The sequence below is a fragment of the Rhizobium sp. NZLR1b genome (assembly GCF_019685155.1).
Taxonomy (GTDB): domain Bacteria; phylum Pseudomonadota; class Alphaproteobacteria; order Rhizobiales; family Rhizobiaceae; genus Rhizobium.
In genome coordinates, this window is record NZ_JABDWC010000015.1 from 55,979 (window position 1) to 160,961 (window position 104,983).

Below are 104,983 nucleotides of genomic sequence, written 5' to 3' on the forward strand. Positions count from 1 at the left end.
GATAGCGGAAGTAAGCGTCGTCGCCTTCATGTCTCGGCGAAGCTGCTTAAATGTTTCGCAAAGCATCCTGTCTTCATTCTGGGCTATGGGCTCATCGCCACCTGAGCAAGGCGGTCCAGCGGAAAAGTCATGCGAGACTCGGGCTGGTTGACGCGTTTTGTGGAGCGACTGAAAAAGCATGGCACTGCGATCCAGACCGCCGTTCTCGCGCAGCGCATATCCGTTGATCAAGTCCTCGAACGCGTCGGGATTGTTCCCACTCGCTGTCACATCTCCGGCAGGCCGGCCTTTCGGAAACCGTCGACAAAGTGGTCTCGTACGGATGCATCGCGCAGCGGCTGGGAGCTCAGCCAATGGCCAATGGTGAAATGAGGGTGGGCGATCAGGAACAATTCGGCTTCTCGCCGCGCCTCCTCACGGTGGCCCAATTGCCCAAGCGTAGCCGCCAGGAATTTGCGTGAGTTGGTACGATACGTGTCTTTCCTGCGGAGTGTAGCGGTTGCCGCCTCATAATCACGCGCGGCGTATTGCGCCTGTCCAAGATGACAAAGATACCAGCAGGCTGGATAGGGATTGAGCCGCAGAGCTTTTTCGATCTGCGCCAGTCCGTCGGCAACCCTGCCGTCCAGCACGGAAATGTCCGACATGGCGGCCCAGGTGTCGGCGTGGTTGGGGTCCAGCTCCAGGGCCTTGGCGAAGGCGGCCTCTGATTCCTCCCATCGCCGCTCATAAGCCAAAATGGTCCCCAGAACGTAACGGCAGCCGGCATCGTTGGGATCCAGCTCGACCGCCTTCTGCGCTGACGTCGCCGCCATCCGGCGGTTGGGATCTTCGGGCTCGCCGAAATGAGCCCAGGCAAGCCAACGGTTATAGGCGAGCAGACCGAGCGCCTCGGCATATGATGGCTCGAGCTTAACCGCGCGCTGGAGCAGCATATAGGCCTCACGCTCAGTTTGCGGCGACTCTTCCGTCAGGAGGCGGGCGCGCACACACAGATCGTACGCCTCAAAGTTCTTCGGCCGATTGCGCGGCGTCGGGATGGTCAGCCGGCCGACGAGGGCTTCGACAATCTTGGCGTTAACTTCATCCTGTAACTCGAAAACATCTTCCAGCGTCCTGTCAAACCTCTCGGCCCACAAGTGCTGGCCGGCAAGCGTGTCGACCAATTGGGCATTGATGCGGACACGTCCCATGGCGCGTCTGGCGCTCCCCTCCAGGACATAGCGGACGCCGAGTTCCTGGGCGACCAGCTTTACGTCGACCGGCTTGCCCTTGTAGCCGTACACGGAATTGCGCGCGATGACGAACAGGCCAGCCGTACGGGAAAGGTCGGTGATCAGATCTTCGGTCAAGCCGTCGACGAAAGGCGCGTCCGCTTCATCCCCACTCATATTCGTGAACGGCAAGACAGCGATCGAGGGACATTCGGGCAGCGGCAATATGCTCTGCAGCGCATCCGGCCAATGCCACACGTGGATCGGGCGCGTCAGGTTCTTCAGGTAGCGTTCGCCTGCATCAAAGAACCGGTCGCTAATCTTGCCGACGATCTCGCCGTGAACATTGGCTGAAATGCAGATACCTCCTGGTGCGGCCTGCGTCTCCAAGCGCGCCGCGACATTGACGCCGTCGCCGAGGACGTCTGAACCATCGTCAATGACATCTCCCAGATTGACGCCTACACGCAAAAGTAGGCGTCGATCTCCGGAAGCCTCGACAGTCGTGGTGGCCCGTTGCATTTCCAGCGCGGCTTCGACTGCGTCCACCGCGCTACCGAATTCGATTAGGAAGCCGTCGCCCATGACCTTGAAGATGCGACCGTTGTGGCGCGTCACAGCCGGCTCGATAACGCCAGAACGGAGTTCTCTGAGGTTCGCCAGCGTTGCGACTTCATCAGCCTCCATCAGGCGTGAATATCCCACCACATCGGCAACGACGATGGCAGCGAGACGACGCTGAAGAAATTGATCCGTCATGTGAGGACAAGCCCAACGACCAAATTAGCAAGTTATTGTTCAACTGCGGGTGAGTCAACAAGCCGTAAGAGGTAATGTCCAGGCGATCTCCACCTCCATCGAGCCGTCATCCTTCTTTGTGACCGACGGCGTCGCGGCGGACGACACGGAAATGAGTATCCACGGAAAGGGACGGTTCTTGAACGTCTGGCGATAGGTGGCGAGCGGTCGCATCGACTCGCGACGACAGAGTAGTAGGCAGGGAGGGAGCGCCCCACTATCGCGCAGAAGCCTTAGAGAGCGGGCTTTCTGGGATGATAGAGTGGACAATGTCCCCTAGTTGCCCCAGCCAATTTGGAACCGATCAAATCGAATCTCGCTCAACGGTTGGTTGGAGGGGCCCAGCTTTACCGAACGAAGAACGAGATGAAGCTCGGGGGAATAGTATTGTTCGAAAATGATCGGCGGCAATTCCGTCAGTTCCAGACGGCTGTTGATGGCCCAGACTTTGTAGGAACAAGATGCAATCGTTTCCTCTCCCAAGCCGTCGAACCTCATGAAAGTCGTGCCCGAAACGGATTTTTTGCCATTGATGAAAAGCGTGGTGTCGGATTGCCAGTTCTTCTTCTGCGGTAGATCGTCTAACGCAATCGCATTCGCGTATTTCAGCTCATGCATCCCGCTGGCACTCACTCTCTTTTCGACGAGCAAGGGGTGCAAATATACAGCCGAGACCGGCTGCAACGAACCGTCGCGCTCCATCAGCCGTTGTTCGGTGAGACCCGGGCCGTCCGGCTTGTAGAATACGGAATAGAAAGGCGCCTCTCTGGTCAGCAGGACGCCCTGTTTGGTCTCATTGGCGGTTAAGCAATTGCCAAAGGCTGGTACCGCCAATGTTATTCCAACCAGTAGCGATAAACTTCTTAGCAAGATCGACATCCTAGATTCCCCTCATCCAACTCCGTATCATGGTGCTTGGGTGAAATTGGGGAAATCTAGTCTAAGTCGTCGGCCCGGGGCTCGCCCACAGCCTGACCGAACTTGACCTGATGACCTGCCATGAGAATTCGCTTGACGATTCGAACGCCTTCGCGCCGCATGCCAATACCTGCACCGAAAACATGGTGGCCTGGTTTGATACGATCACCAGCATAGAAAACACCGGCGCGACCGAAACCAACGGCGCCGACTGGGCCGCGGCAATCAAGGCGAACAACAACCAGCACCCCGATCACGATACCAGCTCATGGGCGGTGAGGGGACGTGACGACTGAGTCCAGTTCCGGCGGCTGCCGGTGCGGTGCTGGCGTTGCCGCGAAAAGCCGTCGTGCCGGGAGCAACGACAGCAACGACTTACTTTCAAGACGCTACACGGAGGGTGCCTGACGAACTGCTTTTCAGCCGCCTCGTGCCTCGACGCAGTTCGTCAGCTTCCGGCCTATAACGTTGAAAAATTTGTAGTTGGTTGTCCGGTTTTAAGCGATCATCCGCAAGCGCCGGCTCTCGCGTCCTTGTCAAATATGTATCGTCCTGAGGTTTCGTCAGCGCAGCGGTCAATATGATCGTTGGCGTCAAACAGTCCCTTCACGATCATACAAACGCTAACGAGCACGCCAAATCCTACTGCCGCTGCAATATATTTAAAAGCTCGGCGCATTTTGTTCCCGATGCACATCGCTGTCAGCGCGAAACGATATCTAAGTGCAGGCGGATCGCGCAAGCTCTCGCTTAGGCTGTGCACATCCTCCTGCGCCCGCGATGACTGCGCGGCATCCTCCCGCGCCCTCATGCTGAGGTGCGCAGCCCGCAGGGCGGAGCCTCGAAGCACGCCGCGACGCTGCTTCTTGCATTTGCCCAAGCTTGACGTTTGCAGGCTCTCCAGCGAGTTCCTAAAGCTGACGTGCTGCAGACTGGCGCAGTTGAGCAGTATCCTGGCCTCCTTCGGAGGCCGAGTTGAGGTTGGCGCCGGCACTTGTCACCGCTTCACAAACCGATAGGCGAAGCGATCGGTCTCGCCCTTGATCGAGGGATCGAGACGCATTCGCTCTCGGCTATTTCACAAGTCTGCTTAAATCCGCTTCGCAGCTCGAAGGCTGCAATCGCCACTGTGGAGCAAGCCAGCAGCAATGAAATCCAGGTCCGAAATCCTCTGCGCATGATGCATGCAGATATGAGCATTGCTGCACACGGTGTTATTGTGATCAACGCCAGCGACGTCATCTGCCGCCTTTCACATCCTGATTTGAGGTCTGCAATATCGCCAGATGCATCTATGGGCACAAGCGTATTTCAGCACGCATGTCCGTTTGAGGTTGCTGTGACTCGGGGGTGAGAAGCTCGAACGTTACGATGAGCACTTCGATCCCCACCGCACCAATTCATTCACCATACCCAGACACCCACCGTAAACGCTAATCTCACAACCCACCGAACAACCCGCCCGAACAGCCTCATTTGCCACCCATCCGCCCTACCCATTTCAACCTTCCTTAAGCGCCCACTGCTTAACGTGCCCCTCAAATCGAGGGCCTATTCCATGTTTACCGTTCTGACGTGCATCACCGAGCAGCATGATCTCACGCTGGTCGGGCTTGCGGGTTTGATCTGCTTTCTCGCAAGCCATTGCACGCTCGTTCTGCTCAATCGGGCGACATTGTCCGAGGGCGCGGTTCGCTGGGTGTGGCTGGTGACGGCGGGGGCGGCGGGCGGTTTTGGCATCTGGGCCACGCATTTCATCGCCATGCTGGCATACGATTCCGGCGTCGTCGTCGGTTACCATGCCGGATTGACGCTGGTCTCGCTGCTGGTCGCGATCGTGGCGACGACGGCGGCGGTTGCCGCCAAGATCGCCTATGACAGATGGGTGGCGAACGTCCTGGCGGGCGTGCTCTTCGGCGTGGGTATCTGGTCTATGCATTTCACCGGCATGCTGGCCATCGAATTCCCCGGTGAGATCTCGTGGAATGCGGGCTACGTGACGGCCTCGGTCGTTCTCGGCGTTGCCTTTTCGATCGCTGCCTTTCGATTTGCCGGCCGGAGCGGCCGGTCGACTTTCGGCAGGCTGGTGCCGACGGTTTTGCTGACGCTCGGCGTCGTCGCCCTGCATTTCACCGCAATGGCAGGGGTGACGGTCATTCCGGGCATCACCGCGCTCGATCCCGCCACGCTTCTTTCACCGGCACTGATGGCGGTGACGATCGCCGCCGTCACTTTTTCGCTGCTGGCGGCCGGGTTTGCGGCCGCTATTTTCGCCGTGCGTTGGCAGGCCAAGACCGCCAGGGCGGAGCGCAACTTCAAGCTCCTGGTGCAGGGGGTGACCGATTACGCGATCTATATGCTCGATCCGGATGGAAAGGTCAGCAATTGGAATGCCGGCGCGGAGCGCGCCAAGGGCTATAGAGCCGATGAGATCGTCGGCAAGGATTTCTCATTGTTCTATTCGGAGGAAGACCGCCGCAAAGGCCTGCCGCAGCAGGCGCTTCAGACCGCCCGCACTGAAGGTAAGTTCGAGGCCCAGGGGTGGCGTTATCGCAAGGACGGCTCCTCCTTCTGGGCTCATGTCGTCATTGACGCGATCTATGACGAGACCGGCCAACTGATCGGCTATGTGAAGATTACCAAGGACACCAGCAAGCAGAAGGCGGATGCCGACCGGATCGAGGAGATCACCCGCAATCTCGACGTCGCGCTCGAGAATATGGGGCAAGGCATCTGCATGTTCGACAGGGACGAGCGCCTGGTGCTTTGCAACAAGCGCTATCTCGAGATCTTCCGGTTTCCCGAAGGATCGGTGCGTCCCGGCATGGGCTACCAACAGATCGTCGACGTCGGCTATTCCGCCCATGCGGAGGATGCCGCAGAGGCATCCGTGCAGGCCGAGGCGCATTATATCAGGAACATGGCACTGATCAGATCAGGCGCCGGCAGCGCGGTTCACAAATATCCGAGCGGCATATCCATCCAGCAGAACGTCAACATGCTGCCCAATGGCGGCTGGGTCGTCACCTTCGAAGACATCACCGATCGCCTGAAATCCGAGGAGCAGGTCGCCTTCCTTGCCAAGCATGACGGCCTGACCGGCATGCCGAACCGGCTGCAGTTCGGCGAGAGCGTCTCTGAGGAAATGATGATCGCCGACCGGGTGAGGGGCAACGTCGCCGTCATCGGCATCGACCTCGACAAGTTCAAGGAGATCAACGATCAGCACGGGCACGGCACCGGCGACAAGGTGCTCGTCGAGCTGGCGCGGCGTCTCGACGAGGCGCGGCAGGAGGGCGAGTTCATCGCCCGGTTCGGAGGAGACGAGTTCGCCGCGACCAAGCGCTTCGATGAGCTGAGCGCCCTGCACGATTTCATCGCGCGGCTGGAAGGCGCGCTCGCGGGGACGGTTTCCATCGACGGCTTCGAGATCAAGACCGGCGCCAGCCTCGGCGTGGCGATCTATCCGAGCGACGCCGCAAGCGTCGACGGGCTTCTCGCCAATGCCGACCTTGCGATGTACCGCGCCAAACAATCCTTGCTGCAGAGGGTCTGCTTCTACGAGGCTGCCATGGACGAGCATGCGCGCCGCCGCCGCTCGCTCGCCAAGGACCTCTGGGCCTCGATTGATCGCAGCCAGCTGCATCTGCACTATCAGGTGCAGAAATCGGTGCGAACGGGCGAGATCACCGGCTACGAGGTTCTGCTGCGCTGGCGGCATCACGAACGCGGCAACATCCCGCCGATGGATTTCATCGGCCTGGCCGAGGAATGCGGCGCGATCCTGCCGATCGGCGAATGGGTGCTGCGGGAAGCGTGCCGGGAGGCGGCGAGCTGGAACAACAGCTACAAAATCGCCGTCAACCTGTCGCCGATCCAGCTCGGCCATTCCGATATGGCGGCCGTCATATCAGACATCCTCTCGGAAACCGGTCTGAATGCCCGGCGTCTCGAAATCGAAATCACCGAAAGCTCGATCATCGTCGACAAGGACAAGGCCTTGCGGACGATGCGGCAGATCAAGGCGCTCGGCGTGTCGATCGCAATCGACGACTTCGGCACCGGCTATTCGTCGCTGGAGACGCTACGCTCCTTTCCCTTCGACAAGATCAAACTCGACAAGAGCTTCATGGCCGAGGTCGAAACCAGCCCCCAGTCAAAGGCGATCGTCAGAGCCATCCTGGCACTCGGCCGCAGCCTGGAGGTGCCGGTGCTGGCCGAAGGCGTGGAAACGCAGGCGCAGCTCGACACGCTCTTGGAAGAACAGTGCGACGAGGCGCAGGGTTATTTACTCGGAAAGCCCCAGGCGATGGGCGAGCCGGCGGTTGAGAGGGCGGCTTGAAGCGGCGTCCGGAGGGACAGGATTTTGGGTTTGACAGACGCCTGTCCGGTTCGCACCGATAACTGCCTCTCACCCTAACCCTCTCCCCGTAAACGGGGCGAGGGGACGTGCCCTGCGAGAGGTGGGAGGGGAACTGAGAGGCCCCTTCGCCCCGTTTACGGGGGTCCGAAGGGACGGGTCGAGACGCGTGGCTCGACCCCGGTCGGTGGCGGCAGCCGGATGAGGGGCAGCCCTCGCGGAGGTCTCAGACCGTGTTCTACACCCGAAATTGCTCAAAAAAATAGAGCATTTCCGCTACTTAGACAAAGACGGAAATGCTCTCGTAGTTTAGTGCGGAGCGCCACCACTGGGCGCTTCGCACCGCCTGCACCTCACTAGCGGCTATTCATCGAGAGTCGCCGGAGCGGCGTTCTCAAGCGAGGTGCGGATTTGATCGATCTTTCCATTCGCGTCGCCAACACCGAGAATGGTCTTGGCTTCGTCCAGAACGGCGGGGCTGACCTGACCGGTTTTCGTTGCCGAAGCCAATGCATCCTCGAGCGCCTCATCCCCCAACAAAGGGTCATCGGCTGCGGGCTCGATTCCATTGTCGAGTTCATACTGGGCATAAGCCACGGCATAGGCCGAAATGGCAGTCATGCGTGGGTCCGATGTGTGCATCAACGCCCTGTAGTTCCGCTTCAAGGAGTTAAGGCCTGCAAGCTGCGCCGACAGGTTCTTTTCTTTGGTGCTGGTTTTAGTCTCGCCTGCTTTCGCGGACTTGGACTTGCCCGCCGCCTCGCCAGATTTGCCTCTCACGCCTTGAGAGTTGGAGTTGCCGTGGGTCGAACCGCTGCCTTGGTTGCCGCTGCCATGGCTGCCGCTGTTTCCATTGCCGCCGCCATGACCGCCGCCATTGCCTCCGCCATTTCCACCACCATTGCCGCCGCCGTTTCCGCCGTCCTTTGCCAGTGCGGCCGAGTCGAGCCCGGCAATCGTTAACGGGCTTGCTGCAAGCGCCAGCGAAAGCACGGCCAGGGACGCTAAGGTTGCTATCCGCATCGTTGTTCTCCGTATCAGACCGTCAGGAGCCGTGCAGGGCACGACGTGAGCAGATATGAAAGATTAGACGGTGATCGCGCATCGCACATCGGACCGAGGTCCAGTGCATAGCCCCGGCTATGGTCCTACACGGCCTGAATTGCTTAACGTTTCGTTTCTTTGCTGTCCTGGCCGCTATAGTCTGTAGGGACATCGCCAATGGCCCGATGAGATCAAGGCAAGGACTGCCTCGGGGGGCCTGCGTCCGGGCGTGACGGTGCAAGATGTGGCTGATCGCTACGGCCTGAAGCCGAACCACCACCTGTCATCGTGGCGAACGCTGGCGTGCTAGCGGCCATCGTCGCGGCCAATCTGGTGGTTCGAAACGAGGATCGAGAGGGAAAGGAGGTATGTGCTACACCGTACCCGATGTTGTCGGCCCACGTTGTCTTCTGTCGCTTGATCTTTGATCGACATTCCATGGACGAGTGACAAGGAGTTTCTCCATGAGACTACGTTGGAGGTTCTAACGACGCGGCGGAGCCGACGTGAGGTGCATCGCCAATGGCCGGATGAGGTCAAGGCGCGGATTGTGTCAGAGCTTGCGACCGGGGCAACCCAAGGAGAATAGGGGATGGGATGAACCATCAACGTATGCGGTTAGGCCCGCCAATGGAACGCGTGTCAGCCATCGGCAGTTGAGACTTCCGACGCGTTTAGCTCGGCAGGTATTCATGGCTCCATGAGACGCTGGCCGATCCCGACGTGATCAACATCTCTATCTCGCTTTCGCTGTAGCCCACCTCCGACAATACCTTTGCCGTCGACGCTCCGTATTTTTCGGCGGGAGCCAACGAAGTTACCGTCGCCTGCGTCGACCTCACGGCGAGCGGATCAAGTTGTGTCACTGTGTGACCGCTGGGATGATCGGGGAAGATCGAGAACGAATAACTGCCGCGGTCCGTCCCCGGCGTGCCGTCGGCAACGCGCGCACTGCGGCTCCGGATGCTCTCGATATTATCGCAGAGCGATACGCCGATGCCAGCGGCGATAAGGCGCTGATGCCAGGTTTCGGCGGGTCGGGTGGCGAACGCATCGGTCAGATAAGTCTCACGGTCGCCTGGAGCCAGCAGAGGCAAGCGCGTCAATCCCTGTACGCCCGAGAACCCGGGGAGGTCGTCTTCAGTTGCGGCCAAGAGAATCGAGCCGCCATCCTGCGTCTCGTAGACCCGCGCGAGCGCATTGAACCCTCTCGTCGCGCGTCCTGAAGGCTCGTCGAACGGCCTGCGGCCCTCATAGTCATAGCAGAATGGAATCTGCGCCAAACCCGTCAGTGCTGAAAGCGAAGTCCTGGGACGTCCGATGACGCCGGTTCTTGACTTCTGGTAGAGCGCTGCGGCCACGCCGAGCGCTGCACCAAAGCCGCACATGACATCGATCGTGCCGACATGAGCGTGTTCCTCGGGCGTCTGCATCGAACCGCCGAACCGCAGCATGATGCCGGTTGCTGCCTGCACTAGGTCGTCATAGCCGAGATAGTTGGTGCGCGGTCCGGTGCGGACGCCCCGAAGCAATCGAGCTGGCAGAAGATCGCCTGTGGATTGAGGGCCTTCAAGCCCTCAACGTCGAGGCCCATGGCGTTGACCTGCCGGTCGGTCGCGTTCCAGACGACGACGTCTACGGACTTCACCAGCTTTTCGAAAGCGACCCGTCCATCAGGCGAGCTGATATTCAGCAGTGCGGATTGTTTGCCGCGCATATGCGACATGCCGAAGATCACCGTGTTCCAGCAGTCGTAGAGTGGCTTGGCCGGATCGATCTTGATGACCTCCGCGCCGAAGCGGGCGAGATAGGCGACAGAATGCGGTCCGGCGATGACGTTGCAAAGATCGAGGACTTTGACGCCATCCAGCCATCCGCCAGCAGGACCTACTGCCGGCAAAGGCAATTCTGGGGCCTTTATCGTCCGCAGTTTTGCCAATGCGTCGGCAACGCTTCCCCAGGCGCGCGGCGCTGGGCTGAGCATGGCCTCGGCGCTTTCCTGCAGCCAGGCCATCGGTCCCGGCTGGGTCATGCTGCCAAGAACGGGGTCTTCGACCTCGATCATCAGTCCCGCCGCCTTGGCATGGTCGCCGGCGATCCATTCCTGCAGCCATCGCTGCGGCGCACCGGGGAACAGGCCCTCACCGAACACGCGCTCCCATTCGGCTGAAGTCTTTGTCAGGAAGATTTGCTTCATTCGGCCGGCGATCTTGTCGGCCCAGAATTTTGGCAATGGATAGACACCGAGCGAGACGTCGGATGACCATGCGGCGACGGGGAGATAGGTATCCTCTTCCTCGCGAAGTCCTTCCTCGACCAGTTCGTCATAGATGCCAAGCGTCTGCAGGCAGCGCTTGGCGTGGTTCTTGTGGCTCGGGCAAACGACGTAGAACATCCGGCCATCGCTGCACAGGAAGCTGCGATAGAACGGATCGAGGAATTCCTGAAGGTCGTCATAGGACATGTCCATCGGCAGGCCTTCGGTGCGGCGGCGCTCGATCTCCTGTTCGCGCTGGGTCTGGTAGCGCACAGGGTAATCGTCGATCTTGATCGAATTATAGGACAGGCCCTCCATGACTGCGGCGGCGAGCGGAACCTCGATGTGATCGCCATGGCCGGTCTTCTCGCGCGACTGCAGGGCAAAGACCGCGGCGGAAGCCGCCAGCATGGTGCCGTAGGCGGATGCCAGCGGCAGGGGCGAAAAGGACGGATTGATACCCATCAGTACTCGGTTCAGGCCCATGTCGGTGAATACGCCGGAAGAAGCGGCAATGACGGTCTCAAAGGCCCGCCAGTCGCGGCGCAACCGATCGTTCGAAGCAAAGCCGGGGATCGAGACGCTGATCATTTCCGGCCGGGCCGCGCGCAACGCTTCGAAGTCGATGCCGAGCCGGGCCAAGACGCCCGGCCGGAAATTCTCGATGACGATGTCGGCCTCGGCGACCAACGCATTGGCCTCTTCCGCTCCAGCCTTGGTCTTCAGGTCGATCGCCACGATCAGCTTGTTGCGGTTGAGGATCGCGTTGGCCGGATTGTCCCAGAGCGGACCCGATGGTGGATCGATATGCACGACGGTCGCACCGAGATCGCCAAGGATCATGGCAACGGCCGGGCCGGCGATATACTGGCCGAAGTCAACGACCCGAACGCCCGAGAGCGGCAATGCGGAACGCGAAATCGATGTCATTGTGTGATCCTCCGAAATGCTCTTGTTCTTAGGCGCGCTTTTGCGCGTCGCTGATGATCCAGCCGGCTGCCTTCTCGGCGATCATCATCGTCGGGGCGCTGGTATTTCCGCTGGTGATGGTCGGCATCACGCTGGCATCGACGACCCTGAGGCCATCGATACCCCGGACGCGCAGCCGGCTGTCGACCACGGCCATATTATCGTCATCGCGGCCCATTCTCGCGGTCCCGACGGGATGAAAGATGGTGTTGGCAATGTCGCCGGCCAGCTTTGCCAGATCGCCATCGCTCTGGAATTCGACCCCCGGCTTCCACTCGACAGGCTGGTATCTCGCAAGCGCCGGCTGGCTGACGATCGACCTGATCTGGCGGATACTGTCTGCGGCGATCCTGCGGTCCTCATCCGTGCTCAGATAGTTCGGTGCGATCGCAGGCGCTTCACCACGGCGATTGGAACGGACCTGAACACTGCCGCGACTTGAAGGATTGAGATTGCAGACACTTGCCGTGAACGCCGGAACCGCATGCAAGGGTTCGCCGAAGGCGTCGAGGCTGAGCGGCTGAACGTGATATTCGAGATTGGCATGCGCTCGGCCGGGGTCGGAGCGCGTGAAAGCCCCGAGTTGTGAGGGCGACATGCTCATTGGTCCGCTGCGCTTGATGGCATATTCAAGACCGATCCTGGCCTTGCCGATCAGGCTGTTTGCCAGCGTGTTCAGCGTCTTTACGTCACTGACCTTGAACACGGCGCGGATTTGCAGGTGGTCCTGCAGGTTCTGGCCGACGCCGGGGAGATCTTGTTTGACTTCGATGTCTGCCGCCTTCAGCACTTCCGCCGGACCGATGCCTGACAACTGCATGATCTGCGGCGTGCCGATAGCCCCGGCCGAGAGGATGACTTCGCGCTCGGCCCGAACGGACATGCGTTGGTTCCGGCGATAGAGAGATAGGCCGACGCAACGTTTGCGCCCATCGGGAGCCGTCTCGACGATCAGCTTGTCGACTTCGGCTTCTGTCCAGATCGACAGGTTGCGGCGATTGCGGATCGGGCGAAGAAAAGCCTTCGACGTATTCCAGCGCCATCCGGATTTCTGGTTGACCTCGAAATAGCCGACGCCTTCATTGTCGCCGCTGTTGAAGTCGGACGAACGTGGGATGCCAGCCTGCACCGCTGCGTCGGCGAAGGATTCGAGGATGTCCCATCTGAGACGTTGCTTCTCGATCCGCCATTCGCCACCATGGCCATGCATGTCGGAAAATCGGCTATTGTCACCCGTGACAGGATCAGCACCTCCATCGAGGCGGTAATGGTCCTCGTGCGCCTTGAAATCCGGCAGCGATTTTTCCCAGGACCATTCGCTGTCACCCGTTTGAGCGGCCCAGCTATCATAATCGCGCGACTGGCCGCGCATGTAGATCATGCCGTTGATCGACGAGCAGCCCCCGAGCGTTTTGCCGCGCGGATAACGCAGGGAACGCCCGTTGAGGCCGGCTTCCGGTTCAGTCTTGTAGAGCCAATCGGTGCGCGGATTGCCGATGCAATAGAGATAGCCGACGGGGATGTGAATCCAGGGGTAGTTGTCCTTCTTCCCTGCCTCGATGAGCAGCACGCGCTTGGAAAGGTCGCGGCTCAGCCGGTTGGCCAGCAGGCACCCGGCCGAGCCAGCGCCGACGATGATGTAATCGTAGATGTGTGCATCTGTCGGGGAGCCGGTGGTCATCACGCCGGCGTCCCCGCAGAGCCGAATGGAACGGCGCTCCGATTATAAGCTGGATCAAATTCCTTGGACATGATCATCCTCCTGGCAGCATATAAACGTTGTCCAAAGGCACAATCCAATGATAAATGCGACAATCAATTATAAGAGAATTTTATATGGCGGATCATCTGGACCTGAAGCTGCTGCGCGCATTCGTCACTGTTGCCCGGGAAGGCAACGTCACCCGCGCCGCGGAGCTTCTGCATCTCACACAGCCGGCGATTAGCCTCCAGTTGAAGCGCCTTGCTGACGATGTCGGGCTGACGTTATTCCGGCGAACGGCGAGCGGGCTCGAACTGACACGCGATGGCGCGTTGCTCGCCACCAAAGGGGAGCAGGTTATCGCCTCGGTCATGGAGTTCAGCCAGACCGCCAGGCACCTCACGGCGCAACTTCGCGGCAAGCTCAGGATCGGCACGATCATCGATCCGGAATTTACCCGTCTTGGTGCATTCCTGCAGGCATTGGTCGAAAGCGGCCCGGGAATTGAAACCGAGCTTCGCCAGGGAATGAGTGGAGAAGTGGCGATCGGTTTGAAACGCAACGAGCTGGATGTCGGGTTTTTCCTTGGTGATCTCGATGACTACGGATCAAGCACCCAGGTCCAGGATGCGGCGTCTGACGCGCAGTTCTTCATCCGTCCAATTTCGCATCTGACCTATCGTGTCGTGGCACCGCCGGCCTTTGCCAGCCTCGTCGCAGGGAAGGACTGGAAGGAGCTTGCCGAACTGCCGTGGATCGGCACGCCGCCGGCATCGGTTCACCACCGATTGTTGGCCAAGAAGCTCGGCAGCCTCAATCTCAAGCAGAATGTCGTCGCGCTAGTTGACCAGGAGACTTCGATGCTGGCCATGGTGCGAACGGGCCTGGGTCTCAGCTTGTGCCGCGAATCCATCGCCCTCGATGAGCGACAGACCAACGGCCTGGTCATTGCCGACAGGGTCGAGCTGCAGACCACTTTGGGCTTCGCATGCCTGCTCCCGCGTCGTTCCGACCCGAACGTCGCGCTCGCATTCGATATGATGGATCGCCTCTGGCGGAGTGACCTGTAGCTGCCGTTGGAGAGAGCCCTAAGTTCGCAATTGGCGCAAACCCGCCGTCCCCCTGGGAGGGGCAACCTTCGAAATAACAAAGCATGTGGTCAAGGTGCGAGCACGACAGCGCCTTATGCTACTCCCAATGAGCGGAGGATTGGGCGTGGATGCCACCTCTTCCTCCCTCGGCTCAATTCACGCCAAGCGCAAATCGAGAAGCGGATGCAGCTTTTTGAGATTCGGGCCGGACATTCGGCTGGCCTATTATTGGGCACACGCGTCGCAAACTGGTGATCACCCGCACGGGACTTGCGCCGATTGCGGAGCAAGGGGTGAAGAGGATCGGTCAGCCTTCAGAAGTGAACCTCGATAACCTCTGGAGGTTCTTTAGTGAAATCCGAATATCGTATCCAACGAGGGTTGACCCTAAATATCACCGCACCCTTCTCGACAAATTCTCTCTCAACTGGAACGCTTTTAAGATGCGCTTCCTGGTATCTCTCAATATCGGAAGCGAAAACCTTCATGGCATCGCCCTCATACTGAACCGAAATATTGTCGTCCCAGCCGACGACGAGTGCGACGCTGCTCTGCTCCGAAATATTTGCAAATTTGCGAGTGTGTTCAAAGGTATCGAACACGATTTCAAGGTTGTCCCGAACGGAAAAGTCGATGGCCGCAGCTTCAGGCGTGCCATTTCGATCAGATGTCGCGATCACAGCCAACGAGTGCTTCCTCAGGAATTCGAGAATCATTCGTTTGGATTGAATGTCGTCCATCGCTTCATCCTCGTGGATGGCTGGGAGAGTTACCGGCAGGATGCGAATACGCGCTCCCCTCCCAACGCAGCGGGACACAGCAATGGAGGGTGTCAAGGTCAGCGTCAACCATGCGGCGATCTGGAAGATGCCGGCTAAACACCGTTTACGGTGAGCCTTCGCCGAAGGAGGATCATGCCAATCGCAAATCGAGAAGCGGATGCAGCTTTTTGAGATTCGGCAGAGATTTCGCTTGCCAAGGATATTGGTGGGTGCCTTTGACGACGAGCAGCAGGTCGCCCATCTTTCTGGCTTCAATGGTCAACTTGGCCAGGAGATTTATGCCGGAGGAATTGAGGAACTCGAGACCGGTCAGGTTGAAGGTCACCTGTTTGTGCCCCTCGTGGAGCAGGCCTGTTATCAATGAGTAGATGGGCGCATAGGCGTCCGGTCCTGCCAGCCGAAATACCCCATCGAAATATACTTCGTTTTGTTCCGCCCATACGCGGAAGTTTTCGTCGCTGATTTCCATTCTTCGCTCACGGATTGGAGGAGGGCGGCATCGCCACGGCTGCAGTCGTCGTCAGTATGATACGCTCACCTTCACTTTCTTCGAATGCCCATGCCATTTTTGCGTCGTAATCGCTCAGAAGTGTGAGTAACCCCAATCCGGAACCGCTTGCTGTTGATATGGCGTTGGTTTCGATTTGCTCAAGAAGAAGTTCTCCGGGGTCCCTCGATTGGAGGCGATGCAATAGCTGCTGAAAGCGAGAGGATGTCACGCCATCGATCGTGTTCTGCACCCTTATCAAAAATGATCCGTCGAATATGCCGGCTTCAATAAGGATCTCACCAGGCTGTCGAAACTTCACGGCGTTTTCGATCAGTTCGTTGCTGAGGTATCCGATGTCGTGATGCGCCTGCACGTAGCCCTTCTTCGAGCCCGAATACCGCAGAGCCATAACCTCCGCTATGAAGTCCGACGTCATTCCGGAGTGTTTCCATCCAAGCTGAAGGGGGCCATCCGTTAAGGTCAGGCGCGTGCCCGAATCCAGACTTATGCCGGCCAAGGATTCGCTGCCGTATACCGTTGGCCTCATGTCTCACCTATGCCGCACTGCGAGTAGCGTGATGTCGTCGTAAATCTTCTGCGATCCGATAAAGAGCATGAGTGTCGCGACAATTTCAGAAACGACTTTCTCAGCGCTCAGATCCTTCAAGCGAACTGCTTCGCGGCACAGGCGTTCGATGCCAAACAGTTCTCCGGCGTCATTTTCGGCTTCTGTGACGCCGTCCGTATGCAGGAGAATGAGATCGCCTTTTTCGAACGCGATTTCACGGGTTTTGATGAAGGCGGAGATATCGGCTTCCAGCCCGATCGGTATGCCCAGATCCATGGTGTCGATGCGCTCAACCTCGCCGTTCGCCCGAACGACGACAACTTCCTCGTGTTGTCCCGATAGGATCATCTCTTTTCCGTCGTAGTCAAGAAACGCCAGAGTGAGGTGCTTGTCGATTTTCGTCCTGACGATATTTTTAAACAGGGCGCTGTTCAGATCCGTGAGAAATTTCACTGCATCGGTGTTTCCGGCTTCCTGCAGGGCGCGGGCGACGGACTGAACCATCAACATCAATACGCCGCTTTCCAGCCCGTGTCCGGTAACGTCGCCGATGCCGATCTTCAACCGACCTCCGTTCTTCAATACGTCGTAATAATCGCCGCCGACTTCTTCCGCCGGCCTCATATAGGCTGCGATCTCGAGCGCCTGAAACTCCTCGAGCTCCTGATCCAGCGGAAGCACCATGAGCTGAATCCGCTCGGCGACGGCGAGTTCCGTGCCAAGACGTCTGTTTTCTCTCTGGAGCTGTGCGTTCAACGTCGAAATCTCTTCCTTTGCGTCTTCGATTTGCGCGGTTCGCTCTTCGACGAGCTGCTCGAGATTTTCGGTGTGATAGCTGATCTCTTCGGCCATCCGATTGAATGCTTCGCCGGCTTCGCCGACCTCATCCTTGCTTGTTATGGCGACCCTGACGGAATAGTCCTTCGCCTGAATCCGCTTGGCGGCACCGGCAAGCGCGCTGATTCCGCCGGTTATTCGTTTCGAGGCCGCAAATACCGCGATCGTCACGATCAGCAGGGACATCAGGATTGCCAGAATTTGGTAGAGCACGATCCGGTTCGTCGCGTCGGAAATTTTGGCCTGGGCGGCATAGAGCGAGGCATCGATTTCCCGCTCGGGCACAACCACGCCAAGCAGCATCGCTTCTTGCCGAACCGGGCCGCTGACCCAGAGATTGGTCGCAGGCAGTTTCTTGACGATAACGATATAGGGCACCTCGTTGCCGTCCTGCTGCAACAGCAAATGCTGGATGCCCTGTTCGCGGTCAAGCGCCAGTTTGGCGATCGCAGGCTGGGCGCTGCCCTTCAGCGAGCGCTCCAGGCCGGTCACCCCGGTACCGCTCGCATCGCTGGCGGACCGCAGACCGAGAGTTTTTTCGCCCGTGCTGTTGATCGCGACGACGTTGCCGTCGGACATGGCGAGAAAGCCAAAACCGGATTGGGCCACTTTGACATTTTCAACCGTCTGCGCCAGCTGGTCGAGTGTGATGTCGGCGCCGGCCGTCCCGGCGACATCCTTCCTGTCGGCTGTCCAGAGTGGATGAAAGAAACTGACGATCAGCTTTCCGGTGATGGCGTCCGTATAGGGCGCGGTCTGGGTGATATCGGCCGCGACCGGCCGCGTCTTCATATCCTTGGCCCAGCCCTGCCAGGACTCGTAAAGGCCGGGAAAAAAGAAGTCCCAGAAATTCGCCTCGTTGTGACCCGGATAGAGCCGGTCGAAGGTCTGAGCCTGGTCGGTATAGGGCGCTGTTCTGAAAATCGGCCGTTCTTTCGATCCGATGTAATACATCTGCAGCTTCGAAGCACCGTGCTGCAGCAAGCTCGGCGCTACAAGATCCAGAACCGCGCTCGCCTGGATATCGGTCTCAACGTCGGGTCTCGGCTTCTGGTCTTGTCCAAGCAAGTAGCCCCAGACGCTGACGACGGAGACTGAGCCCGGCGCGTTTTGAGACCACTTCCCCGTCTGATCGTAAGAGAGGCTGACGCTGCCGGGGGATGTGCGCGCGATTGCCGCGCCGACGTCCGAATTGCGCGCGGGATCGTCGATCTGCGCCTGGAGCACACCTGCGAGCGTGCTGACGTCGCTATGAACCTGGCGCAGCAGCAAACTCACCTGTGCTGCAGTCGAATCGGCATATGTGCGGATATATTCCTGGCTTGCAGCTTCAAGACCCTGGCCGACTTCGAGCGTTGCGTCACGCGATAGCCTCTGAACGTTCCAAAGCGCCAGTCCACCGCTGACCAGCAGGTCAAAGAGGACAGCCCCACCGACAACCAGGATGAACTTTGCTCGAAACGAGCCCAGTCTTATCGGTCCTTTCGACAATGATTTCCCGTCCATCATAACGGCTTTCGGCCGGAAGCCGCCCAAATCGGCCAGCCTGCATAACCCTTGGGGTGAAGGGCAGCAAAGACGTGATCTTTGAATCCTTGCCGGAACCTGCGAATGAAATCCAACGAGTCGCCCCGTCGAACCGCCATCTCACCGGCGTAGACATTTTCCCAGGCTTCGATGATGTCTGCGAAGTCCTGCGGATCCCCGTCAAGATTCGTGACCATGAAGTTATCGACCTTGATGGCATCGAACCCGGCGTCGGCGAGAAGATGACGGCTTTTCGGCCCCATCTCGACATCCATATCGAAGTGCCTGAACAGTTTGGCGACTTCTTCGTAAGTCCATTTTATCGTTTCCGCATGGGGCTCGCCCAGGCAATGCGAATTTTTTTCGTTGGTGATGTAGACGCGGCCGCCGGGCTTGCAGATACGGTAAAGCTCCCGCAGCAGCATCTCGGGACGGTTGAAAATCTGCAGCGAATGTCGGCAGGTCACAAAGTCGAATTGATTATCGCGAAGGAGCATTTGGGACGCGTCACCATAGGTGTACTCTATCCCCTGCAGATCGAAGTCGGCAGCGACCCTGCGTGCATATTCGAGGCTTCGTACGGAATGATCCAGCGCGACAAGGCGTGCCGGTTTGAATTCCCGTTGAACCAAGGCGGCGAAATCGCCAATTCCGCAACAGATATCCGCGATGACAAGGCCGCTGCGCAGACCGTGGCGAGGCAGGAGTTCGCGCTCGTGCCTCCAGGTCATTTTCGTCTGGGTGCGGAGAATGGGAATGAAAGTCTCATCCTCGACAAAGCTCTGGCCTGGATAAAATGACGAATCGTAGACTTCAACCGACAGGTTTGGTTGTGATGCCGCCAACGTTTGGAACAACGAAGTCGACCAGGCCACTACGCTGGACGTGATGATAACAATCTTCCGTTCCGGCTTGGTCCGGCAGCTTGCGGTCAGTATATCGGACAGAGCGACGAAGGCTGTCATGTTGATGTGCGTCAGACGTTTGACATTCAGGTAAACGACGCCGCTGTATTTTTCCAAACTTTGCCGCACCAGCTTGAGGGCATCGGCAATCTCGGTTGCACTTTCGGGCCGCATCTTGCCAGATAGCAACAGCTCCTGATTTGTCGGATCGAAACGGACGGTGAAGGGGTGAGCAAGCAGGTTCATTGAAAGTCCTCGGCCGAAGGGAAATCCGCGATGATCTGGATCCCGTGGGCGCCATCTTTCTCAATTCGGATAGCGGCGCGGAATAGGGTTGCCAAATCTCTAAGCAAAATCGTCCCATCGGACTTCATGACCAAGTCGGCCCCGGCGCCTGGGAGAGACTGGCGTTCGCCTGATCTCGCACCCGCCTGCTCACGGCCAGATGCTTCCTCGCAGGCAAACGCAATTCTCAGCCGATTGAACGTCGCGCCCCGATAGAGACGGAAACTTATCCTTCCCGGCTCACCTGTCGAACGGAAAGCAAGTTCAATGAGCTCGTTGGCCGCGACGGAAAGAAAATTCGAATATCGAGCGGGATCGCTGTGACCTTGGCCGAGAATGTCTGAGAGATATTCGGTAATCCTGTCGCAAAACTGCCACTTGGATTTGAACATCGCAACGTTCAGTTCCAGCGATACCATCGGCGCCAATGCCGGGTCATCGAAACCTGATGCTTCCTCTTCCAATACAGCCTCCATCAGCTTGCCTGGAGCCTCGGGTTGATGCATGCCCTCTCAAAACACGGCGAAAAATCGGTTTCCTGCTATGGCAGCGCGTGGCTTACGGATGTTTCCATGCGGGTGATGAACTCACTGATCGCCTCGACCGGAAGCGGCCTGCTCACCAGATAGCCTTGAAGCCTGTCGCAGCCCACACTGTCCAACCATTCCGCCTGACCTGGGGTCTCGACCCCTTCGGCCGTCACCTGCATGTCGAGACCATGTGCGAGGTTCACGATGCAGCGGACGATCGTCTGGCTTTTCGGATCGCTTTCCAGATCGGTGATAAAGTACTTGTCGATTTTGATGGTGTCGAAAGGGAATGTCTTCAGATAGCTCAAGGAGGAATATTCTGTCCCGAAATCATCCAGCGAGATCCGTATCCCCAGCACGTTGAGAGTGTTCAGCGTGTCGATATTGTTGACGGTCCGCTCAAGCAGGACGCTTTCAGTTATCTCAAGTTCCAGACGCTCGGGCGGGAATCCGACCAGGTCGAGCGTCTGGGATATCCGGTCGGTGAGGCCGCTGGTCAGGAATTCAGCTGCGGACACATTGACGGCGACGACGTAGTTCTCTGGCCAGTTCATCGCCTCGCGGCATGCCTGCTCCAAAACCCATGCACCTATATCAGGCATCATTCCATCAGCCTCGGCCATCGGAATAAATGCCGCAGGTGGAATTTTTCCAAGCAGTGGATGGTGCCATCTCAGCAATGCTTCGAAGCCGACAACGCAGCCGCCCTCGGCGATGGGTTGATATTCGACAAAGAATTGCTGTTGGATCAAGGCCATGCGCAGGCTGCGGCGCAGCAGTTCGCGTTGTTCCAGCGACTCAAGCATTGAGGCATCAAACGCGGCTGCTCGACCGCGCCCCTCTTTTTTCGCGGCATAGAGTGCAAGGTCGGACGCCTTCATAAGCTGCTCTGGATTTGTCCCGTCCGGCGGAGCTGTGGATATGCCGATGCTGGTGCCGACAAAGACCGCGATGCCATCTATCGTGAAGGGTTTCTTGAATGCGGCAACCAAGACTTCTGCTAGCCGGTGCGCTTTGGCCGGCTGTCCCGAGCCCATGGAAATGACGGTGAATTCGTCACCAGCCAGTCGATAGGCTCTGTCATCACCGGTCAGGCAGTCTTGAATACGCCTTGCAGCAAATTGGAGAAGCTTGTCGCCCGCCGGATGCCCAAGCGTGTCGTTCACGGGCTTGAAATCGTCAAGGTCGAGCTGCATCAGGGATAGTGTCTCGTTCGAGCCTGCGGTCTCCCGCAGCAATTCGGTGAGGTCCTCACTGAATTGGCGTCGGTTCGGCAGTCCCGTAAGCGGATCGTGGGTCGCCAGATGCAAAAGGGTTGCGCGCTCGTCGTCGGCGAGTTCCTCCGACCGGACCACGGCAAACAGATCGCCGATCCGATAGATCGTCAGCCCGTGCGACCCAGACCTGCCAAGATCGCCCGATACCCGCAAAGGCTTGCCGCTGTCATCCAATGAGCGGAAAGCAAGCGTAATCGCCGATTTGTCCAGCTCTGGAAAATGCTCCCAAAGTGACGCTGCCGGCTTGACAGAAGCAGGCAGCTCATTGCCCAGCAAATTCTCGATGGGATTGAAATCGCGGTCAAAGAACAAAAGCCGGTCGATTGAACTCGAAGCTTCTGGCTGTGTTTGTCCGAGGGCCGGGCTGGCCGCACGAATTTTCCGCATCTCCAAGCCTCTCCCAGCGAATGTCCTTAACCAGATATCGTAGCAAATTAACTGTCTCACAACTTGTGCACGTCAAGATTTACATTAGGCATATCTGATTCACAATCCCAAACCTTCGCCAACACGCTTACCGTGTGAGTTCACACTACACTGATCCAGCAGGTGGATTTCCATGATTGGAAGGCCGATGTATGGGGGACCAGGCAGTGGCAGCCCACAGCCCACGCACCATCTGCCGAAGCGCCAGGGCCTCCGCCCATCGGTCCGTCTGGTCGTTGCCGCTTCTGCCCGTGATCGCATAGGGTTTGGGGCCCAACTCACAGATAAAGACCAGCTCGGCGTCATCGGCGGCGCGTGATCGCCAGTTACGAAAACCGTACTCCCACCACTCGAGGAAGAGATCGACCCAGGGCCGGTGATGCGGGAAGGAGATTTCGATCTGCACCTGCTCGCTCGAGGCGACCCGGCCGTGAAATGCATGGGCATTCTGCAGGATGCGTCGGATGAGAGCGTGGTTCTCCTCGTCGACCGGAAAGGCGAATTCGCGGCTGACCAGGAAATGCGACAGGTCGGCCAGCAGCGGCAGTTCGGGTCGCTGATCCAGCAAATCCAGCGTAAAGAACAGGTCCGCGGTCATCCTGTCGCGATGGGTTTCGATGAACACGGGAATGCCGGCATCTTCAGCGAGCCGCATCCAGCCATCGAGAAGCGGCAGGCAGGCATCGATGCGGCGCGGGCGGATATCGGGTTGCAGGTTGATGTGACTGACCGGAAACTCCGCGGCCAGTTCCAGCGGCAGACGTAGATCCTCGACACTGCGAGGAAAGCAAACGCCCTCGATCTTTAAGCCGGTGCCCCGGATGGACTCGTTCAGGCGCACGACATCCCGGCGGTTGGTGTAATGTGCGCTGATGCCGTCGAAGCCCGCCTCGGAGATCATCGCGATGTTGTCGTCGAGTGTGCGCTCGAACCCATCGGTGTGCCGGCGCTCCATGGCCCAGAGCGACTGGAAGATCAGCAGCCTCTGCATCACGCCGCCCGTGCGCTTTTTAGAAGCGCTTTGAGGTTCACACCAGGGTCGGCCAGTTCCGCGAGGCTGGGGCTGATAGCTGCGGCAATCAACATCTCGGCGAGCTTGATGTCCCTGGCCAGGCCATTGCCGATGCCAAGGCCGGCGGCTGCCACTAGGCGGCCAGCGTCCAGATAGAATTCGAGCTCGCCATCCGCAGCCGAACGCAGGACGGTCTGATGGGTGGGCTGCGGCATCCCCACCACCTGGAGGCCAAGATCGTATTGGTCGGACCAGAACCAGGGGAGGGCGCTAAAGGTCTCGGTGACTCCGGCCATGTTTCGCGCCGCGGTTTCGGCCTGCGTCCTGGCGTTCCGCCAGCTTTCATAGCGAAAATGTCCGCCGCCGGGTTGGGCCACGGCCGCGCAATCGCCGGCCGCGAAAACGTTCGGCGCGCTGGTGCGAAGACAGGTATCCGTCAGGATCCCGTTGCCTGTGGCCAGTCCCGCTGCTTCAGCCAAAGCGATGTCCGGCAGGACGCCGATGGCGCCGACGACAAGATCGGCGTGCACTAGGCTGCCATCGGTCAGGGTGACGCCGTCGTCGCTGATCGCCGCCACGCTCCGGTCGAGGTGAAAGCGCACACCTTCGGCAGCATGTCTGGCGTGCAGCTTTTCGGCAAAACGTGTGGGGACGGCGCGGCCCAAAGGTCTCGGTGCGGCTTCGATCACGCTGACCGCGACGTCCTTTCTGCGAAGGACCGATGCGAGTTCCATCCCGATCAGACCGGCGCCGATGATCGCCACGTTGCCGCCCGGCGCTACACGAGAGAAGATCGCTTCGGCGTCGGCGTGGGTGCGGAAGTCGAGCGCACGCGCTGCACCTTGACATGTGAGCCGTCTCGGCCGCGCGCCGGTGGCCAGAAGCAGCTTTTCGTAACGCAGTTCCCGCCCGTCGCTCAAGCGCACCGTTCCGGCGCCGGTATCGAGCGTCGAAGCCGACAAGCCCTTGAGATAGGTTATGCCGGCCGCTTCCAGTGCGTCTGCCGCGCAGATCAGCTTCATCTGCACCGCACCGTTGCCGGTCTTCGACAAAGGCGGCCGTTCATAGGGCAGGTGCGGCTCGGCTCCGATCAGCGTGACGGATCCGCAATAGCCTGCTTCGCGCAGGGCAAAGGCCGCCCGGGTGCCGGATTCGCCGGCACCGATGATGACGATACCGTCCATGTTTTCTCCATAGAAAGAGCGGCTGCGCTCGTGAGGAGACGCCGGCCGCACAGGATTAGCCGCATCAGATTTTGATTCATGCGACACGCTTTAGGCCTTGGTTTCATGCATGTCTTTATCCCGGAACCACTGCGCACTTCCGGGCGACATGCTAGCCGAGGGCGACACGAACCTCTCCGTCGATCACCTCTGCCGGATAGGTTTTCAGGTTCTCGCAGGCCGGAAGCCTGATGGCCTCGCCGGTGCGATAGTCGAAGGCGCCGGAATGTTTTGGACATTCCACCTCGAAATCCATGACCAATCCTTCGGCGAGATGGATCGCCTCGTGGGTGCAGAGGCCGGCGGTGCAGTAGACGCTGTCATCCGGACCACGGTAGATCGCGTAGGTGCGCCCGCCATGGTCGAAGCGGATGGCCCCTTCCTGTTCGATCTCGTCGAGCTTGCCAGCTGAAACCCAGTTCATTCGGCGGCTCCCCCGACTTCCAGGCGGGCCTTGCGGGCTGCGAGTTTTTCCTTGCGCCTGCGGTAGCGTTCCTGCATCTGCGCCTCGCCTTCGGGCGAACCGTCGTGCCAGGTGCCGAACCACTTATCGAGCGGGATCAGCGCGTCGCCGTAGTTCACCTCGAAATATTTGTGATGGAGGTAATGCGCATAGGCGTGGCTATCGACCAGCCTCTCCTTGCCGATCTCGACCTTGTCGAAGCCGACATGGCCGGGAATGGCCCCGAAGCCCGCATAATGCAGCTGGTAGAGCATGATGATCGGGTTGGAGGGCAGGAACAGATGGTAGAACGCCGTTCCGAAATAGAGCAGGTGCTCGATCGGATGCATCGACAGCGACGACCAGGGCGAAGGGTTCACCGAATTGTGGTGGACCGAGTGCACCCATTTGTAGAGGAAGGGCGTGTGGATCAGCCGGTGTATGCAGAAAAAGTGGAACTCGTGAATGATCGGCACCACGAGCGCCACGAGTGCCAGCGTCCATGGATTTTCCGCAAAACTCAGCCACGGCGCATAGCCATTGGCGTAGGCCCAGAGCATGCCGACCTCGACGGCGGTCCAGATAGTCACGCCTGACAGGAAGGTGCGCAGAATATTGTCGAGGTTCTGGCGTTCGAACCAGAAGGCGTTGTTCCTGTGGTCGGCCGGGAACTTGCCATTGTACTTGAAGCGGTTTTCCTGCCGCTTCAACACGTAGAGATGCAGTTCGAAGGCACCGTAGAACAGGAAGACCGCGATGGCGTTCACCGCATAGAGCCAGGCGGTCCAGCCGAGGCTCAGCGATTTCATCGTGTCGACCGGGGGAATGATCCAGGCCCAGTAGGCGAGCGCAGAAACCGCAAAAATCAGGTTCCAGGGAAGGAAATAATGCGGCAGCCATTTCAGGACCACCATCAGCCGCGGCGGAAAGACGAAAAGCGGCGCGTTCTCCACATGCTGGTCCGGCGCCCAGTCGCCGCGCTTGTTGCGCTTGCCGAATTTCAGATCATCCATTGGCATCTCCTTAGGGCACGCCGGATGTTTCCGCGTCGCCCACATATCTGTGCTGACTGGAAAATAGCAGGGGCGCTGGTGAATGCCGAAGCCTTCCTTGATCTGATTAGATCAAAGCCCTTCCTTGGTGATGGTGATGAAACGGATCGGTGCCTGGTCCGGTTTGATATCGGTCAAGCCTATCCTATTCAGAACGAGATCGAGCGCGCGCCGCGCCTGCGCCTCCGGCGCCTGATCCAGCACCACATCCATGATGCCGTCCTGCAGCGCCGCTCGGGTGTAATCGGTCAATTCGTGCCCGACGAAGAACACGTCGCGGCCGCGCGGATGCCGGCGAAGCACTTCGATCAGGGCGGCGTTGGCGCCGCCGGCATTGTACAGTCCGGCAAGGCCGGGATACGTTTCCAGCGCCGACCACAGGAGATCGGCGCTGAGACGCTCCTCATCGCCGCCAAATCCCAGCCATTCGAAGCTGGAGGCGCCGGGATAATCACGAAAGTAATTGGAAAAGCCGCGGATCCGATCGCGATGCACTTGATAGATGGGGTGGCAGATTGCAACGACAGGTCCGGCCCGCGGAGCCATTCGGCTGATATAGAGTGCGGCCGTCCGGCCGGCAGCGTTATTGTCGATGCCGATGAATTCTCCGACGTGCTCGGACGCGCGGGTGACGACCTGGACGATCGGCAGGCCCTGCGCATTTACCTTTTCCACCGCAGCACCGATCACCGGGCTGCTCGGCACGGCAAGGATCAGCCCGGCCCGTGAAAGGTCGGTGGACAGGATGCGTCGCGCAATTCCCTCGGCGTTCATCTCGTCGGTGAAGCTGCGATGCACGACGACCAAAGGGTCGAGGGTGGCGGCAATTCTCTCGAAAGCAAGGGAAAGGCGCCGGTAGAAGCTGGTCTCCGGACGAACCATCAGCACTTCGATCCTAAGCAGGCCGCGATGGGTCTCGGGAAGCTTGCGCGGGTAATCCAGGCGACGTGCGGCGGATATGACCTTCTCGACAAGTTCGGGACGAACACCCCCACGCCCGTTCAGCACCCGCTCGACCGTTGCGGTTCCCACGCCGGCATGGCGGGCGATGTCCCGATAATTCGGCTTGCTCACATTCCAGGTCCCTTGCGCGCCCTCGTTGATCTCTGCGCGTCAGATCTTCTCTTCTTACATCTTCGCTTCAATTCTCACAGATGGTATTTGGAGGCTCTGACTTGTGTCGCAGGGGCGACCGATCTATGATTTCTCCAGTTCAACATGAGATTGCAGGCCGTATTTCACCGTAAACCGGACGCGGAAGGTTTTGTCCTCCGGCCGGACCGAAGGAGTTGGGCAAATGAAAATTCTCATGGTTCTCACATCGCATTATCAACTGGGAAACACCGGCAGGAAAACGGGCTTCTGGCTCGAGGAACTCGCTGCCCCATACTTCGTTTTCCGTGACGCCGGGGCCGAGATCACACTCGCTTCGCCGAAAGGGGGCCAGCCTCCGCTCGATCCGAAGAGCAACGAGCCGGCGTTTCAGACGGAAGATACGCGGCGATTTGAACGAGACCCGGCCGCGACGGCTGCGCTCGCCAACACTTTGATGCTGTCTGACATCGACCAGGCGGATTATGACACCGTGTTTTTCCCCGGCGGCCACGGCCCGCTCTGGGACCTGACGAACGACCGCAATGCGCACTCGCTGATCGAGGAGACGCTTGCAGCGGGAAAGCCGCTGGCGCTCGTCTGCCATGCGCCGGGGATATTGACCAATGTCAAGGCGCCGGACGGCGGACCGATCGCGAAGGGGCGGATAGTTGCCGGCTTCACCAATTCCGAGGAGGCGGCCGTGCACCTCGTCGAGATCGTGCCTTATCTGCTCGAAGACGTGCTGAAAGAGCAGGGGGCGAAGTTTTCGGCGATGGAGGACTGGGCCGTGCATGTCGTCCAGGACGGGCTGCTGATTACCGGACAGAACCCAGCCTCGTCGAAACAGGCGGCCCGCCTTCTGCTCGATGCGCTCGGTAAGCACGCGGCAGCCTGACGCCCGCAGGCGGCCTTGAGCATTTCAACACCAGACGAAAGGTGCCTGGCATGAGCCGGAAATATACGGGGAAATGCGCCTGCGGCGCGGTGCAGTTCGCCTTCGATACCGATCCGACTTTCGTCGCCGACTGCCATTGCCTGGATTGCAAGAAGGCCTCGGGCGGCGAAGCCGCCACCTTTTTTGCCGTGCCGCAGGACGATTTCACCCTGACCGCCGGCAGCCCGAAGGCGTTTCACTATATCGCCGATTCCGGCAAGGGTCTCGATCGCAATTTCTGCCCGGATTGCGGCGCGAGGTTGTTCAGTAGCAATCTAGAGAGTTTCCCCGGCCTCGTCTTCGTCACCCTCGGCAGCCTGGATCGGCCCGAGCTGATACAGCCGGGGGTCGAGATGTTTACCAAACGGCGGCTTGCCTGGGCAACACCGCTCCACCTTCCACAGTTCGAAGGCATGCCGGGCTGAAGGGAGATTCGACTTCTATCGATCTTTCTTGAAGAAAAGATCAATCCCGTGTCGGATCGGCCAGATCTTATCCGTCCTTAGCTCGTCCATTCCGTCCATCTAAAAGGATCACGAACATGCCGAACACTATACGCCTGCATCGCGTTCTGGCGACCACCCCGGAGAAGATTTATCGCGCATTCATCGAAGCGGACGCGCTTGCCAAGTGGCTTCCGCCGAACGGCTTCCTCTGCACCGTACATCATCTGGAGCCGAGCGTCGGCGGCACGTTCAGAATGTCTTTCCGCAACTTCACGACCGGCAACAGCCATGCTTTCGGCGGCGAATTCCGCGAGCTCGTCCCAGGCCAACGCGTTCGCTACACCGACAAGTTCGACGACCCCAACCTGCCAGGCGAAATGGAGGTCACCGTGACGCTGAAGAAGGTGTCGGTTGGTACCGAGGTGGATATTACCCAGGCAGGCGTGCCCGACGTCATCCCGCCTGAGGCTTGCTATCTCGGCTGGCAGGAGTCGCTGAAAAACCTCGCGAGGGTGGTTGAACCCGATATCCAGGAATAGCTTGGTTCAGGCAGCCTGTCGGGAGCGGATCGCACAGGCTGGCGCCGACACACAAGAGCGCCTCACTCTGAGGCGCTCCGTTCGACGCCGCGGCGGACCTTACCCGCCGAAATAGGCCGGATGGTCGATATCGGCGATAAGGCCGGGCTGGGTCGGGTGCCAGTCCAGCAGCGCGCGGGTATGTTCGCTGGACGTGGGCACGTCGAAGCCGGCGAACATCGCAAACCAGCCGAAATGTTCTGCCGCCTCTTCCCGCGACAGCGAGACGGCGGGCACGTCGAGCCGCCGGCTGATGACCTCGGCGATCTGCCTGAATGGCACACCCTCCTCAGCAACGGCCAGGAAGGGTCCGCCCACGGCGCCGCGCTCCAGCGCCAGGCGATAGAGGCGGGCGGCATCGAGCCTGTGCACCGCCGGCCAGCGGTTCTGGCCTTCGCCGATATAGGCCGAAACACCCGTTCGCCGGGCGAAATCGATCAGGATCGGCACGAAGCCGTGGTCGCCATGGCCGTGCACCGAAGGCGGAAGCCGGACGGTCGAGGCGCGCACGCCGCGCGCGACAAGCGATACCGCGGTGATTTCGGAGGCGCGGGGATAGGTCTCGGTGGTCGGCATGGGCGGGTCCTTTTCGGTGCCGACGCGGCCGGGCGCATGGCCGAGGCCTGCGGTGACCAGCAGCGGGCGGCTGGAGCCCTGGAGGGCTTCGCCGAGCGCCTCGATGGCGCGCCGGTCGAGGGCGCAGTTTGCGGCGAATTTCGAGAAATCATGGTTGAAGCCGGTGTGGATCACGCCGTCGGCCTCGGCCGCGCCGCGCTTCAGGCTTTCCAGATCCTCGAGCGTGCCGCGATGGACCTCGGCGCCCGCGGCCGACAATTCCTCAGCCCCCTTTTCTGAGCGGGTGAGGCCAAGCACCTGATGGCCGCCAGCGATCAATTCGCTGACGACGGCCGAGCCGACCCAGCCTGTGGCTCCGGTGACGAATACGCGCATGTCGATATCTCCGTTTTCGATGGAGACAGATATCGGGCAAGGCCCTATCATGGTAAAGTAGTGATCTTATCATGGTATAATGGCTAACAGCATGAGCGAATTCGTCACCTTCGAAAACCGGCTGGGCGCCTATCTCAAGGGCCGCCGCGCCAAGCTCGACCCCGCAGCCCTCGGCTTTGCCGGCGAACGCCGCCGCACGCCGGGCCTGCGCCGCGAGGAGGTGGCAAACCGAGCCAATATCAGCCCCACCTGGTACACCTGGCTGGAGCAAGGGCGCGGCGGGGCGCCGTCCGCCGATGTGCTCGACCGGATCTCGCGGGCGCTGATGCTGACCGATGTCGAGCGCGAGCATCTGTTCCTCATCGGCCTCGGCCGACCGCCCGAGGTGCGTTACCGCAGGCAAGCGGGCGTCACGCCCAGGCTGCAGGGCGTGCTCGATGCGCTGGACCCGAGCCCGGCGCTGATCCGCAACGCCATCTGGGACGTGATCGCCTGGAACCGGGCGGCAACCGTGCTGCTCACTGATTACGGCGCGCTGCCGCCCGAGGAGCGCAACGTGCTGCGCTTCATCTTCCTCGATCCACGCGTGCGCGCCGCCCAGTACGACTGGGAAAGCGTCGCCCGCTTCGTCGTCGCCGCCTTCCGCGTGGACGCGGCCCGCGCGGGTGCAGCGGCCGAGGTCGAGCCGCTGGTCGACGAACTCTGCCGCAAGAGCCCGGAATTCCTGGCGATGTGGCGCGACAATGACGTGCGCACCCATGGCGAGGGCGCCAAACACATCAAGCACCCGGTGCTTGGGCTGCTCTCTTTCGAGTATTCGGCCTTCCAGGTGGACGGGCGGCCGGATCTCAGCATGGTGGTTTATAACCCGGCGACGGCAGCGGATGCGGAGAAGATTAGGGCGGTGGTGGGGTGAGGATTCTAGTCGGGGTCTAAGTGCGGAACTGATACGACGCGCACCCGCCTCGTCCTTCGAGGCTCCAGCCTTCGGCTTCCACGCTTCAGGATGAGGCGCTCTTGAGCGTTGGCGCTCGGCAACCTCTTGCGGCATGACAAAATTGCAAAAAGCTAAAATGCCACTTTTACTAGAAAATAATTTGACCTTCCCCTGCAATGGCTGTTTCCTCCCAATCGACCAAGGCGAATGGATCTTGAAGGAGATATCCATGACAGTGTTTGCAAAACCCGTGGCGGTCGATGACTCGCACACCGTCTACGAGAGCGACGTTATTTCAGGCAATCTGCTGGACAACGATATATCAGCGGCCAACGGCAATATGTTTCTCAACTTCTTCGACGGCGAGAGGGTTCTCGCCAAGAAGGATGGGCAGGTCACCGATATCGGGGGCGAGCACGGGACGTTCCACGTCAAGGCTGACGGCTCATACACCTATACGCTAAACGAGGCCGCCAAAGCGGGCTTCCTTAACGGAATGACGCTGAGAGAGACGATCGGCTACAAGATTTCCGACGGCGCCGGCAATACGGATGTCGGACATTTCACGCTAGACATTCACGGGGTGACCAGTGCGCCGGTCGCGGTCGACGATGCCTTTACCTTCCGCGAAAGCGGCGCGATGGCGGGCAACGTGCTTGCCAACGACATTGCCGGGGAGGCGGGTCATATCTTTCTGCGCTCAGTCGAGGGCATCAGCGTAAGCGCCACGCGGAGCACCGACGTCGCCGGTGAATTCGGCACCTTCCATTTTTCGGCGGACGGAGGCTTCACCTACGATCTCGATCCCGCCGTGAAGGCGGGTCTCAACGATGGCGAGCATGTCACGGAGACGCTTCAATATTACAAGGTCTCCGACGGCGCCGGTCACGCGGATGCCGGCGTGATCTCGCTGACCGTCGACGGCGTGACGGACGGCAAGTCGTTGAACACCAATCATGTTGAGTCCCAGGCGGAGGTGGTGCGCCCCTTCCTGGACCATTACGAACTCCAGGGGGTCGCGGTCGATCCGCAAACGGGCAAGTTTTACGTCAGCTCCGGCCATGGTTTCCCGGATGATTCCATGGTGAGCATTTACGACAACGCCTCGGCCTTTGAAGCAGACAATGCCAGCGGCGCCATCTCTCTTGGCGAATATGACCTTGGCGAATATGACATCGGCGGAACCTATTTTTCGGTCCGCGGCGGCGAGATCATCGGAAGAACCAACGAGGTCAAAGGCGAAGGCCCTTTCCCCGATCAGACCTATCTCGCAAAGTGGGACGCCGCAGACGGATCGCTCGATCAGCAGGGCGACCCGATTCCCGGCCTTATCGGCGAGAATGGGGCGGGTACGTTCGACTGCGGTGGATTCACGGCCGTCAATACGATGCAGGATTCGACCGGCATCTATGTCGTCGGCCGCATCGATGATGCGACCTGGCAGGTCTCCAAAATCGATCCCGACACGCTGAACCCGATCGAATCCAAGACTTTCGCCGCCGGCGGGCTGGGATACGGCTTTGCCGTCGACGGCACGTTCTTCTTCGGCGATTCCTTCGGAAGCGAGCATATCGGCACGGCATTCGATTTCGAAACCGGGGTCAAGACAACAATCGATGTCAACATCGCCATATCGGGAGATGACTCCACCACCAACGTGGTCTATGACGCGGCGGCGGACTCTATCTACATCACCAACACTGAGACCGACGAAATCTCCGTGGTGCACAACATCTCGGACATATTGTTTGTCTGACGGCCTTAACCGCGTGACGTCGCCCCGTCCGTTCGTTGTACTGGGCGACGTTTAGCCATGATATCAGCGGCGGCGCTATTGCAGCGTGCGCGTCTGGATCTGCTCTACGACTGGTTGAGAAGCGGAGGCGGGCATGGCACTGCCTTCCAGGCCGGTTGCCACGACCGAGACGCGGAACCTGCCGTCAAGGCTGCGGTCGAAGATGGCGCCGACGACAATGTCTGCGTCTTCCTGCACCTCGTCGCGAATGCGGCTTGCCGCTTCGTCGACTTCGAACAGTGTCATATCCGAACCACCGGAGATCGAGATCAGCACGCCCCTGGCGCCCTTCATCGAGATATCGTCGAGAAGCGGGTTGGCAATTGCCGCTTCCGCCGCCTTCATCGCGCGGCTTTCACCGGAGGCTTCGCCAGTGCCCATCATGGCGCGGCCCATGCCGCGCATGACCGATTTCACATCGGCGAAATCAAGGTTGATCAGGCCTTCCTTGACGATGAGATCGGTGATGCAGCCAACGCCGGCATAGAGCACGCGGTCGGCCGTCATGAAGGCATCGGCAAAAGTGGTTTTCGCATCGGCGATGCGGAAGAGGTTCTGGTTGGGGATGACGATGACCGTATCGGCTGCCTGGCGAAGCGCCTCGATGCCGATCTCCGCCATTCGCATGCGGCGGTTGCCTTCGAAGGTAAAGGGTTTGGTGACGACGCCGACTGTCAGGATGCCGGCCGCACGTGCGGCGCGGGCGATGACGGGTGCCGCGCCCGTGCCCGTTCCGCCGCCCATGCCGGCGGTGACGAAACACATGTGCGACCCGGCCAGGTGATCCATGATCTCATCGATCGATTCCTCAGCCGCCGCATGGCCGACCTCCGGCAGGGAACCGGCGCCGAGACCCTCGGTCACATTGGCGCCGAGCTGGATGCGGCGCGTCGCCTTGGAGGTGGCGAGGACCTGCGCGTCGGTATTTGCGGCGACGAATTCGACGCCTGCCAGGTTTTCCGCGATCATATTGTTGATCGCATTACCACCACCACCACCGACGCCGATCACAGTAATGTGCGGCCGCAGTCCCGAAATGCCGCCCTTGGCGTCCGTCATCGCGCTCTCCTTTGATGCTTCGTTCACGCCACGCCCTCGTCGCGGATAGCGAATCGTCGCTTAGGATAGCCGTCCAACAAGGCAGAGGCGAGGCGAAAGACGTCTCGTCGACAGCGGCGGCGATCGGTAAAGGGGCGGGTCGCGGCTTTGAGGGCGGGAGCATCATGTCGAGAACGGACAGTTATGCTTCTGAGGCGCTCAATTTTCCACCTCGACCTTACCCCGCCACTCCCACCGCCACCGGCAAACACAATATGCACACCAACCCCACCGCCCCAGCCTCGAGCGCCAGCGACCCGCCATAAAGCCCCGCCAACTCGTTCACGATGCTCAGCCCAAAACCATTGCCAGGGACGCGTTCGTCCTCCCGCACGCCCGGCAGCAGCACGGCGGCGAGGCGGTCGGCGGGGATGCCCGGGCCGTCGTCCTCGATGGTGATGCGGGCGATCGGGCCGTCGCGCCCGGCGCGGATGGTGACGCGCGAGGCAGCCCATTTGAAAGCGTTATCGATCAGGTTTCCGAGCATTTCCTCGACATCGCTTTCGTCGCAGGCGACCCGCAGGCCCGGGGGGATGTCGCTGTCGAAGGCAATCCTACGCTCGGCATGGATCTGGCCGATCGCCCGGTAGAGATCGGCGAGCGATGCCGCCATGTCGGTGCTGGCAACATTATTCGACGAGGCCATCACCCGGCGGGCGGCGGCGAGGTGGTGCTTGATCCGGTTGTCGATCCGGGCGGCCAGACTACGCAATGCGCCTTTGGGGTCGTTTTTATCGTCGAGCGACAGCAGCAGGCTCGCCACCGGGGTCTTGAGGCCATGGGCGAGGTTTGCGAACTGCATGCGCGTTGCCGCGAGCCTCTCCTCATTGGCCGCCAGAAGCGCATTGGTTTTCAGCGACAGCGGCGCAAGCTCGGCGCTCGCTTCCTCCGGCAGGCGGGCGCGTTCTCCCCGGTTGATGGCATCGATATTGGTCGCCATGGATGTCAGCGGCCGCAAGCCAAAGCGGATTTGCCAAAGGGTGCCCGTCATCAGCACCAACCCGAGCAGCAGCATGCAGGGAACCAGCCAGAAGAGAGCGCGAAGCGCCGGGCCGACGAGGGCGATCATCGGCGCCGTCGCGGTGATGGTCAGCGTCATGCCGTCGATGCTGCGCACGGCTTGGCGAAGGTAGAGCGGCCCTCTTCCGCGATCGCCGCCCCTGCCTGATGTCGGCATGCCCGTCAGCACATGGCGCAGGTCCTGCCGTGGCGGCGGTGCGTCTATCGTGCCGTTCATCAGGGAGCGGGAGGTCAGGCGCTGCTCTCCGGCGTCGACCTGCCAGTACCAGCCCGATGAGGGGCGATCGAAAGGCGGCGCATCGAGCGGCGCCGACAGGGTGATCCTTCCCTCTGCGTCGCGCATCACGGCGCCGGCGAGGGCGCCGATCTGTGTGTCCAGACGCTGGTCCACCTGCTCGCGCACCACAGTCTTCAGCGCTAGCCAGAGCACGAGGGCGGCCACAGCGAGCGCCAGCGTCACGAAGATGCCCGAGAACATCAGCAGCCGGCCGGCGATCGATCTCGGCTTGAAAGACGAAGCCTTCATGACGCCGCTGCCGACGTCAGAATATAGCCGCGGCCGCGCACCGTCTCGATGCGGTCGCTCCCGAGCTTCTTGCGCAGCCGGGCGATGATGACTTCGATGGAATTAGAGTCGACCTCGGCATCGCCGTCATAGACGCGCTCGGTCAGTTCGCGCCGGTCGACGACCATCTCCTTGCGCAGCATCAGGCAGGAGAGCACCCGCCATTCCAACGCCGTCAGCTTCAGCGGCAGGCCGTCGAGCTCGAAGGTGCCGAGCTGGGCATCGAAGACCAGCGCGCCGCAGGTAAGCCGCGCGGCGGCGTGGCCGGCTGCCCGGCGCACCAGGGCGCGCAGGCGCAAAACAAGTTCTTCCACCTTGAAGGGTTTGGCGAGGAAATCGTCGGCGCCGGCCTTGAAGCTTGCGACCTTGTCCGGCCAGCCATCGCGCGCCGTCAGCACCAGAACCGGCAGGTTGCGGCTGCCCTCGCGCCAGCCCTTCAGCACGCTGACGCCGTCGATCTTCGGCAGGCCGAGGTCGAGGATCGCGACGTCGAAGAGTTCGGTCAGCCCCGCGTGGAGAGCGTCTTCTCCGTTGCGCGATATGTCTACGACGAAGTTTTCCGATCGCAGCACGGCGGCGATCCGGCCGCTCAGGTCTTCGTCATCTTCGACGAGCAGTACGCGCATGGGGCAGGGCTTTCATCGGGGCCGGGCATCTTTGGGGACGGACCAAAACTATCGGGCCGAGCTTAACTCAATCTGAACGGAGAGGTTCAGGCGGGCGACGGGGTGGAACGGCTAGAGTGCGACCACTACTGATGCAAGGAACAGATATATGCCGAATGAAGACCAGGACAACGTGCATACCGAGGGCGCAGCCACGCCCGTCCCGCCAGGACAGCGCCGGCGACGGCTGGTGATCCCCGTCATTGCTGCCGCCGTGGCGCTTGTCATCGGTGCTGTCGGGGGTGCGGGCGCGGTGAAAATGATGCGTCCTATGCCAGAGATGGCGCCGCTGGCGCCGGTGGCGATTTCGGCCATGCCGGCATCGAGCCTCGTCACGATCAAGGGCAAGGTCGCCGAGATCTACGGCAACAAGTTCGTGCTGCAGGACGATAGCGGCAAGGCGCTTGTTGAAACAGGCCGAGCCGGCGAGGGTGGCGCGCTCGTTACCCGAGACGAGGCCGTCACCGTGCAGGGGCGCTTCGACGATGGCTTCGTGCATGCGAGCTATCTCGTTCGCCAGGACGGACGAACCGAAGCGCTGCGCCCGCCGAAAGGTCCGCCGCATCGACCATTTGAGGATTTCGATCACAGGCCTTGACGGGCCGTGAACCAAAGCCGCGTTGCGGTGTTTACAAACGTGCTTCTCAATTCCCGCAAAGGAACAATTCCCATGCAAAGACTTCTCCTATCAGGCCTTGCTCTTGCCGCACTGGCCGGCACCGCCTTCGCCCAACAACCGCCCGCCCCGCCACCCGCCGGAGCTCCGCCCGTGGCGGCCGACCCGGCCTCACCACCACCACCACCGCCACCGCCTGCTTCCGGTGATAACGAGCCGATGATGGTTGGGCCGGATGCGCGGCCGGAAGATCGTCCCGATGACCGGTGGCATGGTTCGAGAGACGATATGGGTTTCCGCGACGACAGGGGTTTCCGCGGTTTCCGCGGTCATCGCCCGCCGCCGCCGCCGCCGTCCAAGGCCGCGCATTTCCGGATCGAGGATGGGGCCACCCGGATCGATCTGAAATGCGCCGAGGATGAACCGATGAAGGCCTGCGCCGACTTGCTGCTCCAGGTCATGGACCGCCTGCAGGGCCAGAACTAATCTTGAACACCCCGGCATAGCCAGGACATCACACGATGATGCAACCGCCCGCCTTCTCGCGCGGGCGGTTTCGTCTCCTTCGGAAGCATTGACGACGAGCCGATTTGCCTTTAGCTGTGACGCTATGAAAATCGCATTGGTTCTGGCAGTGGTGATCGGGCGCATGGGCAGGATGGTGTAACCATCCAGCGAAAGCACCCATGCGCGGTAAGCAGGCTCCTGACGGGGCCTTTTTTATGCCCTGAATTTGGGCGCGGGCCTCGTCGGACTTTCCACACATCATCACACTGATCAAGGAACGGAACCATGAGATCCCGTCATTCCATCGACACCCCGCGCGCGCAGATGACCGGCGCGGAAATCGTTCTCCAGGCGCTGAGAGACAATGGCGTCGAGCATATATTCGGCTATCCGGGTGCTGCGGTGCTGCCGATCTACGACGAGCTTTTCCAGCAGGAAGACATCAGACACATTCTGGTTCGCCATGAACAGGGAGCCGGCCATGCCGCCGAGGGATATGCCCGCTCGACGGGCAAGGTCGGCGTCATGCTGGTGACCTCAGGCCCCGGCGTCACCAACGCGATCACGCCCCTTCAGGATGCCTTGATGGATTCCGTGCCGCTCGTTTGCCTGTCCGGCCAGGTGCCGACGTCGCTGATCGGCTCCGATGCCTTTCAGGAATGCGATACCGTCGGCATTACCCGCGCCTGCACGAAACACAATCGGCTGGTCGGCGACGTCAATGATCTGGCGGCGGCCATCCACGAAGCCTTTCGCATCGCCGGATCGGGCCGGCCCGGCCCCGTTCTGGTCGACATGCCGAAGGATGTGCTGTTTGCGAGCGGAAATTATACACCGCCTGAGGCAGTCGCCCCGAGGACGAGCTATCAGCCGGACCGCCTAAGCGACATCAGGGAGATCGAGGCTGCGGCCGCTCTGATGGCGACGGCACGTAAGCCGATTATCTGCGCGGGCGGCGGTGTCATCAATTCCGGTCTTGAAGCGTCAAAACTGCTGAGTGAACTGGTCGATCTCACCGGCTTTCCCGTCACGTCGACGCTGATGGGGCTCGGCGCCTATCCGGCTTCCAGCCCGAACTGGCTGAAGATGGCCGGGCTTCACGGCTCCTACGAGGCCAACATGGCAATACATGACTGCGACCTCATGCTCTGCATCGGGGCGCGCTTCGATGGCGGGCTTGCCGCCAGCGTCGATGGTTTCTCACCGAATTCCCGGAAGATCCAGATCGATATCGATACTTCCTCGCTTAACAAGACTGTGCGCGCCGATATCGCCATCCGGGGCGATGCCGCGGGTGTGCTGGCCGAGCTCGTTCGCCTGTGGCGGGCGCTGCCGCAGGCGCCGGACCGGGCGCGGCTGACCGAGTGGTGGAGCGCGATTGCCGACTGGCGGGCGCGCCGATCGTTTTCCTATGCGAAGCGCGAGGACGTCATCATGCCGCAATATGCCATCGAGCGGCTTTATGAACTGACGAAGCATCGGGATACCTACATCACGACGGAGGTCGGCCGGCATCAGATATGGGCGGCGCAATCTTACGACTTCGAGCGACCGAACCGCTGGGTGACGTCAGGCGGCCTGGGGACGATGGGATACGGGCTGCCCGCCGCCCTCGGCGTGCAGATCGCCAATCCCAACAGCCTTGTCATCGACATCGCCGGCGATGCCTCCGTGCAGGTGACGATGAAGGAAATGTCGGCCGCCGTGCAGCACAACGCGCCGATCAAGATCTTCATTCTCAATGGCGGCGATCAGGGAACGCAGCGCCAGCACGGAAACCCGGATTTCGTGAAGCTTGCCGAAGCCTATGGCGGACATGGCATTCGCTGCGAGAGGCTGGCCGAACTCGACGATGCAATCCTGGAGATGATCGAGGTGGACATGCCTGTTCTGTTCGACTGCCGCGTCGCCGACAGTGCCCACTGGCATGGCACACCGTCAACTTAACCCAGCGGCACACCGATCAGCCCTCATCCTGAGGTGCGCAGGCCAAAGGCCGGAGCCTCGAAGGACGAGGGCGGGTGGCTCGGCGCTTAAGTCCACATCCACCGCCAGATGAACCGCCACTGGCCACCCTCGTCCTTCGAGGCCCCTACGGGGCTCCTCAGGATGAGGGTGGAGAGAGGGCGCGGCTTGTGTCACCGGAAGGTCCTGCGGTGTGCCAACGGCCAGACTCCGCCCGGCATTCATCCTCTGCATCGACCACTGAAAGCTGTCGTATCAAGCAGGTCGCCTTGCGCCGCCGGCCGTCATTGCTGCGTCAATGCGATCTCGCTCATTAGCTCCACAGGCGGAAATCGGACACAGTCTGCGGCATCGAAATTCACCGCGAACTGCATCCGGTTTTCGTTCGCCCAGTTGATCGCGATCTCTGATTTTGCCTTCGGCACTTTTGCGGCGACGGTGCAGTGAGGTACCCAGTTGCCGGGCCTATAGTGCTCGTGACAGCATGCGGGATCGATCTCTTGGTGCAGTGCCGCGTGCAACTGGAAAAGCGCGTCGTCCGCAATCGGACGCGCCCATAAGACGATGAACTCGTTCTCGAAATAACTGGCACCCGAAAAGTTCACGGTCACGGTCGAACGCGTGCGGAAAACACGCTCGAACGCCTCGGCCAACCGATCGGAAGCAAGCTCTTGATAGACGGCGAGGGTGAGGTGGCGAGGATAGTTCAAAGCCCGCATCGAAGCGATCTCTTCGAATACAGCGGCTTCCTCCCAGAGTTTGAAAACCGGCGACGCGGTCTCGTTCAGACATTTGAGGCTGACCCCGTAAGACATGCGCGAGCGTTATCAGTCTATCCCGGCTGAACCATAGCTTTACATCGTTGCCGATGTCGAGCAGCCGCCGGCATTGCAGGATATCGGGCGGCTTTGTCTGTTTTTCCGCCGCGGGGATTCGACTATCATGGGATGCTTGAACGAGGCGCAGCAGGGGTGACGACGCGGCCGTTGGCAAAAGCTTGCCGAGGGAGGTAGAAATGTCGAGTTTCAGGAGCGCCGTGGTTTCTTTGCCCGGTAAGGAGCGGTTGGCGAGAACGCCCTTCGGCGCGAGGATCGTCATCCATGCCACGGCCAAGGAGACCGGCGGCGCGTTCGGGATGTGGGAAACCTTCACCCCGCCGGGTCATGGTCCGGCCCCGCACACGCATACGCGGGAGACGGAAGTCTTTCGAGTCATCCATGGGCTCTACCAATTTCAATGCGGCGACGAGGAGTTCGATGCGCCTGCGGGAAGCGTCGTCGTTCTGCCGCCGCATGTACAGCACAGCTGGCGAAACATAAGCGACGAACCCGGTCAGATGTTCGGCATGGTGACGCCGGGCGGATGTGAGCAATTGTTCATCGATATCGACGCCTTCGGTGCTGATACGCCCGCGAAAATCGCGGTGATCGAAGCGCGATTGGGGATCATCAACGACATGACGCTGGCGCTCGGATTGAAGAGCCCATGATGGCGCTGATCGACCATCGCGGCCTTGCGTAAGATTGACAACGGAGCTTATGGGGGCGGCGTCCTCCAACGCTGCTCATCCTTGAGGTGCGGAGCCCGCAGGGCGGAGCCTCGAAGGACACGCGGCGGCACTGCTCCGCATCAATATTGCCGCCGCGCCGAGCGCCCGCCTCGTCCTTCGAGGCTCCTTCGGGGCACCTCAGGATGAGGCTCTCTTGGGGGGCGCCGGGGCTGGCGGAAAAGGGCAGGATGCGGAAGCTTTGCCGACCAGGTAAATGCTATCGGCTCGATGTCTGACGCCCACTCTCGCTCTATTCCCGCGCCATCGCCCGCCAGGCGACCGGCGGGATGGCGAAGGCGCGGGAGAAGGCGCGGTTGAAGGCGGCTTCGATGGCGTAGCCGGCATCATTCAGGTTTGCGGACTTGCCGCAGGCGCGGGGAACGCCAGGCGGCTATTCTTGCGCTCGGCAATATACTTGTGAGATTGTATCGATATACATGCGATACTGCATGATGCAGGTAGCATGGGGGCTTCGATGACATCCGTGAGGGTCAATGAGCTGATATCGGTGACGGGACAGCCCGATGCCGCGGGCTTTGCCGCTTTTGCGGCAAACGGCTTTGCCGGCGTCATCAATGCCCGGCCGGATGGCGAGGAGCCGGGGCAGCCTGGCAATGCCGCGGAAAAGGCTGCTGCTGCTGCCGCGGGGCTCGCCTACAGCTTCGTGCCGGTGAAAGGGGCCGAGATCACCGAGGCCGATATCCGCGCTTTCCAGATGGCGATGACGCAGGCGAAGGGGCCGGTCGTTGCTCATTGCAAGAGCGGCACACGGGCGCTGACGCTCTATGTGCTGGGAGAGGTGCTCGACGGGCGGATGCAGCCCGGAGAGGTCGAGGTCTTCGGCCAAAGACTCGGCTTCGATCTTGCCGGCGCACGCCGCTGGCTGGAAAAGCGGGCTGGGCAGGCGGCTGGTGTGAAGGCTTTCTTCGAGCCCCGCAGCTGCAGCGTGCAATATGTCGTTTCAGACCCGGTGACAAAACGCTGTGCCATCATCGACCCGGTGCTCGATTTCGACGAGATGTCGGGCGCGACGGGAACGGCGAATGCCGACGCCATCCTCGCTCATATTGACAGCGAGGGGCTGACGGTCGCGTGGATCCTCGACACGCATCCGCATGCCGATCATTTCTCCGCCGCGCATTACCTCAAGAGAAAGACCGGCGCGCCGACGGCGATCGGCGCCCATGTCACCGACGTCCAGGTGCTCTGGAAGGAGATCTACAACTTGCCGGCACTCGAAACCGACGGCTCGCAGTGGGACCGGCTGTTTGCCGATGGCGACACCTTCGAGATCGGTGGGCTTGAAGCCCGTGTGATGTTTTCGCCCGGCCATACGCTTGCTTCGGTGACCTATCTGATCGGCGATGCCGCCTTCGTGCACGACACCGTATTTACGCCGGATTCCGGCACGGCGCGCACGGATTTCCCCGGCGGCAGCGCCAGCGCCCTCTGGCACTCGATCCAGGTCATCCTGTCGCTGCCCGATGAGACCCGGCTCTTTTCCGGCCACGACTATCAGCCCGGCGGGCGCCACGCGCGCTGGGAAAGCAAGGTGGCCGCCCAGAAAAACGGTAACCCGCATATATCAGGCATCGACGAGGCCGGCTTTGTGGCGCTGCGCCAGGCGCGCGACCGCACGCTGCCGAAGCCGAAACTGATGTTGCACGCGCTACAGGTGAATATTCGGGGAGGCAGATTGCCGGAGCCGGAGGGAAATGGGCGGCGGTATCTGAAGATACCGCTGGATGCGTTGTAGCAAGAAGTAGCGTGCGGCGTGCTTCGAGGTTTCGCCCTCTCGGGCTGCGCACATCAGCATCAGGGACGTTGGCGGATGCCGCGCTCACGACAGCGGGAACGGGAGAAAGCGGCGCCAACGCTCAAGAGAGCCTCATCCTGAGGAGGCGAGGATGCAGGTATTACACCGGCCAACAGGCCCCCTACGTTCCGTCTCTATTTTTCACCCGCACGAACCCAATCCTCCGCAATAGGCATTGACGTCTTGCGGGCAGGCGACGTAACTGGGGGCGACGGTTCCCTGAAGATGACTCCAAGGGGATTAATAGGGAACACGGTAAGGACGACCCAGCAGGGACCGAGACCGTGGCTGCCCCCGCAACTGTATGCGGATTGTCGATCATCTCAGGTGTGGCCAGCGACTGGCCATCTCTGAAGGGCTTATAGCCCTGCCACTGCGAGATATCGCGGGAAGGCGGATGAACCGACGGATATCCGCAAGCCAGGAGACCTGCCGTCAATCACGATCCAATCAACCGGGCGGGGATGCCCGGACAAGGAACAGACATGATTGACCTTCTGAACCTTCGCCGAATTTCGGCATGCATCCGTCTCGATTGGGCCTCCTGCGGTTAGCGCACGTATCACCGTGCCTTCGGCCGCGGGTGCGGCATAACCATGCTTTTTCTCTTCAATCGAGGTTTTTCATGCGCCAGATTCTCGCCACCATGACATTTGCCTTCGGGCTGATCGGCCTTGCGGCACCGAGCCTTGCCGCCACCCAATATCCTTTGACCATCACCAATTGCGGTCAGCAGGTGACGTTCCAGAAGGCGCCGTCGAAGATCGTTTCGATCGGCCAGGGCATGACTGAAATTCTCTTCTCGCTCGACCTTGCCGAGAAGATTGCTGGTACGGCCGTCTGGGTCGGTCCCGTCCTGCCGCAATATGCCGAGGCTAACAGCAAGATAAAGCGTCTCGCCGACAATGATCCGAGCTTCGAATCCGTTGTTGGGCGGGAGCCCGACCTGGTGGCGGCCGAGTTCGAATGGCATGTCGGCGCGCAGGGCTCCGTCGGCAAGCGGGAGCAGTTCCAGGATCTCGGGATCAATACCTATCTCGCGCCGGCCGATTGCGTCGCCAAGGTCAACACCGATGGCGGCGACGGTGTGCGCAAGGAGCTGTTCACGATGGAGCTGGTCTACCGTGAGATCGCCGAGCTCTCGGAGATCTTCGACGTGAAGGAGCGCGGCGATGCGCTGATTTCCAAGTTGAAGAAGCGCGAGGCGGATGCCGTCGCGTCGATATCAGGCGCATCGGGCAAGAACCTGCCCATCGTCTTCTGGTTCTCCAGCAAGCAAGTCAATGGCGATGCTTTCATCGCTGGCAAGAACAGCGCGCCTGCCTATATCCTGAAGGCGATCGGCGCCAGGAATGTCGTGACAACCGAAGAGGAATGGCCGCTGGTTGGCTGGGAAACCATTTCTCAGGTGAACCCGGCGGTTATCGTGTTGGCGACCATGGACCGGCGCCGCTACGCCGCCGACGATCCGAAGGTCAAGATCGATTTTCTCGAGAACGACCCGGTGACCAAGGAGCTTGACGCGGTCAAGAACGAGCACTTCGTGATGATGGACGCGCAATCGATGAACCCGACGATCCGTACGATCGACGGCATCGAGACCTTGGCGAACGGCATCAAGTCCTTCGGTCTCTCGCAGTGAAGGCAATGTCGGTCAGACAACACGGATGGTGGGCGCTTGGCGCGCTCACCATTTCTGCCTTTCTGCTTCTCGGGCTGATGATCAGTCTCGCTGTTTCGATCGGGGAGATCGCGATCCCGCTAGCGACCACGGCGGAGGCGGTGTCGAACCGGCTGTTCGGCACGGATTTCGAGCTCAGCCGCATCCACCAGGGCATCGTCTGGGATTATCGGCTGAGCCGGGCGCTGGTTGCGGCCAGCGCCGGCGCGTCGCTCTCGCTCTGTGGCGCCGTGCTGCAGGCGCTGCTGCGCAATCCGCTGGCCGAACCCTACGTGCTCGGCATCTCTGCCGGCGCCTCGACGGGAGCGGTCTGCGTGATGATCCTCGGCTTCGGCTACGGTGTTTTCGGCCTGTCGAGCGGCGCCTTCATCGGCGCGGTCATCGCCTTTCTGCTGATCGGCTTCCTTGCGACGGGTGCGGGGGGAACCGGCGAGCGCATCATCCTTTGCGGCGTCGCCGGCTCGCAGCTCTTCAATGCGCTGACCTCCTACATAGTGACGACATCGGCGAATGCCGAGCAGGCGCGCGGCATCCTGTTCTGGCTTCTGGGGTCGCTCAGCGGCGTGCGCTGGCCGGATGTCTATCTCTCGGTGCCGATCGCGCTTGCCGGCTTCGTCATCTGCATGGCCCATGTCAGGGCGCTCGACGCCTTCTCCTTCGGCACGGATGCGGCGGCCTCGCTCGGCATTGCCGTGCGCCGCGTCCAGATCCTGCTGTTCGGCCTGACGGCGGCGATGACGGCAAGCGTCGTCAGCGTGGTGGGCTCGATTGGCTTCGTCGGCCTCGTCATTCCGCATGCCGCCCGCTTTCTCGTCGGGCCGGGCCATCGGCGGCTGCTGCCGGCAACGGCGCTCGGCGGCGCAATCTACATGGTCGGCGCCGATATCGTCTCGCGCATCATCATCCCGCAGCAGGTCCTGCCGATCGGCGTCGTCACGGCGCTCTTCGGCGCGCCGGCCTTCGCCGTCATCCTCTATCGCGTCCGGAGGAGTGCATGAGCATTACCATCGATGCGGTGAGTTTCGCCGCCGGCGACACGGTCATCGTCAACGGCGTCAGCCTGACGGTGGCAAAGGGCAAGGTGCTCGGTCTGCTCGGGCCGAACGGCTCCGGCAAATCGAGCCTGCTCAGGCTGATCTGCCGGCTGCGGAAGGTCCGCAGTGGCGTCATCCGGCTGGGCGAAGACGATATCGCCTCGCTGTCACGCGCAGCCCTTGCGCGGCGCATCGCCTTCGTCGAGCAACAGTCGACGACCGATACGCAGCTGACGGTGCGCGACGCGGTGCAGCTCGGCCGCACGCCACATCGCGGGCTGCTCTCGCCCTGGGGCGCGGAGGACGATGCCGCGGTCGATGAGGCCTTGTTACGGGTCGACATGGGGGAGCGGGCGGGCCAGCTCTGGCAGACGCTGTCGGGCGGCGAGCGCCAGCGTGTCCATATCGCGCGGTCGCTGGCGCAGGCGCCGAGCGAGTTGTTGCTCGACGAGCCGACCAATCATCTCGATATCCAGCATCAGCTCGACATTCTCCAACTGATCTCGAAACTCGGCATCACCTGCATCGTCGCGCTGCACGATCTCAACCTGGCGGCGATGTTCTGCGACAGCCTGGCGGTGCTTCAGAAGGGCGAGGTCGTCGCCTCGGGCGCACCGGAGCATGTGCTGACGGAGGATATGATCGCCCGTGTTTTCGGCGTTCGCGCCCATGTCCAGAAATCGGCCGTGCATGGCCGGCATCATATCCAATACGTCATGGATTGAGCGGCTGGGAATTCGTTCTCAGGGAGAGGCTTACTGGCATTTTTCCAGGACTGGCGTATGATTTCCTGGGGCGCGCGCGCCCGGTCGAACGGAGTTTCGCGATGCTCGAAAGAAATCAGTTTCCCCTGCGCCCGGTCGTTCCCGGTTTCGCGGTCGCCTGGGTCGTCATCATTTCAGGTGCTAGCGTCGCTCTCAGCCTGCTTTTTGCCTGCGTGACGCCCTTCGTGGCCTTGGCGGCGGTGTCAGCGGTCATTCTTCCTCGGCGGATGGCGGTGACGGCGGTTTTGCTGGCCTGGCTCGCCAACCAGATGGTCGGATATCTCCTGCTCGGTTATCCCCAGACTTGGGACAGTTATGCCTGGGGCTTGGCGATCGGTATCGCTGCAATCGCATCTCTGGCGGCAGCGCTCGGAGTGCTTCGTCTCGCGGCGGACCTTGCCGTCACCGCGGCTGGCGCCTTCATGGCCGGCTTCGTTGCCTATGAAGGCGTACTCTTTGCCGCAACGGCGGTGCTTCCGTCAGGCGAGAGCGCGTTTTCGGCGTCGGTCGTGGCAAATGTCCTGCTGATCAATTCTATCGCTGCGATCGGGCTCATCTGCCTTCATGCCGGCGCGGCGGGTGGCCGTGCGCTGGTTGCAAGACAGCCGGGACCGGCGCTGTCTTAGGCCTCTGATTTCATGCACGTCGTTCGGCCAAAACCGCTGCGCAGTTGTTTCGGCCGACCTTTACAGGCCTCGAAGGGCGAGGTGGGTGCGCCAGCGGAAGGAGCAGCGCTGCAGCGCGTCCTTCGAGGCTTCGCCCTGTGGGCTACGCGCATCAGGATGAGGGGCGTTGGAGGTTTCCGCGCCCGGGCTTCGGGGATGCCGGGGGTTTGCTCTTGCTATTCCACCGCGGCAGTCACTGCAGGCGCCAATACGCCAAAGTCCAAGAGCCTCATCCCATAGAGGCTTGTCGTTATATCCGCCAACCGCTATCTGGTGCTGACCCAGGCGGACCCGCCGAAAACGACAAGGCCTTTCATGATCCCCAATTTTCTCGTCACCCATTCCGGTGGCTTCCATGCCGACGAATTGCTGTCGAGCGTCATCCTGACCCGGCTTTTCCCGCAGGCGCGCATCGTCCGCAGCCGGGCGCCGGAATGGATCACGCCGGGCAAAGACCGGATCATCTACGATGTCGGCGGCGTCTACGACCCCGATGCCGGGATATTCGATCACCACCAGCGCGGCGCGCCGTTGCGCGACGATGGCCAGCCTTACAGCTCGTTCGGCTTGATCTGGAAGCATTACGGCCGTGATTATCTCGCAGCCTCCGGCCTTCCCGAAACACATGTCGATGTGGTGCATGGCTCTTTCGATGCCGGCTTCGTGCTGCCGATCGATCTGACCGACAACGGTGCGCTCAGCCCCTCGGGACCGCTGGCGGGGCTAACGCTGCCGGCGCTGCTGGAGACCCTGAAACCGGTTTTCGACGAAGCGGACCCCGAGGCAGACGATCGCGCCTTCCATGCGGCTCTTGCCATTGCCCGCAGTTTCGTTGAGGCGAGGATCGCCCAGAGTGCCGCAAAACTGCGGGCCGAGGCGATGGTGCATCGGGCGATCGAGGTTGCGGGGCAAGGGCGTGTTCTGGAATTGCCAAGAGGAATGCCCTTCCGTCCCGCCATCGTCAAGGCCGGCGCCGATCACCTGCTGTTCGTCGTCCACCCGCGCGAAAAAGATTGGTGCGTGACCGGCATCCGCCGTGCCGAGCAGGGTTTCGAGCTCAGGGCCGATCTGCCGGCAGCCTGGGCCGGTCTTGCTAATGGAGAGTTGGAGGCGGTTTGCGGCATAGAGGGTGCGACCTTCTGCCACAACGGCCGCTTCATCGCCGCCGCCAGAACCCGCGAGGCGACGCTTGCCATGGCCGAGTTGGCGGTAAAGGAAGCGCTCTCGATCGGGGAGTAGTCAAAAAGGGCGTCAGCTGGCGTGGCAGTTATCCGCGTCGGGTCCACCTGGTATCAGAGGCGTTCAGGTGACCCAAATGTGGAAGCGATTGACTTGCATCCGCGAAGGACTAAGCTTTGGGCCATAACAACCACCACCCACACGCGAGAGATAATGGACGGTGTGAGTGGCTGGCGACCTTGAGGAGGATGAGGTTTGCCATGGATTACCGTGTTGTTCTGCTGATTGGTGCAACTGTGACTGCCCTTTTCCCTGCTGTCGCCGGGGCGCAGGAGGGTGATGCGACGGCGGGCGCCACCGTTTTCAAAAAATGTGCGACCTGTCATATCGCCGAGTCCGATACGAACAAGGTCGGCCCGTCGCTGAACAAGCTGTTTGGCAGGAAGGCGGGAACGCATCCTGATTTCGCCTATTCGGCCGGCATGAAGGCGGCAGGCGAAGGCGGTCTCGTCTGGGACGAGACGGTGCTGCGTGACTATCTGCACAATCCGAGAGCGAAGGTGAAGGGCACGAAGATGGCGTTTGTCGGCCTGAAGGACGACCAGGAGATCACCGATCTCATCGCCTATCTCAAGCAATATTCCCAGTGAGGTTGAATACTCCAAATGACGGGTCGCGGCCGACGGCGCATGCCTAAATTGCCGTAATTGCCGATATTTTCTATCTGTGCGATAATAAACACGGACTTTCTGCGGAATGCGGTTTCACGGTCAACCTGCTCGAGGAGGAGCGGAAATGGCTGTCGTGCTGATCCTCGTCCTGATTGTCGTCGGCTCGGTGCTGTTCCATGTGCTGAGCCCGTGGTGGTGGACGCCGATCGCGTCCAACTGGACCTATATCGACAGTACCCTCGTCATCACCTTCTGGATCACCGGCACCGTTTTCGTAGCGGTGATTTCGTTCATGGCCTACTGCGTGTTCCGCTTCCGCCACAAGCCCGGCAACCGGGCGCATTATGAGCCTGAAAACCGTCGGCTGGAATTGCTGTTGGCAGGGGGAACGGCGGTCGGCGTCGCGGCGATGCTGGCGCCCGGCCTCATTGTGTGGAACCAGTTCATCACGGTGCCCGCCGATGCCGCATCGGTCGAGGTCGTCAGCCAGCAGTGGCTGTGGAGCTTCCGCCTGCCGGGCGCGGACGGAAAGCTTGGCCGTGCGGAGACGCGCAACGTCACTCCTGACAATCCGCTCGGCCTCGACAAGAACGACGCAAGCGGCCTCGACGACGTCATCATCGAGGGCGGTGAGCTGCATCTGCCGATCGGCAAGCCGGTGCACATATTGCTGCGCTCCGTCGATGTGCTCCACGATTTCTACGTGCCGGAATTCCGCGCCAAGATGGACATGATCCCCGGCATGATCACCTATTTCTGGCTGACGCCGACGCGGACTGGGACCTTCGAGATCCTCTGTGCCGAACTCTGCGGCGTCGGCCACCCGCAAATGCGCGGCACCGTCGTCGTCGACGACGACGCGGACTACCAGACCTGGCTCGGGCAGCAACAGACTTTCACCCAGCTTACGGCGTCATCGGGAGAGCCGCCGCAGGCAAACTGACTTCGGCGCAGCCGCCGGAGCCGCTTGATGGCTCAGTTAACCGGCGGGGAAAGGGAAGAGAGATCATGGTCGAGATTCCATCCGGCAGCATTCCATCCGCCGAAGTCGAGGATGTCGAGCTTTACCATCCGAGAAGCTGGTGGACGAAATATGTGTTCAGCCAGGATGCCAAGATCATCGCCGTGCAATATTCGATCACCGCCATCTCGATCGGCCTGGTGGCGTTGGTACTCTCCTGGCTGATGCGGCTGCAGCTTGCTTTCCCCGGCCATTTCGCCTTCATCGACGCCGATCACTATTACCAGTTCATCACGATGCACGGCATGATCATGGTGATCTATCTGCTGACCGCGCTGTTTCTCGGCGGCTTCGGCAACTACCTCATTCCGCTGATGGTCGGCGCGCGCGACATGGTATTCCCCTACGCGAACATGCTGAGCTATTGGATCTATCTGCTCGCGGTGCTGATCCTGGTTGCGGGCTTTTTCGCCCCCGGCGGTCCGACCGGGGCTGGATGGACGCTTTATCCGCCGCAATCCGTTCTCTCCGGCACGCCCGGCGGCAAGGACTGGGGCATCCTGCTGATGCTCTCCTCGCTGATCGTCTTCATCATCGGCTTCACCATGGGCGGCCTGAATTATGTGGTGACCGTGCTGCAGGGGCGGGCGCGGGGGATGACGCTGATGCGGATGCCGCTCACCGTCTGGGGCATCTTCACCGCCACCGTGATGGCGCTCTTGGCCTTTCCCGCGCTCTTCGTCGCCTGCGTCATGATGCTGTTCGACCGCGTGCTCGGCACCAGCTTCTTCATGCCCGCCATCGTCGAAATGGGCACGCAACTGCAGCATAGCGGCGGCAGCCCGATCCTGTTCCAGCACCTGTTCTGGTTCTTCGGGCACCCCGAAGTCTATATCGTCGCGCTACCTGCCTTCGGCATCGTCTCGGACCTGATCAGCACGCATGCGCGCAAGAACATCTTCGGCTATCGCATGATGGTCTGGGCGATCGTCATCATCGGCGCGCTCAGCTTCGTCGTCTGGGCGCACCATATGTATGTCAGCGGCATGAACCCGGCCTTCGGCTTCTTCTTCGCCACCACGACGCTGATTATCGCTGTCCCGACGGCGATCAAGGTCTACAACTGGGTGCTGACGCTGTGGCGCGGCGACATCCATCTGACGCTGCCGATGCTCTTTGCGCTCGCCTTCATCGTTACCTTCGTCAATGGCGGCCTGACCGGTCTGTTCCTCGGCAATGTCGTCGTCGACGTGCCGCTGTCGGATACGATGTTCGTCGTCGCGCATTTCCACATGGTCATGGGTGTGGCGCCGATCCTCGTCATCTTCGGGGCGATCTATCACTGGTATCCGAAGGTGACGGGACGCATGCTGAACGAGGCGCTCGGCCAGATCCACTTCTGGATCACCTTCCTCGGCACCTATGCGATCTTCTTTCCAATGCATTATCTCGGCCTGCTCGGCGTGCCGCGTCGCTACTACGAGCTCGGGGAGACGGCCTTCGTTCCACCTTCGGCCCATACGCTGAACATCTTCATCACGGTCATGGCGCTGATCGTCGGGGCCGGGCAGATGGTCTTCCTGTTCAATCTGGTCTGGAGCCTTTTCCGGGGCAGGGAGGCCGGCGGCAATCCATGGCGGGCAACGACGCTCGAATGGCAGACGCCGCAGACGCCGCCGGCGCACGGCAACTGGGGCAAGGACCTGCCTGTCGTCTACCGCTGGGCCTATGATTACAGCGTGCCAGGGGCGGCCGAGGATTTCATCCCGCAGAATGTGCCGGCAAGCGATGGCATCACCCGGGAGGTGCCGGCATGAACGTCATCCTGCTCTTCCTTGCCGCAGTCGGCGCCATCATCTTCTGGTGGCTTTCCGGGCAGCGGCTGACCTCGAAGCCCTGGCTGGAAGCCGGATCCATGCAACTGCCGGATCATCATAGCGCCGATCGGCCACCCGTGCCGGCGGTGAAAATCGGCCTGTTCGTGTTTCTCGGCGTCGTCGGCGCGCTCTTCAGCCTTGCTGTCAGCGCCTATTTCATGCGCATGGCGTCGGCGGACTGGTGGGGGATGCCGGTTCCGCGCCTGCTCTGGGTGAACACGGCAGCACTTGCCTTGAGCAGTGCCGCGCTGCAATGGGCCAAACGAGAAGCGCGGCACGGCCGCATGGAAGCCCTGCGGCCAGCGCTTGTGACGGGACTTGCGCTTGCGGTCTTCTTCCTCGTCGGACAAATCCAGGCTTGGCGGGAACTGACTGCAGCCGGCTACGTGCTTGCCGACAATCCCGCCAACAGCTTCTTCTACATGCTGACCGGCCTGCACGGACTGCATATCCTCGGTGGGCTTGCCGTGCTCTCGCACACGACCGTCAGGGCATTCTCAACCGACGTCGCGCCGGACAGGCTACGCCTCAGCGTCGATCTTTCCGCCATCTATTCGCATTTCATGCTCGCCGTCTGGCTGTTGCTCTTTGCCCTCTTTGCCGGGTGGGCGAATGATTTCGTCGATCTCTGCCGCACATTGCTGAAATAGGGGCTGAAATAGGGGCTGAACCAGGGGCCGAACTAGGAGGTTGCAGATGGCACAGACTATCGAGACGCACGGCGAGCCGGACCTCAGGCCGGTCGGTCTGCGCGGTATCGCCGCCGATTTCAGCTCGGATCAGCGCGCCTTCAAGACGGCGTCCTGGGGTAAGGCGATGATGTGGATCTTTCTCCTCAGCGACACCTTCGTCTTCGGCTGTTTTCTGATCGCCTATATGACCGCCCGTATGTCGACGCCGGTCGCATGGCCCAATCCGAGCGAGGTTTTCGCGCTCCATATCGGGGGCGAGGATGTTCCGCTGATTCTGATCGCAATCATGACCTTCGTGCTGATCTCAAGCAGCGGCACCATGGCGATGGCGGTCAATTTCGGCTATCGCCGCGACCGCCACAAGACGGCGATGCTGATGCTGCTGACCGCACTTCTCGGAGCATGTTTTGTCGGCATGCAGGCCTTCGAATGGACCAAGCTGATCACCGAAGGCGTGCGCCCCTGGGAGAACCCGTGGGGGGCAGCACAGTTCGGATCGACATTCTTCATGATCACCGGCTTTCACGGCACCCACGTCACGATCGGCGTCATCTTCCTCCTCATCGTCGCCCGCAAGGTCTGGCGGGGCGATTTCGACGAGGAGCGCCGCGGCTTCTTCACCAGCCGGAGAGGGCGCTACGAGGCCGTCGAGATCATGGGCCTCTACTGGCACTTCGTCGACCTGGTCTGGGTCTTCATCTTCGCGTTTTTTTATCTGTGGTGAGGTCGTCATGAACGAGACAACGGCGCATGCACACACCCAAACGGCGCATGCACAAACACCGCATTCACAAGCCCCGGGACAGCAGCACCCGATCCGGCTCTATCTCTTCGTCTGGGGCCTGCTCTTCGTGCTCAGCGCCTGTTCCTACATGGTCGATTATCTCGGCATCCAGAGCTATCTCAGGTGGACGCTGATCCTTGTGTTCATGATGCTGAAGGCCGGGCTGATCGTCGCCATCTTCATGCACATGGCCTGGGAACGGCTGGCGCTGGTCTACGCCATTCTGCTGCCGCCGGTGCTGGTGCTGGTTTTCGTCGCGCTGATGGTATCGGAGGCGGACTATACGATTTTCACCCGGCTCGCCTTCTTTGGGGCTGGGCCGTAGATATCGGTCATCGGTTCCGAATTTTTATCGAATAGACTATTTCAACCGGAAGCAATTATGGCCGAGATTTTGCTGTTCCACCACGCACAAGGGCTGACCCCTGGAGTGCGCGCCTTCGCCGACGAGATCAGGGCAGCCGGCCACATCGTGCACACGCCTGATCTGTTCGACGGACGCATATTCCACAGCATCGAGGAGGGGCTTGCCCATATTGGCGAGATCGGCTTCGACGCCATCAGGGAGCGCGGCGTCCGGGTCGCCGACCAACTGCCTCCCGAACTGGTCTATGCCGGGTTCTCCTTCGGGGTGCTGCCGGCGCAGAAGCTGGCACAAACACGGCGGGGCGCCCGCGGGGCCCTGCTTTTTTACTCCTGCCTGCCGATCAGCGGCGAATGGGCTTTTGGACCTTGGCCGGACGGCGTTGCGGTGCAGATCCATGGTATGGACAACGATCCGATCTTTGTCGGCGAGGGTGACGTCGACGCCGCCCGCGAGATCGTGGCGAAGGTCGAGGACGCAGAGCTTTTCCTCTATCCCGGCGATCAGCACTATTTCGCCGATAGTTCGCTGCCATCCTATGACGCGGATGCGACTGCGCTCCTCACCACCCGCGTGCTTGAGTTCCTGCATCGCCTCTGATCCTGGCGTCGGCCCTGTCGTAGGTGTGACCTCCGGGAGGTCAGACATCTTCGTCGGCGCACGCATGGAGAGGCGATGCTCGGGCGATTGAACGGCCCCATCCCGGCGTCACCCTGTCGCTCATCGAGCAATCAATCCGCATGCAGCAGCGGCGAGGCCTTCAGCGTCCCGACGATGTGGTCGATGAAGGCGCGAACGCGATGGGGGATGGGGCCACCGGCAACGTGGACGGCGTGAATCAGTTCCAAGTCTCCCGGGTTGCAATCCTCCAGCAAGGCGACAAGGCTTCCCTCGGCAATTTCGGCCGCAACGTGGAACCGGGCGAGACGGGCGATGCCAGCGCCGGCAAGCGCCATCTGCTTCATCGTCTCGCCGTTGTTGACCACAAGGCTTCCCGACACCGGCTGTTCGATATCCTTGCCGTCGCAGCGGAAGGGCCATGACGGCCGGGCGCGGCGGAAGCTGAAGGTCAGGCAGTCGTGATGTTCGAGATCGGCCGGGATCTGCGGCCGCGTCTTCAGCGCAAGGTAGGATGGCGAGGCGCAGACGACGCGCCGGGACTGGCCGAGCTTGCGGGCGATCAGGCCGCTATCCGGAAGGTTTCCCATGCGAATGGCAACGTCGGTCTTCTCAGCGACCAGATCGACGATGCCGTCGGTGAGGCTCAGCTCGACGATGAGATCGGGGTTGCGGGCGACGAAATCAGGCATGGCGGGTGCGACGAACATAGTTCCGAGGGGCACGGTGACGCTGACGCGCAGCCGGCCGCGAACAGCGCCGCCCGCCGCTTCCTGATCGGCGTCGTTCAGATCCTGCAGGATTCTGAGTGCGGCGCGATGATAGGCTTCGCCTTCCTCCGTCAACGTCAGGGCGCGCGTGGTGCGCAGCAACAGGCGCGTTCCGAGCCGTGCTTCCAGGCGGGCGATCAGTTTGCTGACGGCGGACGGAGTGATTTCGAGGCTGCGGGCTGCGGCCGAAAAGCCGCCCTCCTGGACCACGCGGGCAAAGACTTCCATCTCGCCTGAACGCTCCATCAGAACGCGCATCATTGAGGAACCTCGTTCACAGGTGCATGTCCATTTCAGGCAATAGTTCTTTGTCTTCTCAGATCATAAATTGGTCCAGAACGCAATTTGGAGACCTCATGATGGACTTGAAACTGACTGACAGGACTGCACTCGTCACCGGCGGCACCGCCGGCATCGGGCTGGAAATCGCCCGCGCGCTGGCCGCCGAAGGCGCACGTGTTATCATCACCGGCCGCGACCGGAGCAAGCTCGACACTGCCATCGCCGATATCACGGCATCGGGCGCCAAGGGCGTCAGCGGGATTTTGGCCGATGCCGGTACCGGTGAGGGGGTTGCCGAGATCGCCAAGGCGGCACCCTCCATCAATGTCCTGGTCAACAATCTCGGCATCTATGAAAGCAAAGCATTCAACGACATCAGCGATGCCGACTGGAGCCATCTCTTCGAAGTCAATGTGATGAGCGGCGTGCGCCTGTCACGCATCTATTTGCCCGGCATGCTGGAGCGGAACTGGGGCCGGATCATCTTCATCTCGAGCGAATCCGCGCTCGCCATCCCGCAGGATATGATCCATTACGCCACCACCAAGACAGCGCAGCTTTCGATTTCACGTGGATTGGCACAGTTGACGCGCGGCACCAACGTCACCGTCAATTCGGTGCTGCCCGGGCCGACCCGATCCGACGGCATCGAAGCCTTCCTGCGCGGCCAGGCGAGCGATCCTTCCGCGCCCATCAAGCAGATCGAGGCCGAATTCTTCGCAACCGCACGCTCCGCCTCGATCCTGCAGCGCATGGTGGAGGCCGAGGAAGTGGCAAGCCTGGTCGCTTATCTCGCGAGCCCCCGTTCGTCTGCTACCAATGGCGCGGCGCTCCGGGCCGAAGGCGGCCTCGTCAACACCATCGCATAAGGGATGGTGTGACCGATACACTGCTGACGATCACCGCCGTCACCTTTGCCGAACGGAGCAAGGAGGCGGCCGTGGCCGCGGCCGGATTGCTGACGAGCACAGGATGAGCGCGGAGAGGCGGAGCCAAAAATCCCTACCTAAAACGTGATGGAGGTCGCTTCGGGCGAGGATCTCGGCAATGATGACCATCTATTCGCCACGATCCTATCAGGCCATGCTGTTTATTCCGCTTCCCTTCGCCGTTGCCCTTCTGCTGCTTGTCCTCTTCGTTACCGTCCTCAGGCAGGACGAGGAGGCGGCGCCGAACCGGCCGTTTCTGGCGCTTATCCTGCTCGCCGCGCTGCAATCCGTGCTCTCCGGCTTGCGCTGGGGCTATGGGGTGCAGACGGTGGGGATGGTCGCGCCGGTGATCGCGGCGATAGTGCCGCCGCTCGCCTATGCCGGGGTTTCCCGGCTGGTCCGGACGAGCCGGCGGCCGCTGCCGGTGCGGATTGCGCTGCATGCCGTGCCCGCCGTCGTTATCCTGCTTCTGACGGCTTTCTGGCGGGATGCGATCGATATCGCGCTGGTGCTTGTTTTCGTCGGTTATGCCCTGGTCATCCTGCTTCTGATGCGCCCTGGCGCAGATGCGCTGCGGCTGGCGCCCTTCGAAGGGGCGGTGCCGGCCTATCGGGCGATCATCTTTACGGCCGCCGCCCTGTGTCTCTCGGCCGCGGTCGATACCTTCGTCTTCCTCGACCTTACCTCGGCACACAGCGAGCGCGCGCTGACGCTGATCAGTATAGGAAATCTCGCCGTCCTCGTCATCCTCGGTATCGCGGCCGCCGTCGCCAGCCGAAGCCGGGCGCCTGCCGAGACGGTGGAGACAGCCCTGCGGCCGGAGACGAGCGAGGATAAGGAGACGATCGCTGCGGTCGATGCGCTGATGGAGGCAAGGAAACTCTATCGCGACGCCAATCTCAATCTCGACCGGCTGGCCCGCAAGGCCGGCATCCCGGCGCGGCAGATTTCGGCGGCGATCAACCGGGCAATGGACAAGAACGTCTCGCAATATGTCAACGACTACAGGATCGGCGAGGCCTGCCGGCTGCTCGCCGCCACCGAGAAACCGGTGACCGAGGTAATGTTCGAGGTCGGCTTCCAGACCAAATCCAATTTCAACCGCGAATTCCGCCGGGTGACTGATATGACGCCGCTGGCATGGCGGCAGCGGAAGGGGTGAGAGGATGTTCAGCCTGAGCCGACGAGTTCCAGGCCGCCTCTAGGGAAGCGATGGCGGCTGCCGGTGAGCCGACCGCGACCTCTCTCCGCCCTCATCCTGAGGCGCCCCGCAGGGGCCGCGAAGGACGAGGCCGGCCACTCCCACGTACACAATCGCGATCGAGGACTCCCTGGATCGTGTTCCAGGTCGCGATTTCTGCCGGGTCGGCGATGTTTGCCGGCATGAACACCACATCCGAACATGACCGAGACCTTGCCGCCAAGCTCAGATCGCTTTCGATCGAGCCCGCGGCCTTCGAGACAGAGCCGCCGAAGCCTCATGCCCGGCGGCGCACGACCCCTGGCGCAATGCTCGTCATTGCGGCGGCGGCATCGCTGGCGGCGGTTCTTTCCAATGGATCCGAGGCGCTGCAGCGAATCGAGACCGCGCTTGCGGGGTTTTCGGGCAGCGACCTTGGGATATCCGCCGATGGGGTGGAGGCGCCAGCCAGGCGCGGTGCCGCCGTTGAGGGGGTACGGACTCCGATCGAGGATGGAGCGAAGGGCACGACTGCTTCGACCCGGGAAATCACCGGCTCCGGTTATGTCACCGCACTCGTTATCACCACCGTTTTTTCCAAATATGAGGGCCGGATTGTCGCGGTCGGGGTGGAGGCGGGCGATAGCGTCGTCGCGGGGCAGGTGCTGGTGCGGCTCGACGATGCCGGCGCGGGCTTTTCGCTTCGGGGCGTGGAGATTGCCGGGCGGGCGGCGGCATTGGCACTTGATGCGAGGAATATCGAACTAGCGCAGGCGCGGTCGTCGCTTGCGCGCGCAGGGCGGCTCGCCCGACGTGATGCGATGTCGGCGCAGGCGCTGGAGGAGGCGGGGACAGCTGTCGACCGGGCCGAGAATGCAGCCCAGCAGGCAAGACAGGATGTCAAAAAAGCGGAACTCGAGATCGACAAGGCGCGTGAGCAGGTGGAGGCGCTGACTGTGCGTGCGCCGATCTCCGGCACTGTCACGCGGCTCGACGCGCATGTCGGCGACACGGTGCTGTCGCGCGAGGACAGCGTGCGGGAGGATGAAAGCCTGCTCGTCATTACCGATATGGCGAGCCTGGTCATCGATGCCGATGTGGCCGAAGCCAATATCGCGCTGATGCGGCCGGGCTTGTCAGGCGAGGCGGTGCTCGACGGCTTTCCCGGCCAGCCCTTTGAGGTCGAGGTGTCGAAGATCGCGCCTGTCATTTCGCGGGAGAAGGGGACGGTGACGCTGCGCCTGTCGCTGGCGTCTCCGCCGCCAGGCATGCGGCCTGCCATGGCTGCGCTCATCCGGCTGGTGGTGGGTGAGGGGGCGGATGTGGGTGCGTCGGCGGGTGGTGCCCATCACTCGCCCCCGTCCTTCGAGGCTCCGGCCTTTGGCCTGCGCACCTCAGGATGAGGGCTGATTGGGGTGCCGGCGGGGCTCCGCCTTCGGCCTCAGTGCCGCAGAATGAGGGCGGGTTGGCGTGCCGTCTGGCCGGGGATGATTGCTGTGCTGGGTAGCTGCGGCTTGCGGCGCGGCAAACCGCGACTTCTCTCCGACCTCATCCTGAGGTGCCCCACAGGGGCCTCAAAGGACGAGGGCGGCCACCGGTTACCGGCCACGGATCAACGAAGCACCAAGGAGCAGAGCATGACCGACATTCAAGACCCATATATCGCGCTTGCCGGCGTCAAGAAGGCGTTCAGGATCGGGGCGAAGACCATACCGATCTTCTCGGGGCTCGACCTTTCCATTCCGCGCGGCGATTTCGTTGCGGTGATGGGGCCGTCGGGTTCGGGGAAATCGACGCTGCTGAATTTGCTTGGCGGCATCGACAGCCCCGATGCCGGCGAGATCCGCATCGGGCGCAGCCATCTCGAGCAGATGGGCGAGGGTGCAAGAGCCGCCTGGCGGGCGCACAGCATGGGCATCGTCTTCCAATTCTACAATCTGCTGCCGATGCTGAATGCGGCGGAGAATATCGAGCTGCCGCTGCTGCTCAAGCCGCTGGGGCGCAAGGAGCGGCGGGCGCGCGTCGATACGGTCATGGATCTCGTCGGGCTTACCGGGCGGCAGCGGCAGTTTCCGTCGAGTATGTCGGGCGGGCAGCAGCAGCGCGTCGGCATTGCGCGCGCCATCGTCTCCGATCCCGATCTCATTCTCTGCGACGAGCCGACCGGCGATCTCGACCGGAAATCGGCGAATGATATCCTCGAGATGCTGGGCCTCCTCAATCGCGAGCTTCGGAAGACCATCATCATGGTCACGCATGATCCCGAGGCCGCCGCCTTTGCCCGGCGCACGCTGCATCTCAACAAGGGCGAATTCGTCGAGGGGGAAAGCCGATGACCTTCGTCGAGCTCATGCGGCGCAATGCCTGGCGCAAACGGCTACGCGCCGTTTTGCTGATGTTTTCGGTCGGCATCGCCTTCCTGATCTACGGGCTGACGGCGAGTTTCGTCACCGGCAGCCAGAGCGCGGCCGGCGCCAGCGACAATCTGCTCGGCGTCTTCAACAAATCAGGCCGGGGGCTGCCGCTGCCTTTTGCTTATCTCAACCGAATCGCCGCGGAGGGTGATGTCGCGGCCGTCGCCTATACGGCGCGCATGCGAGGCTTCGTCGAGGTCGAGAAGAATGTCGTGGCCGTCAGCGCGGTCGATCCGCAGGCGATTGCCGCCGCCAATGGCGCCGAACTCGGGTTGACGCCAGAGCTGATCGCGGCGCTGGAAGAGGGTCGCGACCGGGTGCTCGTCGGCAGGGCATTGGCTGAGGCGCAGGGCTGGTCGGTCGGCCAGCGCATCGGCGTCACCAGCCAGATCATGAAGGCCGACGGCAGCCGGAACTGGAGCTTCACCATATCAGGCATCTTCGAGGGTTCCGATGCCGGAACCGACACCTATTTCATGCTCGCCCGCTACGACATGGTCAATGCCGCCCGCGCGCGCGACAAGGATACGGTCGACGCCTTCGTGGTGCGCCCGCGCGAAGGTGTCGCCTCAGGCCCGCTGGCGGCGCGCATCGATGCGCTCTTTACCAATTCGGCGGCGCAGACCCGGACGCAATCGGAAAAGCAGTTCCTCGAGGCCTTTCTGCGGCAGTTTGCCGATGTCGGGCTGATCGTCAGCCTCGTCGTCGGCGCCGCCTTCGTGACGATCCTGATGATATCGGTCAACACCATGCTCTTCGCCATCAGGGAGCGCCGCTTCGAGATCGGCGTGATGAAGGTGCTCGGCTTTTCTCGCGGGGCGATCATGGCGCTCATTCTCGGCGAGACGCTGTTCATCTTCGCCGTCGGTGGCGCCGGTGGGCTCCTCCTCGCCAAGCTCGCAACTTTCTCCATCGGGCCGGAATTCGGCCTCGTCTTCAGCTTTGAGGTACTGCTCAAGTCCGCCGCGATCATTGTGGGGCTTGGCTTGCTGACCGGGCTGTTGCCGGCCCTGAACGCCATGCGCCTGCCAATCGTCAACGCCTTCAGAACGAGATAATCCAATGTCATCAGCGCTCAAGCAGACCTTTCTCATGATCAGAGTCAACCTCGGAAGCCTGCCGCGGCGGCTGTGGATTTCGCTGTCGATGGTGCTGTCGGTCGCCCTCGTGGTCGCTGTTTTGTCAGGCTTTCTGGCGATGGCGCGCGGCTTCGAGGCCGCTCTTGCCGGCGCCGGCTCGCCCGATATCGCCATCATCCTCGGCGGCGGCACCAATCAGGAGACCGGCTCGGACGTGCCGGCCGATGCGATCCGCAGCCTGACTGCCATGAGCGGCGATACCGGGATTGCGCGCGATGGCGCCGGCGGGCTGGCGCTGTCGCGCGAGACCATCGTGCCGATCGATGTAAAGGGGAGCGACGGTGCCGAGCAGACGCTGTCGCTGCGGGGCATGGACCGGGCCGGGATCGATCTCCGGGGCCGCGCCCGGCTTTCGCAAGGGCGGCTGTTTGTATCAGGCGCGCGCGAGATCGTCGTCGGCGCCGGCATCGCAGAGGCTTTCCCCGGCTTTGGCGTCGGCCAGACGGTACGGTTCGGCGCGGTCGACTGGACCGTCGCCGGCCAATTCACCGCCGGCGGCAGCGCCTTCGAATCCGAAATCTGGGCGGATCTGGACGCGGTGCAATCGGCCTTCGACCGACAGGGGCAGGTGCAGAGCCTGCGCGTGAAGCTTGCCGGCGTCGACTCCGCAACAGCGTTGGCGACGCTGCGCCAGCGCCTATCTGATATACCGGGCACGCCGCTCACCGCCATCCCGGAGGCCGATCTCTATGCCGCGCAGGCCGAGCGGACCGAGAGGCTGATCCGCTTGTTTGGCTGGCCAATCGCGCTGCTGATGGCGATCGGCGCGACGGCGGGCGCTTTGAACACGATGATGAACTCGGTCTCCGACCGCGGCGTCGAGATCGCCACGCTGCGCCTGCTCGGGTTTTCCAGCCTGCCGGCCTTCGCCGCTACCTGGTTCGAGGCGGGGCTGCTTTCCGTGGCTGGCGCGGGTTTCGGCATCCTCGCCTCCCGCCTTGCCTTTAACGGCTGGCAGGCGAGCACAATGGGCGCCAACAACACCAAAATGGCGTTCCAACTCGATGTGACGTTTGATGTGATCCTGACTGCCGGCGTGCTGGGGCTTGCGATCGGCATCCTCGGCGGCGCCTTGCCGGCGCTGGCGGCTGCCCGGCTGCCGCTGAGTTCGGCGTTGCGGGCGAGGGGGTAGGAGGCGCCGTGATTGTCACCCGCCCTCGGTCGGCGCGCTTTGCGGCCCAGTCATCACAGAACCGTGCGACGCCGTCGGTTCATGCAATTACCGCGCCGGATATTTTTCGGATAAGTTGCATCTTTCCAATATCTTAGTCGACTGGGGTGTTTGCCTGTGGAAGAAGGCCCGCGAACCTTCTCGCTGCCGCATTGACAACATCTTGTCGCCTTCTTGCCGTGGCCGGTTGCCCCCGCTGCGTCGGATCGACCGATACCGATTCGATTCTCGCGGCTCATAGCGATCCGACCAACAAGGCAACACGGCGATATGACAACCTATTATGTGAATTCAGCAATCGGCTCCAATCAGAACAGCGGAACGAGCGAGAAATCAGCTTTTGCGACTTTATCCAAAGTGGAATCTTTGACGCTGAAAGCCGGCGACAGCGTGCTTCTCGCCAAGGGCAGCGTGTTCAACGAGCAGTTCGATATCAAAAATTCCGGCAGCGCGAGCGCGCCGATCAAGATCGGCAGTTACGGGACGGGGGACGCACCTGTCATCCATAGCGGCGGTGACGGTATCCACAGTCTTTATGCGTCGAACATTGTCATCGAGAACCTTAAGATATCGAACACGGGCGGTGCGGCCATTTATGGCGGCGATGTCACGAACTGGACGGTCCGCAATGTCGAGATCGCCAAGTCGGGAATGTCGGAAAACGCCGGTGCCGTCACCTTCAGGAACAGCAAGAACGTCACGATCGAAGACAGCAAGATATCGGATGTCAAAGGCGACGGCTTCTGGATCGAAAAGGTCAGCGGCGTCAAACTTCTCAACAATACCGTCACCAGCGCCAATGGCTCGACGGCCGATGCCGTGCAGGTCAACGACAGCAGCAATATTCTGATCAAGGGCAATCATCTCGACCAGACTGATGCCAGCAGCCCGAAGGGGGTGATCGCGCTGGTGCGGGCCACGGATGCGGTGGTCGAGAATAATACGCTCACCGGGGGTGGCTTCGGCATCAGTGCGCCCGCGGGCAAGAATGTCGCCATCCGCGACAACGACATATCCGGATTTCACGGTTACAGCTGGTCTTTCGCCGTTGGTCTCGGCGATCAGGGTAGTGCGCGAGATTACGACATATCGGGCAACCATATTCACGACGGCGCCTGGGGAGTGGCCGTCAGCGGCGCCATCGGCACCAGCTATACCCTCACGAATATCAAGGTCCACGACAATGTCTTCGACGACCTCACGCAGTCAGCGCTGAAAGTAGACCGGCCGGCATCGGGCACGTTCTACAACAATACCATCGAGAGCGGGGTCAATGCCACCAGCCTGTCGCCCGCCGTCGTTGACGCGCACACCTTTTCCGTCAGTAACAACCATACGGTCGCAAATGTCGAGACGGCGCTTGCAAGCACGAATACCAAGGCTGCCGCAGTGACGGACGCGGCCGCGGATCCGGCGATTGCCGCTGTTCATGATAACCTGAAGATCCTGACCGATACGGGCGCCGCCCATCATGGCAATCTTCTCGAAAACGACAGTTCGGACAACGGCACCCTGGTGCTTCGCCGCTTCGGAGACGAAAGCGTGGGCAAGCACGGACTGACTCTGACCGGGGACTATGGTTCCATCCACGTGGACAGAGAGGGCAACTATGCCTACACGCTCGATGACACGAAGCTCCCCGACCATAGCGGACATGTGAGCGAGTCCTTCAGTTATGGTGTCGACGATGGAACCTCGCATCATAGCGACGCGGATACGCTGACTGTCTTCATCCATACGGATGGCTTGCTGAGCTGAGGGTAGGGGACGGCCTCTCGCCGCCCTCACCCTGACGTGCCCCGAAGGGGCCTCGCAGGGCGAGGGCGGCCACCCCCAGTGCTATCGAATATTTCAGATGGAGTTAGGGGCGCTCAGCCACCCCGCCCTCGTCCTTCGAAGCTTCGCCCCGCTGGCTACGTGCCTCAAGCATGAGGGCTGACCGGTGTGCCTTCTAAATGGTGCACCGATTGGTAAGCCACACCTTCTCTTCGGCCTCATCCTGATGGGGCCTGGGCTCCGAGGACGAGGGCGACCACCGAAGAGAACTGGTCTGCTGGGTACCTCGCCTGACCGTCAATAAAAGGTAGGTTACCGTTCATTCACCTTTCGGTCGTTATTTTATATATTGTTTACGTTTAAGTTGTATTATTGAGGATGCAGCCACCGCCAGGCTTCTCGGGAGCAAGGCAGGCCAAAGGCCTGTCTATCGCCGTATGGCATAGAAGGCCCTCCAGCCTTTCGCCCCGACCGCATCCGATCCACTCGTCGCCGCTCATTCAGAGGGCTGCGCGACAATGCGAGAACAAGGCGATATGACAGTCTATTATGTGAACTCGGCAACAGGGGCCAATAGCAACAGCGGAACGAGCGAGGACACGCCTTTTGCGTCCTTCTGGGCGGTGGAAAATCTGAAGCTACAGCCCGGCGACAGTGTGCTGCTCGCTGCCGGTAGCGTGTACAACGACCAGCTCGACCTCAAATATTCCGGCACCGTCAGCGCCCCGATCACCATCGGCAGCTACGGGGTCGGCGATGCGCCCGTCATCCACAGTCCCGGCGACGGCATTCACAGCCTCTATGCCTCCAATATCGTCATCGAGAACATCAAGATTTCGGATACCGGCGGTGCAGCCATCTATGGCGGCAGTGTTTCGAACTGGACGGTGCGCAATGTCGAGGTCGATCACACCGGCTTGGCAGGCAAGGCCGGTTCCGTCACCTTCCGAACCGGCTCGAACATCACCATCGAAAACAGCACGATCAACGACGTGAACGGCGACGGCATCTGGATCGAGAAGATCAACGGCGTCACCCTCATCAACAATACCGTCACCAACGCCCATGGAACTGCGGCAGACGCCGTGCAGATGAACGACAGCAGCAACATCCTGATCAGCGGCAATGTTCTCGACCAGACGGGTGCCATCAGCACAAAGGGCGTGCTGGCGCTCATCAGGCCTGTGAATGCCCTAATCGAGGATAACACGCTGGTTGGCGGCGGCTTCGGGGTGAGCGCTCAGGCGGGCACGAATATTGCCATCCATGACAACGACATTTCAGGATATGGCGGTTACAGCTGGTCCTACGCCATCGGTCTCGGCGACCAGGGCGATACGCGGGATTATGATATCTCGGGCAATTATATCCATGACGGCGTATGGGGCGTGGCGGTCAGCGCTGCCGGCACCACCAGTTATATTCGTGAAGATATCGATATCCATAACAACGTCTTCGACGACCTGTCGCAGGCAGCGCTGAAGGTCGACAGACCTGCATCCGGCGCCTTCCACGATAATGTCATCGCAAGCGACGTTACGCCCTACAGCATATCGCCGGCAATCATCGCGGCGAACACCTTTCCGGTCAGCAACAACACGACGCTCGACGAGGCCCAGGCGACGCTTTTCGCTCACGATAGTCTCACTGCGGCAGATACGACGCACGTGGACGCGGCCCCGGCGATTGTCGCAACCCATGACAGCCTGAAAATCTCAGCCGACACGGATGGCGCCCATCATGGCAATCTCCTTGAAAACGACAGCTCGGCCAATGGGACCCTGCTGCTTCGCCGCTTCGGGGGCGAGGTCGTCGGCAAGGATGGCCTGACGCTGACCGGCCAATACGGCAGCATCCATGTCGACGATCACGGCGACTATAGCTACACGCTCGACACGACGAAGCTTGCCGGGCTTAGCGGAAACGTGAGCGAGACTTTCCTCTATAAGATCTCCGATGGGGTCGCGCATCATTTCGACACGGATACGCTGAGCATTTCCATCCATGTGGATGGCGTGCTGACGTGACGGGGGATGCCGGCGGCAAACTCATCAGTCGCCGAGCAGGATCCCGGTGACGTCGATTTCGATTTCCGCGCAGATGATCTCGTATTCGGTAATGATCGCCGGATCGGCCGACATATCCTTGCGCATGCGATCGAGGACGGCGCAGGCCTCGCCATAGGCTCCGCACAGTTCGTAAAGATGGGGCTGGCTCGCCGCGGCCGCTCGGATCGTTGCCCTCGTCGCGGGCAGCCTCATCATCAGCCTGGCCAGCCCCTGTTCGGCGACCTGCCGGGTGATGTGTGCTACACCTTCATTCCTGACCATGCCATCGACCCTCGCTGCCTGTATTCTGCTGTCGAGAGTTAGTACGAAGGAATGCTGCATCTGGTTTCATGCCGGATGCGGAATTAGATTAGCGCCGCGTGTCTTCCGCTGAGCCCGGCATTGCGCGCCAGAATTGGAAAGGCACTTGGTCAACCGCTGGCGATTGGCGGCTTTCTCCCTGGGTTGTCCGCTCAGGAGGAGAGGCCGATCGTGATGGTGGCGGAAAGCACGCCGCCGTCGAGCTTCTCGAAATCGAACATGTGATCGGCGGCATCCTCTGGGATAAGGCCGTCGGCTTCAGTGCGGGTATCGCGGGGAGGGCGTCCAAGATAGTCCGGATGTTCGCCATAAATGATGTCGCTCAGCGTATCGTCGAAATAGATTTGGCTGACGAGAAGCTCCTTGCCTTCGACCAGGATGCGGCAGTGAACATGCGGCGTGCGGCCCTTGTACCATCCGGGATAGGCCGTCAGGAAGCTTGCCTGCCCCTCAGCATCCGTCAGTTGGCGCCCGCGAAAGGCGAGCCCGCCGACCGCCTCGGCGTCGCCGAGCGTACACATGTCGGCCGCCTCGCGTCCGGAATAGACGCCGCGATGATCGGTATGCCAGATCTCGATATCGGCATTTTCGACCGGGCGGCAATCGGCGGCATGGACGATGCGCACGGCCAGCCGCAACGGCAGCCCCGCCTTTCCTTCCGAGAGGTCCTGACGGGCCGGAATATTGTTGACATGGCAGGGGCCAAGGGTCTGGGCGGTGGTCACGATGCAATTCGGACGGCTGCGGAAGAGCGGCGCAGGCAACTTTTCCAATGCGACCGACTTTGTGCCGCCGCTCAGGAAATCCGTTCCCTTCCAGTCGAATGTCCTGGCGGCAACGGTGATATGCCGCCGTGGCCAGATGGCTGCCGCAGCCACGGTTGAAGCGACAATAGTCGCACCTCCAAGCACGAGGGTTCGCCTTTTCATATGTCTTCCTTTCTTGAAGACGCAGCGTGTAAGGAGGATGCGCAGGAAGTTCCAATTAAATCCAGACAATGATTGATGGCAACCTGGGCCGAAGTCTCCAATCTTGCCATCAACGAGCTCCCGCTGCGTCTTATAGGCTTGCCAGATATCCTCCTTGGTCGGCCGCTGATGGCAGAGGCGGAAATTATCTTCGGCCGCATCTGGACCAAAACAGCCATTTCCGATCTTGCAACCTTTACAGCGCGGCGCGTCTTTTCAGATGCGCAACGTCGCTGTAACTCTTTGGAGCAGGCATCCGACATTCGTTGCTGAGCCAGGGCAGGGCACATGGAACCAACCCACTTATTCGAGCTTGTTATCGCGATGTTTCTGGCGATCATCGCGCTGCACTATGCTGCCCACAGGCTCGGACTGCCGCCGTCCGTCGCGCTGCTGACCGGGGGCGCTTTGCTGGCCTTTGTGCCGGGGCTGCCGGCGATATCAGTCGATCCCGAGCTGGTGCTGGTCATCTTCCTGCCGCCGCTGCTGATGGATGGCGCCTGGTCAATTGCGTTGTCGCGGCTGCGGCGCCATATGATCGGGATCGCCTCGCTTGCCGTCGGCGCGGTACTCTTCACCTGCGCCGTCGTGGCTGTTGTCGTCCATCTTATCTTTCCATCACTTCCCTGGGCCGCCTGCGCGGCATTGGGCGCGATCGTTGCGCCGCCGGACGCGGTTTCAGCGCGCGCCGTGCTGGAGCGCGTAAGATTGCCAAGGCGCCTTCAGATTCTGCTGGAAGGCGAGAGCCTGCTCAACGATGCGAGCGGCTTGGTTCTCTTCCGTTTTGCCGTTGCCGCCGCCGCAACGGGAGCCTTCAGCGCGGGGGAGGCGGTTGGTAACTTCTTCGTGCTGGCGCTCGGCGGCGCCATCGTCGGCATCGTGATCGGAGCGGCGTGGGTCAAACTTATCCGGCATCTCGGCGACGACTATCTTATCATCGCCGCCACCGTGTTGCTCGGCTGGATTTCCTATCTGTTTGGCGAACTGCTGCATGTTTCCGGCGTCATCGCCACCGTTACCACGGGCCTGATCGCTTCCTGGCACCAGCACACTGTATTTTCAGCGGCGACGCGCATGCGAGGCACCTCGTTCTGGACGGTGATGATCTTCCTTATGGAGGCGGCGGTCTTCACACTGATCGGGCTGTCGCTCCGGGATGTCGTCGAACGCGGCGGCGGCTTTAACACTGTGATCGCGACGATGGGACTGCCGATGCTGGCGATCCTCGCGACACTCGTGGTCGCGCGTTTCGCCTGGGTCTTCGCCTCCGATCTCGTCATCAGGTCGTGTGCAGCGCTCGGGTTCACGCGTGCCCGGCCGCTCGGAGCAGGCGGGGCGACCGTTCTGGGCTGGGCAGGCGTGCGCGGGGTGGTCACGCTCGCTTTGGCGCTGAGCCTGCCCGAGGATTTCCCGGGCCGTGACTTCATCCTCGCCACGTCCTTCGCCGTCATTCTCGGAACCGTGCTGGTACAGGGCACGACATTGGGGCGGGTGATTGCTTGGGCGCGGCTGGCGCCGGAGACGGAAAGAGCGCGCCTGACAATGAGCCAGGCCGAAGCCGCCATGGCACAGGTGCAGCTCGGGATCGTCCAAAACCTGGCATATGACGCAGAGGGAAAGCTCATCCACCCTCAATTGCTGGAGCGCTATCAGCGCAGGGCGACAGCCATCGTCGACTACGCCGAGAGAACCGAGCATTACGTGCCGCTGCTCCATGCTCATTTTGACGTCGTTCTCGAAGCGGTTGCGACAGGGCGACGGGAACTCATTCGTCTCCACCGCGCCGGCGACATCGATGACGAGACGCTGGACGAGCTGGAACGCGATCTCGATCTCGAGGAACTGAGCGCGATCTCGGCCAAGGCCTGACGTTCAGTGTCTCACGCGTGGAGCTCGCGAAGCGGGCCAACTGTCGGAGCTCTCTTCGCTGCCACGCTCTAGATGGCAACCTGTTCACCGAGCTCGACGACACGGTTCGAGGGCAGGTTGAAATAGTCGGAGGGATCGATCGCCAAGCCTTCCAGCGCCATGAATATGCGCTCCTGCCAGCCGGGCAGTCCGGTGTTCGGCGTCCTGACGAGGTTCCGGCGGCCGAGATAGAAGGAGGTCTTCATGATCTCGAACTTGAACCCTCCCTCCCGGCAGAGGGCGAGCGCTCGGGTGACATCGGGGTCGTCCATGAAGCCGAAGGTGAGATCAAGCCGCACAAAGCGCGGCGAGAGCTGGCTGATCTTAATGCGGCGGCTGTCCGGAACATAAGGTTCGTCTTCGGTCCAGACGCTCAGGATGACGTTCTGTTGGTGGAGCACGTGGTTGTGCTTGAGATTGTGGAGCAGAACATTCGGCGTCCGATCCGGAACGCTGGTCAGGAAAATCGCCGTTCCCGGAACGGTGACCGGCGAATGGTCCGACTTTCGTTCGATCGACCTTATGAAGGAATCGAGCGGGATCTCGTTGTTGGCACGCAGCCGCTTCAGATAGGCCTGCCCTCGGGTCCACGTCCACATCAGGATCATGATCGCCAGCGCAAGGGCGACCGGAACCCAGCCGCCATCGTAGATTTTCAAGAGGTTGGCTGCCAGGAACAGGACTTCGATGAGGAAGAGCGGCAGCAGCACGACGGCGGCGAGCACGAGGGAGTAGCCCCAGACGGCCCGGAGGAACTGGAAGACCAGCATGGTCGAGATGACCATGGTTCCGGTCACCGAGATGCCGTAGGCCGTCGCCAGCGACTCGGAGTCGCGGAAGGAAAAGATCAGCATCAAGACGCCGATCAGCAGGAGAAGATTGACGCTCGGCACGTAGATCTGGCCGGTGTTGGTCTCCGATGTGAACTTGATCCGCAACCGCGGCAGGAAGCCGAGGTGAACCGCCGAGCGGGCCAGTGAAAATGCGCCGGTGATGACAGCCTGGCTGGCGATGATCGTCGCCATCGTCGCAAGCAGAACCACCGGCAGCAAGGCCCAATCGGGATACATTAGAAAGAACGGATTGGCCGCCGTTTCGGGATGGGCGAGAACCAGCGCGCCTTGGCCAAGATAGTTGAGGAGCAATGCCGGAAATACGAGCACGAACCATGCCGTCTGGATCGGGCGGCGGCCGAAATGCCCGAGATCGGCATAGAGCGCTTCGCAGCCGGTGACGGTCAGAAAGACGGCACCGAGCACGATGAGGCCGACGGTGCCGGCATGGGTGAGGAACAGGAATGCATTGATCGGATTGAGCGCCTCCAGGATTGTCCAGTCGTCACCGATATGGATCAGACCGCCCGCCGCCATGGCCAGAAACCACAACACCGTAATCGGCCCGAAAAACATCGAGACGGCAGCCGTTCCCCGCGACTGGACGCCAAACAGAACGATCATGATCGCAGCCGAGGCAAGCGGCACGTATTCGGCAAAGGCCGGTGTGACGAGCTTCAGGCCTTCGAGCGCCGACATGACCGACAGAGCAGGCGTGATCATCGCATCGCCGATGAACAGAGCCGCTCCAATCAGCCCGGCGAAAAAGAGCACAGGCACGTTTCGCCCCATCTTCTTCATCAGCAGGGCGAGAAGCGAAAGCGTGCCGCCTTCGCCATCATTGTCCGCTCTGAGAAGGAAGAGCACATATTTGAAGGTCACAATGATCGTCAGCGTCCAGACCATCAGCGAAATGAGGCCGACGACCTCGGCCTCGTGGACGCCATCGGCGGCAAAGGGCCTCAGCGCCTCACGAAGGGCATAGAGCGGGCTGGTGCCGATATCGCCATATACGACGCCGATCGCGCCGACGACCAACCCGACGAAGCCCTTTCGGCCGGTACCTTCACCCGTTCTGTCTGCATGTGTCGACGTCATGGTTCCCCGCTCATGCCACCTGGCCTTGAACACAAACATATGCCGCATTGCAGAACGGCAAGTAAATTGATGTGGCGTGCGATTTTTTTGTGAGCAGTCAGGACGCCCAAACCGGTGCAACCATACGGTTAACACGCGCGGCGGCTGTCGGTTGTCCTGGGGCATTCATGTCCGTAGCCGGCAGGGGTGATTACCGGCTTTTGCTGGGTGATTGGAGCCATGTGCACTGTATTACTTGGCGCATCTAAAGTATTATTCATAGTTATCTTGAATGTAGCTCGTATAGGTGACAACCAAAATCGCACACTATCGTCAACTCCCTGGCGAATGATCTTGGCGCTCAAGCACTTGCGGGGTGCGGTGCGTCGCCTCTGAATGAACCTCGTTCGGATAGCGGATGTCTAGCCAACTTGCCTGCAAAATATGCGTTCTGCCGGGTTTGCGATGGTCGTGTCCATCCGAGATCGATGGCTTGCACTGGGTGATTTTCGGTCTCGTTTCGGACAAATTCTTGCCGCCAAAATGCCAGTATTAGTTGTTTCTAAATCACGCCATAATTGGCACCTACGTTGCCGCTCCTGATTTATTCTTTGCCACATTTCTGAATTTCAACATTATACAAACAATGGTGGGTAACTATGAAAGTTATTCTCGTCATCGTCCTCACGGTGCTTGCCGTGCCCTGTGAGGCGGACATGCTGGGCACGGCATCCAAGTACAAGAGCATGCACGAACGCTCCATTTCCTTCCTCAGCATCAATCCCCGCAGGGTTTCGTGGTGCGGGGCGTTCCTGGCCTTTGTCGCCAAGCGATCTTTCCGGCAGCCGCCGCCCAATCCTAATATGGCGATATCCTGGAAAAATTTCGGCAGGCCGGTCTTCTTCCGCTCAGCCAGGCGGGGAGACGTGGTGGTGATCCGAAGCGGCCGACGCTTCCATGTCAGCCTGTTCGATCACATCGACCAGCGCCGACAGTACGTCTACCTGTTCGGAGGCAATCAATCCAACCGGGTGCAATTGTCCAGGTATCGCGCCAGTTCGGTCGTCGCAGTGCGACGATGATGCCGGCTTGCAGGCCGAGTGCGCGCGCGTGGCCGGTGGCCGACCTCGTCCTTCGAGGCCCTGCGGGCACCTCAGCAAGGATGAGGTGGGAGAGAGGGTGCGGCTTGTGTCGCCGCGCCGTGCCAGGGGCCAGACTCTGCAAGGCAATGGATTGGCGACGGACGCAATTGCAGGTTAGCGCGGATAGGAATTGCCGCTGACACTCCTGAACGCGGTGATGATGCTCTCCACCGCCAGTTCTGCATGATCCGATGTCGTTTGGAAATTGGTGACGGAGAGGCGCAACACGTCGCGGCCGCGCCATTTGGCGCCGCCGGCGAAGATCATGCCGTCGGCCTGGATCCTTTCGATCGTCTTTCGGGTCAGGGCGTCGCCTTCTTCGGAGGGCAGGTCGGCTCCGAAGCGGATGACGAGCTGGTTCAGCGTCACCTCGTTTAGAATGGCGATGCCGGGCTCGCGAGCAAGCAGATCGGCTGCCAGCCGCGCCGAGGCGCAGCACTGGTCGATGAGGGCGGCCACACCCTCGCGGCCGAGATGTTTCAGCATCGCCCAGGTGGCGAAGCCGCGCGCGCGCCTCGAAAGCTCCGGCACGTAATGGGAGGGATCGCGTTCGCCTTCGCCGGCGAGCGGCAGATAGCTTGCGGCGATCGTCATGGCGCGGCGATGGGCGAGCTCGTTGCGGACGATCGCATAGCCGCAATCATAGGGCGTCTGCAGCCATTTATGGCCGTCGGTCGCCCAGCTGTCGGCCGCTTCGATGCCGCGGCTGAGATGGCTGGTCTTCACTGACGCCTGCGCCCAGAGGCCGAAAGCACTGTCAACGTGCACCCAGGCGCCTTTCGCTTTCAAGAGGGGGATGATGGCGGCGAAGTCGTCGAAGGCGCCGGTATTGATCTGCCCGGCCTGGAGAATGGCGATGACGGGACCGGAGACCGTATCGAGCGTGCCTGTCAGCGCGGCCAGGTCGATCCGCCCCACTGGATCTGTGCGCACGCGCAGCACGCGATCGTGGCCGAGGCCCAGGAATTGCAGCGCCGAGAACACCGTCGTGTGGGCGTCGTCGCCGATCAGCACGGTGATCTCGGGCCCGCCGAACAGGCCATTGGCATCGGCATCCCAGCCGACTTGGCGCAGCACCTCGCCGCGTGCGGCGGCAAGGCAGGTGAAGTTCGCCACGGTCGCGCCCGTCACGAAGCCGACCGAGCTTTCGGCCGGCAGCTTCAGGAGATCGAGAAGCCATCTTGCAGCAACGGTCTCGACGGCGGCCGCGGCCGGAGCGACAGTATGATTTCCGGCATTCTGGCCCCAGGCGCTGGTAAGGAAATCAGCCGCGACACCGACCGGATGCGAGCCGCCGATGACCCAGCCGAAAAAACGCGGGCCGGTCGTCGCGTGCAGGCCGGGCTCGGCGCCATCCGAGAGCTGCCGGATGACATCGAGCATATCGGAACCGGCGGCCGACAGCGGCTCGTCGAAAGCGGCGAGGGAGGCGGCGTAGTCGTGAGTGGGCACATGGCGGGCGGGCGCTGCTTGCCGGAACGCGGCCGCAAGCCGAGCGGCTTCCTGAAACAGAGATGCGATTGCCGACATGCGGATCCCCTTCTGTCGTCGATCCTGAAGGGCCGCCGCTCAAAGCGAACTGCTCTATCAAGGCAGTTTAGCCGATATCGCCGGCGCTGTCGTTGCGCGCCTCGAGGACGCATATTGAGGTTGGCGCACAGTATGCCGAGCGCTCCTGCCCAGGGCACTGCCCGAAATCGTCGTTGCTACGAGTGCGAGAGCTGTAGCCCCGCGAAGTCCTGGCACATACAGGAGGATTTGAGTGGCAGCCGCCTTCGGCGCACGTCTCGCCTTTACCGGGATGCTTAAGATAAATCGAGCATAGCGGGAGATGCCTTCTTATTCTCTCCAATAACCACCCTACAATATGCTGTTCATTTCTGAAATTATTAACATCTGCTTAAAATCTATTGCATTTTACCAAGTATCATTCAATAATGTGGAAATATCATTCGCGCCGCTGTCAAGGCCGCTCTGCCAATCAGCGAGGGATATGCATTGAAGTATTTCGTTGTCTACGCGCTGGTGTGCTCTATGGTCGGGATAATTCTTCTCGTCTTCATCCATCAGATTGCACCCTTCAAAATGGACAGACTCAGCGATCAAGCGACCGCTTGGTCAGCCGCTACATCGGCGACCGTGTCAGCCGATACGCCGGCGACTGGGTCAGCCGATCAATCGCCGACCAGGTTAGCCGATCAAATGGCGACTGGGCCGAGCGAACAGCCGGATGAGCTGGTCGTTCGGTCGACGCGCGAACCGGCGACCGACCAACCAGCCGTCCAGCCGCCCGATCAATGGGACCTCCGGCCATCGAACCAACCGGTGGTCATGCCATTCAATCAATCGGGCGTCCGGAAGGGCGGCCGGGTCGGAACTTCGGCGGAGTAATCGCCAGCGGAGCATCGGCCTCGCCCTTGGAGGTTCTCGCGGGGCGCGACTCAGAGTGAGGTCTCCTTGGAGGCGCGTGCATCCTTCTGCGCCGGCTAGCATATGCGCGGCATCCTCCAACTCATCCTGAGGCGCGTAGCCATAGGGCGGAGCCTCGATGGACATACCGCAGCGGCTTCTTGCATTCTTTCCACGTCAGTGCACCCGCCTCGTCCTTCGAGCCGTGCAGGCGCCTCAGGATGACGCTCTCTCAGGCGCTGGCGCGAGGGGTGGCGCAATAGGAGCAGGAATCGAAGTCATCGCGTCGGCTTGCATCGGCCGGAGCCCTCTGTAATGACGTAGCTGAGATTTCCGAGGAGGTCTCCGATGGATGCGAGCGGCGTGACGATCAGGCTTATCCAGGCAGACGAAGTGGAGGCTTTCCGGCGTATTCGCCTGGAAGCGCTACGCGCCGAGCCGTCCTCCTTTGCGAGCCGCTACGAAGATTGGGAGATCTTGCCCGACGAGGAGTGGCGCAATCGCCTGAACGAGCCGGTTTTCATTGCGTTTCAGGATAATGAGCCCGTCGGTATAATGGGCCTGCTGCGGCAGCGCTCGAGCAAGATGGCCCATCGCGCGACGATCGTCATGGTCTATATCCGCGCCCACCTGCGCGGAACGGGTCTCGCTGGAAAGCTGCTGGAGGCGGTTTCCGATCACGCAGGCGACTTCGGCATTCGGCAACTGGAACTGTTCGTCAGCGCGGAAAACCCCGCGGCAATCCGCTTTTACCAGCGGCAGGGCTTCTCCGAGATCGGCAGGATCCCCGGCGGGGTTCTGGAGGAGGGCAGGGAGATCGACGACGTTATAATGGCTCGCCGTCTGGTCGATTGGGCCTGACGGGGTAATTCAGCTCAAACCCCTTTACCTCATCTATTGACCTCAAGCGCGGTTGGGGTCGCAGGATGCCGGCATTAAAGCGCGTCGCGATCTTTCAGAATCGCTCCTTGCGCTTTAGCTCGTTGTTTTTGCGCATGTCGTTGCCGCAAAACCGCTGCACACTTTTGCGCGACATGCTTTGGGCTGGAGGTTTGCCGTGACGAAGATTCTGAGAGACGAGGATCTGGCCGGCAGTGCGTTGATGGGCGTGGCGATGGATGCGCTCGAGACCGCTTTTCTCGCGAGAGCCGGCAATCGGCTGGTCTCTCCGCCCCGGCATCATGTGTCCTTTCCCGATCAAGGCGATCTCGTCTTCACCGTCGGCGGTATCCTTGGCGACAAACCGCTCGCGGGCTTTCGGGTCTATGAAACATTCGGCGGGACGGAGCATTCGCAAATCGTCGCGGTGTGGTCGGCCGACGATGCCAGGCTCAAGGGCATCGTCCTCGGAGAACGCCTCGGCAACCTCAGGACCGGCGCCATCGGAGGTCTCGCCATCCGCCATCTCAGCGCGCCTGATGCCAGGATCGTTGGGATCCTCGGCAGCGGCGCGCAAGCGCGAACTCAGCTTGCCGCAGCCGCCGCCGTTCGAAAACTGGACCGTGCCCGCGTCTATAGCCGCGACGAGAAAAATCGCGCCGCCTTCGCGGCCGAAATGCAGCACGCCCTGGGGCTGGAGGTGGACCCTGTCGGTAACGCTTGCGAAGCCGTCGATGACGCCGACATCGTCATCTGCGCGACGACGAGCCAAACGCCCGTCGTCCATGCGCGGGATCTGAAGCCCGGCGTGCATGTCAACACCGTCGGCCCGAAAACGCTTCGGGGATACGAGCTCGGCCTGGATGTCGCTGATGCCGCAGCGGTAATCGCGACGGATTCTCCCGAACAGGCCCACGCCTACGCTTCGCCCTTTTTCCTCGCCGGTTCCGGCAACGAAGATCGTTTGGCCGACCTTGCCGACATCATTGCCGGGAGGACGGCGGGGCGAGGATCGCTTGGAGAGACGACGCTGTTTTGCTCGGTCGGCCTGGCCGGAACCGAAGTCGTCGTCGCCTCGGCAATCCTCGATAGGTTAGGGGTGTCGGTGTAGGCTTTGATTCGGGGGCGCGGCTTTAAGCGTTTGTTTTTATTCATGTTATCGTTGAGTAAGAGGCGAGGCAGGGATATCTACGACGTCAAATAAGAGGGCACGACATCCTCCAACGTCTGGCCGTGCGGCAACCAGAGATGCGCTCAGAATCTGATTCAAGGACGCGCTTCAAGCCTCTGTTCACCCTGTCCATTCGCTCCTTCACTCCAGACCCAGGACATCCCGCATGCCGTATTCGCCGGGCGCGCGTCCTGCGACCCAGCGGGCGGCGGCAAGCGCGCCGCGGGCAAACATGCCGCGATCGAGAGCCGAATGCGAAAGTGTTATGACTTCCTCGGCGGCGGCAAACAGCACGCTGTGTTCTCCTACCAACCCGCCGGCGCGCAAGACGGCGAAGCCAATCTCGCCGGGCGGCCGCTCGCCGGTGATGCCATCGCGCCCGCGCCGCTCGACGGATGCCAGGGAAACGCCGCGGCCCTCGGCGGCCGCTTCGCCGAGCATCAGCGCCGTGCCGGACGGCGCGTCGATCTTCCTGTTGTGGTGGGCCTCGAGGATTTCGATATCCCAGCCATGCGCGGGAAGGGCGCGCGCCGCCTGAGTGACGAGACCGATCAGCATGTTCAAACCGATGGAGAAATTACCAGAGCGCAGGATCGGAATCGTCCGGGCAGCCTCAGCGATCCGGTCGAGGTCATCCGGCTCGAAACCCGTCGCTCCGATCACCAGTGCCGGACCGCCGGCTGATGCGCACAAGCCGGCAAGTTCGGCGGCAGCGCTTGCCGTCGTGAAATCCAGAATCACATCGGCCTCCGCGATCGCATCCGAGCGGTCGATCAGCCCGGCGCCTGCAGAGCCCTCACGACCGATGCCGCCGACGAACGCAAAAGTCGGATCGGCTGCCAGCAGCGGCAGGATGGCACGACCCATGCGGCCGTTCGCACCAGCGACGGCTATTTTGATTGATGAGTTCACGGTCTTTCCTAGCTGGGATATTTCCGACGGGAGGGCTGTTTGCATCCGGCATTCGCGCCGGAGAAGGGGATTTGCAACTACCGCATTCGGCTGCCGGCGCAAAGCCGGGTCTCCTGTGGCTGCCTGACGTTACCAGTTGCCGGGGTCGGCGGTGTGATCAATGCTGGCGAATTCATCGGCCTTTTCCCGATCCAGCTTCACCTCCCTGGTCACCCTTGTCTCGTCGGTGACCGCATAGCGGTCAGGGACCGGTCCTCTTGATAGTTCCTGATATAGGAGCAGTGCAGCCTCCTCGGCAGTATCTGCCTCGATCTCCCGGGTGATTGATACGGTGAACTTGTGCATGGCTTCTGCCCTCTCGATCGGCGCGCAGGCTTACCCGTGGCTTGAGCAGTCTGACACGAGTTTTGTGTCGAGGACACAAAAAGCGTGTCGTCTAGAATATGATTCATGCGATGGTTTTAGGTCTCTGTTTTTATGAATTTCTTGGTGCCAGAAGCGGCGCATACTTTTGAGCGAACTCGACCGGTGAGGAAAGATCATGCGCTTGAACCAGGTGACCGTTACGATGCCTGACCTCGATGCGGGCTGGGACTTCTACTGCGTCCTCGGTCTCAGGCCCGTCGTCGACGCCCGTCCTCGGTATGCGCGCTTCGTCTGTCCCGACGGGGACAGCACCTTCTCCCTGCATCAGGGTGAAAGCGGCGGTGGGGGAACCACAGTCTATTTCGAGTGTGAGAACCTAGACGAGACGGTCGGCCGCCTTAGTGAGGCCGGCCTTCACTTTGTGAGCGGACCCGAGGACAAGAGCTGGCTCTGGCGCGAGGCGGAGCTGCTCGACCCCGGCAGCAATCGCATCATCCTTTATTTCGCCGGATCGAACCGCGTCGATCCGCCGTGGCGAGTGGATCAAGGCAGGCCCGAAGTAGGGGCTTCGGCGCCGAGGGATCCCCGCCGCTCCCCGAATTGACGAATCGCGGTCGCCTCGGCATCTTTAACTCGGCGTGGCCTAACGCCGAACCTCCCCAGACCTTCCCCAGCAGGGTCTTCAACCGGAGGCAAAGGGGTTTTCGTCTCGGGTCGTTACTTTGGTCCTGATGTTTCGGGCCTGTTGCTGGGGAACGATGTCCGGAACGTGAGAGGCCCTGATATGACTGAGAATGGAAATTTCAAGCGGCGGGTGCGTGCGCGCGCCGCCAAGACGGGTGAATCCTATACCACCGCCCGCATGCATCTGCTGCCCAGCTCGGCGGAAGACGTAGCGCCCGAGGTGAGGCGCCTGCGTCTCGCTGTGGCGCAGACCACTCATGCAGACGATCCCCGTGACATCGACAAGCTCCGCCGCAGTGGTCAGGAGATTCGCCTGCTGATGCGGCAGGCGCGGCAGGCGGGGGCACGGCTCGTGCACTTTCCCGAAGGTGCGACGTCAGCGCCGAACAAGCGCATCATGTCGGAAATCGGGCCGCGAGAGATCGGGCCATCCGATTGGCGGCGGTTCGAATGGGCCGTGCTGCGTGAGGAACTGGATGCAACGCGCAGGCTGGCGCGCGAACTCGAGCTCTGGACGGTCATCGGCTCAGTACATCCGCTGACGGAACCGCATCGACCGCACAACAGCCTCTATGTTGTCTCCGACCACGGCGAATTGGTGACGCGCTATGACGAACGCCTGCTGTCCAACACCAAAATTTCCTTCATGTACACGCCGGGGTCGATTCCTGTGACCTTCGAGGTCGACGGCATCCGCTTTGGCTGCGCGCTCGGCATGGAATGCCACTATCCAGAGATTTTTAGCGAATACGAGCGGCTAGACGTCCATTGCGTGCTGTTTTCGACGACAGGCGGTTCACCGGCTACTGAACCGTCTTTCGCCGCAGAGGCGCAAGGGCATGCGGCGAGCAATAGTTACTGGGTCAGTTTCTCGATCCCCGCCCATCCCGGTCAGGCTGATCCTGCTTCTTCAGCGATCGTCGCGCCTGGCGGCCGATGGGCGGCGCAATGCCCTACGGATGGCACGGCCGCGATATCGGTCGCCGATATCGACGACAATCCCGGCGATCTTTCCCGTCCTTGGCGGCGCAAGGCGCGGAGCGGGCTCTACGAACCGCATCGCGTTGCCGGCGACCCGCGCAGCGACGGCCGGGATATGTTTTAGAGCCACGTCGTGTCGAACCTCACCCCGAGGCGGCCAGCAAGGCCTCGAGGGGTGAGGCGTGCCCGAGACGCTGCTGCAAGTCGGAGGTGTCGATCTCCGACATTGAGCCGCGCTATAAATCCGCAATGAATTTTGGCGGGCCGCGGCGGTCACCAGGCATGAACCCTTGTTACGCAACGACGTCGGATATCGTTTCGGCCGAAGCGCCTACCAGACTGAACTCGCCGTCGCGAAGGCGATAGAATCCGTATTGGGGAACGGGCAGTTCCAGCATCTCTCGTTTTGAAAGGCCAGAATAGACACCGCGGACCAATCTGCCAAACAGCCCGTGAGAAATCGCGACTGTCGGTCCGCGTATGCCTGAGATCCAGTCCTTCGCCCGGGCACAGGCAGCATCAAAGCTTTCTCCGTCGGGAGATTTGAAATACCAATCAAAAGCGTCGGACCCGTCCAGCATTCCCGGAAACTCGTTGTCGATTTCGAACTTGGTCATGCCGTCCCAACAGCCGATGGTCACCTCCATCAGCCGCGGTTCCTGGTGGGATTCCAAAGGCAATATCCGTTTCACTCGAGCCGCAGTCTCTTTCGTTCGACCTAGCGGGCTAACTTGGAGTTGGAATGAACGCTCGGTGCCTGCGACTTCCTTTTTCAGAAGCTTCGCCGCCTGTTCGGCCTGTTCGATACCGCGCTCCGTAAGGGATGAATCTTTCTGGCCTTGGAAGCGGCCTAAGCTGTTCCAAATGGTCTCGCCATGGCGAAGCAGGAAAATCATCAGCGTTGTTCCAGGCAAATCAATGCAACAATGAGGGGTTTATTGAAGCGAAGAGGACGGTGCAGCAGCTCGCTCATGCTACAGATCAATGATGACTGCAATTGGCGCGATCCGGGAGAGCCAGGCCCTCTTTTATCGGCTCTTTGCGTCCGCTTGGCAGCGCTCGGCAGTCCTTCCCGAGAAATTGCTACCATGGGCTGGAGAAAGACGGTTTGCCTCATATCTAACGAAGGAAATGCGAAACGAAGAGCGAAAGGACCGCGCAATGGCGAAGAATACGATCTGCGTATGGTATGACAAAGACGCCGAGGAGGCTGCCCGCTTTTATGCCGCGACGTTTCCAGACAGTGCCGTAGGCGCCGTCATTCGTGCACCGGGAGATTATCCGGATGGCAAGCAGGGAAACGTCTTGGTCGTTGAATTCACCGTTGCGGGTATTCCTTGCATCGGCCTGAACGGCGGTCCCGCGTTAAAACACAACGAAGCCTTTTCATTTCAGATTGCAACCGACGACCAGGAGGAAACCGACCGCTACTGGAACGCCATCGTCGGCAATGGCGGCCAGGAGAGCGAGTGCGGCTGGTGCAAGGACAAATGGGGTGTGTCCTGGCAGATTACGCCACGTATCCTTTCCGAAGCGCTCGCGGCAGGTGGCGACCAGGCAAAGCGGGTTTTCGATGCGATGATGACCATGAGGAAAATCGACGTCGCGGCGCTCGAGGCGGCTCGGCGCGGCTGAACCTTCACGCAGTAGGTTTTCCGGAGTGTCGGGTCCGGTGAGATTGACCTACATTTCCAGGGTCCTTCGGAAACGGGACAGGCTGTCAAAACCAGAGATCGCGCACGCAGCGCTCTTTGGACGGAAGATCTTCGAACGTATCCAGGCCGTCGAAGTGATCGATTGGCAGATCGGCGACCAGATCCGGCGGCGCAAGCCGGATGTTGACCGCCATGCGCCGGCGGCCATCCTTTTGAAGCCGCAGGCCGCGCCAGCTCAAGACACAGGCGCAGGATGGGCAGAACAAGATTTCGAGGGACGAGGTCTCCCGGCCGGAGCGGGTATAGGAGGCGGTTTCTCCGCTGAGAGCGATACGCTCTCCTTCGTAATCATAGGCCCAGAGCGTGCCGTAGCGGCGGCAGAGAGTGCAGTTGCAGGCGGTGATCGAGCCGGGATCACCTCTAAGTGTCCAACTCGCCTTGCCGCAATGACATGAGCCCGTCAGCATGAGCGTCGGTTCAATCCTGCTTCTTGTTCAAGGACAGCATCCTGCCTCAATGGCGCGACGACCGCAATTGGGGCTTTCGGGCGCTCGCTTTCCCGCGCTCGCCAGGCTCTGTTTTGGCGATATTCCCGTTTGGTCAATTTATAAAAGTTCTAGTTGAGATGGCGGCCAAAAGATGATCCCATACGACTTGGCGTAGTCCGAGTCCACGCTTCCTCCCAATTTTGATCCGAGCGGCCCATGTCGATTTCCGATGCGATTTACCGTCCCTTCGAAACGTTGATCCGGCCGCTCGACATTCCCTACCGGCCGCTGCCTTCCAAAGGTCCGGTGACGGTGCTCCTGCACTTCATCTCGATGTTCCGTGGCGTGCTGATCGCGCTAGCGCTTTGCTCCATGGTGTTCGAGTTGATCAACCTGACGATCGTCTGGGGGCTTTCGGTCATCGTCGATGGCGTGACGCAACAGGGCGCCGCCGCCTTCTTGCACAATGAATGGCTGCTGTTGACCGTTCTCGGCTTCCTGATCTTTCCGGTCATGCCGATTGTGTCGTTCATGCTGAATACGCTGAACTCGCATACTTTAGGCATCGGCATGCCGGCTGCCATTCAATGGCAGGGACATAAGGCGGTGGAGCGGCAAGACCTTGCCTTCTTCCATGATCTCTATGCCGGCCAGGTTGCCTCACGCCTCTCGCAGGTATCCTCCGCCGTCCAGCAGCAGATCCTTGCCGGCTTCCAGTCCATCCCGCGCTTCCTGATGCAGCTGGTGGGCTCTGTGATCCTGCTGAGCGCACTCGCCTGGCAGCTTGCCCTGCCTGTCGTCGTCTGGATCGCGCTCAACATCGCATTCACCGCCAGGATCGTGCCAACCTTCGTCCAGCGCTCGCGCCGCAACGCCAAGCAGCGCAGCCTGGTCGCCGGCGCCATCACCGATCTTTATACCAACATGCAGATGATCAAGCAGTTTGCGGCCGAAGACAGCGAGGCCGGCGCCATCCGCCGCATCATCCAGAGGACCGTGCAGACGCAGCACAGCGAACAGCGTATCTATCGGTCGTCGGAAGTGACTGTCGTCATTCTCAACACGCTGCTGTGGCTGACCATGCTGTCGATCGGATTTTCCGGCCTTGTCAAAGGCTTCCTCACGGTCGGCGAGTTCGTCGGCGCGGTCTACATCCTCAACCGGCTGTCGTCGCAGATCTTCGTCTTCCTCCAGATGGGCCAGCAGATCTTCCAGGCGATCGGCACGATCAAGGACGCCATGCCCGTCATGACCACACCTCCGACGATCACCGACCGGCCGGATGCGACCGAGCTCAGTGTTCAGCGCGGCGAAATACGTTTCGAGAACCTCCACTTCGCCTACAAGTCAGGCAAGCCTGTCATCAACGACCTGTCGCTGACGGTCCGGCCCGGCGAGAAGGTGGGTCTGGTCGGCCTCTCCGGCGCCGGCAAGACCACGCTCGCAAATCTGCTCCTGCGCTTCTACGACATCGGCGACGGCTCGATCCTGATCGACGAGCAAGACATCCGGGCGGTCACGCAGTCAAGCCTTCGCCGCGCGATCGGGGTGATCGCGCAAGACGTCGCACTGCTGCACCGGTCGGTCGGCGACAATATCCGCTACGGCCGTCCAGAGGCGACGCAGAACGAAATCGAACGGGTGACGAAGATGGCGAGCGCCGATGCCTTCATCGCTGATCTGACTGACAGCGAGGGCCGCAGGGGCTATGACGCCTTCGTAGGCGACCGCGGCATCAAGCTCTCCGGCGGCCAGCGCCAGCGTGTCGCTATCGCCCGCGTTCTGCTGAAGGACGCGCCGATCCTGGTGCTCGACGAAGCGACCTCCGCGCTCGATAGCGAATCCGAAGCCGCCATCCAGGGGCGGTTGAACCTCGTCATGGAGGGAAAGCCGGTGATCGCCATCGCCCACCGGCTGTCGACCATCGCCAGGATGGACCGGATCGTCGTGCTCGATCGCGGGCGGATCGTGGAGGAGGGCAATCCGGACGAACTGGTCGAAGGCGACGGCCTGTTTGCCCGCCTGTGGAAACGCCAGACCGGCGGCTTCATTCCCGAAGACATCGTTGAAGCATTTCCGGCCTCACCCAGGGCTGACTGAGTCGTTGAATTTTTTGTCGCGGCAGACTGAGTCGACGCACCCCTTGACGATCACGGCGGCAATCCTGCCTATTGCCTGCAAGGGAACCGGGGCAGGGTGGTCATGATCAATCCGTCGAGTAACTCGGGAATGCGCGACGCCGATGTCACCATCCGTCGCATTCTCAAGGTCAACCATGCGGGCGAGTTCGGTGCTATCAGGATCTATGGCGCCCAGATCCTGATGGCCCGGCGGCTGTTTCCCGACATCGTGCCGGCGCTTGAAGAGATGCGTGAGGACGAGATCGACCATTGCCGGCTTGTTTCGCGAGGCAATGCCTGCAAGGAGCGCCAGGCCCTGCCGCGTCATGGCCTTCTGGAGCCTCGGCGGTTCCGTACTCGGCATCCTGACGGCGCTTGGCGGGCGCAACATGATCTGGATCTGCACAGAGGCCGTTGAAAGCACGGTCCATCGCCATCTCGAAGACCAATTGGCCTTCCTCGCCAAGCGCGATCCCGAGCTTCACGCCCTGATCGCCTCGATACAGGAACAGGAGCTGGCGCATCTGAGGAAGGCTGAGGACAGTCAAAGGAGACGGGGCCTGAACCACGCCTTGCTCCTGCCCATCATCGGCTCTCTGACCGATCTGATGATCTGGCTCTCCACCTGGGGTGACTCGAGCTGGATGCGCGCCGAAATGACACGTGCGGGGAAGGGATAGGCTTTGACGGGGAGGTTCGGAGGAAGCAATGGCGGCAGAGGCAACGGTAAACTTTGAGGTCGGTGGGGATCATGTTGTCGGAACATTGCGTCTGACGGCCTCGGCAAACGCACCGACTGTCGTGCTTCTCCATGGGTTCGGAGGAACGCGGCACGAACTCATGATTTCTCAGACCGGCACCGGTATCTTCACGCATACGGCGGAGAAGCTCGCGTCTCTCGGTTTTTCGAGCCTAAGGATTGACTTTCGAGGTGTCGGCGAAAGCGGAGGACGCTTTCAGGACACGACATATAATCGCCAAATCGAGGATTGCATCGCCGCCATGGACTTCGTCAGCGATCTGCCGTCGGGTGGTCCGAATGCGATCTTTCTGCTGGGATGGAGCCAGGGTGGCCTGGTTGCTGCCGTGGCGGCGGGCCGAACAAATCGACCAGCGGCGGTCGCGCTCTGGGCCCCTGTCGGCGAGCCGAAACTATCCTTTCCAGCCTTGATTGGGCGTGATGTGTATGAACGGGCGCTCGAAAACCGATCGCCCACCAAGCTTCAACTTCCGTGGGGCTCGTCCATAACTCTCGGCCATGACTTCTTTGCCGACGTCGAAAGCCTGGATCCGCTGGACGAGATTGCTAAGTATGATGGACCGGTTTTCCTTGCGGAAGGCAGCCTGGATACCGCCATTCCTGTGGGAACAGCGGCAAAGTTCGCTCGGGCGCATAAGGGGGCACACCAAGTTTGGGAGGCTCCCATGGATCACATTTTCAACACTTGTAAGAACGTCGATATGCTGGACCGGCTGATCACGGCCACGGCAAGGTTTTTTGGTGACCGGCCGGATGATAGATGAGGCACAAGGCTCAACGCCCGCCTCGATGAATACCGGTTCTATTCGACAAGCCCGAGGATCGGGCCGTAACCGCCGTGCCAGGAGCGGTCGTTGCGGCCCATTGCCGGATGGTAAAGCCCGACACCGTTTCCGCCATCGAGAAACAAGGCGTCGGAGCATTTCAGCTGTTCGCGGAAGAGCCGCGCGAAATCGTCGAAATTCACCCCGTCTTCACTGATCACCAAGCGAACCGTGCCGGCCGCGCAGACGCCGACACCGCTTCGGCGGGTTCGATCCGTCGAGCCTGGGATGAAGATCGGGTTCAGCGTGCCGGCGATGACAAGCATCGGGCCGGACTGTGTAGCGAACCGCACTTTGGGCGCAAGCTTCAGAAATTCATCTGTAGGGAGGATGCCTGCGCCGGTTTCACTCAGAAAGAACACGCCGTTCGGCTTCTTGTAGAAATTGGGTACCTGGCTGGCGGAGCTTTCGGCCTTTGCGGTATTGGCGGGTTTCAATTCCCTGCTGTTTTCGACATACAGTCCCATCGGCGAAAAATCGGCCCGGTACATGCCGGCGTTGACGGCCAACACCAGCGTCTTCCCCGCCGCGTGAACGGCTTCGGCAAGGCTTGAAAAGGTGCGGTACGGTGCGCCATCGGCGCCCTTCCAGAACAGGCGGAGGTCGGCTTTTTCAAGGTCCAACGTGCAGACGACGTATGCCGCATCTTCAAAGGTTTCCCGCTCGCATTGTCCGGCATGCGCTCGATGTGGGGACATCATCATTGCTGTCAGCATCATGGCCGCGGCGAGCATGCCCTGTTTCAGATAGGTCATTGGTCTCACGGTCTCGACCTCGTCAAAATGTGCCCGACAAAGCCGTGCAGGCGAGTAGCACGCCCGTCAGGATATTGGCGAGGAAGAGGCGGTAATTCAGGTCGGGGCGGGCAAGGTCGATCCGCCGGGTCTGCCAGGCGAGATGAGCGGCGATGACCAGCATTCCGATTGCATAAGGCGGCGACATGTCCAGCAGCCAGCCGCCGAGCGACCAGGCCCCGACGGCCAGAGCATAGAACAAGCCGATCCACATCTTGCCGTGCCTGCCGAACAGGATTGCCGTCGACTTCAGGCCGAGGCGGGTATCATCCTTCAGATCGACATAGGCGTAGACCGTATCATAACCGATCTGCCAGGCGATGGCCCCGCCCCACATCAAGACGGCGCCGGCCGGAATATGGCCTGCAAGCTCGGCCCATGCCATCAGCATCCCCCAATTGAACGCTGCACCCAGGACGGCCTGGGGCCAGTGGGTGAAGCGCTTGCAGAGCGGGTAGATGAAGACCAGCGGCAGAACCGAGATTGCCACCAGGCACGTATAGGGTGTCAGGAAGAGTAGAAGCGATGCCGCAGCCACGAGTTCCACGGCCAGAAAGACGAAGGCGTGCAGGGTGCGGAGCTCCCCGCTTGCAAGGGGCCGGAAGCGAGTCCGTTCCACATGGCCGTCAAACTTCCGATCCGCGATGTCGTTGACCGTGGAACCGGCACTTCTCATCAGCACGGCGCCGAGAGAGAAGATCGCCAACTGCAAGAAGTTCGGCAGACCGTGCGATGCCTGGATGAGGGCGGCCCAGCATGGGAAAAGCGTCAACCAGATTCCGACCGGGCGATCGAGCCGCGCCAGTCGCGTGTATGGCCGCCATGCGGCCGGTAACCGGCGATCCACCCAGTCGCCATGGTTGATGTCGCTGAGATCAGGGCGGCTGAGTGTCGTCATGATGTGATCTAAAATTCCTATCGCAATAAACCGGATGCCTCAGCTTTTCATCGCCATCGGTGACGCCGAGAATAGGAATTTTTGCAAGCACTGCAACGGCAGTCTGCCGTGACTAAAGCGCGTCGCGATCTTTCAGATTCCCTCCTTGCGCTTTAGCTCTTTGTTTTTACGCATGTCGTTGCCGCAAAACCGCTGCAAACTTTTCCGCGACATGCTTTAACATCCCCGCCCGCATGACCTGCCGAATGGATACGCCGGTTATGCGTGAGCCGGCTGGATGCTGTCCTCTACAACGCTGAGGTCCAAGTGTCGCAATTCAATCGTTACGACTATTCCTATCTCCCCGCCCATATGACGTGCGGGCCAGCGCCGCGATCCGGTGCATCCCTTGGCAGGCCGAAGAAGCGCTTTGCCATTTCGGTGGGGCCGAGATCCTCCAGAGATACGAACCCCAGGCTCAGCAATCGCTCGGAGATTTCCTTCGGATCGAAGTGTGTCAGCCACGGTTCGCCGGCCGCAGCCGTGCGCGATCCCATTTCCGCCGCGCGGGCACGGCGTTCGGGTGAATAATTTTCGAGGGGTTCGCTGTAGTCGAAGACGACGGATGCGCTCGGCAGGCCGGCGACGAAGCGCAGCAGGGAAAAGACCGACGCCTCCTTGAGATAGGGCACGACGCCGAGCCAGATGAAGAAGGATGGCGTTTCCAGCTTGAAGCCGGACGCGACGAGGCACTCTTTGAGATCTTCTTGCTCGAAATCGACCGGAACGAATGTCGGCGGGGCGTGCGTCAGCTCGGTTTCGTTCAGCCGCGTCTGCTTCCACCTTTGCGTGGCAGGATGATCGACTTCGAAGACCTTCAGGCCGGCATGGGGATTGCGCAGTGCAAAGGTGTCGAGCCCGGCGCCGAGGATAACTGCCTGCCGGACGTCTCTTGCTACGGACAGGGCAAGGCAGTCTTCGGCATATCGGCTGCGTGCCGCCATGAAGAGGCGAAAGGATCGCGTAGAGGGGTCCCGGGCTTTCAGGTCAGCCTCGGCGCTCGCCTCCTCACCGAGTATCCGGCGAGCGTAGGGGTCGAAGAAGATTGCGCCGCCATCGACGTTCTGGTGCGCCGCCCTGTAGGCTGCAGCGCCCAGCGCGGTGCGGCTTGGTTCCGATGCTCGCATGAAAGCCTCGTTGTCTGTAAACCTTGGTCCCGACGCCCGGACCGTAGCTGACCCTTGTCATCGCGGGCAGGTTAAAACACGATTTTAACGATGTAAAGATTAGATCAAGACATGACTAGGGATAAAACAGCGACCCGCTATCATCACGGCAATCTGCGCCCCACGTTACTGGCGATGGCAAGGGCGCTTATCGAGGAGGGAGGCCCGGCGGCGCTCAGCATGCGGGAAATCGGTCGCCGCGCCGGGGTCTCGGCTCCGGCGGCCTACCATTATTTCAACAGCCTTGACGCCATCGCGGCGTCACTTGCCGAACAAGGCTTTGCCGAACTCAGCGAAACCATTGATGCCGCCCTGGATGGTCCCCGGCGACACCTGCTTGCCGGCGGCATCGCATATGTCGCCTTTGCCCGCGCGAATCCGGGCCTCTATCGGCTGATGTTCGGGGAGAGTTTTCAGGCCTATTCCAAAGGAAATGAAGCGATCCGCGCCTCGCGGGCGCGGATTTACCGGCAGATGAAGGACGATCTGGAAAAACGGCTGACGCCTGAGGATGTGCCGATTGCCGCGCTCTTTCTTTGGTCGTTGACGCACGGCCTTGCCTTGCTGATGATAGACGGCCAGGTCGAACCCGACGCGGATCTCGACACGAAGATCGAGGATATCCTGAAGTTCGCCGGCATGAGGCTGCCTGCAGCGAGATAGGCGGTCGACGCCTTGAGCAAAAGCGAAAGGCACGAACATTCGGCAAGGAGCCCAAGACATTCGATCATTACCAAGCGGTACGAGCGGTACCGAGTGCCGTGGTATGAGAGGAAGAAACGTGGGCGACGTACGCCTTGAGCGACACGACACAGTTTCCCGGACAGCTGAGTTTGTGCAACGTCAAGTGCTTCAGCAATAACTCTGCGTCGCGCTTCTCGGATAGCGGAAATGTCACAGTCATGCGAGTTTCTCCAACGAACAACCTGAGCGTCTACAGAAATAGTGGTTAAATTTTTTTGCGCTGCAACAAGAAAATTTTAATAATAAAATTAAAATCGATTAGCTTTTCGGGTGGAATTTTTAAAATCGTTTGAAATTTGGTTCTGCGCTGGAAGCTTTCAATTCGCCGTCGGATGCAAAGCCGACCGCTCATGTTCCCTTGCGGGCTGCCCAGCTTCGGAGCCGCAATCCGTTCAGCCTGATGAAGCCTTCGGCGTCGTGGTGGTCGTAAGCGAGGGAGCTCTCTTCGAAGGTGACGAGGTCGGCGGAATAGAGCGAGCGAGGGGAGGTGCGAGAGATGACCGAGGCGCATCCCTTGTAGAGCCTTAGCGTCACTTCGCCGCTGACGAAGGCCTGGCTCCGGTCGATCAGGGCTTGCAGCATGTCCCGCTCGGGGGCGAACCAGAAGCCGTTGTAGATCAGCTCGGCGTAGCGGGGCATGATCTCGTCCTTCAGGTGGGAGGCGGCGCGATCAAGCGTAATCGATTCAATGCCTCGATGGGCCGCAAGCAGGATCGTTCCTCCTGGCGTCTCGTATACCCCTCGCGATTTCATGCCGATGAAACGGTTTTCGACGAGATCGAGCCGGCCGATGCCGTGTCGGCCTCCGATCCTGTTGAGCTCGGTGAGCAAGGTGGCCGGCGTCATCGCTTCGCCGTTTACGGACACCGGATCGCCGCTCTCGAAGCCGATGGTGACGGTCTGGGGGGTATCGGGAGCGTCGATAGGGTCGACCGTGCGCTGGTAGATGTATTCGGGCGCGACCTCGGCCGGATCTTCGAGGATTTTGCCTTCGGTCGAGGTGTGCAACAGGTTGGCGTCGATCGAGAAGGGCGCTTCGCCGCGCTTGTCCTTGGGCACCGGAATCTGATGCTTCGTGGCATATTCCAGTAGCTGGATGCGGGAGCGGAAGTTCCACCGGCGCCAGGGAGCGATGACCCTAATCGATGGATCGAGCGCATTGACGGCGAGTTCGAGGCGGATCTGGTCGTTACCCTTGCCCGTCGCGCCGTGGGCGACGGCATCCGCGCCGACCTCGCGGGCTATGGCGACCAGATGCTTGGCAATCAGTGGCCGGCCGATGGAACTGCCGAGCAGATACTGCCCTTCATAGAGCGCGTTGGCCCGCAGCATCGGAAAGACGAAGTCGCGGGCGAATTCCTCCCGTAGATCGACAATGCGGATGTCCTTCACGCCAAGCATCTCCGCCTTTGCCCGCGCCGGCTGAAGCTCCTCGCCCTGGCCGAGATCGGCGGTGAAGGTGACGACCTCGCATCCGTAGCTCTCCTGCAGCCATTTGAGGATGATCGAGGTATCCAACCCGCCGGAATAAGCGAGCACGATTTTATTCATTTTTCCTACCATTGGTCATCTCCACATCGATGTTTGGAACGATAGGTCATGTCTTGCGCAATGAGCTTGCGAAGCGTCCTCAAAATTGCAAATAATTGGCATATTCTGCCATTTGTATGGAAACTGGAGCTATAACATGCCGACAGGGCTCGATGCGATCGATCGCCATATTCTGCGCGTACTTCAGCGCGACGGGCGCATTTCGAATGTCGAGCTGGCAAAGGAGGTGGGCCTGTCACCTTCGCCCTGCCTGCGCCGCGTGCGGCTGCTGGAAGAAGCCGGGATCATCGATCGCTATGTCGCCGTGCTGGATCCGGCAAAGGTCGGGGCGGGGCTGACGGTTTTCGCCCGCGTATGGTTCAAAACTCAGGATGCCGAGGTCACCCTGCGCTTCGCCGAAGCCGTGAGACGGTTTCCCGAGGTGATGGAGTGCTACCTGACGACGGGCGAGTGCGACGCCGTGCTTCGCATCGTCACCACCGATTTACACAGCTATTGGCGTTTTCAGGCCGACCACCTGACCCGCATTCCGAGCGTCCTCAGCGTCAAGACCGACGTGCCGATGGAAACGCTGAAGCGAAGCTACGAGCTGCCGTTGCGATAGGTCACGCGTGGCTCCTTGCCCGTCGGATGGGTGCCGACGGGTGGCCAGCCCCGTCTTCGAGGCCCCTGCGGGGCGCCTCAGGATGAGGCTGGAGAGAGGGCCGTGCTGATACAGGGTCACATCGGTCAGCCCTCATCCTGAGGCGCGGAGGCTGAAAGCCGGAGCCTCGAAGGACGAGGGCGGGTGATTGGGCGAACGGTTGCAACATGTTCATCGCATCCCCACGTGCCCTTGAAACGGGTAACGGAGCAGCCATGCACGACCGGGAGCAGAAGCCGAGCAATGGGGGATTCTTTCATGATTTTCAGTCGGGATTGGAAGCTATTGTCGAAGGGATCTGGGAGTTGGATTCCGAGATCGCTCTTCTGCTGGCGGTCGCACCCCTGCTGATCCTTGTTATCTTCTACGCATTCCGCGCTCTGTTTCGGCTGGGACGGTGGGTCTGGAACGCTTGCCGATCCGGCCGCGCCAAGAAGGCGGTTTCCAGATCGGCTGAGGCGTGATTAAGGAGCGCCGTTCAGGAGACTGTTGCTCCAGGGGTCAGTGGCCCTCGATTTCAGCCTCGGCCAGATGAAACTCGCAGGTCCGCAACGCTTCCCGATTGATCGAAAATCGGATTACTCCAACATCCCACCATTGGAAGCGTGGGCCCTCGGAATCGCTGCAGAGTTGAAGCAGGAGAATTGCATCGTCTTCGAGGTCGGATTGTAACCCGTCGCCGGTTCCCACCATGCGGTGTGACAAGTACCCGTTCAGCTCGGCCTGATTGGCGGGATTTCCGGCAGCAACCAATTCCGGTTCCATTTCAGCAATGCCGGGAAAATCGGTAAGAAGGGTCGTCAGAGATGCGCGGAAGGCCGTTTCGAGATGCGGGTGCAATCCGTAGTCTCCCGCTTGTTTTCGTAGTTGACGGCCCTCTTCCACGACGTTCAGAACCTTTTCGCGAAGTTCGGGGGAAAGCTTGGTTGCTCTGCCCAATGCGGTGAGGCTGCCAGTCAGCGCCATCGCTTGCTTCTTCCAACCGTCGTAGGCCTGCATCAAGGTGTCGGAGGGTTCACCCCAGTGCTCAAGAACATCATCCAGCGGCAGCGCATTTTCGCACCACTCATTTCTGGCTTCGTTCAAAAGCATGACCGCGTCTTCCACGCGGTATGGCAGGCTCCATGATTTCAGCTGGATTTTAGAGTGATACCAGTTTTCTCCCTCTTCTCTCCGCAGCATTGAAAGGCAGTCATATGCCAGGTCGCTGATGTCGGACATTTCGACATCCACGCGAGCTTGGGGAGGCTGCTTTTGAGAGGTCTCAAGTGTCTTCGGCGCCTGGAGCTTGAACGGATTTATCCTCGTCCAAAAATTTCGGATGGCATCCGGAATGCCATTTGGCTCGTCGAAATCGGCCGGCTCCATGGCAATGGCGTTCTCAAAAGGCCGGACCCGAGGATCGTCTGATCCTGAAAATCGTGGGATGTCCCATAAATCGATCACGGTGAAGCGAACGGTGCACCTCGGGAAAAGCTCGCCTTTCGGGCTCTCTGGATTTCGATAGTTGCTTCCCGGTGTTTCACCGTAATCTAGATGATCGATTCTCCACCCGGCGTCCTCAGGAACTGAGCGGCTGGGAAAATCCGCGGCGTTGCCAGGGTAATAGAGAACACGCCAGGCATCCGAACCGTAGGTCTGGAGCGGCTCGTTGGATTCCGCCAAGGCAAAGAAATAGAGCACCCCCGTTTTCGGAAGCGCGCCGCGAGCCTCGATTTCAGGCAGTTCCTCCAGATTGATTTGCGCCAGGAAATCCAGCGATGCCTTTGTCCCATCCTCGAATTCGATCGTGGGCCAATCGAGGCTCGGCGGAAGATTCGGTTCTCCTCCGATCTGTGACAAGAGCCCCAGAGCTTCATTCGGTGGCCAAACCCGGTCCAACCTGATGCTTTTCGTGCGGTGAGGGCGCATCAGTGCAGCCGCCTGCTCGATTGTAACTGTGGGCGCCGTTCGATTGATCATTATGATTTTTCCGACTCTTTGCAGATAAGTGCCGGCGGGCGTGGATCCTTCAAGTCAGTGCCGGCTGAGCGTTGCACGCTATCTCAACGGTGCCCAAGAATCGTAAACTTGTTCAGCCGTTGGCGTGCCGCTCTGTGTGGCATTAGGCCGCTGGCCGGCCGGTGCGTTTCAACCACATCCGCCGCGTCCAGCGCGTCTCGCAAAAGGTTCTTTCGCAACGCTGCGGAAGCCAGAGCGCGGGCGCCGATTTGGCCCCGAAGCTTTGGGGTAACCCTGTCAACTATCACAACGCGCGGGACGCTAATTATCCGGAGCTGACATTGGAATTCCTGACGGCGAAAGAGGTCTTTCCCGTCCGCAGCCGCGGCTTCCTCAAGCGTGCATCGGCGGGACGCGCCTGAGGATCTGAAGCAGCGCACGTTCATTCACGACAGATTCCTCATCGACTGGGCGGCTTGGCTGCAAAGCACCGACTTCAGGGGTTGCCTGCGACGTTCAAAACATGATTTCGAATAGCGGCCGCACTTTCCCCAGGTGATGCGAATGTTACGTCCAAGACGAGCGTATTTTGATGCCGCGGATCGAGAACAGAAGCTCGTCGGCTGCGTTCTCTCGAGGCTTCTACATCTATTGATTTTAAGTGGACGCGGCGTGCGGGTGTAGAAATGCGGCGTGCCAACTCATCCTCGTCGCATAGCAATCGGATCGGCGCCAGCAAGGCCTGGCGCTGTTGAGCCGCGGCAGCAATTTGTTGAAAAGTGCGCATGCTACGCTGATCGCCGTCAATACCGGCATGCGTGAAGATGAAGTTTGCCGAGGAAGCGCTATAGGCGACGATCGCATCCAAGACGGCTTGCCGAACTCTTCCGGTGTATTCCCATATTCCGTTTGGGAGGGGAGATGTCCCGTCATCATCGATGAGGCGCAGTATCGGGTTATTGAACCAATGATTGTCGACAATCTTTGCGGAAAAAAGGGGGCTCAATTCTTTGGCGATCGCGAGTTTCCCGACGCCTGGAAAACCGATCAGCAGAATGAAAATATTCATACGGAGCAAACCTCCCCACTCTCGTCTGACATAGTCCGTGTGGCGCAATAGGGCTTTTCAATCCTTGCAGCTTACGCTCATTCAACTTGGATATGGATATGGTCGTCGTGGCGGGCCGCGCGGCAACCTTGGAAGCGGACATGGCTGTCGGTAATGCCAAGCGCGTTCTTCAGATGCGGCTCGATGAAGATCTTCTGCAGGCCGAAGCGCGCCACGCCTTCGCTCGTCAGCCAGGCGACCGCGGCCGATGTGCGCTGCTCCTCGATGCCATAGGCCGGAAACAACGGCTGCAGCGCGTCGAAATCCCAGCGTGTGGTAAGCCAGTCATTGCGCCCTTGGCATGGCAATTCGTCGCCCGGCGCGGGCTGCTCGAAAGCGAAATAACCGATCGGGGAGCGGGTGACGCCATCCAGGAAAGCGTCGTCCGCATCCTTGTAATAATAGGCGAAGTCGAGCTTTTTTCCGTCGGCATGCGAAAGGTGCGGCAGCAGCGGAAAGCCGTTGACGAAGGGGAAATTCGCATCCAGCGCGACGGTGACGGTACCGGGAAATTCCTCGTTCATGTGGGCGGCAAGCGCTTTTGCCAGATCGCGCAGGTGAGGGGTGACGTAGTTGCGGTTCAGCAGGCAATAGATCGGGGAGCGGACCACGAGCCTGTCTGTGGCGCTTGATATGCAGGAGAGGGGTACCCGCCCGACCATCGGGGCTGCGAGGCTCGCGGCAAATGTCGCACCGGCATAGCAAAACAGGAAGATGGCGAGCTTCGTCAGAAAGCGCCGGATGCCCCAGGCGCGCGACGCGGCCAAGGCGATGAGATAGGCGATGCCGCCGATCTGCGTGAGCAGCGTCAGAAGGAGAACGATCAGGACGTGGAGAGCAAAACGGAACACGGGGGAGGCCTTGCGGGACGTTACCATCCCTTAGGCGAGGGGATGGGGATCCGCAAGATGGCTGCAAACCGCCGACCGGCGAGACCTCTGCTTTTGATCTCAGAATTGACAGGATCAATTATCTGACTTAAGTCAGATAATATGGCTTGCGATCCTGTCTCCCGCGTCCGTCGCTTCAACCGTGCCGTCACTTCCGAAGTCGGCGCTCTCGACAGCTCTTTCCTCGGGCGCGGGCGTCCGCTCGGGGCTGCCCGCGTGCTCAATTCGATCGGACGGGGACAATCGGATGTTGCCGTGATCCGCGATTACCTCGGTCTGGACTCGGGCTTGATGAGCCGTCTGCTGCGCAGTCTGGAAGAGGAGGGGCTCATCGAGACGGTGCCGAACCCTCAGGACGCGCGTCGCCGCATCGCCAGATTGACCAAAATCGGTCAGTCCGAGTTCCAGGCTTATGAAGCGCTTTCCAATGCGCAGGCGGAGGGATTTCTGGCACGCCATCGCCGCCCGGAAGAACTCCTACGCGCCATGGACATCGTTGCTTCCTCGCTGAGGCGCGACCAGATCGTGATCGAGGAGACGGACCCTCGGCACGAGGACGCCAGCTATTGCCTGAGCGAATATTACGGCGAACTTTCACGCCGGTTTGAGAAGGGCTTCGATGTATCGCTGTCCCGCGATCCCGACGCCAAGGATATGACCCGTCCGCGCGGTGCGTTCCTGGTGGCTTTGTCCGATGGCCTGCCGATCGGCTGCGTCGGGTTGAAGGGTAGCGGTGGCGAGGTCGCGGAGATCAAAAGGCTCTGGGTCGCCCCCTCCGCGCGTGGCCTCGGGCTCGCAACACGCCTCATGTTTGCCGCCGAGACCATCGCCCGCGAGCTATCCGTCAAGCTCCTCCGTCTGGATACGAACAGTGCGCTTTCCGAGGCGCAACAGCTCTATCGCGGAACCGGCTGGCATGAGATCGACCGGTTCAATGACGACCCATATCCCGACACGTTTTTTGAAAAGCGACTTTAAGCCTCTCGAGCCACCGCCGTCGGGTCCTACTGGTGGTCCAACTGCTTCGACAGCTCGGTAAAAAGCCTGTCGCGGTCAGTGTTCATCTGGATGAGATCGACGGCAATGGTGATGGCGCGGCGCCCTTCGATGCTGTCGATGTCGAGCTTCCTCTCGCAGCACCATAGCCGAACTGCATCGGTGACGATTGTTATTTCATCATCATTGAGTGAGATGAGCGATAGGAGCATCGTCGTGCCATCCGAAAAGCGGCAAGAGCACCTATGGTCTCTCAAGCGGAAGTGCCGATGCCGATGGGCCGATGGCGCTCACTCTACGCTCATTCCCCAGCTAAACCACCGCTATTTCTCTGACACGGTTTGGTGCCTGCCCGGCCGGACGCCCGTATCCTCTGGCAATCTGAGCTTGTCGATCGGCATCATGCTCAAGACAGAACGTTTCGAGGAATGCGTCCTCGGAGCGTTCGTAGATCTCGACGGACATGCGCGCGAATTGAAGAATGCCGGCGCCTTGTTCTTTTTCTCACGGCCGTCAGACCGGAACCTGCCATGACTGCTTGATCTTCTGCATCGGGATTTCCGTCTTGATGTTGCGGACGCCTTCGATGCGGCCGAGGTGTTCCATCTGGAAGCGCCTGTAGCCGTCCAGATCTGGAGCCACGACCCGGAGGATGAAATCACAGTCGCCGGCCATCAGATGGCATTCGACGATCTGGGGCAGCTTCTCCGCCGCACGGCAGAAGGCCGCCGTCGTCTCTTCGTCCTGAGCCAACAACCAGATGCGGACAAATACGCTGAAGCCCATGTCGAGCTTCACCGGGTCCAGCAATGCGACGTAATGTCTGATGATCCCGGCTTCTTCGAGCATCCTGACGCGCCTCAGACACGGTGACGGAGACAGTCCGACCTTGGCGGCCAGTTCGGTGTTCTGGATTCTGCCGTCCTGCTGCAGGACGCGGAGTATGGCGCGATCTATGGAATCCAGCTTCATTGGCGTCCTCTGCTCGTGATTGGCTAGTCATTGGCACGGGATGCCAATAAAATGGCAATACATATTTGAGAACGCAACCAATCGCTCTCGGGATTGCGATAATAATTCAGGCGACGCACCGCTGTTCGCGGCACGCTTTCGATAACAAGGGTTACCGAGGTGACGGACTGCATCTCTGAAGACATCAGCATGCCCGCAAAAGGGCGATCCGAGGCATGGCGCGGCCTGAAGGCGGCGATCCCGATCATGCTGGGCTTCGTGCCGTTTGCGCTGGTGCTCGGCGCGCAGGCCGCCGGCAAGGGATTTACGGCCGTTGAGGTGCCGCTGATGACGGGGCTGAATTTCGGCGGCGGATCGGAGTTTGCCGCTGTGGAGCTTTGGTCCTCGCCGCCGCACGTGCTTCTCATCGCCGCCATCACCTTTCTCGTCAACAGCCGGCATCTGCTGATGGGAGCAGCACTTGCCCCCTTCATTCGCCATCTGTCGAAAAGACAGGCGCTGATGGCGCTGTTCTTCATGTGCGACGAGAGCTGGGCGATGGGACTGGCGGATGCGAGGAAGGCCCGGGCCAATCTCAGCCTGGGTTATTTCTTCGGCGTGGCGCTCGGCCTCTATTTTTGCTGGGTCATCTTCACGACCATCGGCGTCTTGGTCGGACCGATCCTCGGCGACGTCACCGAATACGGTTTCGACATGGCGTTTCCGGCCGTGTTCCTGGTGATGCTCGCCGGCATGTGGAAGGGCGCGAAAGCAGCACTTCCCTGGCTCGTCAGCCTGTTCTTCGCGGCTGCAACCTACCTGGCGCTACCGGGGGCCTGGTATGTTCCGGCAGGCGCGCTATCCGGCGTTGCCGCGGCATTCCTGATGGCGCGCGCCGATGGCTGATCCGCTTTACCTCACCGCGATCGTGCTGATGGCGACGCTCACCTATCTCACCCGCATCGGCGGCTATCTCTTCCTGCGCAACCGCGCGCTCGGCCCGCGCCTGCGCATCGTCATGGAGAGTGCTCCGGGCTGCGTATTGATCACTGTCATCGCACCCGACTTCGTCACCGGCCGGCCGGCGGATCTGATTGCTCTTGCGGTGACGATGCTGGCGGCAGCCCGGCTGCCCGTGCTGCCGACCGTCATCATCGCCATTGCCGCCGCAGGCATCCTGCGGCACGCGCTGGTGTGAACGAATGCCGATTCCGATCGGCGGCTCGTTTATTTTGCGAGCACGATGTGCGTGGCGTGTTCGGTGGCGACATGCTCGGCGACGCGGAAGCCGAGAGCGGGCAGGTCGATGCCGGTGAACATTGCTTCGCCCTTGCCGAGCACGACGGGCGAGAGGGCGAAATGCAATTCATCGATCAGGCCGGCCTGAAGATATTGGCGCACGGTGCTGACCCCGCCGCCGATCTTCACATCCTTGCCGCCGGCCGCGGCCTTCGCCTTTTCAAGGGCGTCCTCGATGCCGCCGGTGACGAAGTGAAAGGTCGTGCCGCCCTCCATGACGAGGGGTTCGCGGGGATAGTGCGTCAGGATGAAGGTTGGCGCATGGTAGGGCGGGTTTGGCCCCCACCAGCCCTTCCAGGCCTTATCAGGCCAATCGCCGCGGATGGGGCCGAACATGTTGCGGCCGAGGATGAAGGCGCCGAAATTGGCCATGCCACGGGCGGCATAATCCTCGTCAATTCCTTGCGAGCCGTCGTCCTTTCCCTGCATCGCGCGAAACGTGCGGGTATGGAGAAACCATTGAAACATCTCAGTTCCGCGCTTGCCGAGTGGATCTTGCATGCTTTGCTCCGGCCCGGCGCCGAAACCATCCACGGAAAGGGAAAATGCTGCGACACGAACCTTGGACATGGTTTCCTCCATCTGATTGCAAATTAAAACTGGTTGTTTTGTCGCATAAGTGATCCTATAATGCAACCAGTTTTTTGAAGGAGATGCCTGGTGGATATCGAACTGCGCTCGGGCTGCCCGATCAACCTGACGATGGAAGTGCTGGGCGACAGGTGGACCCTCATCATCATCCGGGACATCATGTTTGGCAACCGCCGCCATTTCCGCGATCTGCTGACCCATTCGGAGGAGGGGATCGCCTCCAACATTCTAGCAGCCAGGCTGAAGCGCCTGCTCTCGCTCGGGTTTATCAGCAAGCGGGACGATCCGAGCCACAGCCAGAAAGCAATCTACAGCCTCGAGGAGCCGGCCATCCAGCTTGTTCCCGTCTTCGTCATGATCGGCGCCTGGGGGCGGCGCCATCTGCCTGTCAGCGAGGAACTGAGCATCCGCGCGCAGCTTCTCGAAGAAGGCGGGCCGCCGCTCTGGGACGAATTCATGGAGGATCTCCGGCAGATCCATATCGTCGATCCGATCGGTGGAGCCAACGGCACGTGCACTTCGGCGGTGCTGGCGAAGCTGACGGCGGCGTTCCTCGAGGTCCGCGCAAAATCGTCGGCGCCGGTCTCCTGATTTCGAGAAAGGTCAACCGCCGGCGCCCTGGTATTTGCCGGTGGCGTATCGCCAGTGAGCGATCGATATCAACACCCAAACGGGGCCGGCGGCGAGCGCCACTGGCCCGGCCCAGTCCCCAAGGAGCGGGATAGATTTGCCGAGCAGGGCGCCGACCGGGACCGAACTGGTCAGGGCCAACGGAACCGCGGTGATGAGGGTGATCTGGATGCCGCCGGGAAAGATGTTAAGGGGGTAACGGGTCAGTTCCCAAAAGCCGAAGAAGATCGAAAACAAATGGTTGGACCGCACCCACATCAGCGCCGTCGCGCCGATCATGGTGATCAGCGCACCGGTCAAAAGCGTCGCGCTGATGAGCGTGGCAATGAGGAACGACACGGACCAAACCGACCAGGTGAAGTCGACCGACAGAATGGCCCAGCCCATCAGCGCCGCCGCGAGGATGACATGGCCGGCATAGCCGATATTGAGGCCGGAAAAGACCAGATAGGCCCAGGGGCTGAATGGCTTGACCAGCAGCGTATCGTAAGTGCCGAGTCGCACCAGTTCTTCAAGGTCGCGCAATTGCACGAAGCTCATCGCGGCGCCGAGAGAATAGGCGAGCAGCTGGAAGCTGAACAACAGCGCCAGCTCCGGCAAGGTCCAGCCGCCCAGCGTGTGAAAGCGGGCGAGCAGGATGCCAATGGTGGCGAAGACGCTGCCATAGGACAGGATCTGCGCGAAACGATCGAGCCAGAAAGCGCCGCGATATTCCATCTTTGAGCGGACATGCATCCGCACCAGCAGCGGAATGACGCGGAGGTAATGAATGAGCACGATCAGCCTCCTTGCACGGTGATGCGGCGGGAGGCTGAGCGCCACAGCCAGAGGACGCCCAAGAGGAACATTCCGGCCCAGCCGAGACCAAGGCCGAGATGAAACCAGGTGTCGGCAGCCGAAAGCCTGCCGAGATAGACGGCATTCGGATAATAGACGACCCAGGCGAAGGGCAGGTGGCGGGCAATCGTCGCCAGCGGTTCGGGGAAAAACCAGAAGGGCACCAGCAGGCCCGAGAAGAGATGCAGCAAGGCGCCGAGGATCCAGTCCAGCGAGAAACTCGTCATCAGCCAGAAGGCGACGAGCCCGAAGACCGCCGACATCAAAAATACGAGCACGAAGGACAGCGCCCAGAAGGCAATGAACATCAGGCCATCAAACAGGCTTGCCGGCGGCAGCATGCCGTAAAACAATGCGGTGAAGGCGACGGTCGGGATGACCTGCGTAGCCAGGCGATAGAAAAAGCTGCCGGATTCATTGGCGAACAGATAGAGCGGATAGGACAGCGGCTTGAGCAACCAGACAGCGATATCACCGGTCTTGAGCGACCGGCCGATCTCGCCGATGATCCTCTCAGGCCGGGTGGCGCCCATCACTGCGCCGCCGAGCAGCGCATAGGTCACCATCTGCTGCAGCGAGACGCCGTCGACCACGGTTGCACCGACGCCGGCATAAACGGCCAGCCAGATGGCGACCCGCGCGACGACCTGCACCAGTTTGCCGAAGATGTTGGCCCAGACCTCGTTGCGATAGGCAAGCTGCGCGTGGAAGGCGCTTCGGGTGAAGGCGAAATAAGCGCTCATGGTGCCCGCGCCCGGGCGTTTCGGGTGAAGGCGAGATATGCGCTCATGGTGTCCGCGCCCGGGCGTTGCGGGTGAAGGCGAGATAGGCGCTCATGGTGTCCGTGCCCGGGCACTGCGGGTGAAGGCGAAATAAGCGCTCATGATGCTCGCGCCCGGGCGTCGCGGCCCTGGTAGAAGGTGCGGATGACCTCTTCGATGTCGGGCTCGTGCAGCGCCACATCCTTGAGGTCGCGCTCGCTTCCCACCTCCGAAAGGATTTTGACCAGCGATATGTCTTCGCGCTCGATCAGATAATTCTTGCGCAGGCCCTCGTCGCTGACCAGCGACGCCGTTTTGAGCGGCAAAGGTCCCGGATCGCTGGCAAATTCGAGTGTCAGTCGCCGGGCCGAGCCCAATGCCCCGCGCAGGCTCCTCAATTCGCCGTCGAAGATCAGCCTCGAGTGATCGACCATGATCAGCCGCGGGCAGATGGTTTCGATGTCCTGCAGGTCATGGGTGGTGAGGATGATGGTGACGCCGCGCTCGCGGTTGATCTCCGCAAGAAAGCGCCGCACCGCATCCTTGGCGACCACGTCGAGCCCGATGGTCGGTTCGTCCAGAAAGAGGATCTTCGGATCGTGCAGCAGCGACATGACGATCTCGGCGCGCATGCGCTGGCCGAGGCTGAGCTGGCGCACCGCGCGGTCGAGAAAGGGCGTGAGGTCGAGCAGCTCGCTGAAGCGCCGGAGGTTATCGGCATAGCGGGCGGCTGATATATCGTAGATGCGCTGGTGCAAGGTGAAACTGTCGACCAGCGGCAGGTCCCACCACAGCTGACTGCGCTGGCCGAAGACAACGCCGATCTCGCGCGCATTGTCCATTCGCTTGAGATGCGGTGTGCGGCCAAGCACGGTAAGCGTGCCGGCGCTCGGTACCAGGATGCCGGTCATCATCTTGATCATGGTGGATTTGCCGGCGCCATTGGGGCCGAGATACCCCACAGCTTCGCCGGCCGCGACGTCGAAATCGATGTCGGAAACGGCCAGAACCTCTGTATATTCGCTCGTCACCAGCGTCTTTAGCGCGCCCAGAAAGCCCGGAAATCTCTTGTGCTGCCGGAAGCGTTTGCTGACGCCCCGGGCTTCGATCAAAGCCGTCATATGTATTTCCCGCCGACTCGGCAGCTGTGAGGATTGGAACCCAGGCTAACGCCGGGCTCGGCCAGTGCAAGCAAAAGTCGCTTTTGGCTGTCACTCAATCGCCCAATTCAAAGTGCTGCGGCATCCTTCGCGCATCCGAAAAGACGCGCGGCGCCGCAGCCTTTTGCGTTGACAGCGGTGATCAATCGATCGCTGTTGGGGTCATGAAGATTCTCGCAATATCCGGCAGCGCTCGGCGCGATTCCACCAATACGGCCATGCTGCGGGCCATCAGCGTCGTCGCACCAAGTGAGATCGAGATTGCGATCTTCGATGGCGTGGGATACCTGCCGGTATTCTCGCCTGATCTCGAGGGGGAATCCCTGCCGGCGGCGGTGCGGGATTTCATCGACGTGATCGCTCGGAGCGACGGGGTGATCATCGCCAGCCCGGAATATGTGCGATCCATTCCCGGCGGCCTCAAGAATGCGATCGACTGGCTGGTGTCAGGAGAGCAGATCGTCCACAGGCCCGTTGCACTGCTGCACGCATCACATCGGGGCGATGACATGCTGGCAGGTCTGCGCACGATCCTTGCGACCATCACCGACCGCTTCGCGGACGATATCTTTCTGCGGCTTCCTTTGATGAAGCTGGAACCGGCCGAGGTGTTTCGGGCTGTCGCGACGGTGGAGAACCGTTTGAGGGTGCAGGCCTATCTTCAGGCCTTCTCGGCCTATTGCAAGGCAGCCGGCTAAATCGCCTGAGGTCCGCCCGGTCATCGGATCTCCATCAGCAGGCCGCTCTCGAACGCTGTTTTTTCCTGGAGCGTGTGCAGTATCACGAGCGGGGCTGCGAGCAGCGCGGCGAGGATGAAGGCGGAGAGGAAATGCCTCTTGAGGAAACGGAGGATAGGTCGGATCATCTTGATCTCCAGATGCCGCGGATGTCCTTTGTACTGGACCTCAACAATTGCGGCAGCATGACCGGCTGCCTTGCAAGCTCCGCAATGCTGCCGCAACCCTTGTGGCGGACAGAGGGAAGGTCAAGAGAACAGGCGGGCGATGCGGATATTGTTGATAGAAGACGAGCGGGAGCTGGCCGAGGCGCTGTCGGCAGCGCTTGGCAAACATGCGATCGTCACCGACCACACGATGCACCTGGCCGATGCCGTCGAGCTGACGCGGCAGAACCTCTACGACGCGATCCTGCTCGACCGGCGCCTGCCCGATGGAGAGGGGCTGAGCTTCATTCCAGAGCTGAGGCGGACGGGGAAGGATACGCCGATCATTGTGCTGACGGCGCGCAACGAGCCGAAGGAACGGGTTGAAGGGCTGGACCTGGGCGCCGACGACTATCTTGGCAAGCCGTTCCTGGTCGAAGAGCTGATGGCGCGGCTGCGGGCCGTGCTGCGGCGGGCGCCGGGTCTTGCCGAATTGCAGATTACCGCCGGGCGGATGGTGATCGATCCGCTGCATCTCAGCGTCACTGTCGCAACGGTGCCGCTCGACCTGCCGCGACGCGAACTTCTGGTGCTGGCCGCCCTTGCAAGGAGGAAGGAGAAGACCGTGCTCCGCTCGACACTGGAGGCGGCGGTTTATAATTACGAAGAGGAAATCCAGTCGAATGCGCTCGATGCGCATATTTCGCGGCTGCGCAAGCGGCTGATCGATGCCGGCGCCGGTGTCGCGATCCATAATATCCGCGGCGTCGGCTATCTCATGAAGGAAGAATGATGGCCAAGGTGCAATACGCCAATCCGTCGCTTTGGTGGCGGCTCAGCTGGCAGCTCAGCATCGTTTTCGTCGCCGTGGTGGCGGCTGTCATCGTCGGCCTTTGCGTTTACGGGGCGATGATCCTCTCGCCGAACGTCGCCATGGAATACAGGCTGACCGCAGCGCTCGATGAGGCGCTGATCCGCGTTACGCAGGGCAAGCTCGTCATCGTCGACAGCCCGCGCCTTAGCGCCTTCAAGGCCGAGAGCGACAGGCTCTGGTTCGTCGTAGCTGCGCCGGACGGGCAGACTGTTTCCTATGGCGCCGTGCCGGAGGCCTATCAGGTGCTTGGCCCCTATGTGCACCTGATCAAGGAGGCCGATATACGCGGTGCCGCCTTTACCGGCGAGAGCGCCTCGATCGACAGTGTCGAGACGGGGATCGGGCCTTTCCGGGTGATGTATGGCGGCAACCCGAGCCGGAGCGCCACCTTCCTGACCATGCTCACAGAGACCTATCCGATCTATGTGCCGCTGCTGGCGGTCGCTCTGCCGGCGGTCTTTTTTGCTGTGCCCCGGATTGTCGGGCGGGCGCTGAGGGGGATCAGCGACGTGGCGCGTGCCGCAGCGGCAATCGAGCCGCGCCGGCAGGGCGCACGCCTTCCCGTGAGCGGCATTCCCCGGGAAGTGTCGCCGCTCGTGACCGCCTTCAACAGTACGCTGGAGCGGCTGGAGAATGAATTCCGCAAACGCCAGCGCTTCCTGATCGATGCGGCGCATGAGCTGCGGACGCCGATCGCCATCACGCAGACGCGTATCGACGGCATGCCCGATGGCCGCGAGCGGCAGCGGCTGCTCGACGACGTGGCGCGGCTGGCCGAGGCGGCCGAACAGCTGCTCGATTTCGAGCGAAACGACCAGGCGGCCGATCTTGACGAAACGGTCGATCTCGTCGGCATCGCCCGCACTGTGGTTGCCGACCTCGCGCCACTGGCAATCGCGGGCGGCTACCAGATCTGCTTTCAAAGCGAGGTGGAGAGCCTTGAACGCCGCGGCAGCCCTTCCGCCTTACCGCGGGCGGTCAGCAACCTGGTGCGCAATGCCATCGACCACGGCGGCAATGGGGGCATGATCACGGTCGCGGTATCGCGCTCGGCTTCCGGCGGCGGCAGGATCAGCGTCGCCGACGAGGGGCCAGGCATTCCGGCCGAACATCGCGAACTGGTGTTCGAGCCCTTCTATCGCGTCACTCCAAGAAGCAAGGGCGCCGGTCTCGGCCTCAGCCTCGTCAAGCAGGTCGCCGGAAACCATGGCGGCGCGGTCAGCATCGAGAGCAGTGCAGCCGGGACACGAGTGATGATCGAACTCGCATATGTAGGTCAGGCTGGCTTGAGCCGCAACCGCCCGCCGGAAGCGACCTGTAATGTTGCGGCAATTCTCGACCGCCACTTTCGCCTGAGACTAGAGCGCGTCCGTTGAACGCGGAATCAGGTTGAGGGTTTCCTTAAAGGCTAAACTCTGATTCCATCGCTCCGACTGGTGATTTGGTCGGAGGTAAAATGACCCGAGCTTTCAGTGATGATTTGC

The 104,983-nt window shown here is 60.9% G+C and carries 97 protein-coding genes, 4 pseudogenes and 1 riboswitch; of the genes and pseudogenes, 56 read left to right on the forward strand and 45 right to left on the reverse strand.

What is annotated here, in order from left to right:
* Positions 1-266: 266 nt before the first annotated feature.
* The gene (locus HJB84_RS20680; protein WP_221116745.1) at positions 267-1,973 is read right to left on the reverse strand and encodes an adenylate/guanylate cyclase domain-containing protein; all 1,707 of its coding nucleotides are present in this window, start codon (positions 1,971-1,973) and stop codon (positions 267-269) included.
* A 315-nt stretch (positions 1,974-2,288) separates the two neighbouring features.
* Positions 2,289-2,891 (reverse strand): hypothetical protein, encoded by a 603-nt coding sequence (locus tag HJB84_RS20685; RefSeq protein WP_221116746.1) that lies wholly within the window; start codon positions 2,889-2,891, stop codon positions 2,289-2,291.
* Positions 2,892-3,019: 128 nt separating this feature from the next.
* Between HJB84_RS20685 and HJB84_RS20690 the strand changes: the two are divergent.
* Positions 3,020-3,226 (forward strand): annotated as a pseudogene (locus HJB84_RS20690) (GFA family protein); the annotation flags it as partial.
* Between the two features lie 1,262 nt (positions 3,227-4,488).
* Positions 4,489-7,272: an EAL domain-containing protein gene (locus tag HJB84_RS20695; protein ID WP_221116747.1), complete on the forward strand. Its 2,784-nt coding sequence runs from the start codon at positions 4,489-4,491 to the stop codon at positions 7,270-7,272.
* Between the two features lie 381 nt (positions 7,273-7,653).
* Here the strand turns inward: HJB84_RS20695 and HJB84_RS20700 are convergent, their stop codons facing one another.
* Positions 7,654-8,313 (reverse strand): hypothetical protein, encoded by a 660-nt coding sequence (locus HJB84_RS20700; protein ID WP_221116748.1) that lies wholly within the window; start codon positions 8,311-8,313, stop codon positions 7,654-7,656.
* 205 nt (positions 8,314-8,518) lie between these two features.
* Between HJB84_RS20700 and HJB84_RS34130 the strand changes: the two are divergent.
* Positions 8,519-8,644, forward strand: a pseudogene (locus HJB84_RS34130) (hypothetical protein); the annotation flags it as partial.
* 364 nt (positions 8,645-9,008) lie between these two features.
* Here the strand turns inward: HJB84_RS34130 and HJB84_RS20710 are convergent.
* Both HJB84_RS20710 and HJB84_RS20715 read right to left on the reverse strand, forming a co-directional pair.
* Positions 9,009-11,521 (reverse strand): annotated as a pseudogene (locus tag HJB84_RS20710) (CoA transferase).
* A 28-nt stretch (positions 11,522-11,549) separates the two neighbouring features.
* Positions 11,550-13,241: a GMC family oxidoreductase gene (locus tag HJB84_RS20715; RefSeq protein ID WP_221116749.1), complete on the reverse strand. Its 1,692-nt coding sequence runs from the start codon at positions 13,239-13,241 to the stop codon at positions 11,550-11,552.
* 155 nt (positions 13,242-13,396) lie between these two features.
* Here HJB84_RS20715 and HJB84_RS20720 point away from each other — a divergent pair, with 155 nt between their 5' ends.
* The gene (locus HJB84_RS20720; RefSeq protein ID WP_207580964.1) at positions 13,397-14,332 is read left to right on the forward strand and encodes a LysR family transcriptional regulator; all 936 of its coding nucleotides are present in this window, start codon (positions 13,397-13,399) and stop codon (positions 14,330-14,332) included.
* Positions 14,333-14,667: 335 nt separating this feature from the next.
* Here the strand turns inward: HJB84_RS20720 and HJB84_RS20730 are convergent, their stop codons facing one another.
* The 12 genes from HJB84_RS20730 to HJB84_RS20785 form a co-directional block, all read right to left on the reverse strand.
* The gene (locus tag HJB84_RS20730; RefSeq protein WP_207580963.1) at positions 14,668-15,093 is read right to left on the reverse strand and encodes a pyridoxamine 5'-phosphate oxidase family protein; all 426 of its coding nucleotides are present in this window, start codon (positions 15,091-15,093) and stop codon (positions 14,668-14,670) included.
* A gap of 172 nt (positions 15,094-15,265) precedes the next feature.
* A complete protein-coding gene (locus HJB84_RS20735) occupies positions 15,266-15,604 on the reverse strand; it encodes a slr1659 superfamily regulator (protein WP_207580962.1) in 339 nt (112 codons plus the stop codon).
* A gap of 7 nt (positions 15,605-15,611) precedes the next feature.
* Positions 15,612-16,172, reverse strand: a complete 561-nt coding sequence (locus tag HJB84_RS20740) for a slr1658 superfamily regulator (RefSeq protein WP_207580961.1) — start codon at positions 16,170-16,172, stop codon at positions 15,612-15,614.
* Positions 16,173-16,175: 3 nt separating this feature from the next.
* Positions 16,176-18,539 (reverse strand): SpoIIE family protein phosphatase, encoded by a 2,364-nt coding sequence (locus tag HJB84_RS20745; RefSeq protein ID WP_207580960.1) that lies wholly within the window; start codon positions 18,537-18,539, stop codon positions 16,176-16,178.
* Positions 18,536-19,708 (reverse strand): methyltransferase domain-containing protein, encoded by a 1,173-nt coding sequence (locus HJB84_RS20750; RefSeq protein ID WP_207580959.1) that lies wholly within the window; start codon positions 19,706-19,708, stop codon positions 18,536-18,538. The genes HJB84_RS20745 and HJB84_RS20750 overlap by 4 nt, the downstream gene beginning before the upstream one ends.
* Entirely contained in the window at positions 19,705-20,211 is a 507-nt protein-coding gene (locus HJB84_RS20755) for a hypothetical protein (RefSeq protein WP_207584336.1), read from the reverse strand. The genes HJB84_RS20750 and HJB84_RS20755 overlap by 4 nt, the downstream gene beginning before the upstream one ends.
* Positions 20,212-20,288: 77 nt before the next feature.
* Entirely contained in the window at positions 20,289-21,941 is a 1,653-nt protein-coding gene (locus HJB84_RS20760) for a bifunctional diguanylate cyclase/phosphodiesterase (RefSeq protein ID WP_207580958.1), read from the reverse strand.
* A 145-nt stretch (positions 21,942-22,086) separates the two neighbouring features.
* Positions 22,087-22,971 carry a sugar phosphate isomerase/epimerase gene (locus tag HJB84_RS20765; protein WP_259669714.1) on the reverse strand — a complete coding sequence of 295 codons (885 nt, stop codon included), beginning with the start codon at positions 22,969-22,971 and terminating at the stop codon, positions 22,087-22,089.
* Positions 22,971-24,176, reverse strand: coding sequence for an NAD(P)/FAD-dependent oxidoreductase (locus HJB84_RS20770; RefSeq protein ID WP_221116750.1), 1,206 nt, complete (start codon positions 24,174-24,176; stop codon positions 22,971-22,973). The genes HJB84_RS20765 and HJB84_RS20770 overlap by 1 nt, the downstream gene beginning before the upstream one ends.
* Before the next feature lie 151 nt (positions 24,177-24,327).
* Positions 24,328-24,639, reverse strand: coding sequence for a MocE family 2Fe-2S type ferredoxin (locus HJB84_RS20775; protein ID WP_207580955.1), 312 nt, complete (start codon positions 24,637-24,639; stop codon positions 24,328-24,330).
* Complete coding sequence (locus HJB84_RS20780; protein ID WP_207580954.1) at positions 24,636-25,670, reverse strand: sterol desaturase family protein; 1,035 nt, start codon at positions 25,668-25,670, stop codon at positions 24,636-24,638. The genes HJB84_RS20775 and HJB84_RS20780 overlap by 4 nt, the downstream gene beginning before the upstream one ends.
* A 111-nt stretch (positions 25,671-25,781) precedes the next feature.
* Positions 25,782-26,783 (reverse strand): LacI family DNA-binding transcriptional regulator, encoded by a 1,002-nt coding sequence (locus tag HJB84_RS20785; protein ID WP_207580953.1) that lies wholly within the window; start codon positions 26,781-26,783, stop codon positions 25,782-25,784.
* Positions 26,784-27,006: 223 nt separating this feature from the next.
* On the opposite strand from HJB84_RS20785, the gene HJB84_RS20790 reads away from it, so the two are divergent.
* The 3 genes from HJB84_RS20790 to HJB84_RS20800 all read left to right on the forward strand — a co-directional run bounded on the left by HJB84_RS20790 (position 27,007) and on the right by HJB84_RS20800 (position 28,723).
* Positions 27,007-27,699, forward strand: a complete 693-nt coding sequence (locus tag HJB84_RS20790; RefSeq protein ID WP_221116751.1) for a type 1 glutamine amidotransferase domain-containing protein — start codon at positions 27,007-27,009, stop codon at positions 27,697-27,699.
* 50 nt (positions 27,700-27,749) lie between these two features.
* The gene (locus HJB84_RS20795) at positions 27,750-28,163 is read left to right on the forward strand and encodes a GFA family protein (RefSeq protein ID WP_221116752.1); all 414 of its coding nucleotides are present in this window, start codon (positions 27,750-27,752) and stop codon (positions 28,161-28,163) included.
* Between the two features lie 116 nt (positions 28,164-28,279).
* Positions 28,280-28,723, forward strand: coding sequence for an SRPBCC family protein (locus tag HJB84_RS20800; RefSeq protein WP_207580951.1), 444 nt, complete (start codon positions 28,280-28,282; stop codon positions 28,721-28,723).
* 99 nt (positions 28,724-28,822) lie between these two features.
* Here HJB84_RS20800 and HJB84_RS20805 read toward each other — a convergent pair whose 3' ends face one another.
* The gene (locus HJB84_RS20805; protein ID WP_221116753.1) at positions 28,823-29,713 is read right to left on the reverse strand and encodes an SDR family oxidoreductase; all 891 of its coding nucleotides are present in this window, start codon (positions 29,711-29,713) and stop codon (positions 28,823-28,825) included.
* 91 nt (positions 29,714-29,804) lie between these two features.
* On the opposite strand from HJB84_RS20805, the gene HJB84_RS20810 reads away from it, so the two are divergent.
* Both HJB84_RS20810 and HJB84_RS20815 read left to right on the forward strand, forming a co-directional pair.
* Positions 29,805-30,629, forward strand: coding sequence for a helix-turn-helix transcriptional regulator (locus tag HJB84_RS20810; RefSeq protein WP_207584335.1), 825 nt, complete (start codon positions 29,805-29,807; stop codon positions 30,627-30,629).
* 250 nt (positions 30,630-30,879) lie between these two features.
* Positions 30,880-32,406 carry an Ig-like domain-containing protein gene (locus HJB84_RS20815; RefSeq protein WP_221116754.1) on the forward strand — a complete coding sequence of 509 codons (1,527 nt, stop codon included), beginning with the start codon at positions 30,880-30,882 and terminating at the stop codon, positions 32,404-32,406.
* 75 nt (positions 32,407-32,481) lie between these two features.
* Here the strand turns inward: HJB84_RS20815 and ftsZ are convergent, their stop codons facing one another.
* The 3 genes from ftsZ to HJB84_RS20830 all read right to left on the reverse strand — a co-directional run bounded on the left by ftsZ (position 32,482) and on the right by HJB84_RS20830 (position 35,754).
* Complete coding sequence (ftsZ, locus tag HJB84_RS20820) at positions 32,482-33,504, reverse strand: cell division protein FtsZ (protein WP_207580948.1); 1,023 nt, start codon at positions 33,502-33,504, stop codon at positions 32,482-32,484.
* Between the two features lie 217 nt (positions 33,505-33,721).
* Positions 33,722-35,089 (reverse strand): HAMP domain-containing sensor histidine kinase, encoded by a 1,368-nt coding sequence (locus HJB84_RS20825; RefSeq protein WP_221116755.1) that lies wholly within the window; start codon positions 35,087-35,089, stop codon positions 33,722-33,724.
* Positions 35,086-35,754, reverse strand: a complete 669-nt coding sequence (locus HJB84_RS20830; RefSeq protein ID WP_221116756.1) for a response regulator transcription factor — start codon at positions 35,752-35,754, stop codon at positions 35,086-35,088. The genes HJB84_RS20825 and HJB84_RS20830 overlap by 4 nt, the downstream gene beginning before the upstream one ends.
* Positions 35,755-35,902: 148 nt before the next feature.
* Between HJB84_RS20830 and HJB84_RS20835 the strand changes: the two genes are divergently transcribed.
* The 3 genes from HJB84_RS20835 (at position 35,903) to ilvB (ending at position 38,863) form a co-directional block, all read left to right on the forward strand.
* Positions 35,903-36,391 carry a hypothetical protein gene (locus tag HJB84_RS20835; protein WP_221116757.1) on the forward strand — a complete coding sequence of 163 codons (489 nt, stop codon included), beginning with the start codon at positions 35,903-35,905 and terminating at the stop codon, positions 36,389-36,391.
* Positions 36,392-36,463: 72 nt separating this feature from the next.
* On the forward strand, positions 36,464-36,895 hold the full coding sequence (locus HJB84_RS20840) for a hypothetical protein (RefSeq protein ID WP_221116758.1): 432 nt from the start codon (positions 36,464-36,466) through the stop codon (positions 36,893-36,895).
* Positions 36,896-37,240: 345 nt separating this feature from the next.
* Entirely contained in the window at positions 37,241-38,863 is a 1,623-nt protein-coding gene (gene ilvB, locus HJB84_RS20845; RefSeq protein WP_246762762.1) for a biosynthetic-type acetolactate synthase large subunit, read from the forward strand.
* Positions 38,864-39,165: 302 nt separating this feature from the next.
* Here the strand turns inward: ilvB and HJB84_RS20850 are convergent, their stop codons facing one another.
* Complete coding sequence (locus tag HJB84_RS20850) at positions 39,166-39,696, reverse strand: 2'-5' RNA ligase family protein (protein ID WP_207580942.1); 531 nt, start codon at positions 39,694-39,696, stop codon at positions 39,166-39,168.
* Between the two features lie 200 nt (positions 39,697-39,896).
* Between HJB84_RS20850 and HJB84_RS20855 the strand changes: the two genes are divergently transcribed.
* The 14 genes from HJB84_RS20855 (at position 39,897) to HJB84_RS20920 (ending at position 53,518) form a co-directional block, all read left to right on the forward strand.
* Positions 39,897-40,370: a cupin domain-containing protein gene (locus tag HJB84_RS20855; RefSeq protein ID WP_207580941.1), complete on the forward strand. Its 474-nt coding sequence runs from the start codon at positions 39,897-39,899 to the stop codon at positions 40,368-40,370.
* Between the two features lie 535 nt (positions 40,371-40,905).
* Complete coding sequence (gene blh, locus HJB84_RS20860) at positions 40,906-42,186, forward strand: bifunctional sulfur transferase/dioxygenase Blh (RefSeq protein WP_221116759.1); 1,281 nt, start codon at positions 40,906-40,908, stop codon at positions 42,184-42,186.
* A 255-nt stretch (positions 42,187-42,441) separates the two neighbouring features.
* A riboswitch (cobalamin riboswitch) is annotated at positions 42,442-42,698 on the forward strand.
* A 173-nt stretch (positions 42,699-42,871) separates the two neighbouring features.
* Positions 42,872-43,888, forward strand: coding sequence for an ABC transporter substrate-binding protein (locus tag HJB84_RS20865; protein ID WP_221116760.1), 1,017 nt, complete (start codon positions 42,872-42,874; stop codon positions 43,886-43,888).
* Positions 43,889-43,893: 5 nt separating this feature from the next.
* The gene (locus HJB84_RS20870; RefSeq protein ID WP_207580938.1) at positions 43,894-44,925 is read left to right on the forward strand and encodes an iron ABC transporter permease; all 1,032 of its coding nucleotides are present in this window, start codon (positions 43,894-43,896) and stop codon (positions 44,923-44,925) included.
* The gene (locus tag HJB84_RS20875; protein ID WP_221116761.1) at positions 44,922-45,686 is read left to right on the forward strand and encodes an ABC transporter ATP-binding protein; all 765 of its coding nucleotides are present in this window, start codon (positions 44,922-44,924) and stop codon (positions 45,684-45,686) included. The genes HJB84_RS20870 and HJB84_RS20875 overlap by 4 nt, the downstream gene beginning before the upstream one ends.
* A gap of 101 nt (positions 45,687-45,787) precedes the next feature.
* Positions 45,788-46,351 carry a hypothetical protein gene (locus tag HJB84_RS20880; RefSeq protein ID WP_207580936.1) on the forward strand — a complete coding sequence of 188 codons (564 nt, stop codon included), beginning with the start codon at positions 45,788-45,790 and terminating at the stop codon, positions 46,349-46,351.
* 354 nt (positions 46,352-46,705) lie between these two features.
* A complete protein-coding gene (locus tag HJB84_RS20885; protein ID WP_221116762.1) occupies positions 46,706-47,629 on the forward strand; it encodes an MYG1 family protein in 924 nt (307 codons plus the stop codon).
* Positions 47,630-47,829: 200 nt separating this feature from the next.
* A complete protein-coding gene (locus tag HJB84_RS20890; RefSeq protein ID WP_221116763.1) occupies positions 47,830-48,219 on the forward strand; it encodes a cytochrome c family protein in 390 nt (129 codons plus the stop codon).
* A gap of 145 nt (positions 48,220-48,364) precedes the next feature.
* The gene (locus HJB84_RS20895; protein WP_207580933.1) at positions 48,365-49,183 is read left to right on the forward strand and encodes a cytochrome c oxidase subunit II; all 819 of its coding nucleotides are present in this window, start codon (positions 48,365-48,367) and stop codon (positions 49,181-49,183) included.
* Between the two features lie 65 nt (positions 49,184-49,248).
* Entirely contained in the window at positions 49,249-51,018 is a 1,770-nt protein-coding gene (ctaD, locus tag HJB84_RS20900; RefSeq protein ID WP_207580932.1) for a cytochrome c oxidase subunit I, read from the forward strand.
* Entirely contained in the window at positions 51,015-51,728 is a 714-nt protein-coding gene (locus HJB84_RS20905; RefSeq protein WP_207580931.1) for a cytochrome c oxidase subunit 3, read from the forward strand. The genes ctaD and HJB84_RS20905 overlap by 4 nt, the downstream gene beginning before the upstream one ends.
* 46 nt (positions 51,729-51,774) lie before the next feature.
* A complete protein-coding gene (locus HJB84_RS20910; RefSeq protein WP_207580930.1) occupies positions 51,775-52,494 on the forward strand; it encodes a heme-copper oxidase subunit III family protein in 720 nt (239 codons plus the stop codon).
* A gap of 7 nt (positions 52,495-52,501) precedes the next feature.
* Positions 52,502-52,879, forward strand: a complete 378-nt coding sequence (locus tag HJB84_RS20915) for a cytochrome C oxidase subunit IV family protein (protein ID WP_207580929.1) — start codon at positions 52,502-52,504, stop codon at positions 52,877-52,879.
* A gap of 9 nt (positions 52,880-52,888) precedes the next feature.
* Positions 52,889-53,518 carry a dienelactone hydrolase family protein gene (locus HJB84_RS20920; protein ID WP_311043802.1) on the forward strand — a complete coding sequence of 210 codons (630 nt, stop codon included), beginning with the start codon at positions 52,889-52,891 and terminating at the stop codon, positions 53,516-53,518.
* Between the two features lie 131 nt (positions 53,519-53,649).
* Here HJB84_RS20920 and HJB84_RS20925 read toward each other — a convergent pair whose 3' ends face one another.
* Positions 53,650-54,567, reverse strand: coding sequence for a LysR family transcriptional regulator (locus HJB84_RS20925; RefSeq protein ID WP_221116764.1), 918 nt, complete (start codon positions 54,565-54,567; stop codon positions 53,650-53,652).
* A 98-nt stretch (positions 54,568-54,665) separates the two neighbouring features.
* On the opposite strand from HJB84_RS20925, the gene HJB84_RS20930 reads away from it, so the two are divergent.
* The 8 genes from HJB84_RS20930 (at position 54,666) to HJB84_RS20965 (ending at position 65,224) form a co-directional block, all read left to right on the forward strand.
* On the forward strand, positions 54,666-55,457 hold the full coding sequence (locus HJB84_RS20930; RefSeq protein ID WP_221116792.1) for an SDR family NAD(P)-dependent oxidoreductase: 792 nt from the start codon (positions 54,666-54,668) through the stop codon (positions 55,455-55,457).
* 178 nt (positions 55,458-55,635) lie between these two features.
* A complete protein-coding gene (locus tag HJB84_RS20935) occupies positions 55,636-56,679 on the forward strand; it encodes an AraC family transcriptional regulator (protein ID WP_221116765.1) in 1,044 nt (347 codons plus the stop codon).
* A gap of 176 nt (positions 56,680-56,855) precedes the next feature.
* Entirely contained in the window at positions 56,856-58,100 is a 1,245-nt protein-coding gene (locus HJB84_RS20940; protein ID WP_207580925.1) for an efflux RND transporter periplasmic adaptor subunit, read from the forward strand.
* A 234-nt stretch (positions 58,101-58,334) separates the two neighbouring features.
* Positions 58,335-59,033: an ABC transporter ATP-binding protein gene (locus tag HJB84_RS20945; protein WP_207580924.1), complete on the forward strand. Its 699-nt coding sequence runs from the start codon at positions 58,335-58,337 to the stop codon at positions 59,031-59,033.
* Entirely contained in the window at positions 59,030-60,169 is a 1,140-nt protein-coding gene (locus tag HJB84_RS20950; protein WP_221116766.1) for an FtsX-like permease family protein, read from the forward strand. The genes HJB84_RS20945 and HJB84_RS20950 overlap by 4 nt, the downstream gene beginning before the upstream one ends.
* A 4-nt stretch (positions 60,170-60,173) precedes the next feature.
* Complete coding sequence (locus HJB84_RS20955) at positions 60,174-61,382, forward strand: ABC transporter permease (protein WP_221116767.1); 1,209 nt, start codon at positions 60,174-60,176, stop codon at positions 61,380-61,382.
* Between the two features lie 309 nt (positions 61,383-61,691).
* Positions 61,692-63,179 (forward strand): right-handed parallel beta-helix repeat-containing protein, encoded by a 1,488-nt coding sequence (locus HJB84_RS20960; RefSeq protein WP_207580921.1) that lies wholly within the window; start codon positions 61,692-61,694, stop codon positions 63,177-63,179.
* Between the two features lie 554 nt (positions 63,180-63,733).
* Positions 63,734-65,224 carry a right-handed parallel beta-helix repeat-containing protein gene (locus HJB84_RS20965; protein ID WP_207580920.1) on the forward strand — a complete coding sequence of 497 codons (1,491 nt, stop codon included), beginning with the start codon at positions 63,734-63,736 and terminating at the stop codon, positions 65,222-65,224.
* Between the two features lie 24 nt (positions 65,225-65,248).
* On the opposite strand, the gene HJB84_RS20970 is transcribed toward HJB84_RS20965, so the two are convergent.
* Positions 65,249-65,527, reverse strand: coding sequence for a nodulation protein (locus HJB84_RS20970; RefSeq protein ID WP_207584333.1), 279 nt, complete (start codon positions 65,525-65,527; stop codon positions 65,249-65,251).
* A 191-nt stretch (positions 65,528-65,718) separates the two neighbouring features.
* Positions 65,719-66,495 (reverse strand): protocatechuate 3,4-dioxygenase, encoded by a 777-nt coding sequence (locus tag HJB84_RS20975; protein ID WP_221116768.1) that lies wholly within the window; start codon positions 66,493-66,495, stop codon positions 65,719-65,721.
* 75 nt (positions 66,496-66,570) lie between these two features.
* Between HJB84_RS20975 and HJB84_RS20980 the strand changes: the two genes are divergently transcribed.
* Positions 66,571-66,807, forward strand: a complete 237-nt coding sequence (locus HJB84_RS20980) for a hypothetical protein (protein WP_207580918.1) — start codon at positions 66,571-66,573, stop codon at positions 66,805-66,807.
* Positions 66,808-66,822: 15 nt separating this feature from the next.
* Positions 66,823-68,403, forward strand: a complete 1,581-nt coding sequence (locus HJB84_RS20985; RefSeq protein WP_221116769.1) for a Na+/H+ antiporter — start codon at positions 66,823-66,825, stop codon at positions 68,401-68,403.
* A gap of 68 nt (positions 68,404-68,471) precedes the next feature.
* Here the strand turns inward: HJB84_RS20985 and HJB84_RS20990 are convergent, their stop codons facing one another.
* Positions 68,472-70,373, reverse strand: coding sequence for a potassium transporter Kup (locus HJB84_RS20990; protein ID WP_221116770.1), 1,902 nt, complete (start codon positions 70,371-70,373; stop codon positions 68,472-68,474).
* A gap of 638 nt (positions 70,374-71,011) precedes the next feature.
* Here HJB84_RS20990 and HJB84_RS20995 point away from each other — a divergent pair.
* Positions 71,012-71,434, forward strand: coding sequence for a TIGR02594 family protein (locus HJB84_RS20995; RefSeq protein WP_207580916.1), 423 nt, complete (start codon positions 71,012-71,014; stop codon positions 71,432-71,434).
* Between the two features lie 174 nt (positions 71,435-71,608).
* On the opposite strand, the gene HJB84_RS21000 is transcribed toward HJB84_RS20995, so the two are convergent.
* On the reverse strand, positions 71,609-73,024 hold the full coding sequence (locus tag HJB84_RS21000; protein ID WP_207580915.1) for an aspartate aminotransferase family protein: 1,416 nt from the start codon (positions 73,022-73,024) through the stop codon (positions 71,609-71,611).
* 1,227 nt (positions 73,025-74,251) lie between these two features.
* On the opposite strand from HJB84_RS21000, the gene HJB84_RS21005 reads away from it, so the two are divergent.
* A complete protein-coding gene (locus HJB84_RS21005; protein WP_221116771.1) occupies positions 74,252-74,764 on the forward strand; it encodes a GNAT family N-acetyltransferase in 513 nt (170 codons plus the stop codon).
* 196 nt (positions 74,765-74,960) lie between these two features.
* Positions 74,961-75,893, forward strand: a complete 933-nt coding sequence (locus tag HJB84_RS21010) for an ornithine cyclodeaminase family protein (protein WP_207580913.1) — start codon at positions 74,961-74,963, stop codon at positions 75,891-75,893.
* 201 nt (positions 75,894-76,094) lie between these two features.
* On the opposite strand, the gene dapB is transcribed toward HJB84_RS21010, so the two are convergent.
* Both dapB and HJB84_RS21020 read right to left on the reverse strand, forming a co-directional pair.
* The gene (gene dapB / locus HJB84_RS21015; protein WP_221116772.1) at positions 76,095-76,865 is read right to left on the reverse strand and encodes a 4-hydroxy-tetrahydrodipicolinate reductase; all 771 of its coding nucleotides are present in this window, start codon (positions 76,863-76,865) and stop codon (positions 76,095-76,097) included.
* A 129-nt stretch (positions 76,866-76,994) separates the two neighbouring features.
* Complete coding sequence (locus HJB84_RS21020; RefSeq protein ID WP_207580911.1) at positions 76,995-77,210, reverse strand: hypothetical protein; 216 nt, start codon at positions 77,208-77,210, stop codon at positions 76,995-76,997.
* A gap of 196 nt (positions 77,211-77,406) precedes the next feature.
* Here HJB84_RS21020 and HJB84_RS21025 point away from each other — a divergent pair, with 196 nt between their 5' ends.
* Together HJB84_RS21025 and HJB84_RS21030 are read left to right on the forward strand one after the other, a co-directional pair.
* Positions 77,407-77,835, forward strand: coding sequence for a VOC family protein (locus HJB84_RS21025; protein ID WP_207580910.1), 429 nt, complete (start codon positions 77,407-77,409; stop codon positions 77,833-77,835).
* Between the two features lie 180 nt (positions 77,836-78,015).
* Positions 78,016-79,020 (forward strand): carbon-nitrogen hydrolase family protein, encoded by a 1,005-nt coding sequence (locus HJB84_RS21030; RefSeq protein ID WP_207580909.1) that lies wholly within the window; start codon positions 78,016-78,018, stop codon positions 79,018-79,020.
* A 169-nt stretch (positions 79,021-79,189) separates the two neighbouring features.
* Here the strand turns inward: HJB84_RS21030 and HJB84_RS21035 are convergent, their stop codons facing one another.
* Positions 79,190-79,792 carry a histidine phosphatase family protein gene (locus tag HJB84_RS21035; protein ID WP_207580908.1) on the reverse strand — a complete coding sequence of 201 codons (603 nt, stop codon included), beginning with the start codon at positions 79,790-79,792 and terminating at the stop codon, positions 79,190-79,192.
* 265 nt (positions 79,793-80,057) lie between these two features.
* Here HJB84_RS21035 and HJB84_RS21040 point away from each other — a divergent pair, with 265 nt between their 5' ends.
* Positions 80,058-80,531: a VOC family protein gene (locus HJB84_RS21040; RefSeq protein WP_207580907.1), complete on the forward strand. Its 474-nt coding sequence runs from the start codon at positions 80,058-80,060 to the stop codon at positions 80,529-80,531.
* An 85-nt stretch (positions 80,532-80,616) separates the two neighbouring features.
* On the opposite strand, the gene HJB84_RS21045 is transcribed toward HJB84_RS21040, so the two are convergent.
* Positions 80,617-81,018 carry a GFA family protein gene (locus HJB84_RS21045; RefSeq protein WP_207580906.1) on the reverse strand — a complete coding sequence of 134 codons (402 nt, stop codon included), beginning with the start codon at positions 81,016-81,018 and terminating at the stop codon, positions 80,617-80,619.
* 237 nt (positions 81,019-81,255) lie between these two features.
* Between HJB84_RS21045 and HJB84_RS21050 the strand changes: the two genes are divergently transcribed.
* The 3 genes and pseudogenes from HJB84_RS21050 (at position 81,256) to HJB84_RS21060 (ending at position 84,683) form a co-directional block, all read left to right on the forward strand.
* A complete protein-coding gene (locus HJB84_RS21050; protein WP_221116773.1) occupies positions 81,256-83,139 on the forward strand; it encodes an ABC transporter ATP-binding protein in 1,884 nt (627 codons plus the stop codon).
* 102 nt (positions 83,140-83,241) lie between these two features.
* A pseudogene (locus tag HJB84_RS21055) lies at positions 83,242-83,839 on the forward strand (demethoxyubiquinone hydroxylase family protein).
* A 28-nt stretch (positions 83,840-83,867) separates the two neighbouring features.
* Positions 83,868-84,683, forward strand: coding sequence for an alpha/beta hydrolase (locus HJB84_RS21060; protein WP_221116774.1), 816 nt, complete (start codon positions 83,868-83,870; stop codon positions 84,681-84,683).
* Positions 84,684-84,721: 38 nt separating this feature from the next.
* On the opposite strand, the gene HJB84_RS21065 is transcribed toward HJB84_RS21060, so the two are convergent.
* The 3 genes from HJB84_RS21065 to HJB84_RS21075 all read right to left on the reverse strand — a co-directional run bounded on the left by HJB84_RS21065 (position 84,722) and on the right by HJB84_RS21075 (position 87,601).
* Positions 84,722-85,498 carry a phosphodiester glycosidase family protein gene (locus HJB84_RS21065; protein WP_221116775.1) on the reverse strand — a complete coding sequence of 259 codons (777 nt, stop codon included), beginning with the start codon at positions 85,496-85,498 and terminating at the stop codon, positions 84,722-84,724.
* A 22-nt stretch (positions 85,499-85,520) separates the two neighbouring features.
* On the reverse strand, positions 85,521-86,435 hold the full coding sequence (gene ubiA, locus HJB84_RS21070) for a 4-hydroxybenzoate octaprenyltransferase (protein ID WP_207580901.1): 915 nt from the start codon (positions 86,433-86,435) through the stop codon (positions 85,521-85,523).
* A gap of 335 nt (positions 86,436-86,770) precedes the next feature.
* On the reverse strand, positions 86,771-87,601 hold the full coding sequence (locus HJB84_RS21075) for an SAM-dependent methyltransferase (protein WP_221116776.1): 831 nt from the start codon (positions 87,599-87,601) through the stop codon (positions 86,771-86,773).
* Between the two features lie 111 nt (positions 87,602-87,712).
* Here HJB84_RS21075 and HJB84_RS21080 point away from each other — a divergent pair, with 111 nt between their 5' ends.
* Positions 87,713-88,303, forward strand: coding sequence for a TetR/AcrR family transcriptional regulator (locus HJB84_RS21080; RefSeq protein WP_221116777.1), 591 nt, complete (start codon positions 87,713-87,715; stop codon positions 88,301-88,303).
* Between the two features lie 429 nt (positions 88,304-88,732).
* Here HJB84_RS21080 and HJB84_RS21085 read toward each other — a convergent pair whose 3' ends face one another.
* On the reverse strand, positions 88,733-89,947 hold the full coding sequence (locus HJB84_RS21085; protein ID WP_221116778.1) for an argininosuccinate synthase: 1,215 nt from the start codon (positions 89,945-89,947) through the stop codon (positions 88,733-88,735).
* Between the two features lie 124 nt (positions 89,948-90,071).
* Between HJB84_RS21085 and HJB84_RS21090 the strand changes: the two genes are divergently transcribed.
* Both HJB84_RS21090 and HJB84_RS21095 read left to right on the forward strand, forming a co-directional pair.
* Complete coding sequence (locus tag HJB84_RS21090) at positions 90,072-90,539, forward strand: Lrp/AsnC family transcriptional regulator (RefSeq protein WP_221116779.1); 468 nt, start codon at positions 90,072-90,074, stop codon at positions 90,537-90,539.
* A 206-nt stretch (positions 90,540-90,745) separates the two neighbouring features.
* On the forward strand, positions 90,746-91,042 hold the full coding sequence (locus HJB84_RS21095; protein ID WP_221116780.1) for a hypothetical protein: 297 nt from the start codon (positions 90,746-90,748) through the stop codon (positions 91,040-91,042).
* 37 nt (positions 91,043-91,079) lie between these two features.
* Here HJB84_RS21095 and HJB84_RS21100 read toward each other — a convergent pair whose 3' ends face one another.
* Complete coding sequence (locus tag HJB84_RS21100; protein WP_259671135.1) at positions 91,080-92,540, reverse strand: YwqG family protein; 1,461 nt, start codon at positions 92,538-92,540, stop codon at positions 91,080-91,082.
* Between the two features lie 248 nt (positions 92,541-92,788).
* On the opposite strand from HJB84_RS21100, the gene HJB84_RS21105 reads away from it, so the two are divergent.
* Positions 92,789-92,941 (forward strand): hypothetical protein, encoded by a 153-nt coding sequence (locus HJB84_RS21105; protein ID WP_221116781.1) that lies wholly within the window; start codon positions 92,789-92,791, stop codon positions 92,939-92,941.
* 74 nt (positions 92,942-93,015) lie between these two features.
* Here the strand turns inward: HJB84_RS21105 and HJB84_RS21110 are convergent, their stop codons facing one another.
* On the reverse strand, positions 93,016-93,588 hold the full coding sequence (locus tag HJB84_RS21110; RefSeq protein ID WP_221116782.1) for an AAA family ATPase: 573 nt from the start codon (positions 93,586-93,588) through the stop codon (positions 93,016-93,018).
* A gap of 77 nt (positions 93,589-93,665) precedes the next feature.
* A complete protein-coding gene (locus HJB84_RS21115; RefSeq protein WP_221116783.1) occupies positions 93,666-94,478 on the reverse strand; it encodes a hypothetical protein in 813 nt (270 codons plus the stop codon).
* Positions 94,479-94,619: 141 nt separating this feature from the next.
* Between HJB84_RS21115 and HJB84_RS21120 the strand changes: the two genes are divergently transcribed.
* Positions 94,620-95,495: a helix-turn-helix domain-containing GNAT family N-acetyltransferase gene (locus HJB84_RS21120; protein ID WP_207580895.1), complete on the forward strand. Its 876-nt coding sequence runs from the start codon at positions 94,620-94,622 to the stop codon at positions 95,493-95,495.
* Positions 95,496-95,521: 26 nt separating this feature from the next.
* Here HJB84_RS21120 and HJB84_RS21125 read toward each other — a convergent pair whose 3' ends face one another.
* Positions 95,522-95,725, reverse strand: a complete 204-nt coding sequence (locus HJB84_RS21125; protein WP_207580894.1) for a hypothetical protein — start codon at positions 95,723-95,725, stop codon at positions 95,522-95,524.
* A gap of 301 nt (positions 95,726-96,026) precedes the next feature.
* Positions 96,027-96,485, reverse strand: a complete 459-nt coding sequence (locus HJB84_RS21130) for an Lrp/AsnC family transcriptional regulator (RefSeq protein ID WP_207580893.1) — start codon at positions 96,483-96,485, stop codon at positions 96,027-96,029.
* A 189-nt stretch (positions 96,486-96,674) separates the two neighbouring features.
* Between HJB84_RS21130 and HJB84_RS21135 the strand changes: the two genes are divergently transcribed.
* Positions 96,675-97,370, forward strand: coding sequence for an AzlC family ABC transporter permease (locus tag HJB84_RS21135; protein ID WP_207580892.1), 696 nt, complete (start codon positions 96,675-96,677; stop codon positions 97,368-97,370).
* Positions 97,363-97,662: an AzlD family protein gene (locus HJB84_RS21140; protein ID WP_221116784.1), complete on the forward strand. Its 300-nt coding sequence runs from the start codon at positions 97,363-97,365 to the stop codon at positions 97,660-97,662. The genes HJB84_RS21135 and HJB84_RS21140 overlap by 8 nt, the downstream gene beginning before the upstream one ends.
* A gap of 29 nt (positions 97,663-97,691) precedes the next feature.
* On the opposite strand, the gene HJB84_RS21145 is transcribed toward HJB84_RS21140, so the two are convergent.
* The gene (locus HJB84_RS21145) at positions 97,692-98,333 is read right to left on the reverse strand and encodes a dihydrofolate reductase family protein (protein ID WP_221116785.1); all 642 of its coding nucleotides are present in this window, start codon (positions 98,331-98,333) and stop codon (positions 97,692-97,694) included.
* A gap of 90 nt (positions 98,334-98,423) precedes the next feature.
* Between HJB84_RS21145 and HJB84_RS21150 the strand changes: the two genes are divergently transcribed.
* Positions 98,424-98,945, forward strand: a complete 522-nt coding sequence (locus HJB84_RS21150; RefSeq protein ID WP_221116786.1) for a helix-turn-helix domain-containing protein — start codon at positions 98,424-98,426, stop codon at positions 98,943-98,945.
* A gap of 12 nt (positions 98,946-98,957) precedes the next feature.
* Here HJB84_RS21150 and HJB84_RS21155 read toward each other — a convergent pair whose 3' ends face one another.
* From HJB84_RS21155 to HJB84_RS21165, 3 genes are all read right to left on the reverse strand, one after another.
* Positions 98,958-99,761 carry an ABC transporter permease gene (locus HJB84_RS21155; RefSeq protein ID WP_221116787.1) on the reverse strand — a complete coding sequence of 268 codons (804 nt, stop codon included), beginning with the start codon at positions 99,759-99,761 and terminating at the stop codon, positions 98,958-98,960.
* Positions 99,762-99,763: 2 nt separating this feature from the next.
* Positions 99,764-100,564 carry an ABC-2 family transporter protein gene (locus HJB84_RS21160; RefSeq protein WP_221116788.1) on the reverse strand — a complete coding sequence of 267 codons (801 nt, stop codon included), beginning with the start codon at positions 100,562-100,564 and terminating at the stop codon, positions 99,764-99,766.
* 137 nt (positions 100,565-100,701) lie between these two features.
* Positions 100,702-101,703, reverse strand: a complete 1,002-nt coding sequence (locus HJB84_RS21165; RefSeq protein ID WP_207580886.1) for an ATP-binding cassette domain-containing protein — start codon at positions 101,701-101,703, stop codon at positions 100,702-100,704.
* A 203-nt stretch (positions 101,704-101,906) separates the two neighbouring features.
* Between HJB84_RS21165 and HJB84_RS21170 the strand changes: the two genes are divergently transcribed.
* Entirely contained in the window at positions 101,907-102,440 is a 534-nt protein-coding gene (locus tag HJB84_RS21170) for an NADPH-dependent FMN reductase (protein WP_207580885.1), read from the forward strand.
* Positions 102,441-102,460: 20 nt separating this feature from the next.
* Here the strand turns inward: HJB84_RS21170 and HJB84_RS21175 are convergent, their stop codons facing one another.
* Entirely contained in the window at positions 102,461-102,607 is a 147-nt protein-coding gene (locus HJB84_RS21175; RefSeq protein WP_207580884.1) for a hypothetical protein, read from the reverse strand.
* 139 nt (positions 102,608-102,746) lie between these two features.
* On the opposite strand from HJB84_RS21175, the gene HJB84_RS21180 reads away from it, so the two are divergent.
* Together HJB84_RS21180 and HJB84_RS21185 are read left to right on the forward strand one after the other, a co-directional pair.
* Complete coding sequence (locus tag HJB84_RS21180) at positions 102,747-103,418, forward strand: response regulator transcription factor (RefSeq protein ID WP_207580883.1); 672 nt, start codon at positions 102,747-102,749, stop codon at positions 103,416-103,418.
* The gene (locus HJB84_RS21185) at positions 103,418-104,875 is read left to right on the forward strand and encodes a HAMP domain-containing sensor histidine kinase (protein WP_221116789.1); all 1,458 of its coding nucleotides are present in this window, start codon (positions 103,418-103,420) and stop codon (positions 104,873-104,875) included. The genes HJB84_RS21180 and HJB84_RS21185 overlap by 1 nt, the downstream gene beginning before the upstream one ends.
* Positions 104,876-104,983 lie beyond the last annotated feature (108 nt).

Bases quoted from the DNA above. Each gene is read 5' to 3' on its own strand.
- HJB84_RS20925 (WP_221116764.1), bottom strand. From the start codon at position 54,567: ATGATGCGCGTTCTGATGGAGCGTTCAGGCGAGATGGAAGTCTTTGCC.
- HJB84_RS21165 (WP_207580886.1), bottom strand. From the start codon at position 101,703: ATGACGGCTTTGATCGAAGCCCGGGGCGTCAGCAAACGCTTCCGGCAG.
- HJB84_RS21080 (WP_221116777.1), top strand. From the start codon at position 87,713: ATGACTAGGGATAAAACAGCGACCCGCTATCATCACGGCAATCTGCGC.
- ilvB (WP_246762762.1), top strand. From the start codon at position 37,241: ATGACCGGCGCGGAAATCGTTCTCCAGGCGCTGAGAGACAATGGCGTC.
- HJB84_RS20810 (WP_207584335.1), top strand. From the start codon at position 29,805: ATGAGCGAATTCGTCACCTTCGAAAACCGGCTGGGCGCCTATCTCAAG.
- HJB84_RS20800 (WP_207580951.1), top strand. From the start codon at position 28,280: ATGCCGAACACTATACGCCTGCATCGCGTTCTGGCGACCACCCCGGAG.
- HJB84_RS21035 (WP_207580908.1), bottom strand. From the start codon at position 79,792: ATGATTTTCCTGCTTCGCCATGGCGAGACCATTTGGAACAGCTTAGGC.
- HJB84_RS20695 (WP_221116747.1), top strand. From the start codon at position 4,489: ATGTTTACCGTTCTGACGTGCATCACCGAGCAGCATGATCTCACGCTG.
- ctaD (WP_207580932.1), top strand. From the start codon at position 49,249: ATGGTCGAGATTCCATCCGGCAGCATTCCATCCGCCGAAGTCGAGGAT.
- HJB84_RS20880 (WP_207580936.1), top strand. From the start codon at position 45,788: ATGCTCGAAAGAAATCAGTTTCCCCTGCGCCCGGTCGTTCCCGGTTTC.
- HJB84_RS20960 (WP_207580921.1), top strand. From the start codon at position 61,692: ATGACAACCTATTATGTGAATTCAGCAATCGGCTCCAATCAGAACAGC.
- HJB84_RS20825 (WP_221116755.1), bottom strand. From the start codon at position 35,089: ATGAAGGCTTCGTCTTTCAAGCCGAGATCGATCGCCGGCCGGCTGCTG.
- HJB84_RS20780 (WP_207580954.1), bottom strand. From the start codon at position 25,670: ATGGATGATCTGAAATTCGGCAAGCGCAACAAGCGCGGCGACTGGGCG.
- HJB84_RS20990 (WP_221116770.1), bottom strand. From the start codon at position 70,373: ATGACGTCGACACATGCAGACAGAACGGGTGAAGGTACCGGCCGAAAG.
- HJB84_RS20795 (WP_221116752.1), top strand. From the start codon at position 27,750: ATGAGCCGGAAATATACGGGGAAATGCGCCTGCGGCGCGGTGCAGTTC.
- HJB84_RS21000 (WP_207580915.1), bottom strand. From the start codon at position 73,024: ATGTCGGCAATCGCATCTCTGTTTCAGGAAGCCGCTCGGCTTGCGGCC.
- HJB84_RS21075 (WP_221116776.1), bottom strand. From the start codon at position 87,601: ATGCGAGCATCGGAACCAAGCCGCACCGCGCTGGGCGCTGCAGCCTAC.
- HJB84_RS20850 (WP_207580942.1), bottom strand. From the start codon at position 39,696: ATGTCTTACGGGGTCAGCCTCAAATGTCTGAACGAGACCGCGTCGCCG.
- HJB84_RS20730 (WP_207580963.1), bottom strand. From the start codon at position 15,093: ATGGACGACATTCAATCCAAACGAATGATTCTCGAATTCCTGAGGAAG.
- HJB84_RS20790 (WP_221116751.1), top strand. From the start codon at position 27,007: ATGAAAATTCTCATGGTTCTCACATCGCATTATCAACTGGGAAACACC.
- HJB84_RS21145 (WP_221116785.1), bottom strand. From the start codon at position 98,333: ATGTCCAAGGTTCGTGTCGCAGCATTTTCCCTTTCCGTGGATGGTTTC.
- HJB84_RS20815 (WP_221116754.1), top strand. From the start codon at position 30,880: ATGACAGTGTTTGCAAAACCCGTGGCGGTCGATGACTCGCACACCGTC.
- ubiA (WP_207580901.1), bottom strand. From the start codon at position 86,435: ATGACGACACTCAGCCGCCCTGATCTCAGCGACATCAACCATGGCGAC.
- HJB84_RS20945 (WP_207580924.1), top strand. From the start codon at position 58,335: ATGACCGACATTCAAGACCCATATATCGCGCTTGCCGGCGTCAAGAAG.
- HJB84_RS20775 (WP_207580955.1), bottom strand. From the start codon at position 24,639: ATGAACTGGGTTTCAGCTGGCAAGCTCGACGAGATCGAACAGGAAGGG.
- HJB84_RS20685 (WP_221116746.1), bottom strand. From the start codon at position 2,891: ATGTCGATCTTGCTAAGAAGTTTATCGCTACTGGTTGGAATAACATTG.
- HJB84_RS21060 (WP_221116774.1), top strand. From the start codon at position 83,868: ATGGCGGCAGAGGCAACGGTAAACTTTGAGGTCGGTGGGGATCATGTT.
- HJB84_RS20680 (WP_221116745.1), bottom strand. From the start codon at position 1,973: ATGACGGATCAATTTCTTCAGCGTCGTCTCGCTGCCATCGTCGTTGCC.
- HJB84_RS20950 (WP_221116766.1), top strand. From the start codon at position 59,030: ATGACCTTCGTCGAGCTCATGCGGCGCAATGCCTGGCGCAAACGGCTA.
- HJB84_RS20805 (WP_221116753.1), bottom strand. From the start codon at position 29,713: ATGCGCGTATTCGTCACCGGAGCCACAGGCTGGGTCGGCTCGGCCGTC.
- HJB84_RS20745 (WP_207580960.1), bottom strand. From the start codon at position 18,539: ATGATGGACGGGAAATCATTGTCGAAAGGACCGATAAGACTGGGCTCG.
- HJB84_RS21095 (WP_221116780.1), top strand. From the start codon at position 90,746: ATGTTCATCGCATCCCCACGTGCCCTTGAAACGGGTAACGGAGCAGCC.
- HJB84_RS20930 (WP_221116792.1), top strand. From the start codon at position 54,666: ATGGACTTGAAACTGACTGACAGGACTGCACTCGTCACCGGCGGCACC.
- HJB84_RS20830 (WP_221116756.1), bottom strand. From the start codon at position 35,754: ATGCGCGTACTGCTCGTCGAAGATGACGAAGACCTGAGCGGCCGGATC.
- HJB84_RS20895 (WP_207580933.1), top strand. From the start codon at position 48,365: ATGGCTGTCGTGCTGATCCTCGTCCTGATTGTCGTCGGCTCGGTGCTG.
- HJB84_RS21100 (WP_259671135.1), bottom strand. From the start codon at position 92,540: ATGATCAATCGAACGGCGCCCACAGTTACAATCGAGCAGGCGGCTGCA.
- HJB84_RS20980 (WP_207580918.1), top strand. From the start codon at position 66,571: ATGGCAACCTGGGCCGAAGTCTCCAATCTTGCCATCAACGAGCTCCCG.
- HJB84_RS20720 (WP_207580964.1), top strand. From the start codon at position 13,397: ATGGCGGATCATCTGGACCTGAAGCTGCTGCGCGCATTCGTCACTGTT.
- HJB84_RS20995 (WP_207580916.1), top strand. From the start codon at position 71,012: ATGAAAGTTATTCTCGTCATCGTCCTCACGGTGCTTGCCGTGCCCTGT.
- HJB84_RS21140 (WP_221116784.1), top strand. From the start codon at position 97,363: ATGGCTGATCCGCTTTACCTCACCGCGATCGTGCTGATGGCGACGCTC.
- HJB84_RS21170 (WP_207580885.1), top strand. From the start codon at position 101,907: ATGAAGATTCTCGCAATATCCGGCAGCGCTCGGCGCGATTCCACCAAT.
- HJB84_RS20875 (WP_221116761.1), top strand. From the start codon at position 44,922: ATGAGCATTACCATCGATGCGGTGAGTTTCGCCGCCGGCGACACGGTC.
- HJB84_RS20905 (WP_207580931.1), top strand. From the start codon at position 51,015: ATGAACGTCATCCTGCTCTTCCTTGCCGCAGTCGGCGCCATCATCTTC.
- HJB84_RS20970 (WP_207584333.1), bottom strand. From the start codon at position 65,527: ATGGTCAGGAATGAAGGTGTAGCACACATCACCCGGCAGGTCGCCGAA.
- HJB84_RS20760 (WP_207580958.1), bottom strand. From the start codon at position 21,941: ATGCGGAAAATTCGTGCGGCCAGCCCGGCCCTCGGACAAACACAGCCA.
- HJB84_RS21065 (WP_221116775.1), bottom strand. From the start codon at position 85,498: ATGACCTATCTGAAACAGGGCATGCTCGCCGCGGCCATGATGCTGACA.
- HJB84_RS20870 (WP_207580938.1), top strand. From the start codon at position 43,894: ATGTCGGTCAGACAACACGGATGGTGGGCGCTTGGCGCGCTCACCATT.
- HJB84_RS20840 (WP_221116758.1), top strand. From the start codon at position 36,464: ATGCAAAGACTTCTCCTATCAGGCCTTGCTCTTGCCGCACTGGCCGGC.
- HJB84_RS21025 (WP_207580910.1), top strand. From the start codon at position 77,407: ATGCGCTTGAACCAGGTGACCGTTACGATGCCTGACCTCGATGCGGGC.
- HJB84_RS20965 (WP_207580920.1), top strand. From the start codon at position 63,734: ATGACAGTCTATTATGTGAACTCGGCAACAGGGGCCAATAGCAACAGC.
- HJB84_RS20770 (WP_221116750.1), bottom strand. From the start codon at position 24,176: ATGGACGGTATCGTCATCATCGGTGCCGGCGAATCCGGCACCCGGGCG.
- HJB84_RS20740 (WP_207580961.1), bottom strand. From the start codon at position 16,172: ATGAGGCCAACGGTATACGGCAGCGAATCCTTGGCCGGCATAAGTCTG.
- HJB84_RS21045 (WP_207580906.1), bottom strand. From the start codon at position 81,018: ATGCTGACGGGCTCATGTCATTGCGGCAAGGCGAGTTGGACACTTAGA.
- HJB84_RS20765 (WP_259669714.1), bottom strand. From the start codon at position 22,971: ATGCAGAGGCTGCTGATCTTCCAGTCGCTCTGGGCCATGGAGCGCCGG.
- HJB84_RS21040 (WP_207580907.1), top strand. From the start codon at position 80,058: ATGGCGAAGAATACGATCTGCGTATGGTATGACAAAGACGCCGAGGAG.
- HJB84_RS21160 (WP_221116788.1), bottom strand. From the start codon at position 100,564: ATGAGCGCTTATTTCGCCTTCACCCGAAGCGCCTTCCACGCGCAGCTT.
- HJB84_RS21090 (WP_221116779.1), top strand. From the start codon at position 90,072: ATGCCGACAGGGCTCGATGCGATCGATCGCCATATTCTGCGCGTACTT.
- HJB84_RS21030 (WP_207580909.1), top strand. From the start codon at position 78,016: ATGACTGAGAATGGAAATTTCAAGCGGCGGGTGCGTGCGCGCGCCGCC.
- HJB84_RS20935 (WP_221116765.1), top strand. From the start codon at position 55,636: ATGATGACCATCTATTCGCCACGATCCTATCAGGCCATGCTGTTTATT.
- HJB84_RS20835 (WP_221116757.1), top strand. From the start codon at position 35,903: ATGCCGAATGAAGACCAGGACAACGTGCATACCGAGGGCGCAGCCACG.
- HJB84_RS20700 (WP_221116748.1), bottom strand. From the start codon at position 8,313: ATGCGGATAGCAACCTTAGCGTCCCTGGCCGTGCTTTCGCTGGCGCTT.
- HJB84_RS20715 (WP_221116749.1), bottom strand. From the start codon at position 13,241: ATGACCACCGGCTCCCCGACAGATGCACACATCTACGATTACATCATC.
- HJB84_RS20975 (WP_221116768.1), bottom strand. From the start codon at position 66,495: ATGAAAAGGCGAACCCTCGTGCTTGGAGGTGCGACTATTGTCGCTTCA.
- HJB84_RS20890 (WP_221116763.1), top strand. From the start codon at position 47,830: ATGGATTACCGTGTTGTTCTGCTGATTGGTGCAACTGTGACTGCCCTT.
- HJB84_RS21110 (WP_221116782.1), bottom strand. From the start codon at position 93,588: ATGAATATTTTCATTCTGCTGATCGGTTTTCCAGGCGTCGGGAAACTC.
- HJB84_RS21185 (WP_221116789.1), top strand. From the start codon at position 103,418: ATGGCCAAGGTGCAATACGCCAATCCGTCGCTTTGGTGGCGGCTCAGC.
- HJB84_RS20910 (WP_207580930.1), top strand. From the start codon at position 51,775: ATGGCACAGACTATCGAGACGCACGGCGAGCCGGACCTCAGGCCGGTC.
- HJB84_RS21175 (WP_207580884.1), bottom strand. From the start codon at position 102,607: ATGATCCGACCTATCCTCCGTTTCCTCAAGAGGCATTTCCTCTCCGCC.
- HJB84_RS21135 (WP_207580892.1), top strand. From the start codon at position 96,675: ATGCCCGCAAAAGGGCGATCCGAGGCATGGCGCGGCCTGAAGGCGGCG.
- HJB84_RS21180 (WP_207580883.1), top strand. From the start codon at position 102,747: ATGCGGATATTGTTGATAGAAGACGAGCGGGAGCTGGCCGAGGCGCTG.
- HJB84_RS20985 (WP_221116769.1), top strand. From the start codon at position 66,823: ATGGAACCAACCCACTTATTCGAGCTTGTTATCGCGATGTTTCTGGCG.
- HJB84_RS20735 (WP_207580962.1), bottom strand. From the start codon at position 15,604: ATGGAAATCAGCGACGAAAACTTCCGCGTATGGGCGGAACAAAACGAA.
- ftsZ (WP_207580948.1), bottom strand. From the start codon at position 33,504: ATGACGGACGCCAAGGGCGGCATTTCGGGACTGCGGCCGCACATTACT.
- HJB84_RS21020 (WP_207580911.1), bottom strand. From the start codon at position 77,210: ATGCACAAGTTCACCGTATCAATCACCCGGGAGATCGAGGCAGATACT.
- HJB84_RS21085 (WP_221116778.1), bottom strand. From the start codon at position 89,947: ATGGTAGGAAAAATGAATAAAATCGTGCTCGCTTATTCCGGCGGGTTG.
- HJB84_RS20865 (WP_221116760.1), top strand. From the start codon at position 42,872: ATGCGCCAGATTCTCGCCACCATGACATTTGCCTTCGGGCTGATCGGC.
- HJB84_RS21050 (WP_221116773.1), top strand. From the start codon at position 81,256: ATGTCGATTTCCGATGCGATTTACCGTCCCTTCGAAACGTTGATCCGG.
- HJB84_RS21005 (WP_221116771.1), top strand. From the start codon at position 74,252: ATGGATGCGAGCGGCGTGACGATCAGGCTTATCCAGGCAGACGAAGTG.
- HJB84_RS20955 (WP_221116767.1), top strand. From the start codon at position 60,174: ATGTCATCAGCGCTCAAGCAGACCTTTCTCATGATCAGAGTCAACCTC.
- HJB84_RS20750 (WP_207580959.1), bottom strand. From the start codon at position 19,708: ATGAACCTGCTTGCTCACCCCTTCACCGTCCGTTTCGATCCGACAAAT.
- HJB84_RS20885 (WP_221116762.1), top strand. From the start codon at position 46,706: ATGATCCCCAATTTTCTCGTCACCCATTCCGGTGGCTTCCATGCCGAC.
- HJB84_RS21120 (WP_207580895.1), top strand. From the start codon at position 94,620: ATGGCTTGCGATCCTGTCTCCCGCGTCCGTCGCTTCAACCGTGCCGTC.
- blh (WP_221116759.1), top strand. From the start codon at position 40,906: ATGACATCCGTGAGGGTCAATGAGCTGATATCGGTGACGGGACAGCCC.
- HJB84_RS20855 (WP_207580941.1), top strand. From the start codon at position 39,897: ATGTCGAGTTTCAGGAGCGCCGTGGTTTCTTTGCCCGGTAAGGAGCGG.
- HJB84_RS21130 (WP_207580893.1), bottom strand. From the start codon at position 96,485: ATGAAGCTGGATTCCATAGATCGCGCCATACTCCGCGTCCTGCAGCAG.
- HJB84_RS20915 (WP_207580929.1), top strand. From the start codon at position 52,502: ATGAACGAGACAACGGCGCATGCACACACCCAAACGGCGCATGCACAA.
- HJB84_RS21125 (WP_207580894.1), bottom strand. From the start codon at position 95,725: ATGCTCCTATCGCTCATCTCACTCAATGATGATGAAATAACAATCGTC.